Here is a 108,481-nt window from a genome sequence, read left to right on the forward strand (position 1 = left end):
TCACGACCTGAGTCCCGGTCTTTCCTTCGAGCGCTTCAACCGCCCTGTCGAGCGAAGCTATTATCGCCCTCTCTCCACCCCACTCGATGAACCTGATAACCGCGAGAACCTTCGGCCCCATGCTGCCCTTCTTGAAGTGGCCCTCCTCGTAGTAGCGCTTGAGCTCCTCGACGGTGACCTTTCCGAGCCATTCCTCGTCGGGCTTTCCGAAGTTTATGGCCGCACCGTTGACGTCCGTGAGTATCATAAAGATGTCCGCGTTCACTTCCTCAGCAAGCCGCTCTCCAGCTAAATCCTTGTCTATGACAGCCTCAACGCCCTTGAGCTGGCCGTTTTCCTCGATGACTGGAACCCCACCGCCGCCGCTGGCTATGACTATGAAGCCCTTCTCCACGAGGTCTTGAATAACCGGGGCCTCAACGTGGTGCTTGGGGTCTGGGCTCGGCACGACGCGCCTCCAGCCCCTGCCGGAGTCCTCTATAACAGTCCAGCCCTTCTCCCTCGCGAGCTTTTTGGCAGTTTCCTCGTCGTAGAAAGGCCCAACCGGCTTGCTCGGGTTCTGGAAGGCCGGGTCGTCCCTGTCAACTACCGTCTGGGTCACTATCGTTGCCACAGGCCGTTCTATTCCACGGGCGCGGAGCTCGTTGATTAACGCCTGTTGAATCATGTATCCAATCTGTCCCTGTGTCATTGCCCCGGCAACGTCCATGGGCTGGGCCGGTATGCCGTGAACCTGCTGGCCAGCGTCCATGTGGAGAAGGAGCGCACCGACCTGAGGGCCGTTGCCATGAGTAATGACAACCTCGTAACCCTTCTCGATTATATCGGCTATCTGCCCGGCAGTTCTCCTCACGTTCTCCATCTGCTCCTCGTAGGTTCCCTTTTGGCCCCTCTGAAGGATTGCATTACCGCCAAGGGCTATTACAACTCTCTTCACAGCATTCACCCCCATTGATGGATAATTCCGGGTATGAGAATAAAAACGTTCGTTAGGTACCAACGATGTCCATTTGAAAAAGGTTCGGCCCATTTATGCCGTAATTTACAAATGCAAAGAATAATGGGAGAGAGGCTTTCATTCATAAATACCATTCCGAAAAGCTTCCAAGACCGAGTTTCTCAAGCGTCCTCATCACGCCTAGCGCTATCCCCTCGACCTCTATTCCTCCGGGGAGCTTGTAGGCGTCGCCGACGACGTAAACGTCCTCGACCGGAAAGCCTTCAACCACCTGCCCACTCGCCACCCTGTTCACGGGGTTTCCGTCTAGGTATGTCTGAATCAGCAGGATTTTCCCCTCCTCGTCGAGGTTCGGGAAGATTCTGTAGATGTCCTCGATACCTTTCTTCTGCTCGGCCTTCACGTTCCTGCTCTGAAGGGCATGGTGGAGCATTATCAGGGTGTAGCCCTCTTTGGCGAGCTCGGAGCTGAGCGATGAAGGCTCGTTGTAGCCGTTTATCCTCTCGGTGTCGAGGGTGAAGACGACGGTGTTGCCTATCCTCGGCCCACCCTTCAGCGCCACGTTGTACTTTATGCCCTCGCTCGGCTTTAGGGAATCAACCCGCTTGAGGTAGTCGCGGTCGAAGCTGTCTCTACCGATTAGCTCGACGGTCTCCTTTATGCCGATGTTTGAGATGAGCACATCATAGGAGAACTCCTCACCGTCGGCAGTGACTACCTTCTTTGAGTCGGCATCAACCTCAACGGCCTTCTTCCTCGTGAGTATCTTCCCGCCGTTTTCCCTCACAATTCTTGCGAGCTCCCCGGTCAGGGCCTTACAGCCGCCCTTAACAAGGCCGGGCCCGCCCCACTTCAGGGCGGCCTTGATTTCTCTCGCCAGCTCTCCGGCCGGGACGTCTAAGACGCTGTCAGCCCAGCCAAGGAAGCTCTTGATGAAGAGGTCAACGAACTCGTTGTCGCCTATCTTCTCCCGAATCCACTCGCGACCGCTCATCTCCGGGTCGTCCACAGGCAGCTTCCCGCGCTTAATGTCGAGGAGAAGCTTCGTGGCCTTCGCCTTCTCGGTAATGCTCAGGTACTTCCAGCCCTCGCGGTAGTGGAAGGTCTTTCCCTCGTAGAATATCATTCCCTTTGGGTCAGAGTTCACTATCTGGACGTTGGCACCGAGGAGCTTGAGGAGATAGGCTAAAGGCCCGTCCTCACCGTGGGGGAGCATGTGGAAGGCCCCGGTGGAGAGGCCGAAGCCTCTGTATGGAAGGTTCGCGAACCTGCCGCCGATGTAAGGAGACTTTTCGATGACGGTGACATCGTAACCGTTTTTGGCCAGGAACGAGGCCGTCAGAAGGCCTCCGATTCCAGAGCCTATTACAACTGCCCTCATTCTACCACCTAAGAAGATGTCGGGATAGATATTATAAAGGGTTTGGCTGTTGCACGACTATGCAACTCTTTTACTCTGGCTTCTTTTGGTCCGTTCTAATAGGAAAACTCAGGTTCGAATAAGCTCATACTCTAAAAAAAGAAAGAACCTATACCTAAAGTAAAAGGAAAGATTTATAAGTGGAAGTTGGTTAAAATATAATGCAAAAACTTTAGGAGGTGATGACATGGAAGAGTTGATTGTACTGGAAAAAGGTGCATTCGGGTTCAACGAGCCAAACTTTTTCATCTGCGGGAGCTTCTGTAATCCTGTAAAGGATAACCCGAACTGATTGTGTTTCTTTATTTTTTACTACTTATTTTATTTCAGATACTATAAAAATTAGGAGGTGTGAATATGGAAATGAACGGGATCAAACTTTCAAGATATACTCTCGCTGTTCCATATCAGGGACGTGTGATACTATTTAATACCCTTTCACGCTCTTTAGTTGCCATTTCAGAAGAAGTTTGGAACAGACTTAAAAATAGTATCAACAATGCCAACGTTGGTATTGATAATGGAACGCTTAATGATCAGCTAATTAAAGAACTAACAGCTTTAGGATTTTTGATACCCTCTGAATTAGATGAAAAAGAGCTGATGCGAACCCATGTGAATATTCTAAAATATACGCCAACACACATGGGAATGTTTGTGAACTTAACCTCAAGATGTAATCTCTCTTGCCCTTATTGTTACCAAGATTTAAGAAAAGCTCTAGATAATAATCAAGATTTAACAACTGATGGCTGGAATAGAATAATGAAATTAATAAACAAGCGGACAAACATTCTGAGAAATGTTAATGTTGTATTCTTCGGAGGAGAACCAATGTTGAATTATGATACTCTAAAAGTGGCAGTAAGAGATTTAGATTCTTTAAGGGAAATTGGCATTAAAGCATCAAAATCCAAAATTTCCTGTAATATAGAACACCTACAGAATTACAGCGAATTTCTAACACTTTATGTTAAGTCAAGATACAAAAAACTCCTGGAGGGTGAACAATGAACGTGATAGAGATTAACGACCTCACCAAGGTCTATCCCGACGGAACAAAGGCCAACGACCGAATTTCAATCAAAGTTAGAAAGAACGAGATTGTAGGCCTCATCGGGCCCAACGGTGCGGGAAAGACAACACTAATACGTCAGCTGTTGGGGCTTTTGAAACCCACCGAAGGTTCCATTCGAGTCGTGGGCGAAGACATAGCTGAGAATCCAGACGTCATAAAAAGAACGCTCGCCTACGTGCCCCAGTACCCCCTGAGCTTTCCATCCCTGCGGGTTGAGGAAGTTCTTGAATACGTTTTCAGGATGAGGCACGGGAACGCTCCACGGAAGGAAATGGAGAAAAAGATCTCGGAAGTTCTGAGCCTTGTTGGGCTCGACGGGGCATCAAAGTTCTTCGGGTATCAGCTGTCTGGTGGCATGAAGAAGTCCCTCCTGCTCGCGATGGCACTCGTCCAGGAGCTTCCCGTCCTTGTGCTCGACGAGCCGACGAGTATGGTGGATATCGTTACAAAACATCGTCTCTGGGAGGTCATAAGAAACTCAAACCGCGATGGAATTCTTCTCGCCAGCCACGACATGAATGAAGTCAAAGCCCTGTGCGATAGGGTGTACCTTCTCGTCCACGGAAAGATAGTAACCTCCGGCACTCCCGCCGACATAGTTTCAATGATTAAAATGCCCACTGAGGTTCGTTTAATACCCCAAAGGGAGATACCCGCAAGCATCCTTCCCAAGGAGCACAAAAAACGCGGAGACCTCTACGAGATGGCATTTGATACGCTTGAGAAAGCTCTGGAGACCGTTGAGACTATCACCAAGAGCGTCGGTGTGTCTTATCTCGAACTCGAGTCTCCCTCCTTTGAAAACCTCGTTATAAATCTCATTGGGAGGGATAGAGAATGATTCGGCCCCTAATCAGAATGGAGCTAAAGGGAATGAGAATTTACAAGACTTTCCTCACAGTCAATCTCCTTATCATGCCGCTCGCCCTTCTGTTTATGATGATTATGAACTCCGGCTCAAGAACCCCCGAGGACATCTCATACCTTGTGAGCGGTTTCATCGTCGTTTCGCTGGTGAGTTCTTTCCTTGGAACGCTGACGAACAGGGTCAGCAACATCTTTGAACCCAGCGTTCTTGAACTCTACTCGACGTTGCCACCAAAGATTTCCACAGTTGTTCTCGCACAGTTCCTAACGTACTCTCTCATGGTCATTCCTCAAGTACTAATAGGTCTCACCGTTATACTCTATTACCAAGGAGTGAGCAGGATAAACGTTCCGCTCTTAGTCCTGGCACTTTTGCTCACCTTCCTTGAACTAGGAGCATTGGCAGTCGCAATAGGGGCAAGGATTGGAAACCCCTACAAGGCAATGGCCGTTACGGGAATACTTCCCTGGCTCTTCGTGGTGTTCTCCCCTGCCTACTACCGCTCAAGCTTTCCGGCGCTCTACCTGAATCCCGTTACGCATCTCCTCTTGTGTGTCCGCTCAGCAATTGGGCTTCAGGAGATAAGCCCAATACCCTGGCTGGTATCCGGAGCTCTGACGGTTATTTTCACAGCCTTTGCAATCAGAAACGTTGGCTCCAGCTATATGCTTGAAAAGCCGTTTTAGCCTTTTTTATCCCTCATTTTTGATGTTTGCCCAATTGCCCAAGAAACGGAAAGCACATCCTAGGTGTCCCATGGAACTACTAGTCGCCCCGATGGATAATTAAACTACAACAGTACTCGGAAAAAAGCAGAAATATTTACTTGAAATAGGAAGGAAACTTATAAAGATTAATTGCACATTTAACAACGGAAAACTTGTGGGGTGAAGGCAGTGCGGAAGAGGCTGTTTATTGGACTTCTACTAACGGCTTCACTCCTCATCGCGGTAGTTGCCACGGCCACCCCGATTGGAAAAGTCGAGGTTGATGTCTCAACTCCTCCCGCGTTCCAGGGGGCTAAGATATACTACGCGGTATGGACATTCGCTGAAAATGGAAGTCCAATAGTAATAAAAAGAGGAGTACTCAGTGACCACTTGTTTTTCAAGGACAGCATTTACCTCTCAAAAAGTGAACTTCAGAGGATAGAAAACACGGCAAAGAAAATTGGGTCGAAAACCGCGTTCATTGGAATAGACGTGTGGGTGGAAAAAGATGGCAAAGTGTACAGTTTGGTTGATGGATTTGACAGGTCCTTGAGCGGATGGGAGCTCGAAAAGAGCATAAAGTTCAAATTAAACCTCAAAGAGGCCTCCGTTGTTTCTATTCCATCACCCCACATAATTAGAACTTCGTCCAAAGAGATTACTCCGATGAGTCCAACGAAGCACTGGTACGAGTGGAGAACGGCTGATGAACGCTATTTTACAAACATCAAGATACCTTTACTCATAATTCACAAAAAGTCGAAAACAAAAATCAGTGCCACAGTCCAGCTCGGAGCAAAACATGGCTCGTACATGGGGCCCGACATCACAGTCGCTTTTGGAGACCAGATTTCGAAGAAAGTCTCGTTTGATCCGAGTTCAATAAAACTGAAAGTTTTAGGAAGGTCTTTTACAGACTGGTACCGCGGTGGCAGTATTATAAACATGGAACCCAGCAACACGTGGGGGTACATATGGGTGAAGGGCACTATCCACTACATACATCAAAAGGAGTACTTCTGCTACAAGAGCGCGTATCACCCCAATCCAACATGTCTCTTTACTGGAAATGAAAGGTACTTCGCAAAGATTGACCGCTTTGAGTATTCATCTCAACATGGATCAGTTAAAGACATAGAATCTGGAGTAAGCTTCGAGAAACCTCAATTTTACCCGGAGGACGTTCCAATGGAATACGTAACGTTAAACGCCCCCAGGGGTAAAGACGTCTACCTTGCGGACTTCTTTGACAAAATATACACTGAAACAAAAGGATATTCCTTTGGAATAGGTGCACCCGTTGGAGCATTGATAAACTACCTTACAGGGGAAAGACTGCCCCCCTGGTTTAACTCACTGCTCGTGGGCTTCAGCGTTGAGGGATACTCCACATATGCAGTCATGGGTGAAATCCGGAACGATGGTTCAGTCAACAATGTGAAGTTCTCAGCGGCAAAATCGGCTTACAAAATCTCGATTCCAATCAACAAGCCATGGTGGGAGTTCTGGAAGTCAGACCACGTTAATACCAACGTCCCGGTCGGGTTCTACGTTGAAGTCTTCAGTTAACTTTCGTTTTTCACTTTTCAACAAAAAGGACACATAAAAAAGGGTGTAGAGGTACTCTCAAAGCCTCCACTCCACTCCAAGCTCCTCGCTGTACGCATCGAGAACCCTGCTGAGGTACTCCTTCGCCGTGCCGACCTTGTCAATCTTAAAGCGCTCGGCCCAGCGCTCGTTCCCGAACTCCTCGCTTCCAGCGGCCACGAGATCTATGACGCGCATGCTGTCCCAGAAGGCCGGGGTGTAGCCGGCTTTCCTGGCATACTCTATAAGGCGCCTTATCTGTTTCCTTGCGTGCTCTTCCATGTCAACGTTCTCGCCGTAGGCCTCCATGAAGAGAGCCTTGAGGACGGGCTTCATCCATCCCCTGTGGAAGCGGCACCAGCCGACGTTGTCGTACCAGAACTCCCAGAGGGCGCTGGCTATTATCTTCTGGGCGAGCTCCTCAGGCTCAAGGAAGACGCCGAACTGGTAGAACGTCCAGTAGCGGCCCTGGATTGGGAGCGGGATGTAGTTGCCTATCGCCCAGTACATCGTCGGGGTCATCTCACCGTCCTCGCCGAGCGGGGTGAAGACGGCGTAGTCCTTGAAGCTCTCGCCGTAGCTCAGCCTGTCCTTGAACTTCTCGTCGAAGATTACGCTCGCCTTCCTCTTGCCGAGGCCTATTATCTTGGCAATCTCGTTCTCGGCGAAAGCAACTCTATGAGCCAGCTCTGCAACGAGCTTCGCGTTGACCTCGCTCGCCTCGACCGGGCGCTCGATGAGTGCCTCCTTCGTGAACTCGGGCTTTCCGCTTATGCCGACCTCTTCGGGCTTGAGCAGACCGCGGTGGACGAGCTCAAGAACCCAGGCAGCTGTTCCACCGAACTCGATGGCGTCGAAGCCCATCGCATCAACGGCGTGGACGCTTATGTCGCTGGCGCGGAGGCTTATACTTCCGCTGAGCGGGCCGTTGGCCTCGTAGGGCTCGTACTCGACGTGGTGGCCGCGGCGGTACTTCTTACAGACGACCGGACAGGGCTCGCCACAGGTCGTCCAGTTCTTGGGCTTTATCGCCTCCTCATTGAAGGGCTCCCAGTAGTGCTTCATTATGTTCTCGTGGATCTTAATGCGCTCCTCCTTCGGGATGTAGGGCATCTGCCAGTTGAGTATCGGGACAAAGTCGCCTTCAGCGGGATAGTTTCCGCCGAAGGTTCCGCCGGTGTTGAGCTTGGGGTTGAAGCGGTACTTGGTCGTCTTCTCGGCTATGACCTCGTTGTAGGGCTTCTTGTGGACGCCCTCAACTATCCCCTTGGAGGTCTTGAAGTTGCTGATGTCCTCGCCCGGGAATTTCCTCTTCCTCGGCTTTCCGCCAAAGATAATTCCAACGACGTTGTGGGCACGGAGGAGAACGCTTCCCGAGCCACCTCTCGCGGCCCAGTCCTCGCTGCCAACAAGCCTCTCTCCCTTCCTGAGGGCCTGGGAGAATATCGCACCGTAGTTGGTGTTAAGAGCCGCCGGTCCGACAACGGCTATGCGGTACTCGAAGTCAAAGCGTCCGCCGAAGGTGTCGATGAGGTACTGGGTAAGGGCATAGACACCCTCCTCGCCCTTGTAGCCCCTCCAGATTTCAACGACCTTCTCAAGTTCAATCTCGTGGAGCTCAACTTTAATGTTCTCGCCGTCGTTGTAGAGGAGAACCACGACGGGCTTCTCGGCCTTGCCCTCAAAGGTCACGAAGTCAACGCCGACGTTCTTGAAGGCGTAGGCCGCTCCACCCATAGCGGAGGGGAACAGCGTCCCGTAGAGCGGTGAGCGGAAGAAGAACATGAGCCTGTGCGCTCCGGGGAGAGTCGAGCCAGAAAACGGCCCCATACCCATGACAACGACGTTCTTGGGGTCGTAGGGGTCGAGGGAGTGGGTTTCAAGAGATTCGTGAAGGTCGATACCGTAGTCTATGATGCCGTACACTCCGTCCTTCTCAAGCTCTTCGTTCTCCACCTTTTTTTCGCCCAGGTTGATCCTGAGAACTGTGAACTTCATACTCCTCACCCCTTTGTATCACTCCGGGTGTTAGCTTTTTAGTGAAGAATATTTAAGGCTTCCGATTGTTTCAATAAAGTAGTTGGGTGTTGAATTATAAAAACCTTAGCAATTTAACCCATGATAGCACTCTGAAAGCAAGTAAAACCAAGAAGAAGAGAAAAGAATCACTCGATGTCCTCAAAGCGCTCCTCAAGCCTCTTCAGCACACCGGGCAGGGTGGTGTACTCCATGTCCTCGAGCGGAAGCCTGTGGGGCTCGAACGGGCCGTGCCTGCGCATGTATTCTGTAATCTCAAGGGCCTTCTGCCTGGCGTAGTCAAAGGCCGGGTCGTCGAAGAGGTCAACAGGACCGACGAGCTTTCCTTCTGGGCTTATCTGCCAGCCGAGGGCGACGACGCGCGGCGGGCCGTCGAACCTCGTCGGGTTGGCCTGGTGCATCGGGACGGGCATTATCGGGCCGTTGTGGCTTCCCCTCATCCAGCCGCTGACGAGGTGCGGGAAGGCGAATGGCTCAAGGACTTCTCCGAGGGCAGGGAGCCCGCTCTGGGCCCTAACTATCGCAACCGGGTCGTCCTTGCCGACGTACTCGCCGGCTATCTCGTAGAGCTTCTCGGTGCTGATGACGGCGACCGGCTCGTCCTTTGGAATTGGGTGGCCCTCCTTCGGGAAGACGCGCTTGATGACGTAGCGGCTCTTAGCTCCTATGAGGGCAAGGAGGTCGTAGAGCTCCTCTGGGGTGTTGAGGATAACGCGCTTGTGCTCCTTTATGTCCCAGACCTCGAAGCGGAAGCCCATGTGCATCTTGGGGTCAATGACCAAACCAGCGGTGTTGAACGGGTCGGCGAACATCCTGAATATCGGCAGGTTGAAGGCACCGGGCTCGGTCTTGTCCATGTGGAAGGTAACCACCGGCTCGCTCTTCCTTAGGGCAATCTCCATCTCGGCAACGCCTGGGCCCATTCCGCGGACGTTTCCGCTGAAGGCGTCCTTGAGAAGGTCCTGCCCGGCACCGTAGAGTCCGAGCTCCTTGGCGACCTTGGTTGCCTCCTCGAAGGCCTTCCAGGCAAGTCCGTGAACGTCGGGGCTGTCAACGCCCTTCTTGTGGGTCATGATGAGCTGGAGGTCGTCGCCCGCGTAGGCCACGTAGAAGTCGATTATTGTTCCTTCCTCTTTGGCCTTGGCGAGAACTTCCTCAGCGGTCTCGATGAGCTGGGGGTGCACCCTTGAGTGTCCCGGCCAGCCGCCGATGTCGGCCTTGATTACACTAATCGTTATCTTGTCTCCAACTGCCACAGCAACCACCCCGAGAAAAATTGAGTATTTTATGTTTATAAAACGTTAATATCACCGCCGATGATATACAAGAAGGCGTCAAAATCCAAATGAGATGCGGGAAGCAGAAAAAATAGGGGGTTGCCCAGAAATCAGGAAATCACTCACAGATATCCGTCCAGCCGAACTGCTCCTTTACGACCTTTATAAGGTTCTTGAGCTCGTCTTTCTTGATGTTGACACTTGAGCTTGCGCCGACGAGGGCAATGATGCCGTGAACTTCTTCCTGAACCTGTATGACGTCGTCGTGAACTTTAACGACGCGGAGCTCCCTCTTGGCGGTCTCGTCCTCCCCAATCCTGAACTTGTCCTTTCCGATAACAACGGGCTCCTCCATACTTGGCCACCTCAGAATATTTTTGGGCATTGATGGTAATAAAACTTCCGGGAGCAAAGTTTATAAACCCCAGACGGTTAAGGTTGTGTCGGACGGGGGCGTGGTGTAGCCTGGTCCATCATCGCGGGCTCCAGAGGTATGAGGACTTGCGGGTTTGCTGATTGGGGATGAGCCTTTGGAGCTCTGACCCGGAGAAACCCGCGGACCGGGGTTCAAATCCCCGCGCCCCCACCATTGCAAACTTCGCCTGCGCGAAGTTTGACCAAGGTTCAAGAATACACAATTCTAAGAAGTTTGAGCTTTTAAACGGCCATTTTCTTGGAGGAATTCCCTTTAAGAGGGCCTTAAAGGTGGGTTTTCTCTAAGAAGCGCTCCTGCGGAGCGCAAGAAAAAAGCAAACCTAAATCCAAACGTTTTCAAAATCATGGAATTCCACAGCTCACGGGAGCTGTTAAAAGCGCAAACGCTCTTGAAGAAGCCCCTGTTAGAAGAATCACAAACTTTGATGAAACTTTGCGAAGGCAAAGTTTCTTGGTGAAGCTTTTTCCAAAAGCTTCTTGCCAGCCTTTCCTGAAGGACATTAATAGCTTCAAACCGCTCTCATAGCGTTCAAACGTTTCAACTGATAGCGAAAGATAAAGTCACTTTACTCTCCCCTTCCAAGAAGGATTCCCACCACTATCAGAACCAAGCCCAGAACGGTTGTCGGTTCTATTCTCTCACCCAGGACGAGGGAGATAAAGAACAGGCTGAGGAAGGGCACAAGATAAGCTAGGTTCGAGGCGAAGGCAACGTCGCTCTCAACTGCCCGGTACCAGAGGAGGAACGTAACCCCCATCTCGAACAGACCTACATAAACCGCACCCGCGAGGCCCTGAAGGGGAGGCACTGAAAACTCTCCCGAAACGGCAACTGCCACGGATATGTATGCAAGCCCAAAGATGAAGTTCCAGAACATCTTTTCAATGAGAGGCCTCCCGTCCCGGAGGTTCAGCAGCCAGTAGCCCGCCCAGATAACCGCGCTCCCCAGGCCGAGGGCTACACCTATTGGGTCGGTAAAGTTCAGTCCCGTGACGTTGCCCTTCGTCGCAACGATGATTGCGCCCAGAAAGCCAAGGAAGAGGCCAAATACCGTCCTCATACCGGGTCTCTTCCCAAGGAGCGGGATTGAGAGGAGGACGAGCATCAGAGGCCAGGTGTAGTTTAGCGCCTGGGCTTCCTGGGCCGGCAAGCGGTCGTAAGCGGAGAAGAGCACGGTGTAGTAGAGGAAGGGGTTTATCAGACCGAGGTAGGCCGAGCGGAGGTTCTCCCTCGTGGGCCTAAACTCCCTCGCGTAGAGGATTCCGAAGAGGACGAGCGAAGTTAGGGACGCGTAGAACAGGAGCTGAAGCGGGCTCATGTAGCGGAGCGAGAGCTTAAAGGCGCTGGCAACCGTTGACCACAGTAGCACCGCACCAACGGCGTGTTTTTTAGACATGATCGAAGTGGAAGAAGAGAAGAATAAAAAATTTCCGGAATCACTCCTCCCTAAAGGCACCGTACTTCTTGGGGTCATAGAAGGGCGGAGTTACAGTTACAGCCTTCTTGGGCTTGCCCCTAATCTCGACCTCAATTTCGAGGCCCGGCTTGGCATACTCTTCCTTCACGAAGGCTATTCCGATGCCGATTCCAAGGAGCGGTGAGAGCGTTCCGCTGGTGACCTCACCGATGACCTCACCGTTGGCCAGAACCTTATAGCCTTCTCTCGGGATTCCCTTGTCAACCATCTTGAAGTGCACCATCTTCCTGCCGAGGCCGCGCTCCCTCTGCTTGAGGAGTGCCTCCTTGCCTATGAACTCCTTGTCCCAGAATATGGCGAAGTCGAGGTTGGCCTGGAGCGGGGTGACCTCGTCAATATCAGTGCTGAGGAGCTGGAGCTCCTTGGTCTCGTTTCCGTATAGGGTGTAGCCGGCCTCAAGCCTGAGGGTGTCCCTTGCTCCAAGTCCCGCGGGCTTTATGCCGTACTTCTCGCCGGCCTCCAGAATCGTCTCCCAGACGTGCAGGGCCTTTTCGGGCTCGCCCCTCTTCTCCGGGTCGGGGTGGTAGGGGTTCTTATCTTCGAAGTAGACCTCGAAGCCGTTCTCACCGGTGTAGCCGCTCCTCGAGAGGAGCATCTTGATTCCGTCGAGTTCAACCTCCTTGGCCTGGAACCACCAGAGTTCGTTGATGTCTATGCCGAAGAGCTCCTTCGCGAGGTCCCTCGCCTTCGGGCCCTGGATTGAGAACATGACCATGTCGTAGGTCTTGTTTTCGATTTCGAGGTCAAGCTCGCCGAACTTCTCAATCCCGCGCTTTATCGCGTTGAACCAGGCGTCGAGCTTCTCAAAGGCGTCGCTGTCGCAGACCATCATGTAGGTGTCGTCCCCCATGTTGAAGACGAGGGTCTCGTCCTTAACGGCTCCCCTCTCGTTGAGGACGAGCGTGTAGGTTCCGCTTATCGCAGGCGGCTTGCTTATGTCGTTAGTCGTGACGTACTGGAGGAACTCAAGAGCGTCCTTACCGCGGAATATGAACTCTCCCATGTGGGAGACGTCGAATATTCCAACGCCATTCCTGACGGCGAGGTGCTCCTCCTTTATGCTGGAGTACCAGATAGGCATCTCCCAGCCCGCAAACTCTTCAACCTTCTTGGCATGCTCCTTATGCCAGTCGAAAAGGTGAACCCTCTTGACCATAGCAATCACCGCTCAAACTTGGACTTGAACGTTATAACGCTTTCCAATAGCTCATCGCAACGATAATAAACATTGGAGGACATATTTATACTTGGGTGACCAAAATGTTTGAGAGAATTCTGTATCCAACCGACTTTTCTGATGTATCTCTCCACGCGCTGAGGACGTGCATCCCCAAGCTCTTCGAAATGGGGGCCAAGGAGCTCTACCTCCTCCACGTCATAGACCTGACCGTTGCAGAGCTTGAGGCATTTGAGCTTGAGGAAATCTACCGCGAGAAGCTCGAAGAGCTCGCAAAAGAGCTCAGGGAGAAGGGAATCAACGCCAAGGCAGAGGTGAGAGTGGGAATTCCTTCTCTGGAGATAGCCGAGGCCAGCGAGGAAGCTGGGGTAGACCTCGTCGTGACGCCAAGCGTCGGCGAGAACGTATGGAGGCAGATGTTTCTTGGGAGCACCGCCTCGAACCTCACGAGGACGACGAAGAAGCCCGTCCTGTTGCTCAAGTACGTCAAAAAGGACGACTCCTTTGAGCTGGCGGTGGACTGCTCCGAAATCTTCAGGAGACCCCTCGTGGCGCTCGACTTCTCCAAGTGCTCCATTAAGATAGTCAAGACCGTCAGGAAGTTCGAGGAGCTCATAGAGAAGGGAATCCTCCTCCACTCGGTCGATTACGGAAAAATCGACGAGCTTGAGCACAACATTGAGATCGCCAAGGAGAATCTTGAAAAGACTGCCAAAGGAGTCAAAGCCGAGTTCGAACGCGAAGTCCTGGTGGGAGCCGCAAGCCAAGCGATAATAGGAACCGCTCTAGCCAAAGGGGCAACCCTCATAGTCATCGGCAAGAAGGGACGCAGCGTCCTCAAAGACCTGATACTCGGAAGCACTGCGGAGAGGGTCATGAGGGACTCAAAAGCTCCCGTCCTCCTCGTCCCGTGCGAGTGACCTCAGACTGGAACGGCTTCCTCATCACTTCGGTAGCTACCCTGTTGCCATCATCGGTCGTTTCTTCCTATCTTTTCGGCCTTATAAAGCTACTCCCTCGTGCTCTCGCCGGTCATAACGGCGCTCGCCACGATGTGTGCAAGCCTGAGGGGCTCGGGGATTAAGCCCGTCCTCGTCGTTACCCTGACGACCTCAAACGCGGTCTCGGGCTCCAGCCCGACGGCCTGGACGTAGAGCTTTCCTGGGATCATCTCAAGGAGCGGCGGGGCCTTTCTGAGAAGTTCGGCCCGCCCCTCCCAGTCGGGGAAGTGTTTCCTCAGCGCGAGCTCCATCACCTTCAGGTCTGGCCTCTTCCTTACGACGACAATAACCGGCAGGCCCGTCTCGCGGTGGAGGGCCTCAAGGTCGACCACGTTGAAGCCGCCGTAGGTAATCCCCTTGAGGAGAATCACCCTCAAGTCCTTGAAGCGGGAATTGACAACGGCATCGATAAGCTTCTCCGTGGCATCGGTGCCGTCAACGGTTATCCACCTCGATACCGCACCAACGACTTCCCTAGAGCCCTTCATGACGACGCCAAAGAGGATTGTCTTCTCCCTTTCGAGCTTGGAAGAAAAGGAGAAGGTCCCGTCGTCAAACCCAACGACGCGGATTTCGGGTTTAACCTTCCTAATCATCCAAACAGCACCTTCGCCATCCACTCTGAGTACTCCCTGTTGAGCTTGTCGAGGTCAATTCTGGCTATTATGGGAACAGTATAGGGGTGGAGCTCCTTCAGAGCCTCCCTGAGGTCTTTCCACTTGCTGACCTCGGTCTTGAGAATTACGCCGATTTCCCGGCCCTCCTCGATTTTCCCTTCCCACCAGTACATGGCCTCGTGCTCCCTCATGTTGGCGCAGACTACCAGCTTCCTCTCAAGGAGCTCCCTGACGACTTTCCTAGCGCTCTCCCAGTCAGGGAAGGTCGTGTAAACGAATATCGCCTCCATCGGACATCCCTTATATAATGGGCCAATAAAGCTTAAATTCATTGTGGGAGAAATTGAAACGGGATGGTGTATGGGCAAGGTCAGGGCTCACCTAAGGATATACGGAAGAGTCCAGGGAGTGGGATTCCGCTGGAGCATGCAGAGGGAAGCGAGGAAGCTCGGAGTGGCTGGCTGGGTAAGGAACCTGCCGGACGGCAGCGTCGAAGCAGTCATAGAAGGCGATGAAGAAAGGGTCGAGGCACTGATAGGCTGGGCCCACCAGGGGCCGCCCCTAGCGAGGGTAACGAGGGTGGAGGTAAAGTGGGAAGAACCGGAGGGCCTTGAGGGCTTCAAGGTCGTTGGGTAGTCGCCTCAAGGAGAACTCTCTTCGGGCAGTACTTGACCTCACAGTAGTTGCACACCAGCTTTTCCTTCTCCCTCTCAGGCGTGTGGAGTATGAACTTCTGGAACCCGCGGATGTCCTTTATCTTTGCGAACGTTTCGACTGGGAGGGTGCCGTCTATGACGATGAATATCTTGCTCGTTCCCTCCCGCAGGTTTCTGCTGAAGACCTCCATGACGCGGACGTTGTTCTCGGCGAGAATCCGCATTACCTCGGCAAAGGCCCTCTCGTAGCCCCCCTTATCCACGTCAATCTCAAGCACTTCCCAGCCCATTAAAGGCGCGACGTCTATGAGGCCCGGAAGAGGGTTCAGGCGCTCGAAAATGAGCTTGAGGGAGTAAGTCTTCTCGATGTATTCTATGGTGTGGTAGATTATCTTCCTGTTCACCCCTATTGCCCTCGCGAGCTCGCTTATTGGAACCTCCACGTTCCTGATGTAAATTTTACCGTTACGCACGCTCAGGCCGTTCTCAAACAGGAACTCGGCAACCTTTCTTCTGGCAGGATAGTTCTTGAAGTAAGCCTCGAGTATGAGCATCATCTTTGTCCACCTCTTACTCATATGTGGGTAGGAATGGATATTTAAACTTTTTTCTGGAGACAAAGGTTAATAACGCAAATACCCTAATGCCCACACAATTCGAGAGCTGAGGGAGGTGAGAAAGATGTTTGACGTCATCGGGATGGGCAACCTCAACTACGACATAATTTTCCTCCTTGACCGCTTCCCCGAGTTCCATGAGAAGGTCGTCTCAAAGGAGGCACACTTCGGCCTCGGAGGTGCCGCCGGGAACACGATAAGCTGGCTCGCGACGTTCGGACTGAAGACCGGATTCATCGGCGCCGTTGGAAGGGACGAGATTGGCGAGGCCCACCTGAGGTACTTCGAAAAGCTAGGCGTTGACACGTCCGGCATAGACGTTGTTGACGTCCCGTCAGGAGTGGCTGTGGCCATGGTTCACGGGGACGACAAGAGGATTATCAAGCACCCCGGCGCCAACGCACTCAGGAAGTTCAAGCCGGACTACGCGAGAAAGGCGAAGCTCCTGCACCTCTCGTCCAACCCGCCGGAGCTCATAGAGGAAGCCGTCCGCTTCGCGAACGCCAACGGAATCCTGATTTCGGTGGACATCGGAGAGGCGACTCTGCCGAGAGAAGTTGAGGGGATGATAGACCACCTCCTGATGAACGAAGACGAGTACAGGAGGAAGTACGGCTCCCTCGACACTTCCCTCAGCAACGCAAAGAACCTCATAATAACCCTCAATGGGGGAGGAGCACTCGTCCGTGAAGGGGACGAGACCTACGAAGTCCGCGGACTGAGCGCAAGGGTCGTTGACAGCACGGGGGCGGGAGACTCCTTCGACGCGGGAGTGATTTACGGGGTTCTCCAGGGATGGTCTCTCAGAGACGCCGCCAAGCTCGGCATGCTCCTGGCCTATCTGACCGTCCAGAAGGTCGGCGCGAGGAGTGCAATAATACCGCTCGAAGAGGTCATCAAAATGTCAAAAGAGCTGAACCTCGATTTGCCATGGTAACAATGGCCCTCCACCGTTGGAAAACCTTAAAAATTCGGGCTTCAAAAAAGGTTAGAGAGGCTAAAGAGCGGAGGTGAGCCCTTTGGAAATAGTGATTGACAACTTCAAGCCAAAGATAACAAGGCCATTCAAGAGAAAAAACGAGTACTGGGTCAAGCTCATCCTTCCTGATGGAGAGGAGTACATAATGAAGTTCAAGAGCCCCCTTGAGGCAGAGGACGCGATATACGGCATGCTCGACGACCTTCAGGTCTACGGAGGAAAGGTCAAGCTCAAGCTCCGCGAGGGGAACGTCATCGAGGACATCGAGGTTATCGAGCTCTACAAGCCGTCCGCAAAGGAACTCCTCAACGAGTACTTCAACGACTGACGTCCTTTTCTGTTCATTATCGTTGTCATTTTGACAGGAAACTTATATATAGCCCCACGCCCAATATTTATATTGGAGTCTATCCGTTTAGGTGTCTTAGGCACCACGATCAAATACGTGGAGGTCGTCCCAGTGGCAAGACGGAAGGACAAGGAGCTCATCGAGATTGCAATGGACATCGGTGGAGAAGAGGCCGTTGAGGTAGTTAAGGCCCTCGAAAAAATGAAGGAAGCCACCGACGAGGAGCTGGCCGAGAAAACGGGCATAAGGGTCAACACTGTGAGAAGAATACTCTACCAGCTCAACGATCAGGGGCTGGCCGACTTCAAGAGAATCCGCGACCCGGAGACGGGGTGGTATTACTACTACTGGCGCCTTGAGACCAAGAGGCTGCCCGAAGTAATAAGGGCCAAGAAAATGGCCGAACTGAAGAAGCTCAAGGAGATGCTCGAAGAGGAGACCAGCGAGATTTACTACTGGTGCGGTGAGGAGGGGCACCCGAGGCTCACCTTCGACGAGGCCATGGAGTACGAGTTCCAGTGCCCGATATGCGGTAAGATGCTCATGCAGTACGACAACAGCCGAATTGTCGAAGAGCTCAAGAAGCGTATAGAAGAGCTTGAAATTGAACTGGGCCTCAGGAAGAAGCCCAGGCAGAAGAAGAGTTAAAATAAGGGGGAATGGCTCCCTTTAATGAACTTCGGGGATGGTGAAGATGGAAGAAGTGGTTATTCTTGAGAAGGTTTACGGGGACAGGAGCGGTTTTGACAAGCTCAACAGGAAGCTCCGCCCCCTTTTGGCGGACCTGGAAGTCGAGTGGAAGCTCTCGGCAACGACCAAGAACTGGGTGAAGGTAAGCCTCTCCGGCGAGGACGAAGAGGTAAGCGCCAACCTCGTCAGAGAGGAGTTCGGCGAGGTTCCCTACAGCCTCAAGAACGTTGAAGTTGGGAAGACCTACAGGGGGCGCTTCATAGACCTCGGTAAGGTCGGGTACGGCACCTACGTCGATATAGGGATTTTCAAGCCCAGGCCAAAGGACGCGCTAATTCCCCTTTACTACCTCAAGAAGACCTTCAGGGACAAGCCGGTAAGGCAGATGATACGCGAGTTCGGCTGGATTGACAACCTCCCGGTAGAGGTGGAAGTCACTGACATCGAGTTTGGGGCGAGGGAAGTCGAGCTCGCCTTCAGCGAAGCCCAGCTGAGGAAGATTAAGGAGTGGCTGAGCGACGGCCACGACAAGCTCTTCATAGCGGGAACCATAAGCGAGAAGGTCGAAGAGGCGCTTATCAAAACCGGTCACGGAAGGGACGTCAAGAGGATGGAAGAGCTCGGGCTCATGGAGACCCTTCTCGTCCTAAAGAAGGGCACCCAGGCACCGGGCATCATCAAGGAAATCGGCCCCCACCTCAAGGGAGCCGTTTTCGGGGCAATCAAGTTTGAATGACCGAGTGAACGAGCCTGACTGCGAGCACTGAAATGAGAACCAGGACGTAGGGGAATAACCCCTCAACGAAAGGTGCCATCAGAAAGAACGCAAGCGTCGAGAGCGTTATGAACGCAGTCGGGCCCTTCCACCTTATTTTTCTAAAACTTGCCGCCAGGGCGTAGAGCAAAACTACAAGGCTTAAGAAAGACTGCGATACTATGCCCTCAAAGAAACCCACGTTGAACTGAAAGCTCGTCCAACTTGCCAACCAGTCGGAGCCGTAAACTCTAACCAGAGCTCCAAAGCCAGCCCACGTCAGGACAAGGTAGAGATAGTTCATGGACTTTCTTCCGGGGTACGTGAGGGCGAGAAACAGGGGAAACAGCAGGGCGTAGGGGTTCACGAGGGACGCGACGAGCGTGGCGAACGAAAGCACCAGTACCTGAACAGTTCTTCCCATGCCAGGGGTAACTGGCAGGTTCATTGCCAGGGCAAGGGCGAGGAGCATCAGTACGACGCCCGGGAGGACTGAGCCGAGGGCACAGACCTCGGAGCGGAAGACCGGCGAAGATAGGGCCAGCCCAAGGGCGACAAAGCCGAGTCCCCTCTCATGTCTGGGCGCAACATAAAAGAACAGTCCTGCCATTGAGAGGAGGAGAAGCCAGTGAACCAGCCAGAGGTTCTCGTCAACCGGAGGGATGACGGAAAGAATGCCTCCCACCAATGTAGCCAGTGGAGAAGACGACGCTCCACCGGATGAAACGGTCAGTGCCTCAAAGAGGAAATTCACTGAGTTTTCAGAGAGAGAAGGTTCATTGGAGACAAAGAACCACGAAAGTACCAAAGAAGCCGCAAGGATAAAGAACCTGGGGGAGTAGTCCCTGCCCTTTCTGAGACTGAGCACCACGAGAATGATTATAGCCAGCGCCAGCACTGCAAAGACGGTTAATGCCTCCTTAGTAGGGGCCCAGATTTCGGAGAAAGCCTCGTGCGTCAGGTAGATGTTGTCCTCGGCCCCGGTTATAAAAACGGTGTCGTTAACGACAACCACCATCGGGGAAAGGGAGAAGCTTTCAGGGAGACCCGTCAGGTTCCAAAGCAGTCTCATCTCGGGGTTCTCGTAGACGTTACCAACGAGAACTGTTGTGCCGTTTCCGTGCTCCAAGACCTCACCGAGCTTTGCATCAACGTAGCGCGCCCAGCCCCTCGCCCATGCGTCCTCTCCGGGAACAACTTGATAGGTTGTGTTGGACTGCAAAAACTCTTCAAAACTGGCCTTATCAGGATAATAACTAACCCCGCCGGCAGAAACGGGCGGCAAGAGGAGCAGGAGAAGCAAAAGCACGGCCGAAACCTTTCTCATTCTCCCCCCTCTGTTATAAGTGGAGACAGGGGTTAAAAGCTTAACGTAGCCTGGTCCAGCGCGGCCCCATCGCAACGGCTCCCGCCGGCCTGAGCCGCGCCGGGGAAAAATGAGTAAAAGGAGTTAAAAATCACTCGGTTTTCTGCTCCTCTCCCTCCCCCTTGAGCTCCTCAAGCTTCTTCACGAGCTCATCGGCTATCTCCATGAAGGCCTTCGCCGCAGGGGTGTCGCCGTAGAGGACTATCGGCATGCCGGCGTCGCTGGCTTCCCTGGCCTTGAGGTCTATCGGGACATCACCGAGGAAATCAACCCCCTCCTTCTCGGCCAGCTTCCTGCCTCCGCCCTTGCCGAAGAGGTCAATCTCGTTGCCGCAGTGCGGACAGATGAGGTAGCTCATGTTTTCAACGACGGCTATGTAGGGCACTTCCATCTTCTTCATCATGTTGACGGCCTTGCCGGTGTCGAGGAGGGCAACTTCCTGTGGGGTAGTGACTATAACCGCCGCGTCGAGCTGGACGTTCTGGACGACCGTGAGGATTTCATCGCCCGTTCCGGGCGGGAAGTCGATTATCATGAAGTCGAGCTCACCCCACTTCACGTCGCCGAGGAGCTGTTTGATGGCCTTGGTAACGAGGGCCCCACGCCAGATTATCGGCTGGTCTTCGGGGACGAGGAAGCCCATGCTCATGACTTTGATCGGGGTCGTCTGGCCGAGGAAGTCGTTCATGGGGGGAATCATCTCGAAGTGCCCGTCCTCCATGCGCTCGGCCAGGACATCGGCCTTGTCAACGCCGAGCATCTTCGCCACGTTCGGCCCGTGTATGTCCGCGTCGAGGAGGCCAACGTAGTAGCCCTTCTTGGCGAGGGCCGTGGCAAGGTTAACCGCAACGGTGCTCTTTCCAACGCCACCCTTACCGCTGAGGACGGCTATCCTGTACTTCCACTTCTTCTGCTTCTCCTTAATCCTCTCGGTGAGCGGGTCAGTGCCCAGACCACCCACGTTAAGTGTCGGAGCCTTGATCGTCATTTACATCACCGGAGAGAATAGTTCGGGCAACTTAAAAACCTTTGTCCCAAAATCCGGCAGAATTGCTCAAATATGGGTAGAAAAGAGGGGAAAGGTTCACTCCTCCGGCTTCGGGAGGGTGACATCGACGCCGAGGACTTTCCACATGGCCTTTATCTGCTCGCGGAGCTCGTCGATGGCTTCAGGCTTCTTGAAGAGGTGCTTGAACCTGCCCTGGAGCTTGAGGTACTCCTCTATGGGCTTCTTAAACTCGATGGCAACTACTTTACCTCCCTCGCGCTTGACCTTGGCGCCTCCTCCGGGCGGCTGTATCTTGATGTTGTGGAAGTCGCCGTTCTCAATCTCGAAGAGCGGCCAGACACCGGTCTCGATGGCGAGGCGGGCTATCTCAACGCCCTTCTCAAGCGGGCTCTTCCAGCCGGTCGGGCAGGTGCAGTGAACCTGGACGAAGGCCGGGCCGTCCACCTTGGCGGCCTTCTTCATCTTCCTGACGAAGTCGAACGGGTTTCCAATGCTGGCGGTGGCGACGTAGGGCACCTGGTGGGCTGCAGCTATAAGCGCGACCCACTTCTTGGGCTTGTCCTCACCGATGGAGTACTTGCCGGGCGGGCTGGTGGTCGTCCAGGCTCCATAGGGGGTCGAGCTCGACCTCTGGATTCCGGTGTTCATGTAGGCCTCGTTGTCGTACATGAGGTAGACCACGTTGTGCCAGCGCTCGAGCATACCGCTGAGGGCCTGCATACCGATGTCGGCGGTACCACCGTCTCCACCGATGGCCAGTATCTTGCCCTTCCTTCCGAGCTTCTTCCAAGCGGCTTCGACACCACTGGCGGCGGCGGCCGCGTTCTCGAAGGCAACGTGCACCCATGGGACTTTCCAGGCAGTGTACGGGAAGACGGCACTAACGACCTCCATACATCCGGTGGCCTGGGCTATGGCGAAGGCGTTCGGGTCGCCGTACTTCTCCTCCATGGCCTCGCTGAAGGCCTTTGTGGCGAGCTTAAGAGCGATGGCACAGCCACAGCCGGCACACGCAGCGTGGCCCGGTGCCCAGTACTCGCGAGTGGTAATGGGGGGCTTCCTAACGGCCATTTTCCTCACCTCACAGGATCTCCTTCCTAAGTCCTATCCAGTTGACCTCATCAAACTCCTCTCCAGCGAGGGCCTTCTGGGCGATCGCGAGGGCCTCGTCGAGGTCCTTGAAGGTGACGTCCCTTCCACCGAGACCGAGGATGAAGTCGACGATCTTCGGCTTCTCCTCCTGGTTGATGAGGGCCCTGCTGAAGTCCTGGAAGAGTGCTCCACCGACGCTGAAGGTGACGTTCTTCTCAAGGAGCGCGAGAACCTTGGCCTTCTTGGCGAGCTCCCTGACCTCCTCGGTCGGGAACGGGCGGTAAACGGTGAGCTTCGCGGCACCGACCTTGAGGCCCTTCTCCCTGAGGTGGTCAACATACTCCTTGACGGTTCCGGCGAGGGAGCCCATGGTGACGAAGATTATCTCCGCGTCGTCGGTCCTGTACTCCTCAACCTTCTGGTACTTTCTACCAAAGCGCTTCTCGAACTCGGCGAAGACCTCGTCGATGACCTTCTTGGCGTTCTCGTTGGCCTGCCAGACGGTGTAGCGGGCCTCCATGTAGTGGGCCGGGAAGGCGAGCGTACCCTGGGTGATCGGCCTGGCCGGGTCGAGGTAGGCGTGCTTCGGCTCGTACTCGCCGAGGAACTCGTCAACGAGCTCCTGGTCAGGTATCTCGACGGGCTCGACGGTGTGTGTGAGAATGAACGCGTCGAAGCCGACCATCGCCGGGAGGAGGACACGCTCGTCCTCGGCGACCTTGAAGGCCATCAGGATGAGGTCTAAAGCTTCTTGATTGTTCTCGGCGTAGAACTGGAGCCAGCCGGTGTCGCGCTCGCTGATGGTGTCCTGCCAGTCGTTCCAGATGTTGATCGGAGCGCTTAAAGCCCTGTTTCCAACGGCGATGACTATCGGAAGGCGCATTCCCGCTGCTATGAAGAGGATTTCATGCATCAGGGCGAGACCCTGGGAAGCGGTCGCGGTGAAAGTCCTGACGCCCGCGGCGGAGGCACCGACACAAGCGGAGATAGCGGAGTGCTCGCTCTCGACCTTGATGAACTCGGCGTCGAGCTCGCCGTTGGCGACGAACTCGCTGATCTTCTCGGGGACGAGGGTTGACGGGGTAATGGGGAACGCGGCTATAACCTTCGGCTTGGCAAGCTTCGCGGCCCAAGCGGCGGCTTCATTTGCCTTCATAACGGTTCTAATCGGCATTTTTCACCACCTCACTTGCTCTCCCTAACCATAACTATGGCATCAACAGGGCACTCGTTCGCACAAATACCACAGCCCTTACAGTAGTCGTAGTCAAAGACCGGGTAGCCCTCCTCGTCAAGGTAGATTGCAGGCTCAGGGCAGTAGATGTAGCAGAGGTAGCACCTGGTGCACTTGTCCCTGTTGAACTCGGGCATGAAGACTCTCCAGCTTCCGGTCTTGTTGATTACGCTACTGCCCGGGATGTAAGCAATTGCTCCCGGTGTCATCTTTTCGCTATACTCCTTCTGAACCCGCTCAATGTCGGCCTTAAACGGACTCTCAGCCATATGTATCACCTCGGGTGAGTTATCAGCGGGAAACTTAAACCTTATGGAAAAGGAAAGGTCAGCCGAAGACCTCGGCAAGCTTCTTGAGCTTCTCCCACTCGCGGAGCACCCAGCTCTGGAGGTTCTCGATGTCCTCCTTTGTCATGTACTTGAACCTGCCCTGGAGCTTGAGGAACTCCTCGATGGGCTTGGGCTCCTTCTTCGGGCTGGGCATGTTTATCTTGTACTTGCCGTTCTCGTACTCGAAGAGCGGGAAGTATGCGGTCTGAACGGCGAGCCTCGCGAGCTCGATGCTCTTGTCGGTCGGGGCGCGCCAGCCGGTCGGGCACGGGGCAAAGAGCTGGATAAAGCTCGGGCCCTCAATCTCCCTGGCCTTCTTGAGCTTTCTTATAAAGTCCTCGGGATAAGCCACGCTAGCGGTCGCCGCATATGGAATGTTGTGGGCTATGACGATGTCGATGACCTTCTTCTTGTGCCTCTTCTCAAGGAAGTGCTTCTTTCCGCCCGGAGTGTTGGTGGTCCACGCACCGTAGGGGGTTGAACTTGACCTCTGGATTCCGGTGTTCATGTAAGCCTCATTGTCGTACATTATGTAGACCGCGTCGTGGCCCCTCTCAAGGAAGCCCGAAAGCGCCTGGAGACCGATGTCGGCGGTACCACCGTCGCCGGCCCAGCCGACGACCATGACTCCGTCCTCGCCCTTGACCTTGATTCCCCTCGCCTTCAGGGCGGCCTCTATACCGCCAAGGACGGCACCGGTCGTCTCGAACGCGGTGTGGAAGAGGTTCGCATCAAGGGCGGTGTAGGGCCAGGGGCCGGCTATGATGGTCGAACAGCAAGCCGGGATGGTGAAGATGGTCTTCCTCCCGTAGGCCTTGAGGACGTAACGGAGGCCCAGGGCGGCACCACAGCCCTGGCAGGCGGTGTGACCAGCGTAAAAGTGCTCCTCAGCGGGAATGCTCAACCTCTTCTTAACGTTCTCAGGAATCTCCATCGTTCTCACCTCTTAAGGTGGTACCAGTCAACCTCCACATCAAGCTCGCCCTTCTCGATTATGGCCTTCATGTTCTCTGCAATCTTCTTGACGTCCGGCACTGTGAAGTCCCTGCCTCCGAGACCGACGATGTAGTTCTTCATTATCGGCCTCGCCGAGGTGTTGTAGAGCGCTCCCTTGGCCTCGTTGAAGAGTATGCCCTCCTGGCCGAAGGAGAAGTTCCTGTCGAGAACCGCTATTCCCTTAACGCTCTCGGCTATCTCCTTGAGCTCTTCCTTCGGGAACGGGCGGAACCATCTAACTTTCGCGTAGCCGACCTTGTAGCCCTCCTTCCTGAGGAGCTCGACGGCCTCCTTGACGGTTCCCATGAGGGAGCCCATACCCATGAAGACGAAGTCGGCATCGTCAACGTAGCCCTTCTCAATCATATCGCTGTAGTCCCTGCCGAAGCGCTCGCCGAACTCCTTACCGACGTCCTTGATGACCTTCTTGGCGTCTTCCATGGCCTTGGCTATCTTGTAGCGGAACTCGTAGTAGTCAGCCGGAGTTCCAAGGGCACCGACTGAAAATGGCCTGCTGAAGTCGGCCAGGTCGTAGAGCGGCTTCCTCGGCGGGAGGAACTCGTCAACGAGCTCCTGCGGAATCATCTCGACGACGTCGTAGGTGTGGCTCAGGATGAAGGCGCTCTCAACGACCATAGCCGGAAGGTTGACGGTTTCGGCTATCTTAAAGGCCATCAGGACGCCGTCGTAGACCTCCTGGTTGTTCTCGGCGTAGAACTGCATCCAGCCAGTATCACGCTGGGCCAGGCTGTCGGTCTGGTCGTCCCAAACGCTCCACGGCGGAGCCATGGCACGGTTAACGTCAACCATAACTATCGGCAGTCTCGCACCGCTCGCCCAGTGGAGCATCTCGTGCATGAGGGCAAGGCCCTGGGCGGAAGTAGCCGTGAAGGCCCTCGCACCGGCCGCGGAAGCGCCTATGCACGCGGCCATGGCGGAGTGCTCGCTCTCGACGGGGACGTACTGGAGGTTCTCAACCTCACCGTTGGCTATGAACTCGGCAACCTTCTCAATGATGCTGGTCTGGGGGGTTATCGGGTAAGCGGCAACTACCTGGACGCGGGCGTGCTTGACGGCGTAAGCGGCCGCGTAGTTACCACTCACAACCTTCCTAATAGGCTTGTACTCGGCCATATCACTTCTCCTCCTTCTCCATTGTTATGGCCTTGGTCGGGCACTCGTTCGCACAAATACCACAGCCCTTACAGTAGTCGTAGTCAATCGCCACGTAGCCGTCTTCCTTGATGTATATCGCCGGCTCTGGGCAGAACTTCCAGCAGATGTAGCACTTGACACACTTGTCTTCATTAACAACCGGTATGAAAGTTCTCCAGTCGCCCGTGAAGTTTACCAGGGTAGTCCCCAGGGTTATCGGCGCCTCCGGGTACTGCTCAACAGACGTGAAAGTGAGCTTCTCGGCCCGCGCCTTCTTTTCTCCAAACAAAGTGTTCAACTTCACCACCACCCGCCTCTTTAAGGAAGGGAAGAGAAGATCAGAGCTCGTAGACAACGGTCTTGTTGAATGCCTCTTCGGCGGCCTTGGCGTTCTTCTCGCCGAGGGCTCCCGAGAAGGTCTCCTTGATGGCCTCCTTGACGTAGTCGAGCTCGACTATGCCGGTGGCCTTGGCGACGGCGCCGAGGATAGCGGTGTTGGTGATCGGGAGGCCGAGCACGTCAAGGGCGATGGTGGTAGCATCTACGAGGGCCAGCTTGGCCGGCTTCTTCTTGAGCTTCTCAAGGACCTCCTCCTTGCTCTTCTCGGTGTTGACGATGACTATTCCGTCGTCCTTGAGACCGGCGGTAACGTCGACGGTGTCGAGAAGGCTCGGGTCGAGGACGACAACGATGTCGGGCTCGTAAATCTGGGTCTTAATCCTTATCGGCTTGTCGTCAATCCTGGTGAAAGCCGTAACCGGCGCTCCACGCCTCTCAACACCGAAGAAGGGGAACGCCTGGACGTACTTGCCTGCCTTGAAGGCTGCTGAGGCTAAAATGTTGGCGGCCGTAACGGCACCCTGTCCACCCCTACCGTGAAAACGTATCTCAATCATCTTCCCTGCCTCCTTGAGGTTTTTCACCCGTAGTTAATCCGAAACATTTATTTAGGTTTCGGTATCGTGTTTAGGAATTCTAAATGGGGATTTTTTGGGTAAAGGTGAACTTTGAGTTCCGCCGATGGTTTTTTTCGCTCATCGTTTCCCGAAAACTTTTTTAATCAGCTATATAGACTATATAGGTCAGGTGGTGGGCATGGAGGGAATAGCAATAGCAGCGATTGCAGTGGCCTTCTACATCGCATGGAACATAGGCTCAAACGACTCGGCGAACGCCATGGGAACCGCCGTAGGTTCCGGAATACTGAGCTTCCGCCAGGCAACCCTCACGATAGCGATATTCGTCCTTCTCGGGGCATACCTGAAGGGCCACAAGGTCATGAAAACGGTCGGAAAGGGCATAGTGCCCGAAGGCTTCCTTACGATGGAGATGGCACTCATAGCCTTATTAGCCGCAGGGGTCTGGGTGACAATAGCGACCGTAAAAGGCCTCCCGGTTTCAACGACGCAGGCAATAGTCGGGGGCGTCATAGGGGTCGGCTTAGCCATGAAGGCCCCCGTCAACTGGGCCACCCTCGGAAAGATAGCCGCCGCGTGGGTGGTCTCGCCAATACTATCTGGAGTCTTTGCAATGGTTCTCTACAAGTTTTACTCCCGCATGATTTCGAGCATAAAGAGCGTCTCGACGATTGAGACCCTCTACAAGGCACTCGCTATTCTCGGAGGCTCTTACATGGCCTTCAACTTCGGGACTAACGAGGTGGCCAACGCCTCCGGGCCGATAGTTGGTGCCGGCTTTATGGAGCCCAAAACAGCTGGAATCCTCGTCGCCCTAAGCCTCGCGGTAGGCTCTCTTACATTCAGCTACGCTGTGATGCACACCGTCGGAAAGAAGATAACGGCCCTCGGCCCCGTCTCGGCCTTCGCGGCCCAGTTCGGCTCTGCCATAGCTGTCAGCCTCGCCAACTTCTTCGGCCTCCCGGTCAGCTCAAGCCAGTCCATAGTGGGCGGTGTCGTCGGGGTCGGCCTGCTGGCCGGGCAGAAAGTCGAGAAGAGGGTCATCAAGGACATCATATTCGGCTGGGTGGCGACTCCTTCGACGGCAATTGTGATTTCATTCGTCCTCGTCAAGATTTTCAGCCTCGCCGGAATGGTGTGAGGGTCAGGAGGGGCGCTCTATCCTGGCCCCCATTCTCGTGAGCTCCTTCAGCATGCCGGTCTGAATATAGGCCCTCACCCTTGTCACATCACCGTAGTCCACCGAAAGAACCTCGCCCACAGAGCTCACGAAGGAAATGACGGCGGGAACCTTTGAGGGGTCTTCAACGACTATCTCAAAGTGGCCGTACTTCGGTAGCTTGAGGAGAGTCCCCTCAAGGAGTGAGTAGAGCTCGTCAAGCCGGCCCTCTTTGGCAGATACCTTCGCAACGCCACCTATCGGGATTCCCAGCTCTTCACCGAGTTCAGCTATGAGCCTCGCCTTCTCCTCCGCGTCTTCCCGCTCGATTAGGTCAACCTTGTTGAGGACAACCAGGAGGGGCTTGTCGAGGGCCTTCAGCTCGCGGAGGACGTCTATAGACGCCCTAAACTTCCTCGCAATTTCACGCCAGGGTTCGCTCGAATCGAGGACGAGGAGGACTATATCCGCCTTGACTATCTCTTCAAGCGTCGAGTGGAAAGCCTCGACTATGAACGGGGGGAGGCCGTCTATGAACCCGACAGTGTCGGTGATGAGAACCCTCTTGCCCCCTAACCTGAAGCGCCTTGTAGTGGTGTCCAACGTCGTAAACATCTGGTTTCTGGCCTCTACGCTCTCCCCGGCCAGCGCGTTGAGGAGGGTTGACTTCCCCGCGTTCGTATACCCGGCAAGGGAGACCAGTATAAAGCCCACTTCTTCGCGCTTCTTTCTCCTGACTTCGCGCTCGGCCTTTACCCTTTCAAGCTCCTTCCTTATCTTACCCATGCGGTAGCGTATGTGTTTGAGGTACTGATGGGTCTGGTACTCACCCATGCCCTTAAAACCCGCCCTGTCACCGAGCTTGATTCGCCTTATTGCCTCTTTTACCAGCGGAATTTCGTACTGGAGGGAAGCCAGCTCGACCTGGAGCTTGGCCTCCTTGGAGTGGGCCCTCTTTTCGAAAATCTCAAGGACGAGCTGCCAGCGATCCATTATCTCAACTCGAAGCTCCTTCCAGAGGTTGTACGCCTGGGAGGGGGTCAGCCTGTTTGCAAAAATAACCTTATCCGGCCCCAGCTCTTTAACGAGTTCCTTAAGTTCTTCAAGCTTTCCCTTTCCTATGTTGTAGCGCGGGTGCTCCTCACGGTTCTGCTCAAGGACGGCCACGACATCATAGCCCGCGCTCCTAAGGAGCTCCTCAAACTCCACGCGGCTGAGCCTTTCCCTTCGAGAGTACCTGATGACACCTATTGCCCTCATCGTCTACCCCCTTGAAGGGGGGCTTAATAACCTTTGGGCTAAGCTTAAATCCAAACACACCGTAATATGTTAGGGGAAGACAATGCCGTGGCTAACACTCCTCGCCGTTCTGAACGGTAAAGATATAATTGTAGATAAAGGCGGCATAAAAGAAGACCTCTTGGCGTGGCGTCTTAATGACATCAAGATGCTAGCCGAGGAGTACGACAAGGCCTTCACGACCCTTCTCGAACTGCTAAACGACGACAACCCCCACGTGAGGGCGAACGTTATTCAGGTGCTCATGGACATGCTCTCAGAAGGAAAACTAGAAGGCGAAAGGCTAAAGCTCGCGCTCGATTCCGTGCTCGAGCTGGTGAAGGACGAAGACGAGAGGGTAGCACTGAAGGCCCTTGAATTCATAAACGCACTCCTTGAAACCGGTGAACTCACGGAGGAAGAGTATAAAAGGGTCACCGAGGCGCTGAAAGAGGTCGTGAAGTCCGGAATGCCCATTCTTGGCGAATATGCGGCCGAGGGCCTGGGCAAACTAGGCGCAAAGGTCGCCAGGATAGCATACAAGATAATCCAGTGGCTGTTTTCGCTCATAGGCTCAAGCAAAAAGAGGGAAGTCCAGAGCGCGGCGATAACTGCCCTGACCGAGATGGCCATGAAGACCAGCGACAGCAGGGTTCTAAACGAGGTCTTTGACGGAATATCCGACCTGCTCGCACACCCCGACCCGTACGTCGTTGAAAGGGCCCTCTACTCCATTGACCGAATGCTCTCAAGGGAAAAGGACATCAGCATGAGGAACAAACTAAAAGCGATAACTAGAATAAAGGAGCTTAGAAGTGACATCAAGCTCGGAACCAAAGCGTCCCAGGTGCTTGAAAAGCTTGAAAAAGCCACCGTGACGAGCGAGGAGGTAATAAGCGAGGCAGAGGCCAAAAAGAGGCTTGAGATAAGCCAATACAGCATAGACGACGTTGACAGGCTCTTGGACGCCGGAAAGACCGAGATAGTCGCAGAGATGGCCAAACTCGACTCAAACGTTATGGACATGGTTCTCGATATGCTGGAAAGCGACGACTACAGCAGGAGAATGGACGCGCTCTGGATTGTCGCACGGCTGACGAGCCACTTGACCCCAAGCGACGCCTATAGAATTCTTCCCGTGCTCGGGGACTTCCTGAAGAGCAAAAACCCATGGGCCCGTGAGACGGCCGCGAAGGTTCTCGCAGACATATACGCCCTCTACCCGGGCACGTCCAGGTTTTTCACCACGCTCCTTGACACCCTCCTTAAGTCGGGCAATCCAAGGGACGTTGAGGGGGCCCTCGAACTAATGGCCAAACTCTTAGACAGACTGCCGTCAAAAGATATGTTCACCGGAATGCTCAAGCTGGTTCTAAGGCTGCTGGACGACGAGAAAACCAGGGGAGTTACACTCCGCGTCCTCGCGAGGGAAGCACAGAAGCTCCTCGACCTGGACACGGAAGACCTCTTTGCGCTGGAACACAAGCTAAAGGAAATCTACGGAAAAGAAGGTGGAAAATACGACAACATAATAGCGGGCCTCATAGACGTGATAGAGGACATCCTCAAAATGCGCAGACAGGGAATAGTGATGACGAGCGATTGAGGTACGGCGAACAAAAGGGTAAGAGGAGATTATTACTCCCCGCTGAGCTTGAGGATTGCCTCAGCTATGTCGCCCTTCGTTTCTTTTAGGGCCTTGAGGGCCGTCTCCCTGTCAACTCCGGCCTGCTCCATGACGAGCTGGATGTCCTCTTCAGGTATCTCAATGACTTCCCTAACCTCCTCACTCCCGGGAACAATCTGGTAGGTCTTCTCGCCCTGGACGACCATCACGGTAACGGCGGGATCCTTAAGGACGATCTCCTTCCCCTCAAACCTCAGGACGACCTCCTTAACGCCCTCAAGCTCCTCCATCTTTATGCCGAGCTGGCGCATGAGCTTCTTCATCTGCCTCGGGTTCATACCCATCATCATGACCACCTAATAAGGAAGTCCCTCCGCAGTTTTAAAAAGGTTGGCAAAGTTTTTCAGGTGCTCCGCGAAATCCCGTTCGGTGAGAGTATGCCCTACATCCCACAGAGGGTTCCCTCTGATTTCCAAATTCTATTCGGCACACTGGGTGTAGTCCTGCTTTTTCTCGTATTCTGGCTCTTCTCTAACTGGATGAAGAGGTACGCAGAGAGAAAGGAGAAGGAAATCGAAGAGGAGCTTAAAGAGTTGGAGCAAATTGGGGAGCTACATTAGCCTACGTACAGACCGTTTGTCCCAGAACTGATAAACATAGAAAAAGAGCCGTGCCGCAGTTAGGAGAAGAAAAAACCTTCAGCCTCAGGCCCCTTCCTTTTCATCGCCGGGGAAGTTTGAGGTCTCCTCGTTGGCCTTCATTATCTTTTGCCTGTACTCCTCGTACTTCCTCCGCGCCTCTTCTGCCTTCTCCTTCTCGCCGAGGTACTCGTAGGCCTCTGCAACGTGCTTCCACCACATCGGGTCATTTTCAGCTTCCTTGAGGCAGTACTCGAGGAACTTCTGGTATGCCTCGCGGGCCAGCTCCTCTCTGCCGAGCTTCCTCGCTATGTTGCCGACGTCCTCCCAGAAGACGCCCTCCTCCTGGGCCTCCTTGGTGTAGTACTCAAGGGCCTTCTCCCAGGCTTCCTTAGCTTTCTCCTCGTTTCCGAGCTCCTCGTAGAGCTTGGCAACGTCCTCCCAGAACCAGGGCTCCTCCTCGGCGTACTTTTCAAGCGCCTTGGCGGCCCTCTCCATGTTTCCGGCCTTCTTCCAGTACTCGTGGGCCTCCTTCAGGTAGTAGGTGTCCTTTTCCTTGTCGTAGAGGGCCTCGTATATCTCGGCGGCCTTCTCGTACTTTCCGGCCTTCTCGTAGGCCCAGGCGGCGCTCTCAAGCCAGCCGAGCTTTAGGTACATCTCCGCGGCCTTCTCGTAGTTGCCGGCCTTCTCGTACTTCCTGGCGGCCTGCTTGTAGCGGCCCATCTTTTCAAGCTTCTCAGCGGAGCGGAAGCGGTCGGCTATGCTCAAATCGGGCTCGCTTATGTACCATATTCCGAAGGCCAGCAGGAGGACGAAGAACGCTATGATTCCCCCAACGATTTCGAGCTTCTGCCAGGTGAGCACGAGGTAGGAGCCGTAGCCCGCTATCGCGGTGAGGACTGCCAGAATGGCCCCGTACTTCCAGCTCTCGGCGTAGAGTGTCAGCGCCGTAAAGAAGAGCAGCGCGAGCGTGAAACCGACGAAGCCTATCGCGAGGACAACCTGCACCAGCTTCCAGAAGCCCCAGTTGTAGACTATGAAACCGGCCACCGCAAGGAGGGCAACGAGGAAGCCGATTATATAGGCTTTCAGCTTGTCCATTCCTTCACCCCCTCAAGTTCGAGCAGGAACTTCTTTTCTTCAATCCCAAGGTTATAGTGGCCTATGCCGTCATTCGCCACAACCCTGTGGCAGGGGACGATTATTGGATACGGATTCCTCTTCATCGCCCCGCCGACCGCTCTCGGCGACGTTTCAAGGGCCTTTGCAAGGCTACCGTAGGTTATAACAGCCCCTCTTTTAACGTTTTTCGTGAGCCATTCGTAAACGCGCCTCTCAAAGGGTGTTACACCCTCGAAGGAGAGCTCGGAAAGGGCTTTCCCGTTGTCAAGCTCCCCAACCATAACGCGATAAACGAGCTCGGTGTAGTTGCTCGGCTGGACGTCGAGGGAAATGGCAACGTTTCTCCCCCGCAGGAACTCGGCAAGGTTTCTGATTCTCTCCAAAAGCTCGCCCCTCGTGAAGGCGAAGCTTACACCCTGAATCCTCCCGTGAAAGATTACCCCAATCCAGACGTCTCTCCCGTTGACCCTAAACCTCTCCACCGCGAGCATTCAGCATTCCTCCAGCCTCTTAACGGCCCTTCTCAGCGGGCCCATGAGGGTGTGCACCTCCCGACCATAGAGGAAGGCCTTACCGACTGCCTTCCGGAAGACCTTAACGAAAACCTCTCGCCTCTCCTCGTCCTTGGGGTAGTTGAGAGCGTTTAAAAGCTCGGCCCATACCCTAACGAGCGCCTCCTTTTCCCGCAGGGTCGCCGGCTCAAGGGCCTCAACAGATGGCTCGGGCCTGGCCTTCGAGAGCTCATAGAGTATAACCGCAACTGCCTGGGCGAGGTTCATAACGGGGTAATCCTCGCTCGTGGGGATTGTGACCGTGATGTCAAGCCGCTCAAGCTCCTCGTTTTTCAGGCCAATGCTCTCCCTGCCAAAGAACAGGCCCACCCTACCGGTGTAGCCCTTGAGGGTCTCCCTAAGCTCCCAGGGGTACATAGGGGCCCGGTATGGGATAAACCTTGCCCCAGGTTTCCCGGTAGTCCCCACGGTCAGGTCAAACAGCTCAAGGGCTTCATCAAAGCCCTCCAGCACGACGGCGTTATCGAGCACGTCCTTGGCGTGAACGGCGTAGCTGTAGCTCTCCTCTGTCAGGTTCGGCCTCACGAGGACTAACCTCGAAAAGCCGAAGTTCTTCATGGTCCTCGCTATCATTCCTATGTTCGCCGGCCCCTCCGGTTCGACTAGAACAACAGAGAGCATCGGTATGCATTTAAGGGGAAGTCTTTAAACGGTTGCGGTGGGAGTAATGTATTCGCTGGCTTACATTCCGCTTGTCCTCCCCGCGGTGAAGAAAAAAGCAAGGCCGTTTTCGGCGGGGGCTTTGCTGGCCTTTGCGGTGAGCTATCCCCTCCCAGAGGAGGCCATGTACGGCCTGATTGCGCTCTCCGTTCTTCTCCTTGCACTGGGCTACCCCTACGAGAAACAGCCCGTTAAGTTCTGGGAGCGCTTCTTAAACGCCGTGATAGGGGGCACTGGCCTGGCGATAGCGCTCGGCCTCCGTGAACTTGGAGAGGCAGGCGCAGTCCTCGGCGTTGCAGTTCCATTCCTGCTAACGAAAAACAGGGTTCTTGCCTCGTTTGGGCTCCTGCCCGCGTCGGCGCTCTACCTGACAGGGGCTTACAGGGTTTCAGAAAACGCGAAGCTGACACTCTTTGCGCTGGTTTACATCTATTCGCTCCACCACATGAGAAAGCTGCTGAGGTGAGACCATGAAAGTCTACGTGCTCGGTGCGGGAAGCATTGGCTCCCTTTTCGGTGCCCTCCTGGCGAGAGCGGGGCACGACGTCCTTCTCATAGGGAGAGAGGAGCAGGTCCGGGCAATCAAAGAGAAAGGGCTGAGAGTTGTGGGCGCTGAAGAGTTTAAGGTGAAGGCAAAGGCGACGACTTACGCCCCCAACGAGCCCCCGGAGCTGCTTCTCCTGACAACGAAGTCGTACTCGACGAAGACGGCCCTTGAATGCGCGAGAAGATGCATAGGGGAAAACACGTGGATTCTAAGCGTCCAGAACGGCCTCGGGAACGAGGAGCTGGCACTAAAGCTGACACCGAACGTAATAGGCGGAGTAACGACCAACGGGGCCATGCTCGTTGAGTGGGGAGTCGTTAAGTGGGCGGGAAAGGGGATAACCGTCATCGGAAAGTATCCGACAGGAAGAGCTGAGTTCGTTGAGGAAGTCGCGAGGGCCTTCACCGAGGCGGGATTAGAAACGAAGGTCACAGAAAATGCCATCGGCTGGAAGTGGGCGAAGGCAATAGTGAACTCCGTGATAAATGGGCTGGGAACAGTTCTGGAGGTCAAAAACGGTGTCCTCCGCGAGATACCGGAGCTCGAAGGAATTTCCATAGAGATAGCGAGGGAAGGCTGCATAATCGCCCAGCAGCTCGGCATCGAGTTCGAAGTCCACCCCCTTGAGCTCCTCTGGGACACGATAGAGAGGACAAAGGACAACTACAACTCGACCCTGCAGGACGTAATGCGCGGGAGGAGGACGGAGGTGGACTACATACACGGCAAAATCGTGGAGTATGCGCACTCGGTCGGCCTTGAGGCCCCGAGGAACGAGTTGCTGTGGGCACTTATCAAGGCAAAGGAAAACCTAAATAGGAGTTCCACGAATCCTTAAGTGGGGTGTGAACATGTCACTCTTCGGGGGTAAGGAGAACGACGTTTTTGAGGCCATAGACAGGCACCTTAACGTTGTTTACGAGACCGTCAAGACGTTTGAGAAGCTTATCGAAGCCTACCTCAACGGCGACTTCGAGAGGGCCAAGGAGCTTGAGGAGGAAGTAGGGACCCTTGAGAGCGAAGCAGACAAGCTCAGGAGGAGCATCGAGCTCATGCTCTATGAGGGCGCCTTCCTCCCCGCCAGCAGGGGAGACTACGTGAGGCTGAGCGAGCTGATAGACCAGGTCGCCGACGCTGCCGAAAGCGCGGCCCACACCCTCATTCTGGCCAAGCCTAAGGTTCCGGGAGAGCTCAAGAACGACCTAATGAACCTTGTAAGGGAATCCGTGAAGACGTACGAAAAGCTCATGGAAGCGGTAAAGGCGCTCAACAGGGACGTAGATAAAGCCATAGAGCTCGCCAAGGAGACCGAAGACCTCGAAGAAAATGCCGATGAAGTAGAGTACCGGCTCAAGGGGATGGTGTTTGAGAGCGAGACCATAACCACCTACGCAAAATTAATATGGAACCAGATTCTTACAAAAATCGGCGACATAGCCGACCGCGCGGAGGACGCCTCCGACCAGGTCATGCTGATGGCTATAAAGAGGAGGGGATGAAAAATGAAAGTTCTCGTTGCGGCGCCACTTCACGAGAAAGCTTTGGAGGTTTTGAAAAACGCAGGTTTTGAGATTGTTTACGAGGAGTACCCAGACGAGGACAGGCTCCTTGAGCTCGTCCGTGATGCTGACGCTATCATCGTCAGGAGCAAACCAAAGGTTACGAGGAAGGTTATAGAGGCCGCTCCAAAGCTCAAGGTCATCGGAAGGGCCGGCGTCGGCCTCGACAACATAGACCTTGAAGCGGCAAAGGAGCGCGGTATAAAGGTCGTCAACAGCCCGGGAGCGAGCTCAAGGAGCGTTGCCGAACTGGCAGTTGGGCTCATGTTCGCCGTCGCCAGGAAGATAGCCTTCGCCGACAGGAAGATGAGGGAAGGCGTCTGGGCCAAGAAGCAGTGCATGGGCATCGAGCTTGAGGGCAAGACCATTGGAGTTATCGGCTTCGGAAGGATAGGCTACGAGGTCGCCAAGATAGCCAACGCCCTCGGCATGAAAGTCCTGCTCTACGACCCCAAGCCAAACGAGGAGCGCGCAAAGGAAGTTGGAGGAAAGTTCGTCAGCCTTGAGGAGCTCCTCAAGGAGAGCGACGTCGTTACTCTACACGTCCCGCTCCTCGATGCAACTTACCACCTCATCAACGAGGAGCGCCTTAAGCTCATGAAGAAGACCGCGATACTCATAAACGCCGCCCGCGGGGCCGTCGTTGACACCGAGGCCCTCGTCAAGGCCCTTCAGGAGGGCTGGATTTACGGAGCGGGCCTCGACGTCTTCGAGGAGGAGCCACTGCCGGCGGATCACCCGCTCACCAAGCTCGACAACGTTGTTTTAACGCCGCACATCGGCGCCTCAACTGAGGAGGCCCAGATGCGCGCTGGCGTTCAGGTCGCGGAGCAAATAGTCGAGATTCTCAAGGGCTGATGCCCTTTCCCTTCTTACTTCTAACGCCCGCTGAACCAAGTTCGGTGTTCTCGGGGCAGATACTACCAGTATAGTGTGATAGTTTGGGCGAAATGTTTACCAGTATGGTGGTAGAGTTTTGGGAAAAAGTCCGCCAGTATAGTGGTAAACTTTATAGGAAGTTTGCACCAGTTTAGCCCATGAAGGCGGAGAAACTCAAAAGGATTTTAGCCGACCAATGGGAGACCCTCCGCGAGAAGCTCGAAAGGGAGAACATCGTCGAGAGGGAGCTAAAAGAGAAGATAGTGAAAAACTTCAGCCCAACGGCCCACATAATAACGGGGCCGAGGCGCTCCGGAAAGTCCGTTCTCTCGGCAACCCTGCCGGGCAAGCCACTCTACGTGAACTTCGAGGATCCTGCGATGGCAGGGTTCGAGGTGAGGGACTACAAAGAGCTACTCAAAGCCGGTTACGAGCTCCTCGGCGAGTTCGACTACATAGTCCTCGACGAGGTTCAGGAAGTTGAAGGCTGGGAGCGAATGGTCTCGGTTCTGAGGGAGAGCTATCCCACCGTCGTCACGGGAAGCAACGCCCGCCTGCTCTCGCGGGAGTTCTCAACCTACCTGACCGGCAGGTACCTGAGCTACACCCTCCTCCCGTTTTCGTTCAGAGAGTTCTTAGCTTACAGGGGAATTAAGCCGGAGGTTAGAACCACGAGGGACGAGGCAAGGGTAAAGAGAGCCCTAACGGAGTACATCGAGCGCGGGGGCTTTCCAGAGGCACTGCGCTTCGGCAGGGAGTACCTCGTGAACCTCTACAACGACATAATCACGAGGGACGTTATAGTCCGCTACGGCATTAGAAACGTCCGCGAGCTGAAGGAGGCCGCGTTCTATCTCTTCTCGAACTTCGCGGGCAGGTTTACCTATAGCAAGACAAAGAACGTCCTTAGAATCGGCAACGTCGAGACGGTCAAGAACTACGTCGAGGATCTCCAATCGGCCTACCTGATATTCGAGCTTCCCAAGTTCTCCTTCAAGCCGAAGGAAGTCGTTAGAGGCGATAAAAAGGTCTATGCAATCGACACGGGAATGCTCAACGCCGTCCTGCCGAAGGTTTCCGAGAACATCGGCAGACTCATGGAGAACGTCGTCTTCCTTGAACTCCTACGGTTCAAATATTACAAGAGACCCAGTGTTGAACTCTACCATTATCGGGACACCAAAGGCGAGGTGGACTTCGTCGCCAAAGAGAACGGAAGTGTTGAGCTGATTCAGGTCACCTACGCTTCAGAGGAAGGGGAGATAGCAAAGAGGGAGCTGGAAAGCCTGTTCAGAGTTATGGAACTCTTCGGCGTGAAAACAGGGACGCTCGTGACGTGGGACTACTCCGGAGAAATAACGAGGGACGGACTACGGGTTAACGCCGTTCCCCTCTGGAGATGGCTTTTAAATTTTCGCGTCAATCTTTTTAACTTTCACACCCAACCTTAGACAGGTGAGTGCCTATTGATAGATGCCATCGTCGAGGCGATAAGGCTCGCTGTGACGAGGATTCCAGACGACGTCGTTTCCGCTTTGAGAGAAGCCTACGAGCGCGAGGACAACGATGTGGCGCGCTTCAACCTCGGGAACATCTTGAGGGCGATAGAGATTGGCAGAACCGAGTCAATACCCGTCTGCCAGGACACGGGGACGCTTACGTTCTTCGTAGAGGCCGGCGTGGAGAGCCCGTTTCTCGGAGAAGTTAAAGACTGGCTCGTCGAGGCGACGAGAAAAGCTACCACGGAAATCCCGCTCAGGCCCAACGCCGTGGACGTTCTCACAGGGGAAAACTCCGGCGACAACACGGGCAAAGACGTTCCAGTAATCCACTGGGAGCTCGTCCCTGGTGATGCTATAAGAATAGCGGTACTCCCCAAGGGTGGCGGAAGCGAGAACTGCTCCGCCTTGGCAATGCTCACGCCAGGCGAGGGCTGGGAAGGAGTTAAGCGCTTCGTGGTCGAGAGGATTAAGGCCTGCGGTGGAAAGCCCTGTCCACCGGTTGTCCTGGGCATAGGCGTCGGCGGTGGCGCCGATTACTCCCTCCTGCTGGCGAAGAAGGCCCTCCTCAGGAGGGTCGGCGAGAGGAACCCTGACGAAAGGATTGCAGAAATCGAGGGGGAGCTTCTGGAGGAAATCAACGCCCTCGGAGTCGGCCCGATGGGGATGGGCGGGAAAACGACCGCTCTGGACGTGAAGATAGAGGTCACCCACAGGCATCCTGCGAGCTTCCCCGTTGGTCTAATAGTCCAGTGCTGGGCCAACAGGCGGGCCTTCGTGAGGATAAAACCCGACGGGAGGGTCGAGGTGTGGCAGTGAGGCTGAGAACCCCGCTGAGCACGGAGGATGTCCTTAGACTGGAGGTGGGGGACGTCGTTTACCTATCGGGAGAAATCGTTACCGCGAGGGACTCGGCCCACAGGAGGATTCTGAGCCTTCCGAAGGAGGAACTGCCCTTCAACCCCGAGGGGGCCGTAATCTACCACTGCGGGCCCGTCGTGAGGAAAACTGGAGAGGGCTACGAGGTAGTCTCGGCAGGGCCGACGACGAGCGCGAGAATGAACCGCTACCTCGACGGGGTTCTTGACCTGGGCGTCAGGGGGATAATAGGGAAGGGAGGAATGAAAGCTGAGCCGTTCAGGGGCAGAGCGATTTACTTCGCCTTCACTGGAGGGGCCGGCTCACTCGCCGCCAAAAGCGTAAAGCGGGTCAGGGCCGTCCACTGGCTTGACCTCGGAATACCTGAGGCCCTCTGGGTCCTTGAGGTGGAGGACTTCCCCCTGCTGGTTGCAATCGACGCGCACGGGAACTCGCTCTACCGGTAGGCCTTACGCTCATCATTCATGGGGACTATGAACCTGGAGTAGAACTCCCTCCACTTCCTTAGCCTCTCCGCGACCTCCTCTGGATTAACGCGAACCCTTGCAACGCCTTCCTTCATGGCTTCCTCAGCGACAGCCTTCGCCACAGTGGGGTGAACGTCGGGGTGGAAGGGTGAGGGGATTATCTCCTCCTCGCTCGGCTCTATCACGGAGGCCATGGCCTTTGAGGCTTCGATTATCATGCCGTCCGTTATCGTCCTGGCCCTCACGTCAAGGGCCCCGCGGAAGATTGCAGGGAAACCGAGCAGGTTGTTTATCTGGTTCGGGTAGTCGCTCCTCCCCGTTGCCACGATCCTCGCACCGGCTTTCTTTGCCTCTTCCGGCAGTATCTCGGGCGTTGGATTGGCGAGCGGAAACACTATCGCGTCGTCGGCCATGCCTCTTACCCACTCGGGTTTTATGACGCCCGGCCCGGGCCTCGTGAATGAGATGAGAACGTCCGCTCCCCTGAGCGCCTCAGCCGAACCTCCCTCAACTCCCTCGCCGTTCGTTCTTGCCAGAAGTTCGCCCCTGTATGGAAACAGCTCTTCAAGGGGAAGGTCTGAAGTCAGAACCCTCGGCTTCCCATCAACGAGCTCAACGACGCGGACGTTTTCAGGCTTGACGCCAGCCTTGACGAGGAGCCTGAGCGTTGCAAAACCGGCAGCACCGGCCCCGAACAGTGCGATGCTGACCTCCCCCAGCTTCTTGCCGACGACCTTGAGGGCGTTGATAAGGCCAGCCAGAACGACGCTCGCTGTCCCCTGCTGGTCGTCGTGAAAGACAGGTACCTCCAGCTCTTCCCTGAGCCTCTCCAAGATGTAGAAGCACTTCGGCGAGGCTATGTCTTCGAGGTTTATCCCACCAAAGGAGGGTGAAACGGCCTTAACGACCTCGATGAACCTTTCTGGTTCTTTTTCCGCCAGAACGAGCGGAAAGGCATCAACACCGCCGAAGGCCTTGAAGAGAAGCGCCTTTCCTTCCATCACGGGTAGGGCGCCGAGAGGCCCTACGTCGCCGAGGCCGAGAACCCTGCTCCCGTCGCTCACCACCGCAACCGTGTTAGCCCGATTGGTATATTCGAAAACCTTCTCAAGTTCTCTGCTTATCTCACGCGAAACCTCGGCGACGCCTGGCGTGTAGGCCAGCGGGAGCGTCTCCCTGGTGAGGGGAACCTTCGGAATGACCTCTATCTTGCCGTTGCCTATGAAGTTGCCCCTGTGAAACTCCTTCGCGTCCATTCAACCACCGGAGGGGTTGGCATGAGGAAGTTAAAATGCCTTTCGATGAAGGGAAAAATTGACAAGAACCGGTCAGGGGCCGATTAGCTCATCACGGCTCAGCTACCTACCCTCACATCATCCCAGCCCCAAAGCGGTGCGAATCCAGAGCGGAATGAGGCCTATCTTCGGGAACACCATCTCGGCCTTGGCCTCGACGGCGTAGGCTGGGACACAGCCGGCCATATACCCCTCGGGGAGCAAGACTTCCAGCGGGCCTTCAGAGGAGGGGTACGGGGGGTCGGGGACGGGGTTGTTGTCCCCCCACGTCACGTAGCACGTCTCGGGCCTTCCGTTGATTTTAACGGTGGAAACGTACCGGACGCGGTGGATTATCGGGTACTCGTAACCGGGGCGCTTGTAGACTATAACGTCGCCGACCTCCACTTGGTCGGGGCTCGTAACGCCCCTCAGGAGGACGATGTCTCCCCGGTAAAACACCGGCTCCATCGAGCCGCTGACGACTATAACTAAGGGAGAGTCCGTGTGGAGGGCCACCCTAAGCCCCACGTGGATTCCAAAGACGACGACCAGTGCAACAACGAGCCACGCTACTTCCCTCTTCCACTCCCCCATCTCAGGGCCTCCATATACGTGGCGATTCTAACGGCTATGGCACCTATCGCGGTGCACGTCTCAAGGCTGACTCTCTTGCCCGTGACGTCCATATGATAGCGTGCCAACTTAAAGGTTTCCTTCGGGAGACCGTGTCTCCCGAGCCCGATGAGGAGCAGAAAACGCTCGCCGTTGAGAGCCCTCTCAGCAAGTTCTAAGGGGGTTATCTCCTTATCCCCAGAAGGCTTTCTCGTGGTCGCCACAGGAACCCCAAACTGGGGCGGAAATCCCCTCTTCGGGAAGTCCAGCAGGTGGAAGCGGTTCCCGCGGGCGAGCTCAATCAGGTACTTACCCCCCTCTCCTATCGTGGTGTGCCCGCTGACTTCCTCCGCAACGTCGAGGGGCTTTCCGTCGAAGGGGAACCCCACAAGGGCCAGGTGAAAGCCGTAGGCGTATGCTATCGGAGCGGAGCGGGCTATCGCACGAAGATGGGCCTCGTGAAGCCTCCTAACATCGTATGTGTTGTACAAGGCTAAGGTCAGCATCGGCATGGTTCTTAGAACACTGGGAATGTTTATAAGGGTTTAGAAGCTAGTAAAAACCACTATGACCACTCTAGAGGATATCCGGGCTCTGGCGGAGAGGGGGCAGTTTGAGGACGCGCTCGGGCGGATTGAAGAACTTGACAGCAGGCTAGACCAGATAAAGGCCCTCATAGACGTCGCCATAATTATGAAGGAGAAAGGCAATCCTGAGGACTGGATTATAGGACTCATTGAGGACGCCGAATACATAGCTGGGCACTGTAAGGACCCGTACACCAGAACAGTAGGATACGGCATAATCGCGTTTGCTTTTCACACCCTGGGATACTACAATGAAGCCTCAGAGGCATTTAACACGGCCATAGATGAGGCCGGGAAGATTAAGGACCCCCTGGCACGGGGACAGGCCATAGCGACTGTAGCCTACTACATCGCCACCACCGGCGACGCCGAGACCGCAATGGAGCTCTTTAATACGGCCTTTGAAGTGATAGCCAGGGCCGAGGTTGAGTACCGGGCCAAAGTTGACGGCCTCCTTAGGGTGGCTGAACTCCTAGAAAACGCTGGAGACGCGCTGTTCTCAAAGAACGCAATAGAGTTCTACAGAATAGCCTTCGATATCTTTGACAAACTCCACGTGAACCAGAGGGCAGGGGTCGTTGAGAAGAAGCTCCAGCTGGCAGAGATTACCAGCGAGACGGGCCTGCCCGAGATACGGCGGGCCCTACTTGAGGGGCGTTACCACTACGCACTGGCACTCATAAGGAGGAAGTTTAGGGGGGCGTCTAGGCTTATAGGAGAGCTTGAGGCCGCTCTGTGGATGAAGCGCGTAAACGACCCGACTTATATTGACGTGGTCGAAGAGGCCCTTAAGGAGACAAGAGAAGTCGAGCTCTCACCCGCGAGCGCCGAGAGGATAGCAACCCTTCTTACCCAGCTTGGAAGCCTGAGGGAAGCCCTTGCCTTCGCACAGCTGATAGACGATGCAACCAGGAAGAGCAGCGCCCTCAGGGGGATAGCCCTTGCCCTCGCAGAGAGGGAGGAGTACGAGGACGCCGAGAAGGTCGCGGAGCTGATACCTCTACCACACGTCAGAGAGGAAACCTTAAGGGACATAGAGACCATGTCCCTTGGGTGAGCCCATGATTTTCGATGCCCATTCCGACCTGCCGACCTTTGTCTATGATGAGAGAAAGGCCGGAAAAACGCGCGTCCTTGAGGAAAACTATAAGAAGTTCTTCAACGGCTGGGTTAGTTCGAGGGTTATGGCAATCTGGACGAGGCCCGAGAGGAGAAAAGACGCCACCACCTACGGCCTGGAAGTCCTAAACGCTCTTCTGAGGGACGTTGAAGAGAGCGAGCGCTTTGAATTAGTCACAACAGTCAAAGAAATGAAAAAAGCCATAGAAGACGGGAGGGTCGCCCTCTGGCTCGGCCTTGAGGGCGGAGAGCCAATAGGGGAGAGCCTCGACGTCCTTGAGGTCTTCCACAGGCTCGGCCTTAGGGTTCTAACACTGACCTGGAGCCTGCGCAACGCGATAGGCGACGGTGTCTTTGAGAGAACTGGCGGCGGACTCACCAACTTCGGCGTCGAGGTCGTCGGCAAGGCAGAGGAGCTCGGCATCGTTATAGACCTCAGCCACATAAACGAGGCCGGCTTCTGGGACACCCTTGATGTAACGTCTTTCCCGGTCATAGCCTCCCACTCCAACGCAAGGGCCCTCTGCGACAACCCAAGAAACCTGACGGACGACCAGCTGAAGGCGATAGCCGAGAGGGACGGTGTCGTCGGGGCAGTTGCGATACCGAGCTTCGTGGACAGGGAAAGGCCAACACTGGGGAAGTACGTGGAGCACATAAAGTACATGGCAGACCTCATCGGCTACAAACACGTCGGCCTCGGCTTTGACTTTGTTTACTACCTCCAGGGCTGGAGCGGAAGGAGCGTTGAGGGCTTTGAAAACGAGTCAAAGATTCCCGCGCTGGTGGAGATGCTGAAGGAGAACTTCAGCGAGAAAGAGGTAGAGGCAATAACGTTCAAAAACTTTGAGAGGGTTTTTGAGAGGATAACCTAAGGCTTCCTCAGGAAGGAGGGGCATCTTAGGGGCCTCTTGCTGTTGGGAAAACCCACAAAGCCGAGGAATCTCACCTCGCCAGTGAGACGTACTGAGAGCATGCCGAAAGTCTTTGAACGCTCCGTGGCTGAACGAACTGTCTCAGTGCTGAGCTCGACCTCAAGGGTAGGGGGACTGTAACTACCAAGCGCTATGGCCTGCTCCCTGTCAGAGGCCCCCTTTCGCCTCCCTTTTTTGAAAGCATTGACAGCACTCGACAGGACGTTATTGGCCTCTGCCTCCATGAAAACACGGTTCTTAAGCTCCCTGGCCCACCCGCTCCACGCGAGATGACCCGAGTAGCCCAAGAGATAGCCGAGTAAGTAGGCCTTTCGTACGGGGTCGGTCTCCAATAGTATCTCCTTTACCGTCACCGGCTTTTCGCTGAAGCGTTTGCTCATACGAGCGGCCCCCTGACGTAGAGCCCGCGAGGCCCGAACTCAATTCGGTGCATCTTCGTTTCGTGGTTCGTCCTGCGCATCTTGAGAACCTGAATCGCCCTCACCATATCGGCACCGTCCAAGTAGTAGTGAAGCATTATAACGCCATCAACCAGGTAGTATTCCTCCGTATAGCGGTCGAGTTCAGTCATTTCAGCAATGAAGATACTGGTTATCCCCAGATCCTCGATTGTCCTAATAAACGTCGCCAGCTCGGCCCTCTTCTCCGCAAGATTGGTGGTTGGAAAGTCTATCGCCGTCAGGGGATCTATCACGAGCCGTGAGACATTCGCCTCCCTCGCGAGGTCTTTAATGCGGATCATCACACTGCTCCACTGGGGAGGTTTGGCAGTGGAGCCCCAGAGCTCCCTCCCAAGGTCGTAGAGGATGAAGTTCCCATTGGCAACGTAGTCCTTCACCCGCGGATCAAAGCGCTCAAAATCCTTGAGAACTTCATCAGGCTTGTAGACGAGTGAGATGTAAGCAACGCGTTCGCCGTTCCTTGCACCCTCTGCAAGGAACTGCATTGCGAAGGTCGTCTTCCCGCTCCCAGGAGGACCAGTCACTAGGTAAGCCTTTCCGGGTATAAATCCCCCCTCAATTAGCTCGTCAAAGCCGGGCACCCCGGAGGGGATCCTTCCCCACGTCATGTTTTCGCCCCCCACAATAATAAAACCAAGGTGCAAAATTATATAAAAGTATGGCGGACTGTAAGGCTGGGGAAAGGCATGGACGCTTACTTTTTAACGGCCAGGGACGCAAGGAGAATGCTCCTTTCAAGGGGGGCAGTTAAGCTCAACCTCGACCTTAGAAAAACAAACAGGACGTGGGAAGTTGTCCGAGAAGGCGCCGAGTTCATCTTTCCCGACGGTACGCGGGTTGAGAGGGAAATAATCGAAAGAATTGCGAGGGACGAGGGGAGCGTCTACTTCGTTAAGGACGGGAAGGTCTACAAGGCGGCGATAGCGGGTGAGCACTTCTACAAGCTCGTTCCAACAATCCCGCCGACGATAGAGATAAACGGCATCAGGATGCACAGGACTAAGGGGGTAAACCCCCTCCAGGACACGAGGAACAAGGTGAACACGGTCAAGCCAAAGGAAGGAGAGACCGTCCTCGACACCTGCATGGGGCTCGGCTACACCGCCATAGAGGCCTCGAAGCGCGGGGCGTATGTCATAACCATCGAGAAAGACCCCAACGTCATCGAGCTGGCAAGGATAAACCCCTGGAGCAGGGAGCTCTTCACGGGCGGAAAAATCCAGGTGATTCAGGGAGACGCCTTCGAGGTCGTGAAGAAGTTCAAGGACGGGAGCTTTGACGTTGTAATCCACGACCCGCCGCGATTCTCGTTAGCCGGCCACCTCTACTCGGAAGAGTTCTACCGCGAGCTTTTCAGGGTTTTAAAACCCGGAGGAAGGCTCTTCCACTACGTAGGTAACCCAGGAAAGAAATACCGGGGGAAAGACCTTCAGAAGGGCGTCATGGAGCGGCTGAGGAGAGCGGGCTTCATGGGGGTTAAAAGGGTCGAGGAAGCGCTTGGAGTCGTTGCGAGAAAACCCGAAAAGAAGGGGGGAAGGGATTAAATCCCTCCGACCTCTTCAAGCTCTTCGAAGGCCTCAAGGTTCGTGTAGTAGTCCATCAGCTCGGCTATCTCCCTTCTGAGCTTGAAGCTCCTGAGTATTGCAATTCCAAAGCCTATTATTGACGGCCACGCCAGCAGGAGGAGCAGCTTTGCGTCGCTCATCGGTATGGGTCTCGGGTCGGTGAAGCGGTTGAAGTTCCATATCATAAAGGCTATCATCAGCCAGGCGGTGGAGAAGTTGGTGAGCCCGCTGCCGCTCTCGCCGAGCTTGAAACCGGGGATAACGTCCTTGGTGATGGGTGGCAGGAGGTTGCTTCCCATGAATCCGAGCTGGTCTTCGAAGACGTGGAGCCACTGGCCAATCATTGAAGCGATGGCAAGCTCCGTGGCGTGCGAATAGCCTATCAGCTTGAAGAAGGCGAAGACGACGAGGCCTATTATGATGCCCATCGTGAGGGAGTGGCTGAAGCCGTGGTGCCATGGCAAAAACCTGTCCTTGACGACGGTCTTGCCCTTGAACGTGGCTCTCCTGAACGCTATCTCCGGGCCGGAGAAGGAGTCTATCCTCGTGGGCTTGGGGTAGGTCTTGATGAAGGGAACGCTGACCTTCGCTATTCCATAGCGCCTGTACTCGGGCGGCTTGTCCGTTATGGCCACTCCTCCAGGGGTCACTATCGGCCCCATCTCGACGCGGACTTCCCTCTTCGGCGGGTCGAGGTGGACGAAGAACTGCCTGTAAACGTCTCCTGGCAGGCGGATGTTGTGTATCTTGACTATCCTCTCGCCCTCGTGGTAGGCCTCCTCGATGGCCCTTGCTATCGTCTCCGCTATGCCCTGCGGGTGCGGTGCGTCGCTGACGACGAGCTTGAGGGAGCCGTCCTCATCAACATCGACGTAGCCAAAGACGAGCATCTCCCTGCCTTCCTCTATCTTTCCGAACTCCTCCTCGAAGAACTCGTAGTCATCTCCGAAGGCCTCAACGGTAATCTTCCCTGTTCCGTCGTTGAGGGTGAAGACTATGCTGTTGTAGCTATCCGTCACGGTCTCTTCCGTTCCGTCCTCGCGGAGCACCTTGTAAGTGAGCTTTCCTGAACCCCGGACGAGGATTTCCTCGACCTTTCCCTCGACGGCAAAGAACTGGTAGCGGTTCTTCTCGCTAAGCTCGCTGATTTTAACGAGCTTCGGAGCGTAGTGCTTCTTCTCGTCCCACGGGGCCGGGTCTATCTCGTAGTCCCTTCTGGCGAAGAACTTCCCGAACTTGAAGTCCACGAAGTCAGGGAAGTAGGCAGCGGCTGCAGCTATGACGGGGATGAGTATGCCGAGGCGCAGGTCGCCGACGAGGGCGGCGAAGAAGGTCGCCGCCGCGAGACCCGATATGTAGTGCGTGAATCCTCTCATCTTACATCACCCCAGCCCGAGCAGGTGCATGAAGTACCCGGTGTGTCCAGTCATGCTGATGAGCACGGGCAGTACGAGCCCTCCAAGGCAGTAGCTCCTCCTGGTGTTGAAGGCCGCCGCCATCATTCCAATGGCCGTTGAGACGAAGAGCACGACAACTCCCATCGGGCCCGTGAGGAGGTAGGAGATAACTACTAGGACTACTGCCACGATGTACGAGAGCTTCTTGATGTGGAGGACGTTGAAGCTCCTGGCTATGAACTTGGAGAGGTAGTAGGTGAACAGGAAGCTTATTCCCGCGCTGAGCAGTATGACGCCCATGGCGGCAAGGTACTCCGAGTAGCTCTTTGGCGTGTAAACTGAGCTCACGAGCCATGCCGCCGCTCCCCTCGTGAGCCTGAGGTTCGGCAGGAAGAGGAGCGTGAAGGCTCCAACGTAGTAGATGACCCTGTTCACGCCCTGGCTTATGATGAAGGCATCGTCTCCACGCTGGCTCGTCATGTGGCCGGCTACGAGCGCACCCATACCTCCGGTGATTATTGGGTAGACTGCCGCTATGGTTCCACCGAGCGCTCCACCGAAGGTGGCCTTGAGGGCGTTGTATATGCTACTCTCGACCTTGTCCTCTGGGACCTGCTCAAGCATCGGCGGGTTGGAGAGTATGTTGAGGAGAACCCACGACATTCCAAAGAAGCCTATGAACATCGGGGTCAGCCTGGTGTAGGCGCTCGTAGTCGGAAGGAGGTTGGTGTTCATAACGATGAAGCCCAGTATTCCTGAGATGAAGAACACTAGGATTCCGCCGAGTATCTGCCTCCAGGCCAGCCAGAGCCTCTGGAGGGGCGTCTTTCCGCGGTCGCCTTCCTTGGGCCACTCACTCATGAACATGAAGACCACTATGGCGACGAGGAAGTAGGTTATGTAGGGGCTGGTGGCCTGGTAGATTGGAGGTAGAACCTTCGGGAATATGAAGAGCGCCCCCAGCACGAGGACGAGGGTTCCTGCAACTGCACCGATGAGGTAAAGGAGAACCGCCTCATGTCCCCTGCCTAGGAGCAGGTAGCGCTGGGTCGGGAAGAGGAGGAACACCGCGCTCTCGTCGGCGACGCTGAAGTAGACGCTCGATATCGCGCTTACGAAGGCATAGGCCACTATGGCCCCTATGGCGAAGAACGGGAAGGCCTGCACGGGCATGAGCTCGCCGACGCCAAAGACCGCCACGAGGAGGGCCATTATGTTGAATATGTGGAACCCCGGAATCCACGAGATTAGTGAGCCGAACAGCACTCCAGCGAACGACCAAAGTAAAAGGTCGGAGAGGGGAATCATGGCCATCACCTCACCTCGATACAGTCAGTTCTGTAGGGAATGACCTCAACGGTTCCCTTGTACTCCGAGACGTAGCCCGCTACTCTGACCGTCTGGCCCTTCTCGAAGCTCATGTCTCCAGCAACGCTCTTCGGAATGAATACCACCAGCTCGCCGCTTCCGTCGTCTACGGTAAGCTTGATGAAGGAACTGCCCACATAGACGTCCTTAACGGTGCCCTCGACAACGACGGTCTTTCCGAGCAGGTCAAGGGTGACCTTGCCGGTCTTGAGCTCCTCCGCCGGGACTGCCTCAACAACGGTTATGGAGACGACCTTCTTGGCGTCAGCGTCGTAGGTTATCCTGAGGGTGCTTCCGGTTCCAGCTTCCCTCGGGTCTGGGAGGAGCTCTCTCTGGACCGGGAGCTCTGCACTTCCGCTGTCGTCGTGGACTTTCATGAAGTAGCCGTTGTCGTAGCCAAGCTCGTCCCATACCACCGTGAGGTTAACGACTCCGGTGGCACTTGAAAGCTCGGCGACTTTCACTTCTTCCGTTGCGGAGGTCTCCTCAGAGGGGCCCTCGGAAGGTGCCTCTTCCACGATGACCGCGTTGAGGTCGTAGACGACTATCTCCGCCTCACCGTTGTACTCATCAACGTATCCAGCTGCACTGACAATCTGCTCCTCCTTGACGCTGAGGTCGGCTCCACCCGGTATGAAGACCGTTACCTCACCGCTTCCATCGTCCACCTTCAGCTTGAGGTTGCTTCCAACGGTGGCAACCTCGGAAACGGTTCCCTTTACGGCAACGGTCTTGCCCTTCATGGAGAGGTCGACGGCACCCGTGCCGAGCAGTGGCGATGGTTTGGCCTTGATGACCTCAAGCTGGGTTATTCTGCCGGAGAGCGGGTCAGCAACTACCTTAAGGGTGCTTCCGGTACCGGCTTCAAGCGGGTTCGGCAGGAGCGAGCGCTCGGCGAGGAGCGTCGCGCTTCCGGTGGAATCGCTGACTGTCAGGGCGTAGTCCGGCTTCTGGTAGGCAATTGAGTCCCAATTTACAGCCAGGAGGAGCGGTTCAGAGGCGGTCTTCAGGTCGGAGACCGTTCCTTCGACTGATCCGCCCTGCTGGAGCTTTTCAATGGCGAGAGGGTTGAAGACGACAACCTCTGGCTCGCCGCGGTAGATTTCAACGTATCCACCGACCTGCACGATATCGCCAGCAGACGGAACATAGGTCAGCTCATTGGCAGCCGCCCTCGGAACGAAGACCGGCAGGTTACCGATGGTTATCTTGAGGTTGCCGCTGAGGTTTGCCACGTCAGTGACCTTGCCGACGACCGCGACGAGCTGACCCTCCATCTCCGTTGTGACCTCGTCGGGCTTGAGCGGAACCGGGGCCACGGGCACTTCAACCGTGATGTTCTCGCCCTTCACAAGGCTCTCATCAACGACCGTGCCCCTGACAACGACCTGGCTACCGGTACCCGCTTCGAGCGGGTTGAGGTTGAGGAGTGCATCCCTCTGGAGGGAGACTTTAACACCGTCGACGGTGATGTAGTATGTGCCGTCGGAGTACGTTACTCCCTCCAGAGAGCCAGCGAACTCAACGGGCTGACCCTTGTAGTCAGCGAGCTGAGAGGCGCTGACCCTCGGGAGCTCAACGGTCTGGGGCCGGACGGGTTCTCCAAGGGCCCTTATGCCGGCTCCAGTGTAAACAACTATTTCAAGCGCACCGCGGTACTCCTCGAGGTATCCGCCAACCTCAACACCGAGACCGTCCTTGAGCTTGTCAATAGTCTCGTTGGAAATCTCGGCGAGGGTTGCCGACGGAATGAAGACGTCAATCTTTCCAGTTCCGTCGTCAACAACGAGCTTGAGGTTGGAGCCCACCCTGACGACTTCCTCGATGTTGCCCTTCACCGCAACTATCGAGCCAATCATGTCAGAGGTTAGGGTTCCGATGGGCCTGAACTCGGCCTTACCGGGCTTGACGATGCTCAGGTAAGCCGCAACGAGCCTGCCGTCGTCTCCCATCTTTCCGGCAACCTTAATGACGCTCTCGCTCGATACTCTGAACGGGTCGAGGTTTGCGAGAACCTCGCGCGGGGCAATGACCTCAAGGTAGTTCTGACCGTCGGTAAGGGTAATCACGTAGCGGCCGCTCTCGTAGGTTACGCCCGCAAGGGAACCCTCAACGGACATTGCCATTCCTGGATAGCCGTGGGCTTCTCCTATCTGAACGACTGGGGCGTTTTCAATAGACTTTACCGAGACCTGGGAGAGGTCCCTAACGACTATCTCAGGAGATGAACCCTTGTAGAGATAAACTATTCCCGGGGCGTACACAGTGTCGCCAACTTTCACATTGAAGTCATTGAAGACCAGCAGAACCCTTGGGATAAGGACTGCAACCTCAGAGTCGCCCGTGTCCACAGTAAGCAGGTATCCAGAGCTGACGTTTAAGAACTCGGTGACGATGCCCTCAACAGCCACGTAGGTGTTGGCCATATCGGGGGTCAGGGAAGTGACGACCTGAGGGTTCTCGGAGTAGAGCTTCGAGTCGAACTTCAGGCCGTCGAGGTACTGGAGCATCGAGTAGGTGTACGTCTCCCTCACGCGGAGCTGGACTTCTGCAGTCACGTTGTCCCCTGGGAAAGGGATAACGCCCTTTTTCAGCATCTCATCGGCGAGTGGCGAGTATACCCTGACGTCAATTTGACCCGTCCCATCGTCAACCGTGAAAGTTAAGGAAAGCTTTCCGCCCGACTGCGACACGTAGGGAACACTGGCCACTGTGCCGCTAACCCTCACCACCGCGTAGTTCATCATGTAGTTGCCGTAGACGTCGCTTACTTTCACAAGAGGAGCCTGAGCACTCTGAGCGGCGACGAGAAGAATAGCGACGCCGATTACCGACAGGAGAATGGAGATATATTTGAGCCTCGACACGTCGAGCTTCTTCTGTTCTTTCAGCCCGTGGTAGTAGAGCTTTTTCTCACGTTTCTTTTCCGTCATACATGATACCTCCTGGCCATTGATTTGGCAACCCAGTTGATGGATTGTATTTTTAACATTTTCGTGTCAAAATAAGGCAGAGTTGGGCAGTTTTGAGCAAAATAGTACATTACACGTTGGAGAAATAATTAAATACTCTGATTAAAAGTCCACACTGGACAGTGTCAAGACAAGGAAAATCGCGTTAAGAAGAAAAAAGATAACATCAGTTCCCATTCCCCTTGAGTATCTTCTCTACCTCAAAGCCCTCCTCGTACTTCTTGAGCTTGCGCTCGAAGAACTCTATGAAGAGCCTGTAGCGCTTCGCCCTGTGCCTCGGGCTTCCGCGGACGCTGTGGCCGTGGGCGCCGCGCTTGAATATCGCTATGTAGGCTTCCTTGCCCATGTCCTTGAGCACGTTGTAGAACATAAGGCTCTGGTCTAGCGGACAGCGGTAGTCCTCAAGCGAGTGGATTAGGAGTATCGGCGCCTTCACGTTCTGAGCGTAGAACAGCGGGCTGAGCTTCCTGAAGTTCTCGTTCTCTAACGGATTTGGCCCGATGACCTCGACGTCGTACCAGAGCCCTATGTCCGAGAAGGCGTAGCTGGTGAGCCAGTAGCTTATGCCGTTCTCGCTTATTCCTGCCTTGAAGAGGTCGCTCTGAGTCAAGGCCCAGTTGGTCATGAAGCCGCCGTAGCTTATGCCCGTTATTCCAACGCGCTCCCTGTCGGCCTGCGGTTCGAGCTTGAAGAACTCCTCGATGCCGTTCATTATGTCCTCAAAGTCCTCCAAGCCAGTCCTCTCCAGGACGCGGAGCGCGAAGTCTTCGCTATAGCCGTCGCTGCCGCGCGGGTTCACGAAGACGACGTAGTAGCCCTTGCTCGCCATCAGCTGCATCTCGTAGACGAAGCGGTGGCCGTACATCCCCTTCGGCCCGCCGTGGACGAAGACTATCACCGGGGCCTTCTCCTCTTTAACCTCCGGCCTGAGGTACCAGCCGTCTATCTCGAGGTCTTTGCTCTTGAAGCGGAAGTGCCTCGGCTCGAAGGTCTTGAGCTTCCTGAATATCGGCCCGTTGTATTCGGTGACCTGTTTCAGCTCGCCGTCGTAGAGGTAGAGCTCGCCTATCCTCGTGGCGGTCATGATGAGGAGCAATGCTTTGCCATCGCTGACGTCAAGCCCGTAAATCCAGTGGTCGCCGGTAACAACACGCTCGGCCTTCCCGTCCCAGAGCCAGAGGTTTACCCTGCCCGCATCTGGAGTGAGGAAGTAGACCTTTCCTTCCGTGAGCTTGGCTTCCCAGACGTCGAGCGGGCCCTCGTAGATCGGTTTAAGCTCGCCGTCCCAGAGGTACAGCCAGTCGTGCTCGCTGATGAACCGCTTTTCTTTCTTGCCCCTCAGGAGTATTCTCTTTCCGTCGGAGTCAACCGCCTCGAAGGAGACCCTCTCGAAGAGCTTCTCTTCCTCCCCGTCCTTCCATAGGACTATGTCGTAGAACTTGAACAGGGCAGGCTTGCTCCCCTCGCGGTGCGGGACGTTCACAACTATCGCATCGCCGTGCCAGAGGCCACTCGAAAACCTCAGCTTCTCAAACTGTTCGAGTATCTCCTCGCTTTCAGTGTCGAGAACCCAGAATGTGGTCTTCTCCCCGTCGAAGAATCCCATATTGTCGAACCAGACCGGGACGTCGTCGTCAAAGACGAAGTCCTCATCGTCCCTCCTCTTGAAGCCGACAACTAAGAGTCTCCTCGAATCGTCGTTCCACTGCATCGAGCGGACGTTTTTAGTTGAGAGGACTTTCTTGGCGCTCAGGGTCTGGATATCGGCCACCCATATCTCGGTCTCCTTCTTCTCCTCGTTAAAGCGGGTGAAGGCGAGCTTTCTGCCGTCTGGCGAAATCCTCGGTATTGAGGCGTTCTCGATGAAGCGCCTTGAGCCCGTTTCAAGGTCTTCAACAACAACCGTGCTCTCGTACTTGTTGTCCTTCATGTTGGCCTTCGTCAGGGTGTACGCGATTAAGTTTCCCCGTATCCTCGGGTCGCCCAGGTAGGCGAACTTAGAAAAGGTCTCGTGGTTCCATTCGATGCCGGTCATAACGCTATCACCAGGTTTCAATAGACACAGCGGAGTATATAAGCTTAACTTTGATGGACAGCATTGGGCACGGAGAACATTTAAAAAAGAGCCCGCCGATATGATGGGCCAGGTGAGAGACGTGAAGGAGACGAGCGCTATAGCGATAATCTTCTCAACTGGGATAGTCCTCTCACTCCTGCTCAAGAACTACATAGGGATAGCGGTGGCGGCCATTGGAATTCCGGCGTACCTAGCGTACACCGCCCGCGAGCAGAACATCCTCGCGAAGTCGAGGCTCTACGACAGAGACCTCTTTATCATGATTGGAATCTCGGTAGTGGTAATCCTCGTGTTCAACTACTTCCTCGACCCGAGGATTGGGCTCATAGCCCTTGCCGTTGTTGTCCCGCTTCTTGCGGTCTGGGCAGACAGGCTAAAGACCGGAAAGGAGCTCCAGAAGGCGTGAGAGCCGGCCAGTCCTCTTGTATTCCCTCAGCGCTTCTTTAACATTCTCTCGAAAGCCCTCGTCGAGGTCGAACTTTGAGTAGAGCCTCTCGGAAATCGCGTTTTTACCCACGAACAGCATTGAAAAAGTTGACGTGAGGTTGTTGGGCTTCCTCCAGCCTGCCTTCTCGAAGTCTATAATCCACACACGGGCGCCAACTATGATGTGCTTGCCCCCCTGCATCTGGCCGTGGTCGAGGCCGAGCCTGTCGAGGAGGGCAGTCTTTTCGGCTATCTGAAAGAGGTGGCGCTTTTCGATGTCGGCGTAGAGTATAGGCTCGCCCTCGGCGAACTCCCTGACGATGTAGGGGAGTCCCTCAAACGTCCCGGTGAAGAGCAACGGCGGGGTTATTCCAAAAGGCCGTATGGCCTTAAGTATATCGGCCTCCCTGTCGAAGTTGCTCCTCGGGGAGTCTGGTCTCTGGAGCTTTACGATGGCCTTTTTTCCCTTAAACTCTCCCACGAACACGAGGCTCGTCGTCCCCTTGGAGAGCGGCCTAACCCCATCAAACCCAAGTTCACCGAGGCGGGTCAAAAACCGCTCAAGCCTTTTACGACCAATGATGTTCTCGAACGTCATTCTCGATAAGCTTAAATAGGGCGAGGGTTAAATATTTTTGGTGATACCCATGGTGACGGCTTTTATTTTGATGGTTACGGCCGCTGGAAAAGAAAGGGAAGTTATGGAGAAGCTTCTTGCCATGCCCGAGGTTAAGGAGGCCTACGTCGTCTACGGCGAGTACGACCTCGTCGTTAAGGTTGAGACCGACACGCTAAAGGACCTCGACCAGTTCATAACGGAAAAGATAAGGCGCATGCCGGAGATCCAGATGACCTCGACGATGATAGCCATCTGAACCTCCCTTCCGTTATTCCATTCTCTCTTAATATTAGAACGCTTTCGAAGCCCATCCTTCAGAACAGGGCAAAGTTCACGCTCAAAAGCACTATCGTGACGATGGGAACTAAAAATATCACCATTTATTTGAGTATAGAAAATGTAACTTAACCGGTGGGTTTTTACTTTAATTTTTAACTTAAAGTTTACGAAACTTTTTTGAATCCAGAATTATTTGCCCAGAGCTGAAAATCCTTGGAGGTGGTAACATTGAACCGTCAGGGAATTGTTGGAGTGGTATTTCTCTTCCTAGTTCTAACTCTGCCAGGAACCTCCGCCCTTTCCCTGCCTTGGTCAGGGCTTCCGATTTTGGGGACAGAGAGTGGCGCCTATCCAATTCGTCTCGAGAGCGTTGAGCAGAGCGGCAACATCGCGGTCATTACCTGGGACGTCCCACCGAACTGCATCTCCGGCTACTGAACAGTCCTCATCAGCAAAGACAGGAGAACTGTAAAGGAAAGAGTTCATCTTGGCCGTCTCAAGCCGTGGGGCAAGAAGGTTGCCGTTTTCCTGAACGTCAAAGAGCCAGTTTACGTCAAGCTACGCATCACCTCCGGAAATGGCATCTTCATGAGCTCGTGGGTGAGGCTAACCCCCAATCCGTGCCGAGGTTCTTCCCCACCGGCTATACGGCAACCTACCCCGTGCAGAAAGGAGAGATAAAACCGCAGTTCATTCAAATCCCGATCCTCATCGGGGCGATAATCTCAGTGGGTTTTGCGCTCTGGGACGCGTATGACGCGTACAACGTGTGCTCCGACTACGGTGGTGACTCCATAAAGTGTACCGTTGCGGCGGGTTCCGTGTTTGTTTTCAGCCTGGCCATAGAAGGTGATGAGATTGTTAGCGTATTTAGGCACGGTGATGAGCTTGTCGAGGTTCCTGGGAGGTTGTACAGTACGCTAAAGCGCCTCGACATTGTTGAGGAGATTGACCAAGGGCTTCAAAAGGCCAGGTTCGTAAATGAGAGGTTCGCCCACATCTTTGACGACATCGTCAAGCACGGCGATGATGCCGCTAAGGCCCTCGACGACCTTGTCAGGGCGGGCGTTTCAAAGGAGGCAGTTGAGGAGGCCGTTAAGCACGGAGCAACGATAAAGGGAGTGAAGGAAGGGATTGAGAGGTTTGCAAAATCAACATCATCCATAAAGAACTCTCATGGATACACTATCGTCATAGAGAGAGGCAACGAGAGATATGGCCTGATCCACGGCTGGTTAAGGCACGTGCATGGCTACGAGATGGACTATAAGCGGGAGACATCGTTCTTTCCGATGGGACAGGAAATAGTGTACTACGTGAACGGCCAGAGGAAAGTTATGAAACTTCCCAAGACAATCCAGTCTCCGGAGGAACTGTACAATGAGATTGTACGACTAACAAGGCAATATAAGGACCTACTGAGGCCCAACATGGAATCTCGCCCAGGTACAATTATTTTAACCAAGCCGTCTAATCTCCCAGGAATAACTGAAATAACCGTAGTCTTTAAGAGAAGAGGAAGCACATATAAGCTCATTACATTCTGGCCAGATAGTGGAAGTGCAGTATGGGTATACAAGAACGGTAAGTGGATACGCCGTCCATGAGGTGATTCCGATGCCCTTCCAGGAGTTCAAATTTGCTGGAAAGCACCTGAAGGTAGAAATCGGACCACCTCCCCACGGGCTCTTGCCCGAGTGCTTCTTTGGCTTTTTTTCAGTTATTACTGTTGATGGCGAGCCATTGTTTGGCGAGGTTATTGGGGGCCACATAGAATATGATGAGTGCGGTCTTGAGATAGCTATCGAGCTCATGCAGGCTATTCTCTGTCTGTTAAGCCCCAGGATGTCCCTTAATCCACACTGTGCAAAATGTCTCAACCCACCCGCAGAGAGGAAATGTGAACACTTCCTCTCCAGACGTAAGGAAATCCCTGATGCGGCTTACTGTGCAAGAATCGGTCGTAATTATTATTTATTCACCATCGAAAACGGAATGTTTGTTGTGTATTATAAGATAAATGAACACCGGGCAGTTGGAGACATTGAAGTCTTTGTTCCAGTTGAGAAAGTTCTCCGGCTTTCATTTAGGGAATTCGCTGAGGACATAATAGATATGGCAGAAAACTTCTGGAACTACTTACTTTCAAACTTGGAGGACATTAACAGTTTCCTAGTATCGTCTGGATGCGAGGAGTGGATGATTACGGAAAAAGAACTCGGAAAATACAAAAGTCTTCTCACGACTCTAAAATCTATCTACTCGGAAAAGACAAATTTGAGGTGAGAGCATGGAGCTGCAACTAAGGGGCAGGTTCTTTGAAATTGTTGTAAATCTGCCTGAAACTGGGGTAAATTGCAGGTATCCATTCAAAATTTCATTAAGAATGGGGGGAATTCAAGTTACTCCCCACCGAGGAGTTTCCGGAGATGTGTTTGGGCTATTTAGAGACCTTGTTAGGCTGAGCATCTGTCTCCTTGAGGAAGAAAACTGTGAGGAAGTTAAAGAGGATTCCTTCCTCTTCTGGAGGGACATTGCTATTGAGGCGGGCTTTTATAAAGCGGATGAAATTCCAATAGAGGACGTTGTTGCGGGAAAAATAAGGACATATTCAGCCAGCTTAATGCTCCAGGACTGCATCTTTTCCTTCAGGTCGGAGGAGGAGACTTTAAGAATACACTTCAAGTGTGGGGATTTCAATCTTGGCAGTGTAGATGTGCCAATTAAAGAGTTCGTTCTTGAAGTTCTCAAGCTCTCCAGAATGTTTTTGCGGTTTTTAGAGGGGAATTTAGACCATATAAATGAGCACTTAAAAAAGAAAGGGTGCAAATGGCCATTTACTATAACAAAAGGTGAATTGCTTGGATTGAAGAGAGATGTAGGATATCTCAAGGAACTCCTGCGTGGAAAATACTTGGAGGAAGTTGATATTGGGTCAATTGAGGAAACTACCTAAAATGAAAATGAAAGAGAACCGAGAGGAGCGGACTGCTCCATGCATTCCTCAGACACGTTTGGGGGTACGAGATGGAGAAGAAACCAGTTACCACTTTCTGGCCGATGGGTCAGAAGATTGTCGTGAACGGTCAGGCGAAGCAGCTGCCTAAGGTATTCAGGGACGAGCGTGAACTCAGAGAGTTCCTTGATGAAGTACTGGAGAGGGCGCTTAAGAAAGAAAAGTACGCGAAGAAGTTCAAGGAGGGTAGTGTTACCTTAACTGTCGAACTCTCGGACGTTGGCATTTACAAGCAAGGCATAACATCAGTAGAGTTTGCATTCGAATACAAAAACGGTGTCTACTACCTGAAGACAGCATATCCTAAGAAGGGCTGGGCTGTTGAGACGTATATTCCTGGCAGGGGCGGCTGGCAGTGAGGTGCTAGGAATGTGGGTCACAATGAAGGGAAAGCACTTGGAGTTGCGGTATGAGATTGGGTACTTCGAGGACGTAGAAGTGTGGAATCCCTTCCACCTTCTAATTTTTATTGACGGCCACATGCTAGTAGGATACGCGTTCAAAAAATACAACTGCAAGATAATGGGAGAGGGAGGGGATCCCTACAGTTTCTTCGGGGATATGTTAAACTGTTGTGATTTTATGCTTGACGATGAAGGGAAGTATTTGGAGGGGGAATTATATTGGTGATCTCAGAGAGGAGGCAAGGGAGCTTGGGTTTGTTGTTAAGGATTCGACGAAGCTTTACTGGTCGCATCTTGGGGCGGATTATTCGAGGGCGATTCTTGAGCTTGATGGTGAGCTTTTGAAAGTCCATTATTACAATGACTTGCTCAGTTACACCGACTGCCCCGAGTTTGAAGGCAAGCATAAGGGCACTGTTGTCGTTCCCTTCAATGAGTTCGTTGAAGATGTGCTAAAAATGGCCAGAGAGTACATTGAGAAGTGGTTCCCAGTAGATGTTAAAATCAGGTTTGATGTGGATGATGACTTCACTCCGGAGGATTATGAGCGGAGAAAAAAACGCATGAAAGAGTTCATTAAATACGTTGAAAAACTTTATCAGAAAAAGGCGAAATGAGACTGGCTTCAATTCAGCTTTAGCTTTGAGGATGGGAAGTTCGTCCTGAAGACGGCGTATCCAGAGAAGGGTAGTGCTGTGTGGGAGTACAACAGATACCTCGGATGGAGGGTGAAAAAATGATTGAGTATTTTGATTTGCGGGGAAGGCACGTGTTTGTAAGAGTCTGGACAGAGTACGTGCCTTCCCCAGACCCCTTCACTTTAGTTTTTATCATCGACAACAATATTATCACCGGAATATGCTGGAACGGAGAACTCGAAGGAGCTGAGGCTGACGTTTACAGGTTTTTTGAGAGTTTGTTAACTGCTTGTTATTACTTTTTACAGCTGGAACATCCACACGTTCAAAAGATAACCAAATACAGCAGGGAGGAGGCGGAGAAAGAGGGGTTTCAATTGAAAGATGAAATCGTAGTGTATCAAGTGCCTGAAAGATCGAGCATTTACTACTTCTGCTCCACCAAGAACACAGTGAGAGTATACTACCACAATGAACTCCTTGAAGCCACGAATTGCCCAGAATACAAGGGCAAGCACAAGGGTGTTGTTGAAGTTCCTCTCAAAGAGTTCGTTGAGGATGTTTTGAAAATCAGCAGGGAGTACTTGGAGAAGTACGCTTCAGTCATCGAGAAAATCAGGCTTGAGCACGGGGAAGAGCCAGATGATTATGGGTTCCTCCAAGAGTTTTATCGTGAAGTGAAGGAACTGTACCATAAAAAATTCCAGTCTAGTCCATATAGCCATAGGTATCCTCAAGACTAACAAAACAGTATTGCTATAGAATCTGGAGGATGAGAGATATGAAGGAAAATAACCCCTAGGGGAAAGCATATCTCACTGAAAAGTACTTCAAAAAAGCTTTGGATTCAGTTCTTCTTTATTATTGACGGCAATCTAACCACTGGAACATGCTGGATTAAAGAAAAGCTATATCCAATCAAGGAAACCAGTTGCTGAAGAGCGCGCGGTTGACTGTCTGGCCCCATATACCACACAATAAAAAAATTTGAAAACAAAAAGCTACTGAACCATCTTTAGGAAGATTTCTTCTAAGCTTGGTTCTTTGACTTGCATGGTGAGTATCTTCGCCCCCTGACCTGCAACAAAGTCGTGAATCTCCTCCCTAACGTCCCTCGACGCAACGACACGGTACTTGTTCTCCCCAAGCGGGGCAACGCTCCACTCCACGGAACCCCAGTCCACCGGTTTGTTCGTCTCAATGATGATGGTGTAACCTGCCTTCCTCAGGAACTCGCGCTTGATGTTCTCGATACTATCCTTCAAGCGGAGTTTACCCTTGACAATCACCCCAACCGTGTCGCAAACCTCCTCCACGTGCGCGAGAATGTGGCTGGAGAAGAACACCGTCTTCCCAGCCTTCCTCTGCTCCCTGATAATCTCCTTGAACTCGGCTATTCCTTTCGGATCCAGCCCGGTCATCGGCTCGTCAAGAATGAGAAGCTCCGGGTCGTTGATGAGCGCCTGGGCAAGGAGAAGCCTCTGACGCATTCCCTTGGAGAACTTACCGACCTTCCTGTTCCTGACCTCCTTCAAACCAACCAGGTCGAGGAGTTCACCTATGCGCTTCTCCTTCTCGGCCCTGGGAATCCCGAAGGCGTCGGCAATAACGTCAAGAGTCTGCTCGGGAGTTAGAAAATCCCAGAGCGTGGCGTGCTCCGGCATGTAACCGACCCTCGCTTTAGCCTTGACGAGCCTGCCCTCATCAAACCTGCCGTCCCTGAAGACTTCCTCGCCAAACAATTCAATCCTCCCCTCCTGAGGGAAGATGAGGCCGAGGGTGCTGAGAATCGTCGTGCTCTTCCCGGCACCGTTGGGTCCAAGGAAGCCGTAAACTTGACCTGGCTTAACCTCAAGGTTAAGACCGTCCAAAGCCCTAACGTCCTTATAGACCTTGACAAGGTTCTCAACCCTCAACATCGCCCTCACCTCAAGTCCATTCTTCTGAACCTGAAGAGGGTAAGTCCCAGGTAAACCGGGACAAGGCCAGCCATCAAGGCCGTTTGAGCGGGATTGTCAGCTATGGCTCTCTTGACCCCGATATACTCAACCGTATACGTGCCGTCGTCGTTGAAGGTGGTCCTGTCTATGTCCGTGAACACGTCGAGCATGAGAACCTGGGGGGCGTAGAAGAGGTACCGCAGGTGGTACTCCCGATAAAGCTCGTCCAGGCGCTCGCGGTAGGCCATTTTCTCCCCCTGCGAAAGCTTGTCGAAGTCCTTCCAGTCCTCAATTCCGAACTCCTCCTTCGCCTTATCCTCCGCGAAGCCGTCCACCACCTGGGGCATGACGAGCCCTGTAACGAAGAACATAACAAGGGCCAGCCCCAAGGCGGTGTTGGAGGAGCGGATAAGGGTAGAAATCAGCAGGCCGAGAGCCAACAGCTGGAGCATGGCAAGGAGGATTAGCAGGTTCGAGAGGATTAAATCCCCCACGAGGGAAGCCGTGAGGGAGAGGCCGTAGTACTTCGTTATCGCGAAGGAGAGCAGAGTAGCAAAGACCATCGCCACGACTATGCTGACCGTCTGGCCGAGGAACTTGCCGAGCAGGTATGAAACCCTCCCCAGTGGCTTGCTGAGTGACACCCTCACCGTTCCGTCCTCAAGGTCCGAGTTCACGGCAGTTGCCCCCGCCATGAGGGCGTAGAGGCCGATGAAGAGGAACGCACTGACCGCTATGTAACCCACGACGCTCGTGACGAGCACTTCCTGCGGGTTCGTGGCACCTTCAAGGTTGTCCCGCACTTCCCTGAAGGCCATGGCGTAGATTAGCAGAATCAAAACCAGTATCAGCCAGAACTTCTTCGTCCTTAGACTTTTCTTCAGCTCAAGCTCGAACCCCCACATTCTATCACCTCAGGTCGGCTTTTCTGAATGCGAGCCACGAGATGGTTAAGTAGACAAGCGTCGGGACGACCAGCATAGCCAGATTGCCAGGATAGCTTAGAACCTCCGATACCGATTTGGGCGGAAGGCCCCTACTCGGAGAGACGGCCATCGCAAGCACGGTGTAGTGCAGGTTAGGACTCGGCACGGGGAGGGAGTTTTTGGCCAGAGCATCGTGGAAGGAATCCCCTACCGAAGTTGAGGCCGCGGTGATGGAGATTGGAACGGCGAAGCCCAGCAGGAAGGCCAGAACCAGCGAGGAGAAAAGCGCCTTCCTGCCCCTCATGAAGACCGAGAGCAAATAGCCGAGGGCCAGGTACTGGACGAGCGAGAGAAATAGTAGAAAGCCAAAGGCAAGACCAAGTTCGAGGGTTCTATCCGAAGGGGAGCCAAGACGCATGGCGTAGGCAACGATGAAAGCGACGTAGAGACTAGCGCCAATCAACACCGCCAGAAGGTCGCTCAGGAGCGTCCCGAGGAAAAAGTCCCTCCTCCTCAACGGCTTGCTCAGCAGAACTCTAACAGTGCCGTTCTCGATGGCCGAGCCTATCGAGACCGCACCAAGGGGAATAACAACGAAGGGCAGGAACACGCCACCCAAAGTCGAAATTAAGGCGTTCAAAACGCCGGTAGGGCCGTAAAGGGAGTGGTACTTATCGAGGGTAGCCTTGTTTAAGAAGGCCATCAAGACCGTCAGGGCGACGAAAGCCATGAAGCGTTTGCTCTGAAGGCTCAGCCCGAGGAAAACGCCGTAGAGCCCGCGTGGAGAGAAGGAAAAACGGGGGGCCGAGAACGATTCAGAAGCCCTCAGCTCCCTCCTCCGGAAGGCCTCCATTCCCGCGAGCTCCACGTTCCCCCGCTTGGCAAAATCCTCAACGGCCTTGCTTATACTGCCAACCGCCGAGAGTGTAAAGTTGAAACCGAGGCTTACAAAGAGAAACGCCAGGAATACAATAGCAACCCTTTTCTTTTCGTGCCTGAGCTTTCTAAGGGTTACTTTTAACTTCATGAACCTCACCGTCCCTGAGGATTATTAAAACGTCGGCGAACTCGAAAAACTCCCTCTCGTGAGTTGAAGCTATAACAGTAACGCCCTCTTTCTCGTTTATTTCCCTCAGCAGACGCCAGATTCTCATCTTGTTCTCCCAGTCTAAATTGGCAGTCGGCTCATCCGCAAAGAGGTATCTCGGCTTATTAGCTAAAGCCCTCGCGATTGCAATCCTCTGCATTTCTCCACCGCTCATGTGTTCGGGCAGTTTGTCCGCTAAGTGCTCCGCGTTGACCAGCTTCAACAGCTCCCTAGCTCTCTCTTCAGGATTTTTAATCTTCTTGGAGTATTTCATCGGAAGCAAAACGTTCTCCAGTCCCGTCAGGTACGGCACCAGGTAGAAGAACTGAAAGATTATCCCGAAGTTCTCCAGGCGATAGCGCCTAAGCTCCTTTTCCTTCATTTCCGTGATGTCCCTTCCATCAATGAGAACCCTGCCTTTGGTGGGCTTGTCAATGCCCGTCAGGATGTTGAGCAAAGTCGTTTTCCCGCTCCCAGAAGCCCCCGCTATAATGTAGAACTTCCCGTCCTCAAAGGTCAGGTTTATGCCCCGGAGTGCCCTAACTTTTCCGAATTCGTAAACCTTTTCGATATTATGAGCCTCAATCATTTTTATCACCTTAGACGTGACTGAGAGTGCCCCCCATCACCGCAACCTGGATTAGAAGGCCTATCAGGTAGCTGACCACGTCCCAGCGGTAACTGAAAAAGACCTCCCTCTGAATGTTGAAGAACTCGCGGACTATTCCAACACCGTCCCTCATTCCCACCAGAAGAAGTCAGCAGAAAGAACTTAAAAGAATATCGGAGGTATAGGCTCACTTGTTCATCATCAGCCTTATCCTCTCGGCGGCGTCCTTGGCCTTGTCCGAGATGTTGCTGAGGGTCCTCGCGATGTTGAGGATACACAGACCGGTTCCCCAGTCAAGCCTGTCCGAGTTCTCGAAGACGAGCCTCATCAGCTTCGTGTCGAGGCCGTCGATTTTGCTCTCAACCTCCTCAATGGCGCGAATCAGTTCATATTCCCTCGCTATTTCCTGTTCTGCAAAACCGCTCTCTATCACCCTGTCCATCTGCACTATGGCCTCGTAAACGAGCTTCGCCGCCTTGATGCTCTCAGTACCCATCTGGAGGACTACATCTTTTATTTCTTCGGGAATACCGCAGGGGCTCTTGACGAGGAGCCACTTGGCCGTGTCCTCGGCAGAATCGGCGACCTTGTCCTGCATGTGGAGGTATATGAGGACGTCCTCCCTAGCGACGGCCATCATGAGCTTTGAGCTCAAGGTGTCGCGGATTTCCTCCTTTATCCTGTCGGCGACGTCCTCAAGCCTGTCCACCTCGACGGCAAGCCTCTCCATCTCCTCCGTTTTCCCGTCGTGCCAGGCCTGGAGGGCCTTCTCAAGAGTTTCAACCGTCTGAATGACCACTTCCGCGTGCTTTATCAGGGGCTTGAACGGGCTCTTTGCGAAGAGCTTAGTCCACACCTGCATGGTATCACCCCACGATCATCAGGAGTTTGAAAATGGCCGCGCTTATCAGCCCAGCGACCGGGACGGTAACGAACCAGGAAATTATTATGTCCCTAACGATGTCTTTATTTATTGCCTTTACTCCCCTCGCAAGGCCTATTCCTATGACAGCTCCAACGACGGTGTGCGTCGTCGAAATCGGCATTCCGAGCCAGCTCGCGATGAGGACGACGGTTGCCGCTGAAAAATCTATAGTGAAGCCGCGGGTGTTCGTCAGTTCTGTTATCTTCTTGCCAACGGTCTCCATGACGCGGTAGCCGTATGTGGCGACGCCGACCGCTATGCCGAGACCACCGAGGGCCAAAATCCACCTCGGCACGGGCACCTTCATTCCGGCCAGCCCCATCGTGGCAACGGCGTAAACGGCCGCAACAGGGCCGATGGCGTTTGCGACGTCGTTGGCACCGTGCGCGAGGGCAACGTAGGCGGAGGTAATCACCTGTGCTTTCCTGAATATTGCCTCGACGCCAATGAACGGGTCACTGCTCGGGAAGCGGAGCCTTATCAGAAGGTAGGTCATTGCAAACACGACTACTCCCAGAGGAATGCCATACAGCAGAACTCCGGTCTTGAGGTCGTTTCCATGGAGAACCTTAAGATAGAACATAGTTCCGATCACGACAAACGCCATACCAATCCAGAAAGGCGACCATATCCGAGCACTCCTAACGGGGTCTCTCGTCTCGAAGATGCTCTTCGTGAACATCTTGAATATTAAATATGCCATTACGGCACCGACTATGGGCGAGAGAATCCAGCTGAGGACGACCTGGCCCATTTTGCCCCAGTTGACTATCTCAGTACCGGCGTAAACTATTCCATAGCCTGCTATTCCGCCTATGATGGAGTGTGTTGTCGAGACGGGCAGGCCAAACTTGGTGGCTATGATGAGCCAGATGGTCGCGGCCAGGAGCGCTGCCACGGAGCCATATATGAGGACGTTCGGGTCAGTTATCATAGACGGGTCGAGGATGCCCTTCCTAACCGTCTCGGTAACGCTCTTTCCAAAGAAATAGGCGCCAGCGAACTCAAGGACGCCGGCTATCACAACAGCCTGCTTCGGGGTTATAGCCTTTGCACCCACGGCCGTGCTCATCGAGTTAGCGGCGTCGTTCGCACCTATCGCCCAGGCCATCGCGAATCCAAGGGCAATCGTTATCAGCAACCAAGGGTCCATCAATCACCACCGGACTGGGCTGAGCACCCTACAATAAATATCTTGCCGCAGTAGAATATAGCCAGCTAAAGGTCTCTATATAGATGCAAATAGAAAAGAGAGAAGTCACTCGGAGACCTCAACGGGCTCAACGGTAATGTTCCCATCGGCCCCCATTCCCAACCTGACGTAGTGGTAGAAGCCTCCCTCATCATGCTTAGCGTAGAGGGGAGCCCCTCCTCCACCGGTTATGACGAAGTGGACGCCGTCATAGGTTCCGTTCCAGAAGATGTGGATGTGGCTGAAGATTCCGAACGCGTTGTACTCCCCCATCAGTGCAAGCAGTTCCTTGGCGCTTTCCTCGTCCATCGCGTGGTCGTGGCTATGCCTCGGGTCGTAGGGCGGGGCATGCATAACTATTACAGGCCTCTCACCACGCTCCTTAGCTATTTCAAGCTGTTCTTTGAGCCAGGCAAGCTGCTCCTCGGTGAGGCGGTAGCCGTTGTCTACGTTGTTGGCAAAGATGTAGCGGTAGCCCCCGAAGCTGAAGGCGTAGTCGGTCGGGCCGAAGTAGTAGTGGAAGATGCTGACGCCTTCTCCCTGATACTCGTGGTTTCCAACCGCTATAAAGACCGGCTTGTTCCAGCGCCAGACCTTCATGAGCTCGGCCCACTGGTAGATTGTTCCGGAGTAAACGAGGTCTCCGCCGTCTATGACAAAGGCCCCGTCCTCTTTGTTAATCTCTTCCATAATCTTGAGGAAGACTTCAGGGGGCTTTTCCCCGCTTCCCGGCCTGTGGTCTCCGAATGCGAGGACTTTGTAGCCAGAGACGTCCTTTGCAACTATGGAGAAGCCCGGCTCGTCAGTGGTGAACTTTATGGTAGTGTTGTCAACGACCTTCGTTCCCTCCGGAAGAACCATGAGCTTGGGGTTGACGTTTTCGAGGACGTAGGTGAGCGGGACGCCTTTCGGGTTCTCAATCTTAACGGTGACGTTGAAGCCGAGGGCCCTTAAGTAAATCGTCGTGCCGTTTACGAGCCTTATGAAACCACCGCTGACGGTGACGTTCTCACCCTTAACGACGCGCCAGTAGTAGTTGAAGGGCTCGTCGAAGAGGAGCTGGTGGAGTTCGTAGTACTCGTCATCGTCCGGGAACCCGTTAAAGTTCACGTCGCCGAGCTCCTTGAGGAGGACTCCCTCAAAGGACTTCGAGCGCACCACTGCGTTGCGGTCAACGGAAAGCGTTCCGTCTTTGAGGCCCTTCAGGAAGTAGAGCGACGCGCCTACCCCGGCCCTGCTCGTTCCCGTGATGACCATCATTGAGCCATTTTCGGAGTTCATGACAGCCACCACACCGAGCCAGGGGCCTGGTAGGTGGGTCCCCTGCTTGTAGGCGATGTAGCCAAAGGGCTCAAGCTCCTGAACCTGGAGTGATTTCCCGAAGAGGAGCCTCGACTTAATCGCGTCTCCGGGGGAGAGAACGGCTATTCCGCTCCCCTCAAAGGCAGAGAACGGCTCGACCTTTGCGTCCGGGAAGTAGTGCTTCACGAGGTCGGCGTAGCCGTCGCTGACGTAGAAGGTCTCGTTGAAGAATTTCCACCAGGCTCCAACAACCTTTCCAGTGGGATGCTGGGAGAAATCGATTCCAGCTACCGTTGAGGTTGAAGTCGTTGAGCCCTCGTCAGAGCCAGAACCAAGGCACCCGGCCGATAAGACAACAAGGATTAACACAAGCCCAAGCAACCGCTTCATACAACCACCATTAAAAACGCGCCGGCGAACCTTAAAAGCGTGAAGGTTTAAATAGGACGCTCCCCAAGAACTAAGCGGTGATACCATGTTCGTAGGCCACTACCAGGACGTCCCCGAGAAGGACACCGGTTTTGAGGGCGTAACGATAAGGTGGCTCGTTTCTCCGAAGCTCGGCGCCAAGAACTTCGCGATGCGCTACTTCGTCCTCAAGGAGGGCGCCGAAATCCCGATACACCAGCACGACTGGGAGCATGAAATCTTTATCGTTAAGGGAGAGGGCATAATAACCAACGGGAAGGAGGAGTACCACGTTAAGGAGGGCAACTTCCTCTACGTCCCGCCCAACGAGCCCCACGGCTACAAGGCCCTGAGCGACACCCTGGAGTTCCTCTGCCTCATCCCCGCCAAGAAGGAGGCCATCCCAGAAGACGAGTGGTGATTCTTCTCATTCTCCGAGCCATTCCCTGTTCTTCTTTATTAACAAAAGGCAAAAGAAAACTTATTCAAGAGCGCCAAGCAGGTATGTCGCGGTGGCGCGGGTGACCTTCGCCTTCACGAGCTCACCAGCCTCTCCTGAGTCGAGTATTACCTCCTTGTAGTTGAACGTCCTGCCCTCGACTCCGCCCTTTTCGCCCGGCCCGTGGACGAGGACTTCGACGGTCTTTCCGATGTAGGCCTCGTTTATCTCGTGGGCTATCTGGAGGCGGAGCCTGTGGAGGAGCCTTGAGCGCTCCTTGGCCTTCCAGCCCGGTATCTGCTTCCACCTCGCCGCTATCGTGCCGGGCCTTGCAGAATAGCGGGAGACGTTTACCTTGTCGGGCCTCACGCGCTTGATGAGCTCGACCGTGTTCTGGAAGGCCTCGTCTGTCTCCCCGGGGAATCCGACGATTATGTCAGTGTTGAGGTTCAGCCCGGGAACTTTCTTCCTGAACTCGCTGACTATCTCCTCGAACTCCTCCACCGTGTAGGTCCTGCCCATCTTCCTCAAAACTTCGTTGTCCCCGCTCTGGACTGGAAGATGGAGGAACTTGTAGACCTTTTCGTCCTGATAAGCCTCAATGAGCTCGTCGAGGAACTCGAGGACATGGTTGGGATTCATCATGCCGACCCTGACGCGGAAGTCACCTTCAATGGCCGTTATCTCATCGAGGAGCTTTGCCAAATTAGTTCCAATGTCAAAGCCATAACAGCCGGTGTCCTCGCTGGAAAGCTGTATCTCCTTATAACCTCTCGCCAGAGCTTCCTTTACCCACTTGACGACTAGCTCGGGTTTGTAGCTCTTGAGGACTCCCCTGGCGAAGCGTGTCGCACAGTAGGTGCAGGCGTTGAGACAGCCCTCACTTATCGGCACAACGAAGGCCACGCCGGACTTCCAGAGGCGCGGGAGCTCAAGCTTGTCGGGATTTCTCTCGCGCCAGCCCTCGACGCTCACGAGCTTTCCGCCATGCTCCGCGGTTTCAACGGCTTCAGCTATCCTGTCTATGCTCTTGACCCCGAGGATTCCGGAAACGCGAGGGTCTATGACGTCCGGATTGACGTGGACGAGACAGCCGGTGACTATGACCTTCTTTCCAGAGTCGAGGAGCTCCCTTATGCGCCTCGCCATCTTGACCTCTGTCGGGTCTTTCACGGCGCAGGTGTTCACAACGACGTAGTCCGCACTCTCAGGAGTCTCGGCTAGCTCGTAGCCCGCACTGAGGAGGAGCGCTTCCATTATCTCGCCGTCTGCCTTGTTCCTCGTGCACCCGTAGCTCTCGACGTGAACCCTGACCATCGGGCCAGGCTGGGCCGAGGTGTTTAAAAAGGGTGCGGTTCAGAAGTGGGAAATTGCATCAGCAAAGACGTGTCATAAGCTTCACTATAAGATAAGAAGTAGAAGAGGAAAAAGCCATCACTCGATGACCGAGGCGAAAGCGAACTTCCTCTTGACGGAGTTAATCACAATCTCAACTTCGTCCCCGACCTGGGTGTTCGGGACGAATATAACGAAGCCCTGAATCTTGGCGATTCCATCGCCGCCCTTTCCAAGGCTCTCGATCTTGACAGTGTAGCGCTCTCCAACCTTAACCGGGGCTTCGCTCCCGTAGTCCCTTCCATATCCACCAAATCTATCTCCGTACATACACAACACAACCTTTCCATTTTCGGAACCTTCTCGAAAGACTCCGAGAAGAGTCCCATTGGGGAGTTAGCTGGAGGGTATATAAAGGTTTGCATTGAGAGCCGGCATCATTCTGGCCAACAGGTATTTCACGGATTCATAATGAACATCAGACCGTAAGTTCTCCACATGCAAAGCAAGGACCGAGAACAAACTCAAACGCTTCGTTGAAAACCCCTGGTTCAGTAAAAGCGGTTCAAAAAACGCCTTTTAACCTCAATAATGGAAAGTCAAGTGTACAGAAAAAGGATTTGACAAAAATAAGAACGATTTAGACCTTTCACACTGCTCCCTTTTTAAATTTCAGCGGCTTTGACGTATGCTTTCAAGGCACTCTGAAATTAGTTAAATAAATCTGCTTTAATTAATAAAAAAAAGAAAACAAATTCGTGTTTAGTAAATTCCGTAATATTTTTATGCTTTTGTTTACCTTATTGGTTAAAATAATCAGAACTTTACAGAACGTATTGTTAGAAACTGTTGGTTGTACATTTCTGGTTGTAAAAAGGCTTTTATCCTGCCCAAAGTATCTATGAATGAACACATTTGGAGGAATGTACAATGTTGTGGGAGTCCCAGATCCCCGTAAACCAGGTGTTTGAACTCCGTTGCAGGGCCCTGACATACTTCGGCGTGGGGGCCATCAACAGGTTCTACGACATAGCCAAGAACCTTAAGGAAAACCGCGGCATAACCAAGGTCATTCTCGTTACCGGAAGAAGCTCGTACAAGAAGTGTGGCGCCTGGGACGTTGTGAAGCCGGCCCTTGAGGAATACGGCATTGAGTACGTTCACTACGACAAGGTCGGCCCGAACCCAACCGTTGACATGGTCGACGAAGCCGCCCAGCTCGGTAGGGAATTCGGGGCACAGGCCGTCATTGGCATCGGTGGTGGAAGTCCGATTGACACCGCCAAGGGCGTTGCAATTCTGCTTGAGTACACCAACAAGACCGCCAGGGACCTTTACGAACTTAAGTTTACCCCGATGAAAGCGAAGCCCATCATAGCGATAAACACAACCCACGGAACCGGAACCGAGGTTGACAGGTTCGCAGTGGCTTCGATTCCAGAGAAGGAGTACAAACCGGCCATAGCCTACGACTGTATCTACCCGCTCTACTCGATTGATGACCCTGCCCTCATGACCAAGCTCCCAGCCGACCAGACGCGCTACGTAACCATTGATGCTCTCAACCACATTACTGAGGCAGCCACCACCAAGGTCGCCAGCCCGTACTCGATACTCCTTGCCCAGGAAACGGCAAGGCTGATATTCGACTACCTGCCTGAAGCTCTGAACCACCCGGACAACCTGCAGGCCAGGTACTACCTGCTCTACGCCTCCGCAATTGCGGGGATAAGCTTCGACAACGGCCTGCTCCACCTGACTCACGCCCTCGAGCACCCGCTCAGCGCAGTAAAGCCGGAGCTTCCACACGGACTCGGTCTCGCCATGCTTCTGCCAGCGGTTATCAAGCACATCTATCCCGCCACCGCCAGGATACTCGCCGAGGTTTACAGGCCTCTCGTCCCAGAAGCCAAGGGGGTTCCAGGGGAAGCCGAACTCGTGGCGAAGAAGGTTGAGGAGTGGCTCTTCAACATCGGTATAACCGAGAAGCTCACCGACGTTGGATTCAGCGAGGAGGACGTTGACAAGCTCACCGAGCTGGCTATGACGACGCCAAGCCTAGACCTGCTTCTTTCGCTCGCCCCCATTGAGGCCACCAAAGAGAGAATCGCGGCCATATACAGGGACTCACTGTACCCACTGAACAGATGATACCGCAGGTGATACCCCTTATTCTTTTTTCTTCGTGCAAAGCCCGAACTTCTGCAATATCATATCCCGTTCTAAACCTTTAGTTCAAAAAACGCTTTTATCGTGCGTTTCGAATTCAAAAACAGAGTGAGAAGAGGAGGTGAGCGCTTTGGGCGAAGTAACCCTCGACAAGGTGTGCAGGATTGCAGGTGAGGCCAAGCTCATCCTGTACGAGGAAGACGGAATCGTTCAGGACGCCCTCTTCATAGCGACTGCCCCTGTGAGGGGCTTCGAGAAGATGGTGATCGGAAAGAACCCCCTCTTCGCAGTCGAAGCGGTCATGAGGATATGCGGCCTCTGCCACGCCTCCCACGGCATAGCGGCTAGTGAGGCCATAGAGCACGCCATAGGCGTTACTCCCCCGAGGAATGGAAGGCTCATGCGGGAAGCCCTCGGCCTGATAAACAGGGCCCAGAGCCATGCACTGCTCTTCCTGATGGTCGCGGGCGACTTGATTAAGGAAGAGAAGAGGAACGAAGTGCTCTTCAAACTCATGGACTTCCACGCGAAGATTAGCGACTACCTGCTAAAGCTCGGTGGCGCTGCGACACACCCACCGAACCTGACGATAGGCGGCATGCTCTCAGTTCCGAAGTGGAGCGTTTTCAACAACCTGAAGGCAAGGTTCAACGACCTCGTGACAAGCTGGGAGAGAATCGAAGAACTTTTGGTTGACGAGGACATTCAGACGGAAATTGCAGAGGAGCTCAGAGAGGCCAAAAGGCCGTTCAAGTACCTTACAAGCGGCTTTTTCTACGGGGACAGGTACAACATCGAGTGGGAAAAGGTCTCAAGTGTTCCGTACTATGAGTTGCGGAAGGAGGAAGCAGCAAAGGAATCAACGACGCTCGTTTCATTCTACGACGGCGAGAAAGTTGAGACGGGGCCGAGGGCGAGGATGGTCACCTACCGTGAGTTCAAGGACGAGTCCCTCTACGGCCTGCACCTCGCGAGAATCGAGGACACGAGACTGGCCATCCAGAGGCTCGGCGAAATCCTTGACGAGATAAGAATGGAGGAGCCCTTCAGGGCTGGTGACATAACGTTCAGGCCGGGGAAGGGCGTTGGAGTTTACGAAGCTCCAAGAGGGACGCTCATCCACTACGTCGAGCTCGGGGAGGAGGGAAGGGTTCTGAAGTCAAGGATAGTCGTCCCGACGATGTTCAACATCCCCGTTATGGAGGAGATGGCGAAGGGTCTGAGCGTTAAAGCCGCTGAGGCAGTTATGAGGCTCTACGACCCGTGCATACCCTGCACAACCCACGTCGTGAGGATGAGGTGATGAGTATGGAGAAGCTCAAAGTTCTTCACGTGGACTTCGGCGGGTGTGAGGGGTGCAACGTCAGCATAATCAGGGCGTATCCAAAGCTGATGAACGAGGTAGAGCTCGACATATCCTACCTCCGCGACGGTCCATGCAAGTACGATGAGTACGACGTCGCTTTGATAACCGGTGGGGCCTGCATGAACGAGCCGAGGGTTCTCGAGGAGCTGAAGGAAATAAGGGAGAAGGCCAGGGTCGTTGTCGCCTTCGGCTCGTGCGCGGCACTCGGCGGAATATTGCGCTTCTGCCGCGGAGGCCAGGAGCCGAGGCCCGACCACAGGAACTTCCAGCCGATAAACAGCGTAATAACAGTTGACTACTCCATCCCAGGCTGTCCCCCAACACCGCAGATGCTCCAGTCGTTCTTCAAGTTCTTCATGGCTGGGAACGAAGCTAGGCTCAAGCTGTTCAAGGTAACCGCCGGCCTGAAGAAGCTGAGCGGGTTTGACCTCATCGACGACATAGTCCTGACGGGCCTCTGCATAGGCTGTGGCGCCTGCGAGCTTTCGTGTCCAACCGGCGCGATAAAGCTTGTGGATAAAAGACCGACCTTAATCCAGGAGAGGTGTATCCGTTGTGGAACCTGTTACATCCGCTGTCCGCGTGCGTCCCAGTTAATGTGCCTCGGGGGTGAAAAAACATGATGCCCGTTAGTGAAAGCCTTCTCGGGCAGTTTTATGGGGTTTACCTCGCCCGGGCGAAGGACGAGGAAATACTCAAGAGGAAGGTCGCGAGCGGTGGAGCGGTAACGGCGCTCCTCTGCTACGCCCTCGACAAGGAGCTCGTTGATGGAGTTGTGACTTCAAAGAGGGTGAAGGGGTTCGAGGGCAGGGCTATTGTCGCCCGCAACAAGGACGAACTGCTCGATGCAGCAGGAAACAGCTGGAGCATTGTCCCATTTGCGGCAAGGATAAAGGCTAAGATTGAAGAGGAGGACCTCAAAGAAGTCGCGGTAGTCTGCCTCCCCTGCCAGGCGCAGTTCTTCGGACAGATGAGGGACTTCCCGATACTCGAGACGGACTTCGGCAACAGGATTAAGTACATAATCAGCCTGTTCTGCATGGGCACGTTTGCATTCGAAGCCTTCCTGAACTACCTGCGCGTCAAGTATGGGGTTAGAGCTGAGGAGATAGAGGACATAAGGCTCTCAAGAGAATCCCTCGAAATCCACAGGGAAACGGGGGTTCTCGAGATACCGCTCAAGGAAGCATACTCCTACCTCCAGACTGGCTGTCTGGTGTGCACCGATTACACGGGGCTGTGGAGCGACATCTCGGCTGGGTTCGTCGAAAGCGAGCCGGGCTGGACTGTTCTGATAACGAGGAATGCCCGCGGAGAGGAGCTCGTCAGGAGGGCAGAAAAGGAGGGATACATAGAACTTCGCGACGGTTCTTACGTCCTTGGAGACGTTCTAAAGAGGGCAAGGGAGAAGGTCGCCAGGGCTCAGAGAAACATGGCACATCTGTTCTGACTCCTATTTTCTCATATCTCTTCTACGTGAGACCATCGCAGAAGACAGTGGAGCACCCAAAAACTGAACCTGGACTCAAGCACTTCTTTAACTTTTGGTTTACAACGAGCAGTTTCCTACCTTTTTTTGCCAACACAGAGCTTTAGAAAACTGTTTTAAGCGAAAAAAGAGAAGTCTACATTGAGGGTAAACAAAAGCGTTAATGTGGAGGTGATAGCTTGCCCTTCATAGCCGCGTTCGTCTTTGCCTATATACTCTGGCTCATCTTAACGGCCGGGAGCAAAGGACTTCTCTGGAGCACGCAGGAACTCATAGCGGGCCTGATATTCGCAGGGATAATAGGATACACAACCAAAGACATCATCGGAGAAAAATCAACCCGCTTCCTCAACCCGATCAGATGGCTCGAGTGGATAGCCTACATCCCGGTCCTGTTCTGGGGAATGGTCAAGGCAAACTTCCACGTTGCGTGGCTCGTCATAACGGGGAAGATAAGGCCCGGAATCGTCAGGGTTCCCGTTGACCTCGAAGAGGACGCCCAGTACACGATACTCGGCAACTCGATAACTCTCACGCCCGGAACGCTAACCATAGATGCCTGTCCCAAGGAAAAGGCCCTATACGTCCACTGGATTGACATACCGGAGGGAATGGAGAGGCCCGAGAGCTCGGAACCCGTCGCGGGACCCTTTGAGAAGTGGGCCAGGAGGTTGGGAAAATGATTGAGCCCGTGTTCTTCTACTCGGCACTGATAATCTCGTTTGCAGCGTTCTTAGCTATACTCAGGGTTCTCCTCGGTCCCAGTGTTCCGGACAGGGTCGTCGGAGTTGACACCCTCAACACTCTCGTCGTCGCGGGAATGGTTCTCCTGGGAGCCGCATACGACAGGACGATTTACATCGACATTGCAATAGTTTATGCGCTCCTCAGCTACATCGGGACGCTCATAATCGCGAGGTACCTCCAGGGGGGATTGAAATGAGCTGGGTTAACTACCTGATTTACGCCTTCCTCGCGGTAAACATCACCTTCAACCTCCTCGGGAGCATAGCCCTCCACCGCTTCCCGGACGTTTACACGAGGCTTCATGGAGCAACCAAGTGCACGACCTTCGGAACGATATTCGCCGTCTTCGCGGTTGCGGCCCACGCCCTCTACCAGCTCCACGTCACCGGCGACGCGAAGTACCTCCAGATGACCCTTCACAGCTTCGTAGCTTTGATAGCGCTCCTCCTCACGAACCCGGTCGGAGCGCACGCCATAGCAAAGGCCGCCCACCTGAGCGGTTATAAGCCCGCCAAGGCTGTCGTTGACGCCTACGAGGAGAAGCTCGGGGGTGGAAAGGAATGAACGCCCTGACCCTTGACATGATAATTCAGGCAATCGTCCTCATAGGAGTCCTAATCACCGCTTACCTCACGGTTAGGTTTAGAGACCTGCTCGCGGCAGCTCTGTCTTCCACAGCCATGAGCCTCCTCCTCAGCCTGGAGTTCTACATGCTCCACGCGCCGGACGTTGCGATAGCAGAGGCGGCGGTTGGTGCGGGCGTTGTTACTGCCATAGTCGTGTATGGAATTGCTAAGACTGAGAGATGGGAGCGTGAGGGACCATGAAGAGAACAATCGCTTTCCTCTCGTTGCTGTTCGTCCTTGGGGCGCTCCTTTACATAGCCAACCCCGATTACGGCCTCAAGTTCGGCCTCGGCAGCGAGGACTGGAAGAACCTCCGCTACACCGACGACTACTACATCGAACACGGTGTGGATGAAGTCGGAGGTACCAACATCGTTACCGACATAGTCTTCGACTACCGTGGCTACGATACCCTCGGAGAGGCCACCGTCCTGTTCACGGCCATTGCCGGTGCGGTGGCCCTTGCGAGGCCCTGGAGGGGGGACGAGCAATGAGGCCGAAGTGCGGTGGCGATATGGGGCTTATCGTTAAAACCTCGGCGAGGGCCATAATCCCGCTCATCGGAATATTCGGCGCCTACGTGGTCTCCCACGGTCACCTCACCCCCGGCGGTGGATTCCAGGGAGGAGCCACCATAGCGGGGGCCGGAGTGCTCTTCCTCGTCGCATTCGGCCTCAGCGAGATGAGGAAGCACTACAACAAGCACCTCTATTCAGCGCTTGAGGGACTCGGCGGTCTAGTCTTCCTCGGCGCGGCGATGCTTGGCATAGGCACGGCGTTCTTCTACAACACACTATGGCACAACGGGCCTATACTCAACGGAAAGCCCGGGACGCTTCTCTCAGCTGGATTTCTACCCATAATGAACCTCGCCGTTGGCCTTAAGGTCTTCACGGGTCTCGTGAGCGCTCTAGTTGCCATAGCCATGTACAGGAGGTGGAAGTCATGATCCAGTTTCAGTTCATAACGGCCTTCCTGCTCATAGCCCTCGGAATATACGCCTTCCTCTACAAGAGGAACCTCATCAAGCTGGTTCTTGCCCTCGACATCATAGACTCCGGCATCCACCTGCTCCTTGTGAGCCTTGGATACCGCATGGAGCTGAACGAAGTCCCAACAGCGCCAATTTACACTGGCTACGAGACGCTCAAGAGCGCCATGGTCGGCCCGCTCCCGCAGGCCCTCGTGCTCACAAGCATAGTCATCGGCGTCTGTGTCCTTGCCCTCGCGATGGCCCTCACGATAAACGCCTACCGCCACTACGGAACCCTTAACGTGAGAGCCCTCAGGAGGTTGAGGGGATGAACGGGGAAGCGATACTTCCTTACCTCATAATCATCCCGCTCTTCGGAGCGTTCTCAATGCCGATAGTGAGCCTCGCAGGGAAGAAGGCGAGAGAGGCATGGGCAGTGCTCATAAGCGCCCTTACGCTGGTTGTAGCCTCCGCAGTGTTCTACCACGTCTGGGACACCAAGGAAATCATAGTCTACACCCTCGGCGCAAAGACCCCGTTCGGCCAGGGGGTTGACTTCCCCATCAGGATAGTCTGGGAGGTTGACCTCCTCGGTGCAATAATGGCGCTGACCGTGGCCTTCGTCTCGCTGATGGCGATCCTCTACTCCATCGGCTACATGAAGCACGACACCGGGCTCGATAAGTACTACACCCTTATACTCGTCCTCGAGCTCGGAATGCTGGGCATAGCCATAACCGGCGACCTGTTCAACTTCTACGTCTTCCTCGAAATCATGAGCATAGCCAGCTACGCCCTCGTCGCCTTCAGGAACGACACCTGGGAAGGTATCGAAGCGGGAATCAAGTATATGTTCGTCGGCTCAATAGCGGGCTCCTTTATCCTTCTCGGCATAGCGCTCCTTTACGGCCAGTACGGAACCCTCACGATGGGATACATAGCCCTCAAAATCCTGGAAAACCCGACCGTTACGGCAAAGGTCGCACTGGCCCTCTTCATAGCGGGACTCCTCTTCAAGAGCGGTGCTTCACCCGTCCACATGTGGCTTGCCGATGCACACCCAGCGGCCCCCAGCAGCATCTCGGCAATGCTTTCGGGCCTGGTCATCAAGGTCGGTGGAATCTACGCGCTCGCGAGGATACTCTTCAGCATCTACACCCCAATGGGCCACGTAGTCGTCCTCAAGTCCTATCTCCAGCCCTACATCAACATGACAGCGGTAGGCTGGCTCATCATAATCTTCGCCTGCCTGACGCTGATAATCGGCAACGCGATGGCCGTAATCCAGACCGACATGAAGAGGCTCCTCGCCTATTCATCAGTGGGACAGATAGGCTACATCCTCCTCGGCCTTGGAATAGGCCTGGCGGCTTACGGAACCCATGCTGGTGAAGTCGCCCTTGCCGGTGCAATCTACCACACCGTGAACCACGCCCTCATGAAGGCACTCCTGTTCCTTGTCGCAGGTGCTGTAATCCACGAGGTAGGCACTAGGAACTTGAACGAGCTCAGCGGACTTGCGAAGACCATGCCAAAGACCACGTTCGCTTTCCTCATCGGAGCTGCTGCCATAGTCGGCCTCCCGCCGCTGAACGGCTTCGCCAGCAAGTGGCTCATCTACGAGAGCTCTGCCATATACAACCCGGTTCTCGGCGCGATAGCCATAATAGGAACGGCTTTCTGTACCGCCGCCTACGTCAGGGTGCTCTACACGTTCTTCGGCAGGCCAAGCGAGAGGGTGGCGAACGCCAAGGACCCGGAGACCTCAATGATGCTCCCAATGATCCTGCTCGTGCTCGCAATAATCGTCATGGGCCTCTTCCCGTGGCAGATAAGCGACAAGGTAATGATACCCGCGGCCAGGATGCTGGAGCAGTTCAGGTTGGAGTACATAAACGCCCTGATGGGCCTGCTGGGGGGTGCGTGAAATGTTCGGCTACTGGGACGCCCTTTACTTCGTCTTCATCTTTATTATCGGCCTAATCCTAGCGTGGCTGCTGAACGAGTGGGCCAAGAAGTCAGGTATGGGCACCAGAGAGACAGGCGACGGAACCAAGATATTCATCAGCGGTGAAGACCCGGACAAAGTCATTCCGGGCTTTGAGCACCTAGAGGGCCACTTCACAGGCAGGAACGTCATGTGGGGCCTCACATACGCCCTCAAGAGGTTCTTTACCGTCCTTAGAGCGGACCACACCGGCCTGCTTACTGATTACGTGAGCTACCTGCTCATAACCACCGCCTTCGTGCTTGGAGTGCTGTTAATATGGGGGTGAACAAGGTGATTGTCATGCACGGGTTTGAAAGAAAGAACGTGAGAAACCCAATCACCAGAGGGGCCCTCGAAGAGACCCCAAAACTTCCGCGAGCGCTTGCGAAGGCAAGGGCTCATAGGGGGTGATTGAATGAGCATCAAGGTTCCCGCTGACCAGAACAAGACGAATGTGGCCACGAGCGAGCGTGAGAAGCTTGAGAAGAGGATAGCCCAGCTGTGCCGCTTCATAGGGAGATCACCATGGGTATTCCACGTGAACAGCGGCTCCTGCAACGGCTGTGACATCAAAATCATAGCCGCCTTAACGCCTCGCTACGACGCCGAGCGCTTTGGTGTCAAGCTCGTCGGCTCGCCGAGGCACGCCGACGTTCTCTTGGTGACCGGGCCCGTCACGGACCAGAGCCTCGAAAGGGTCAAGCTCGTCTACGAGCAGACCCCAGACCCCAAGATAGTCATAGCCGTCGGGGCCTGCCCAACAGGTGGCAGCGTGTTCTACGAGAGCCCCTTCACCAACGCACCGCTGAGCAACGTTATCCCGGTGGACGTCTACGTGCCGGGCTGCCCGCCGAGGCCCGAAGCTATCCTCCACGGCGTCGTCCTGGCACTCGAAAAGCTTGCTAAAATACTGAAAGGCGAAGTCCCGGAGGGTGAGGAGAAATGATGGGCGAAGTTAATGATAACGCTAACGTTGAGAAGATCACTGAGGAAATTAAAGAACCAACCAAGGCTGAGAAGGTCGCGAGTGCAATAGCGGAGCGCTTCCCAAACGCCCAAGTTGAGGTCAGAGTAAACAAGTGGGGGCGCGAGAGGGTCTGGGTGAGAATTCCTAGGGAAGACTACAAGGCGCTCATGAAGTTCATCGTTGAGCTCGACCCCAAGGCCCACTACTCGATAGGCATCGAGCAGGACTACGGCGAGGAGCTCGGCTACATGAGCCACATCCTCCTGCACTACGAGGACGCCCCGGGAGTTTCACTGCTCGTCGAGGTCAGGGCACCGAAGGACGACCCCGTCATTCCAGACATCAGCGACGTCTTCCCAATAGCGACCCAGTACGAGAGGGAAGCGGCCGAGATGATGGGCATAGTCTTCGAGGGAATCCCTGACAGCAGGAGGCTCTTCCTCCCGGACGACTTCCCGGAGGGCATCTACCCGCTCAGGCTTGACGAGAAGGGCATCTCTGAGGAGACCGTCAAGAACGCCGGACACCCGTACTACATAAAGGGGGGAGGTAAATGACCGAGAAGGTCGAGTACTGGGTAAAGGTCCCAATCGGGCCAATTCACCCCGGCTTAGAAGAGCCCGAGAAGTTCATACTCACCCTCGACGGCGAGAGGATAATCAACGTTGACGTCAAGCTCGGTTACAACCTTCGCGGAATCCAGTGGATAGCGTACAGGAGGAACTACGTCCAGATGATGTACCTGGTAGAGAGAATCTGCGGCATCTGCTCATTCTCGCACAACCACACATACAGCAGGGCCGTCGAGGAGGCGGCAGGCATAGAGGTGCCTGAGAGGGCCGAGTACATACGCGCCATAGTGGGCGAGCTGGAGAGGGTTCACTCCCACCTGCTCAACCTCGGTGTTGTCGGCCACGACATAGGCTACGACACGGTTCTCCACCTCACATGGCTGGCGCGTGAGAAAGTCATGGACGTCCTTGAGGCAATCTCCGGAAACCGCGTGAACTACTCGATGGTGACCATAGGCGGCGTCAGAAGGGACATAGACGAGAAGGGCAAGAGGCTCATCCTCGACCTGATAAAGTACTACAGGAGCATAATGCCACAGATAGAGGAGGTATTCCTCCACGACCCGACAATTGAGGCCCGTCTGAGGGATGCGGCGGTGGTGAGCAGGCGCATCGCCAAGGAGTACGGTGCAGTCGGCCCGACCGCCAGGGGTTCCGGGCTAAAGGTGGACGCCAGGTGGAGCGAGGGGCTCGGCGTTTACCCGGACCTTGGAGTTAAGCCGGTGCTCCCGCAGGACGTCACCGGCGAGAAGCCGCACGGCGACGTTTACGACAGGACGGCGGTGAGGATTGGGGAAATCCACCAGAGCCTTGAGATACTCGAACACGCCCTCGACCAGATGCCGGACGGAAAAATCAAGGCCTTCCCTAAGGACAACGTCCTCGTCGCCAAGCTCAAGATTATGGTCGACGGGGAGGGAATCGGAAGGTACGAGGCCCCGCGTGGCGAACTGGTGCACTACGTCCGCGGAAAGAGGGGCTCGGACAAGCCGCTCCGCTGGAAGGCGAGGGAGCCGACCTTCCCGAACCTATTCACCATCGCCAAGGGACTGGTGGGCAACCAGGTCGCGGACGTCGTGGTTGCCATCGCCTCAATAGACCCGTGCCTCAGCTGTACAGACAGGGTTGCCGTGATTCAGGACGGAAAGAGGAGAGTCCTCACGGAGAGAGACCTCATCAAGGCCTCGATAGAGAAGACGCGCGAGCTCAACCCCGACGTTAAGGGAGACCCAAGCCCGCTCGGAGTGGGCTGTGTGAGGTGATGGAGATGGACGTCATGGCAAACATCGTCTATCCTGTAGCAGGTCTGATAGGCATCTACGCCTTCGTCTCACTCGCTTCACTCGTCTGGGAGGGAATAGACAGGAAGCTGGTCGCGAGGATGCAGAGGAGGGTTGGCCCGCCGCTCCTTCAGCCCATCTACGACTTCCTCAAGCTGGCGAGCAAGGAGACAATAGTCCCCAACACCGCCAACTACATGTTCAGAGCGGCACCCGTGCTTGCCCTAGCGACAGCCATAGCACTCCTCGCCTACACCCCGATGGGCTTCGAACCACTGCTCTCAAGCAGGGGAGACGTCATCGTCTTCATCTACCTCCTTACGCTGATATGCTTCTTCAAGATACTCGGTGCAATAAGCTCTGGAAGCCCCTACGCGAAGATAGGTGCGGCGAGAGAAGCGGCGATAATGGTCTCCAGGGAGCCCGCAATGATGCTGGCCATCTTTGCGATAATGTGGCGCCTTGGAAAGCTCGGCGTCGAGAAGCCGTTCAGCATGGGGGTCTTCTACCAGCACAACATCTGGGAGATAGGAACCCCGCTAAGCTTCGTGGGTGCAGTGATACTCCTCTACGTCTTCGTCATCTGGCTGGCGAGCGAGATAGAGGCCGGATACTTCAACATCCCCGACGCGGAGGAGGAGATAGCAGAGGGGCTGCTCGCCGAGTACAGCGGGCGCTACCTGGCCTTACTAAAGCTCACGAAGGCCCTCAAGACGTACATAGCGGCGTCGCTCGTCGTGTCAATATTCTTCCCGTGGGGAATAGCGGGCTACCTCAACCTCAGCGGGCTTTCAGCGGACATCGTGAACATGCTCTTCCACACGCTCAAGGTGTTCATACTCCTCTTCGCAGTCCAGAGCGTCTTCAGGGCCACCACCGGCAGGCTCAGGGTGACTCAGGCCGTTGAGCTCCTCTGGAAGAACGTCTTCCCGGCCTCGCTCATCGGTACACTCCTCATAGCGATGGAGGTGATAATGTGAGGCTCTCACCACTCATCCCAACGGTGCTCAGGAACATGTTCAGAAAGCCAGCCACCAACCTCTTTCCCAAAACAGAGCCAGTGCCAGTCCCCGAGAACTTCAGGGGGCAGATAAAGTACAACGTGGACAAGTGCGTCGGCTGCAGGATGTGCGTCACTGTCTGTCCGGCAGGAGTCTTCGTCTTCCTGCCCGAGATAAGGAAGGTCGCCCTGTGGACGGGCAGGTGCGTCTACTGCGCGCAGTGTGTCGACGTCTGCCCGACCGGGGCGCTCCAGATTAGCGACAACTTCCTGCTGGCCAGCTACGACAACTACGACGACAAGTTCATTCCGCTCAAGCCCGAGAAGGTCGAGGAGATCAAGAAGAAGCTTGAGGAGCAGAAAAAGGCAAAGGAAAAGGCCAAAGCTGAGAAGAAGGACTCAAAGTAGCCCCTTCTTTTTTCTCCATTCGTAGAGGGCCTTTAGGGCAGAGTGATGTCCCCTTTCGATGTCGGCCAAATAGAGGTAAACCTTCTTGAGCTCCTCACTCTCAGTCTCCTCCGCGAGCTTTCTGTAAATCGCCTCCGCGAGCTTTTCAGCTTCCATAGCATTCAGGAGAACGTCCTCGAGGTCTTCGACCTTCCAGAACTTTCCGAGGACGTGGGTTCCCTCCACGCTCGGTATGTTGACATCAACCAGTTCCTCGCCGTACCTCTCCCTGTAAATCTTGTAGAGCTCGTCGCCGTGGCCCTTGGATTCCTTGCCAAGCCTCTCAAAGGTCTCGTAGACCTCCTTTGGAAGGCCGAGCTCTTTTGCTCTTTCAGCGAGCTTGAGGTAGGTTTCGGCCTCCTCGTATTCGCCCCTAATCCAGTAGCTGAGAAGCTCCCTTTCGTTGAGCTTTCTTATCTCGTTTAGAATCTCCACAACCATTTCAACCACCCAACCGTTCGTATTCCCGTTTGAGGGCCTCGTAATGCCCCTTTTCAACCTCTGCGAGCTTGAGGTAGAGCTCCCTCAGGTGCTCGTCCCCAACTTTCTCGGCCAGCGCCTGGTACGCCCTCATCGCTATCAGCTCGCTCTCCATTGCAGTTTCGAGAACTTCCCTGACCTGGTCGGCGCGCTCAAACTTCCCAAGGACGGGGAGAACCTCCAGCGGTGGAACATCGCTCGAAGGCTCCCTGCCAAATGACAACTTGAACTGCTTCGCCAGCTCCTCGGCGTGCTTTTCGGAGTCCCTGCTGAGCTTGAGAAACGTCTCAACGAGGCTCTCAGGAAGCCCAAGGTCTCTCGCCCTCCCGGCAAGTTGCCTGTAAAACTCCGCCTCCTCCCTCTCGCTCGCTATCCAATAAGCTAAGGCCTCCTCATAGCCCAGCCCCTTGAGCCTCTCGATGACTTCTTCAATGTTGAACATCGTTACCCCCGGAACATTTTGTAGGCCAACCTAATAAGCTTTTATCATGTAAAATTTCAATACCCACAACTCAGGACTTTCCAAAATCAAATCCCGAACCCCTCAGTCCTTTACCTCGAACTTGAGAACCTCCCCTTTCCGGACGACGCCGATTCCCGCCCGCTTTCCGAGAACCTCAACGAGGACCGTGTAATCGGGCTCGCTCAGGTTCACTTTGAGGCCGTAGCGCTCGACGAGAAGGGAGCCAAGTTTAATCTCAAGCTCCCTCTGGGAGAGCCTCTTGTTGCCGCGGACTTTGGCGCGGACTGCAAAAGTCCCGTTTATCCTCTTTCCGAGCTCAAGGACCGCCTTTTCAACCTCTTCCCACTTCGCAGGGACTACGATTTCAAGCGGGACAACCCTCTGTATTGCCTGCGTCTCAAACTCCCTGAGCCTTTCAAGGGCTTCATCTTTGGAGAGAGGCGTCTCGGCAAGGAGAACGCCCCTCCAGTCCGTCCCCCTAACCCTGACGTCGCCAAGGGCCCACTCAAGTTCGAGTATTGCGGCCCCTTCCCTGCCGGGGGGTGCCGTTACAAGGAGAATCATTTCCGCTCACCAATGAACAAGCTTTTATATTCAGAGACCTTAAACACTTCGGTGGGTGAAATGGAGGGTCTTAAACTTTACCAGTCATACGAGGTCTACGGCCTCTCAGCTAACCCCTTTGAACAGCTCGCCAGTGAGGGGATAAGCGACGTCGAGAGCATTCACGTTTATCAGGAGGTGGACATGCGCCTCCAGATGATAGTCTCGGAAGTCATAGGAAACAAGAGCTCAATAGCGCTCAGCATCGTCGGGCCCCTCGGCATGGGCAAGACCCAGAGACTGAAGACGCTCATGAAGGCGATAGAGGAAAACAAAGGAAAGGCGATATACGTCAAGGTTGACACGAACGACATCCTCAAGCTGACGCGCGACATATTCTACGCGCTGAGGCCGCCCAAGAGCAGAACCAACATCTTCCTTGAGAACCTAAGCAAAAAGCTCGGCTTCATAGACAGGCTCGAGAAGATGCTCAGCGACCCAAAGGAGTACAAGAGCAGGGACATAGCCGAGCTTCTCGTCGAGCAGATGAGCAAATACCCATACTGCGCCCTGCTCCTGGACGAGCTCGAAAACATGCAGGGCGCAAGGGAGCAAGAGAAGATACAGTTCTTCGAGATGCTCAGGCACTTCATAAGCACGATGCCTAAGGGGTGCATCGTTGCCTTCGCGTGCGTCCCGGAGGCCTATGAGGAGTACAGCAGGATTTTCCCGGCGTTCTTCATGCGCCTCCACTACGAGTTCAAGCTCAGGCCGATGAGCCTTGAGGAGACATTTGAGCTCGTGAAGAAGAGGTTAAACAGGGTTCGCATAAGGGATACCGATGACCCAATATACCCCTTTACCGAGGAGGCAATAAAGCTCATCCACCAGCTCGGAAAGGGCAACCCGAGGCAGATTTTAAGGTTCCTGCACTACGTCCTGAGCGAGGCGGCGAAGCACAAGTTCGACCCGATTGACGACTACGTCGTGACTACAATCCTTGAGGAGCCCAAGAGCCTTGAGGAGTACCTCATGCGGATTCCAAAGGACTACAAAGACCTGGTGGAGGCCATAGTGTTTGAGTTCAACGGCGGGCCGGTAAGCTACATACAGGTGGCAAAGACCGTCAAGAAGCCGGGAATGCAGGTCTATGACAAGCTCAACGAGCTGGTAAGGCTCGGCTTCCTCGTGGGCGACCCCAAGGGCAACTACAAGGTTCCGGACTACGTCAGAAAGTTTTTAGAGGAGGGGCAGGTGGAGAAGCTGAAGGGTGAGTGAAGTGCCAAACTACGATACCCACGTGCTCAGCGGAATAGTGACCTACCCGGCAGTGGTGCTCATGGGAGAGCTCCTGAAGGTCTACCTCCACCTGCCCATCGAGCTAACCACGACAGCGCTGGTGCTCGGCTATGCCTTTTACGTCCTCGGGAGCGATTTGCCGGACATAGACCACCCCGACGCACTGATACACAGGGGCTCAAAGCCGATAGTGAGCGTCGCGGTGGGAAGTGCAGTCTTCCTGTGGGCAAAGGACTTCGTGAACCTAAACCCTCCCTGGCTCAACCATGTTGTTTCATGGCTTACCGGCGCCTTCGGGGGCCTCGCCGCGTGGTACCTGTTCACCGCGATAATGCCGAAGCACAGAGGAATCGTCCACTCGCTCCTCTTTGCGGCAATCTATGGAATGCTAGCGTTCCTCCTCGTTAACTACGGCCTCGGCATGAGCGAGGGTGCCGGCCTATACACAGGGCTCTCCGCGTTCCTCGGATACACCCTCCACCTGCTCCTCGACCGCTCGGTTAAGCTGGTATGAGGAAAGGGCCGTGTGATGAAGCCCAGAACCTCTTTTTTTATTTAATACACGTCTGACCTCCTCCCCGCCGTGAACGGCGAGGCTTTCAAAAGAAAAATGTAACTAACAGGATTAAGCTCGACGCGGAAACCCCTCCAGGCGAAATAAGGGTCGAGGTCGTGGTTTAAATACACACCGCTGGGCAATAATGCTTTTAAGTATTCAACCAAAAGTTGGGAACTGGAGGTGAGTTAAGATGTTCAGCCTCGGAGGATTTTCAGGCGGAAAAGACTACGAGAACAAGACCTGGGACGTGCTCATCATCGGAGCGGGGCCAGCAGGCTTTACCGCGGCAATATACGCGGCGCGCTTCGGCCTTGAGACCCTAATCATAAGCAAGGACATCGGCGGAAACATGGCGCTGACCGACCTCATAGAGAACTACCCAGGCTTTCCAGAGGGAATCAGCGGCTCGGAGCTGGCAAGCAAGATGCACGAGCACGTCAAAAAGCTCGGCGTTGATGTCGTCTTTGACGAGGTCGAGAGGATTGACCCGGCGGAGTGCGCCTACTACGAGGGCCCGTGCAAGTTCGTCGTCAAAACGAAGAACGGCAAGGAGTACAAGGGGAGAACCATAATCATAGCCGTTGGAGCAGCGCCGAGGAAGCTCCACGTCCCCGGAGAGGAAGAGTTCACCGGAAGGGGCGTTTCCTACTGCGCCACCTGCGACGGCCCGCTCTTCAAGGGCAAGAAGGTCATAGTCGTCGGCGGCGGGAACACCGCGCTCCAGGAGGCCCTCTACCTCAAGAGCATCGGCGTTGACGTCACCCTCGTCCACAGGCGCGACCAGTTCAGGGCCGACAAGATACTCCAGGACCGCTTCAAGGAGAGCGGAATTCCAACCATACTCAACACCGTCGTCACGGAGATTAAAGGAACCAACAAGGTTGAGGCAGTTAAGCTGAAGAACGTCAAGACCGGCGAGGAGTGGGAGATGGAGGTTGACGGCGTCTTCATATTCATCGGCTACGAGCCGAAGACCGACTTCGCCAAGCACCTCGGCATAACCGACGACTACGGTTACATTCCCGTGGACATGTACATGCGCACGAAGGTTCCGGGCATATTCGCGGCCGGCGACATAACCAACGTCTTCAAACAGATAGCGGTAGCGGTCGGCCAGGGAGCCATCGCGGCGAACTCGGCTAAGGAGTTCCTCGAGGAATGGAAGACGAAGAACGGGGTAGAGTGAAGCGAATCCCTTCCTCATCTTTCTTTTAACCACATTGATTTTTCACCTCACCCTGGTAAGACGGCACTCTTTTACAGGTTCAAGTTTTCCGAAGCATTCTCGAAAAACTTTCGGCCAAAGATGTCCATTATTGAGCGTAGAGTTATATAGTCGAACGTTGAACATCGTTTGGTGATGAATATGGTAGTTAGACCGAACGTTAAAGAACTCCCCGGACCAAAGGCAAGGGAAGTAATAGAGAGGAACTTTGAGTACCTTGCCGTGACCACTCAGGACCCCGAGACCCTCCCCATAGTTATAGAGCGCGGAGAGGGGATCCTCGTCCACGACGTTGACGGAAACACCTTCTACGACTTCGGAAGTGGTGTCGGCGTGCTTAACGTCGGCCACACCCACCCGCGCGTCGTTGAGGCCATAAAGAGGCAGGCCGAGAAGTTCACCCACTTCGCCCTCAACGACTTCTTCTACGAGAACGCCGTGATACTGGCCAACAAGCTCGCGGAGCTGGCCCCCGGCGACTTCCCGAAGAAGGTCGTCTACCAGAACAGCGGTGCCGAGGCAAACGAGGCAATGATGAAGCTCGTCAAGTACGGCACCGGCAGAAAGAGGTTCATAGCCTTTTACCACGCCTTCCACGGCAGAACTCAGGCCGTTCTTTCGCTTACCGCCAGCAAGTGGGTTCAGCAGGACGGCTTCTTCCCGACCATGCCGGGAGTCGAGCACATACCCTACCCGAACCCCTACAGGAACCCCTGGCACATTGACGGCTACGCCGAGCCCGACGAGCCAATCAACCGCGTTATTGAGTTTATCGAGGAGTACGTCTTCAGGCACGTCCCGCCGGAGGAGGTCGGCGCCATAGTCTTCGAGCCGATACAGGGTGAGGGCGGCTACGTCGTCCCGCCGAAGAACTTCTTCAAGGAGCTCAAGAAGCTCGCCGACAACTACGGAATCCTCTTAGCGGACGACGAGGTTCAGATGGGCGTCGGTAGGACCGGAAAGTTCTGGGCCATCGAGCACTTCGGCGTCGCCCCTGACACCATACAGTTCGGCAAGGCAATTGGCGGTGGAATCCCGCTCGCCGGTGTCATCCACAGGGCAGACATAGCCTTCGACAAGCCGGGCAGGCACGCCTCGACCTTCGGCGGCAACCCGGTTGCCATTGAGGCCGCCCTCGAGGTCGTCGAAATCGTCAAGGAGCTCCTGCCGCACGTCCAGGAGGTCGGGGACTACCTCCACAAGCGCCTCAAGGAGTTCGAGGAGAAGTACGAGGTCATCGGAGATGCCCGCGGTCTCGGTCTGGCCCAGGCCGTCGAGATTGTCAAGAGCAAGGACACCAAGGAGAAGCACCCAGAGCTCAGGGACAAGATCGTCAAGGAGGCCGTCAAGCGCGGTCTCATCCTGCTCGGCTGCGGTGACAACAGCATAAGGTTCATCCCGCCGCTGACCATCCAGAAGGAGGAAATCGACGTCGCAATGGAAATATTCGAGGAGGCCCTCAAGGCGGCCCTCAAGTGAAGTTTTTAACCTCTTCCTCCCCTTTTCTAACTTGGGTGATTGAATGGACGAGACACTGGTCGAGCTTTCGAGGTATACCCCCTATGCGTTTGCGGTTGCAATAGTGGTCTTTGTGCTCTATCTGTGGCTCAACCGCCGGAAGTTCAGAAACGTCAATGTTGTAGCCGTTGCAGGAGTTTCAACGGCGCTCGTTGCCGTCGCGACGAGGGCAATCAACATCCCCACGCCGGCCACAGGAGGATACATCAACCTCGGCGACACGATGGTCATGTTCGTCGCAATGGTCTTCGGGCCCGTGATTGGGACCTTCGCCGGCGGTGTGGGTTCGGCCCTTGGAGACGTTATATCCGGATATCCCGGCTGGGCACCGGTAACACTCATCATAAAGGGCATCGAGGGCCTCGTAGTCGGCTACATATCCCAGAAGTTCGAAGGCGTCGGGGGCCTCATAGTAGCTGGAACGGTAGGCGGAATACTCATGGTCTCAGGCTACTTCCTCTTCGAGTACTACGCCTTCGGCTTCAGCAATGCGTACAGCGAGCTCCCAGGGAACCTTGCCCAGGCGGTTACTGGAATAATCGTCGGAACTGGGCTTGCTAACGCAATAAAGAAAAGATATCCGGAAATCGAGAGCCTTCTTTAAACGTCCAGTTTCTCCAATTCTTTCCAGACCCTCTCTTCCTCAAGGAATGGCTCAACTGAAATCCTGCGGGAGGCCTTCTTTATCTGGCTGAGGTAGTTTGAGTCCGCTATCACCGCATCGTAGCCAAGCTCGTCTATCCTGTAGATTTTAAGGCCCAGCGACGGCAGGAGCTCCCTGGCGTGCTCGATAAACCCTGGCCCAGCGAGCATTATGTCCGGGTTCATGTCGTCCTTCTTGAGCTCCTCAATGGCCTTGAGTATGACCTCTTTCAGCTCCTCAATGTTCTTCATTTTTGGGCGCCCTCCACAATTTTTACACCGCTCGACGTGCCAATCCTGTTCGCACCGGCCTCTATCATGGCAACGGCCTGCTCGTAAGTCCTTATTCCACCGGAAGCCTTAACGCCCATCTCGGGGCCGACTACCTTTCTCATCAGCCTGACGTCCTCAACTGTGGCACCGCCGCTTCCAAAGCCGGTCGAAGTCTTCACGAAGTCAGCACCTGCCTCCTTTGCCAGCTCGCAGGCCTTGACCTTCTCCTCGTCGGTTAGGTAGCAGGTCTCGATTATGACCTTGACCTTTGCCCCTTTCTCGTGCGCTACTTTCACGACCTCCTCTATGTCCCTCTTAACGTACTCGTAGTCCCCGTCCTTGAGGGCGCCTATGTTGATGACCATGTCGAGCTCATCGGCGCCGTCGTCAAGGGCCTTCTTTGCCTCGAAGACCTTGACCTCAGTCGGCGTCGCGCCGAGCGGGAAGCCGATGACGCTGGCAACCCTGACGTCCGCCCCCTTCCCGCTCAGGTAGTCTTTGGCGAGCTTGACGCGGTAGGGGTTCACACAGACAGCGTAGAAGCCGTACTGGATTGCCTCATCGCAGAGCTTGATGATGTCCTCCTTCGTCGCGTAAGGCTTTAGATTGGTATGGTCTATGTAGCGTGCAATCTCGCGGGCATTCATTGATGACCACCTGAAGTGAGTAGCTTGAAAGAACTATTTAGCGTTTTCTCTCCTTCGTTAGGGAGGAACCGAGATTATTGATTTTCAAAGCGTGTCAAGCTTCTCAGGACGGTGATGAGCTGTTCTTCCACGGAGGAATCTTCAAGCTCGGGCCTTACTTCTCCCCGTGCTATGGCGTCAAGAACTTCAACAGCGTTGTCCCAGCTCTCCTCAAGGGTTTCGCCCTTGGGAATCGGGTTCCTGAGGACGTGCCAGCGCCCTGTCGCTTCAGAGTAGACGAGAACCCGGGGAATGTAGTCGATATCCATGAAGGTATTATCAAGGCTGAGCTCGATTCTAAGGCCGTCGAGCTCAAGGTAACCTTCTTTCCGGAGCTTCCTTTTCCAGTCCATGGTGAAAAGTTGAAGAATGTGTTTAAAAGCTCATCTCTTCCAAAGTAGGACGACCAGAGACAACCCAACCATCAGGGCAGGGCCGCAGATTTCCCCGCTCGGCGAGCCATTAGTCGAAGTCGTAGTATCTGTTGAGGGCGGCTGAGTTGCGGTTGGCCCGACATAAGCCGTTCCGTTCGGGAGGTCGTAGGCGGGCACAACGGGCGAGGTGCACCTGACCAGGGAGGGGTCTTTGCTCTCATCGTAGGGTATCCAGGCATAAGCGCCGTTTTTCGTCTCGTACCAGCCGATGTGAGAGTTCCAGCCGGCCTTTCCAGACCCGGCAACCCTGGTTATTGCCCCAATGTCCTCATCGCTTATCTGGAGGACTCCCACTTCCCTCAGCCACTCAAGCTCTGTCTTTACCGCTACGGATAAGTTTACCTCGGAGGGGTCTATTACAGGGGCAATCTCCACCTGGGGCGAAATTGCAGGGTCCGATAGTGGCAGGCAGTCAACTCCAAAGGCGGAGAGAAACTCCCCGACCGCGGCCTTAAGCTCATCGGGCCCCACGCCGCGAGCTTCGGCTTCCACCTCCACGAGACCCGCCCGGATAACCTGTGATGGGTCAACCCCGTGCTTTCTAAGGCATGATTTAAAGTCCCCGTTCGGCTTCCAGGTGCAGAACCCGTTTACACAGCCACAGCTCGTCAGCGAGAAACACTCATACCACGGCTTATAAACACAGGGAGTTACTATCTTCGCGGCCTCGTTTCTGGGGGCGCAGACCTCCCCGGAGCAACCGCCAGTGGCGCAGTCCCTGTCAGAATTACACTCGCTCCCGGCTACAGGCTTCAGGGCTATCGTGATGTTGTCCCTGGTAAAGGTCATGTTGGCTATCTCCTTCCAGCCCCCAGCCTTCAGCTTTTCAATAGCGGAGGCAGTCACAAGTAGGGAGGCGTTGAAAGTAACGCTGGCCACTACCTCCGCAGGAATCTGCACCCTCAAGTGCGGGCCGTCGCTGGCGTTCCAGAGCATGACGATGAGCCTCTCATCGTAGTGGGAGCGGAAAATGAAGGTACCGTTCTCAACTATCGCGTTGTGGAGAGCGTTGAAAGTCGGATAGGGCCTGTAAACTATCCCCGGCTTGTTCAGAACGACCTCAACGGCATAGGAATCGGCGGGACTCATGCAGGCCTTCACGAGGGGAGCAGAGAACAACACCAGGAGCACGATAAATGCGACAGCTTTCCGCATTATCACTCACCGAGATGAGAATATGCAAACGGATATATACGCCTATCCATTGCTTCAGCCCGGATTGAAGCTAAAACCTTTATATGCCCACCCGCGAATATCACCCGAGGTGATTGATATGGAGAACCCGTTTGAGATAACCGGAGTCGTTGCCAGAGAGATACTCGACAGCAGGGGAAACCCAACCGTCGAGGTCGAGGTCTACACGCCGGCCAGCATGGGAAGGGCCGCAGTGCCGAGCGGTGCCTCAACCGGAACCCACGAGGCCCTTGAGCTCCGCGACGGCGGAAGCCGCTACCACGGAAAGGGAGTTAAGAGGGCCGTTGAGAACGTCAACAAGATTATAGCCCCGGAGATCATCGGTATGGACGTCACCTGGCAGAGAGACATAGATATGCTCATGCTTGAGCTCGACGGCACCGAGAACAAGAGCAACCTCGGTGCCAACGCCATACTCGGCGTTTCTCTGGCCGTTGCCAAAGCGGCCGCCAACGCCCTCGGACTTCCACTCTACCAGTACATCGGCGGAACAAACGCCTACGTCATGCCAGTCCCGATGAGCAACGTCATCAACGGCGGTGTCCACGCGGGCAACGAGCTCGACTTCCAGGAGTTCATGATAATGCCCGTTGGAGCGAGCTCCTTTAGGGAGGCCATAAGGTGGGTCAGCGAGACCTACCACGTCCTCAAGAAGGTCATCGCCGAGCGCTATGGTAAAAACGCCGTCAACGTCGGCGACGAGGGTGGCTTTGCCCCGCCGATGAAGGAGGTCACCGAGCCTCTCGACGTCCTCATTAAGGCCATTGAGGAGGCCGGCTACAAGCCCGGCGACGAGATTGCCTTCGCCCTCGATGCCGCTTCCAGCGAGTTCTTCCACCCGGACAAGGACAAGTACGTCGTGAGTGGCAAGGAGTACGACAGGGGCGAGCTCCTCGAGCTCTACCGCGAGCTGGTCTCGGCCTACCCGATAGTCTCCATCGAGGACCCGTTCCAGGAGGAGGACTGGGAAGGCTTCGTCATGATAACCAAGGAGCTCGGCAGGAAGGTTCAGATAGTCGGCGACGACCTCTTCGTCACCAACCCAAGGAGGATAAGGAAGGGCATCGAGATGGGCGCCGCCAACGCGCTCCTCCTCAAGGTCAACCAGATTGGAACCCTCAGCGAGGCGATAGACGCAGCTTACACCGCCTTTAGGGCCGGCTATGGAGTCGTTGTCTCCCACAGGAGCGGAGAGACCGAGGACAGCACTATAGCAGACCTCGCCGTTGCCCTCAACGCCGGCCAGATCAAGACCGGCGCCCCAGCCAGGAGCGACAGGAACGCCAAGTACAACCAGCTCATACGCATAGAGGAGGAGCTCGAGGGCATAGCCGTCTATCCGGGCAAGAAGTTCAGGAACCCGTTCCTCTGATGGGGCTTAGGCTTCCTCTTCCCCTTTCTTCTTTGCCTCAAGCATCTCTCTGAGGGCCTTTCTCTTGGCGTTGAGTATCTCACAGACCCTGTCAAGGATTTTAAGGTATTCCTCTATGGCCTCCTTGGCAAGCTCCCGCCCGTAGCCCAGCTCCTCCAGCTTCTTCCTCAGCGCTTCGTGGTACTGGACGGCTATGTAAAGGGACTGGAGCGTTAGTTCGTTCGCCTCCCTGAGGTACTCCCATCCCTTTTCAGTGAGGGTGTACTTGATGAGCTTTCGCTTTCCATGGTACTCCTCCTTCGGCTCTAAAAGGCCCTCTTCCACCATCTTGCTCAGCATGTTGTAGAGGTTGCCGTGGCTCGGCTTCCACGTCCCCTGGCTTATCTTCTCAATCTCCTTGAGGATTTCATAGCCGTGCGCCTCTCCCTTGAAGCCGACAATGACGAGTATGAGATGCCGAATTGGAGCAAGGAACATGTTCCTCATAGATGGGACAGCCATGACACCACCTCGAAAGGTTTATAAGATATGTTCGTTCCAAACATATTTGGCAATATGTCTCCTAAAGAGATATTTATGATTACCCCTTAAAAGATTTGAGGTGGTAGTAATGGCGTGGAACGAGTGGATAGCAAAGCACCCAAAGACGGTGCTGGCAGTCTGGGTGGTGCTCATCGTCATTCTGGCACCGCTCGCCGGAAGGATTAGCGAGCTGACAGACTACAGCACAGAGCAGATGGTGTCCCACAACATAGAGTCCATCAGAGTCCAGGACATCATGAGCGAGGAGTTCACAGGAGCTCAGAACGAAGACATGACGTACCTGCTGATAACGAACATCAGCGTCAACGACGAAAACGCGAGGAAAGCCTATTACGCGTTTAAAGACCGCGTTGAGGGCAGGTACGCCACGAACGTAACATCTTACTATGACGCCCTCGACATGCTCTGGGACATGGACTACGAGCTGACCCTCAACATCACGAGGATGACCGCTAACATCACGGGAGTCCTCTACACGACAGTTAAGGGCGTCAACGACGGCTACGGAATGGTTCTGAGCCAGACGCTCCTTCTGAAGAACACAACCGAAATGGTAAGGGGAAGCCTCGTTGAAACCGCGGGGGCGTATCTGGCCCTCAAGGCCAACATGACGGCTCTCTACACTCAGCTCAATTCAACTGCCACTCTTCTCAGGGCCGCCGACGGGGCATACCTCCAGATATGCGCTCAGAACCCGAATATGACCACTCAGGAGAAAGTCCTGGCCCTTCAGAACGCCCTTGAGAGCCAGGTTCCTGAGAACCAGAAAGCAATCGTCCCCGTCATAGCCCAGACCGTTGTGTCCTCAGACCCCTACTGCAAAGGTACGCTCCTCTCGAATGATGAGCTCCTCAGGAACACCACGGTCGAACTCGTGTACGGCATGGTCGCGGATACTGGCCTTGAACTCCCCAAGGAGGTTCTCTTCCAGCTGTACGACAGTAAGGGTAATGAGGCCGTTATAGACGCCCTCACCAAGAGCATTCTCAAGGGCCAGATAGCCCAGATGATGGAAAACCTCGCCCCGAACCCCGAGGCCGTTGCGGAGGCACTCGTTGAGGAGGTTGCGAAGGACCCGCAGGGAATAATAAGCGGGGAGAGGCTTGAGGACGCCACGGTCTCAGTCGTCCTTGCCATGGTGCCGCAGAAAACCGACGAAACTGAGAGCCTCGTCAGGGCCCTCTATGAGGGAGCCGATCCAAAGGAGCTCGCAAAGGAGCTCTTCCTCAAGGGAATAGGAGAGCAGTCCGGAGAGCAGGAGATGCCAGAGGAGTTCAAAGAAACAATGGAGGCCCTCATCGAGCAGGTCATAGAGAACTACCCGCTGAGCGAGGAGGAAATCGAGAGCCTTGTGAAGAAGACAGTCCTCTCGACTATATCGAGCTACGCGAAGGACAACCCCTACGGAGTCGAGCTGAAGTTCAACGAGACCCTGCTGGCTGAGATAGCCTTCCGCTTCAAAGACAACCCCAGCGCGATAACGAGGGAGGACGTCAAGCCCCTCGCGGAGGAGCTCTGGCCGGTTGTCAAGGAGAATGCAGGAACCTACCTCAGCATGCTCAAGAGCGAGGACAACACCACGGTTCTCATAACGTTCATACCGCTGGGAGAGCCCGGCCCCGATACAGACCCGTACCTCTACTACGCCCAGAACGCCACCAAGGTCAAGGAGATTGCCCTAGAGGAGTTCGGAAAGTACTTCCCTGACGCCTTCGGGGCCCTCGGAGGAACCCCCGTCCAGTCGCACGAGATGACCGCGTACGGCCGGAGCGATAACCAGAAGACCAGCCAGGCGAGCATCATAGGCGCCCTCGTCGTGCTGTTCATACTCATGGGAGGGGCCCTCCTGGCGACGTTACTGCCCTTCACGGGCGTCGCAACCTCTGCGCTTACGGCCCTCGGAATAGCGTACCTGCTCACTAAGGGTGGAATCCTCAACATCGGAAGCTGGGCCCAGATGCTCACCATAACGACCGCCCTCGGTCTTGGAATTGATTACTCGACCTACTACGTCCACCGCTTCAAGGAGTACATAGCCGAGGGCTATGAGCACGAGAAGGCCGTCGCAGAGGCACTCAAGAGGGCTAAGGACGCCGTCCTAGCGAGCGCATTCACGGACATCATAGCCTTCGCGAGCTTCGTCCTTGCCTGGGAGTTCCCGATATTCCAGCAGATGGGAATGGTAATCCCGCTGGCGGTCATAGCTGTGCTCCTCGCCAGCCTGACGTTCATACCGGCAATAACGGCCCTCATAGGCGACAAGGCGATATTCTGGTGGCCGAGGCACATAAAGCACATCGAAACGCTCGATGTCCACGAGAGGAGCAGAATAGCCGAGTGGGTCGTCAACCACGCCAAGGTCGTCCTGCTCATAGGCCTCCTGATAGCGGTTCCTGCAACTTACACGTTCTTCACGTTCGAGGGAACCCACGACATGAGCCTCTTCCTGCCAGAGGGAAGCGAGACCCTCACCTTCATGCAGCTGAGCCAGGAGAAGCTCGGAGCGGCCATAACATCCCCGAACTACGTCATAATTGACCTCGGCCACAGCATAAGGGACGACGACCTCAAGGTGATAGAGGAAATAACTGCCCACATAACGACGATGGAAGGCGTCAAGGCCGTCTACTCACCTACCAGGCCCTACGGCGAGCCGGTGAGCAACCTGACTCTGTCAGCGGTCAAGGCGCTCGGAGGAGACAGGTTCATCTCAAGCAAGGGCGACAAGGTGATGATTCAGATAGACCCGGTCTACAAACCGACAGACGACAGGGCCAAGGAGCTCGTCAAGGCGCTGAGAAGCTACATTGCAGAGCTTGAGAAGGAGGGCAAGATAAAGGAGGGACTCGTCGGCGGAGGGGCGGCGCTCTCAATGGACCTCACCGACAGGATAAACGACATCTTCTGGCACAGGATAATTCCAGTGGCCCTCGTGCTGATGTTCCTCTCGCTGATACCGACGCTCAAGGGACTGCCGGCGGTCGTCTCGACGATGATGACAATATTCCTCGGCGTCATGACGAGCATCTGGGTCTCGACGTGGCTCTTCGGCAGGGTCTTTGACCAGGAAATCATGTGGTTCCTGCCGCTCATGGTCTTCGTAGTGCTCATGGGAGTCGGCATAGACTACAACAGCTTCTACCTCGTCAAGGCCAGGGACGAGTTCGAAAGAAGGTCGCCGAAGGACGCCCTCGTCGTGGCGGCGGGAACCATGGACACCCTCGTAATAGGCCTTGCCGTGGTCCTGGCGAGCACCTACGGCGCGCTGATGCTCAGCAGCACGTGGGGAACGAGGGAGATAGGCTTTGCATTGGCCGCTGGAGTCCTGCTGACGGCGACGATGGCGGTGTACTTCATAGGCCCGGCCTTCATGAGCCTCTTCGGCGAAAAGGCCTGGTGGCCGCTGTTCAAGAACCAGGGAGAGGCCAAGAAGGAGTGACCTCTTTTTTCCCATTTTTGTCCCGGAAGGGTTTTTAGCCCCTTTTCACTTTTCTCCATGAAGTTCATTCAAAAAGGTGGCCAATGAAGGGGGCGGAAACTTCACCAACTACAACCCCCCGTTCTGCAGGGTGATTAAAATGGTGGAAAGAAGGAAACTCAAAATTTACATCCCCGGAATCAAATTCCCCCCGCAGGATTGGGGGGTTTCACCCCCCACGTCCTTGCTAACCCCCTCCCCCCGAAGGTGGGGCTTCGCCCACTGCAACCCCCGGCTCTGAAAGGTGATTGAAATGGAAGCAGAAAAAAAGAAACTGAAGATATACATCCCCGGAATCAAATTTCCCTCTGTCTCGCTCACAGGAAGCTACTGCGCCCTCAACTGCGCCCACTGCGGGAGACACTACCTTGAGGGCATGAAGAAGCCCAGGAAAAGGGAGCTCGTTGACTTCTGCCTCGACCTCGAGCGCTCCGGAGGTTTGGGCTGTCTGCTGAGCGGGGGAATGGACTCCCGGCTGAAGGTGCCGATTGACAAGTACGCGGACGAGCTGAGGGAGATTAAGAGGAGAACGAACCTGAAGCTCAACGCCCACGTCGGTTTCATAGACGAGAGCGATTTGGAGTGGCTGAAGTACGTTGATGTCGTTTCTCTCGACTTCGTCGGCGATGACGACGTGATAAGGCGAGTTTACAAAATAGACAAGACTGTAGAAGATTACCTTCGCATAGTTGAACTTCTGACCGAGAACGAAATCCGCGTGGCGCCCCACATAACGATAGGCCTCGACTTCGGGAGAATCCACTGGGAGTACCGGGCCATAGACCTGCTTACTCAGTATCCGATAGACGTCCTCGTGCTGGACGTACTCATACCGACAAAAGGGACGGAGATGGAGAGCGTTCCGAAACCGGGCGTCGAGGAGAGCCTGAAGGTCGTAAAATACGCCCGCGAACGCTTCGACGGAGAGATAAGCATAGGCTGCATGCGGCCGCTGGGACGGTGGAGGCTTGAGTTCGACAGGGGGGCAGTCCTGGCAGGAGTTGACAGGCTGACGAACCCGCCGAGGAAAATCATAGAGTGGGCAAAAACTGTTAGAGAAGTCGAGATAATCTACGAGTGCTGTGTGATGTAGGGCTCAGAAAACACAATCCTCTTTAAGACCTCCTGTTGAAATACTCTCAAACAATAAAAAGGACACTAAATTCATCTCCCAAGCAGATTTATCCTTTTGAGCTCCGTTTCTGCATCTTTAATGGCTTCATCCAGGGCTTTTAGAAGGATTCCTTTTGAAACTTTAACTGTGATTTTAGCCCATGCAACAAAGAACAGAACAACCATACCACCCATGCTGGAGGCGTAGATTATTTCCAGTGGATCGTAAGTTCCAAGGGTAAACCTGACAAAAGGCGGACGGGTAAGGCCTGCCAACCTAACCAGTGTTGATAGTACTTTTCCCAGACCTTGCTTTAGTTGGGCTGGTCCCATACTACTCTCCACTCTTCCTTGGGCAGTTTTCCTTTTTTAATGAACTCTTTTAGTTCTTTCAGGTCATCAATGTAGTCCTTTAAGTTAATTGTAGCATTTAAAATATAAACATCCCATAAATCTCGACATCGTACTCATTTAAGTAGCTTTCATCGCTCTCCTCCCAAAACTCATCCGGACGGAGGAGTCTAAATCTTAAATGCTCGACTTCCACAGGCTTCTTCTGCATAATACGGCTTATGTTTTCGATAGTACGTTGAATGTTTTTAGTAAACTCCTTAACGGGGATTTGGAAGTCCCTGCCGTCGGGAAGTTTAATCGTAACATACCCTCCATTTTCCACGAGTTTCAGTCCAAAAAAATCACCGGAACCCTTCAACTCTGCAAGTATCTCCAGTACTTCCGTAAACTCCTGTACCGGGACGGGTTCATCAGTGAGGAATAGGGGTTCTTCAGCTGTTATTAGAACGGGAAATCCTTCCTCCTCTGAGGTGAAATAAAAGGAAAGGTACATCATAACACAACCCCCTAATATTTAGATGCAGGAAACGCGGTAACTATCCTATACCACCCTTTCCCTACTTTTTCAAGAACTACTGCCATTTTTGTTCCAAGTTTTGGAGAGTATCTTACGAGTACTATTCTGCCTGGCTTCTTCCCACAGTCCATGTAATCGGGATTTCGTATGGTTTCCTTTATTTCCCTCATGATATCCTAGGCAGAGAGGTACTTAAATTTATCCTTGAATTTGTACACGTTTGTGAGTATGTGGCGTATAATGATGTGTCTAGCACCTTCCTTATCAAGTATAACCCATCCTCCATCAAAGACCCCACAAGATAGTGTTGCTCCTCTGAACCAGATGTTACCGAAATGAGGGTATTCCTTGTCAAATTCTTCAGCAAGCTTCTTCGCCTTCTCTGCGTCCCATCCGTTGAGGTATGCCTACGCAAGGTGCTCTTCAAAGTACCTGTGCAAGATTACAGGCTATGAATAAAGTTTCTAAACCTCTTCAGGACTCCAATATATGCTAGTAATGGTTCTCTCAATGGGCCTTCTGGGAGCAACTGGGTTAGTTCTTCCAAGGAGTTTAACGTTTCCACACCCATTTTCAGGAAAGCCCTTGATAAGAGACCTGCATCACACTCCATTACTATCCGTTTCGGGTTGAGCGTTCCATCTTTTTCGGCAAAGTAAGTCTCCGAACACACGAGCACCGTTTCTCCCCTGAGTTTGAACACCACCGGATTCAGGCTCTTTCCAAGCGTGGCATCGAAAACAGGTTCTCCAATATCCGGACACTCCAGTAGATACTTCCGTCTAAGCTCCTCAATAGGAACCTCTTTCAGCCGTGGGTCAGGAATTCTCTTAATTTCTGAGGGATAAATCCACTTCCGCAGAAATCCCACAAACCAGTCCTTTGTGACTATCTCTCTGTTAAACTTTTCCAAGGCGCCTCTGAGATAGATGCTCACAAGGAACGAGTTCTGAGGAACGCTGAGGAATACAAGTGTCTCATTGGAATCATCCGCGAGCACTTCATGCCCCATGATTTTCAGCGAGTACCTGCCGGGGGGTAAACGGAAGAGCTTCGAAAGAGCATGGAGGCGCAGGGGCTCCTTTTTGTTTTGGAGAGGCAATCCCTCCGGGTAGTCCATATTCTCCAGCTTTTTTCTCAAGTATTCAACATCGAAGTACCAAGTTATCAAGGCTACTCCCTCCAAAGGAGTCTTTCCTACCGCCCAAGTCCAAGCATCCCAATGGATTTGTCAATGTGCCTTTTTGCCGGGCAGTTTGCCGTCCGCCACGAAATCCTTGAGAAGTTTAAGCTCCTCAACGTATCCCTCGAGATTAACGAACGCTTCCAGTACGTACGTGCTCCCGTAAACTTGAACTTCGTACTCGTCCATGACGTCCTCGCGTTCACCGGGCATCTCAAGCACTTCAGGTGAAGGCAGCTTTAGCTTGAACCTGAGCCACTCCATCCGCACCGATTTACCGTGGAGAACCGCCTTCATATTTTGGAGAGGTCTGAACTATCCCGGAAAGCTTTTTACGGGTGACGTGTACCTTTCCCCCATCCGGTAAGGTCAGGCAAACCCTTCCACCTTCTGCCCTTATCTTCAGGTCCCAGAGCCTTTCTGGCGGGTTCTCCATTGATTGGAGCGCCTTTAGGGAGCTCATGAATTCATCCAGCACCACCGGGTCTTCACTGATGAAAACCGGCCCGTCTCCGAGAACCAGCACGGGAAGCCCCTGTCTCCATCCTGGAGGAAGAAAGAGAATGTAATCACGCCTCACACCTCAAGCATTCGACGTATTTCCCTTTTCCATCTGGGGGGTATTCGTTCCTTAAGCTGTCCGGAACTTCAGTATCAAGCATTCCACGGCATCAACCCTCGAGCACGTCCTTATACTTGCTCTTCCGCACGAGCTCTTTAACTCTCTCAAGCCCTGTCAGGTAGGCTTCGTCCCTGGTTCCCTTCAGGTACTCCTCGAGGAATTCCAGGGCGGCTTTAACATACTCCCTGACTTCGACTCTCTCCCTACCGACAAACCGCTCGTTTTCGAAGGCTTCAATAAGCAGGTAATCGCCCTCCTTCCTGAACACCACGGGAGAAATCGGCTCGTAAGTGCCAAAACCCACCTCGAGCTTTCCGCCCCTGCAGTTCCTTCTTATCACCCTCCTCTCGTCCTCCTCGAACTTTTCAAGCACGTAGGGAATTTCATCGCATGACGAGACTGCAAAGGTTACTGTGGCGAGGATTGCCGCCAGCGCCTGCACAATGTAGCAGAGCGCCAATACAAACTCTTTTCCGTTAACCTCCACCTCGATCTCAGCCCCAAATCCTTCGGATTCCTCCAGCTCTTCAAGCGAGGTATCAACCGAGAACTTAACCGGCATTAAGACCACCCCCGGCTTTTTCTTTAAAAAATTTAAAGGTGGCGGGTCAATCCAAGTAAGCTGTGATAAATTTGTAAATTCCCCGTGCTCTATCGTACGATAGGACGACTCTAACCTTCCTGCCTATCCACTTGCCCCTAAAATATCCGAACCTCTTTTCGACCACGAACTTGCGGGGAGTGTGCTCGGGGTCACTGCAGTCAATTCTTCCTTTCTTGATTGTTTCTCCGATTAAGGAAAGAATGAAGTCTGCGCTCCAGTCAGAGGGAAAGACTGTCAGTTTTCCTTTTTTGCCCAGCCTCTGTCTTAGAATGTGCCGTTTAATAAAATGAACTGCCCCATATTTGTCGTTACCTTTTTCAATGATGACGTCTCCTTCTGGGAAGTAACTACCACAGGCATATCTTCCCCTGAACTTTACCCGAAAGTTCTTGTACTGCTTGTCAAACTCTTTTGCAAGCTTCTTCGCCTTGTTAGCGTCCCATCCGTTGAGATATGCCTGTGCAAGGAGTTTGCCGTATTCCTTCGGGCTGAATAAGTCCTCAACGGCCTTGACCTCGTCCCTGGTTATTGTGATGATGGGCTTCACTATGACGGCTTCCTTTTTGAGGCCCCACCATTTCTTCTTAACGTAACCGTAACCAATCTCTGCTTTACTCCCCCAGAAGTTCATCTTAACGCCTTTCGCCAGTTCCTGATTACCGTCCTTAATCTTGTCAGGAATCTCGCTTACGAAGGCCTCGGTGAACTCGCTGACGGGTTTCGAATACACGTACTTGGCAATGGCCGCGACAATGCTCCCTATGGCCACTATCCAGCCAATACCCGGGACAAAGACCTCAAGGAAAGGCTCCACAACAACAGTGGCGCCTCCGAACTGTGGCTGAACCTCACCCCCCGGCCCCTTCTCAGGACTGAACTCCTGTGGAACTTTTACAGTGCCGTTCGCCGTCGCGTTAACGAAGCTTGCCGCGGCGCTCGCTCCCCTGAGGGCCATCCCAAGGAAGAGCACCACCAAAGCCACGGCGAGAAACCGCTTCCAGCCCATGCAGTCACCTCCAGTATCGTTCAGTTGGATAACAAATCCAAAACTTAAAGAGTTTACTGTTTTAAGTATTGTCACGGGAATGTAAATTGGAAATACATTACTACTCCACAAAAATTCAATTACATCCCCAGAACAGCACAGTTAAAGGGGCTCCAAAGAGATTAATAGCCAACCAGAAAATCGGAAAATAAAAACCAGCCAAAGGAACCCATTTGCATGTTTACGAACTTAATGGAAATGCAGGGCTCACCCTTCCTCGCATCATCATAAATCAGAAAGGAGAACGCCGATCATCGCCCTCAGACTTCTTCTTTTACCGTGACAAATGAGACCATTGTTACTGTCTGATCTATGCCCTTTATCTCCCTGAGCCTGTCCACGACTATCTTTCCTATCTCCTCAGCGTTCGGTGCGCGAACTTTTATTAGCAAGTCCCACTCACCGGCAACGATGTGGACCTCATAGACGCCCTCAAGGGCAGCGACCCTCTCGGCTACTTCCCTCTGAGTGAGCCCCGAATCAGGGTCGTAGCGCGCCAGTATGAAGGCTGTCGTTCCCAGGTCAAGTTTCTTGTAGTTGGGCTTAACCGTGAACTTCTCGATTATCCCTTCATCAACCAGCTTCTTTATCCTGTAGTGCACTGTCGTCCTCGGGATGCCAAGTTTCTTGCTCAGAGATGCTATGTTCTCCCTGGCGTTTTCCTTAAGTTCCCTCAACAACCTTATGTCTGTAGCATCAAGCGAACTCGCCATCGCGATCCCCTTTTGTCATTATTACAATTCACACCGTGATAATTGGAATGATTTCATTATTTAAGGTTTTCCTTTAACCAAGTTGCAAAAGCGTGCAACGCCCTGCCCCTGTGAGATATCCTGTTCTTTTCGTCCGTTGTCATTTCGGCAAAAGTTCGGTCGAAACCTGAAGGTCTGAATATGGGATCGAACCCGAATCCACCGGTTCCCCTCGGCTCCTCGGTTATAACACCATCCACCCTGCCCTCAAAAATGTGAAGCTCACCGTCCCAGTACGCCACGATGCTCTTGAAATAGGCCCTCCTGTCCTCAATGCCCCCCATAAGCTTCAGGATACCGTTTATTCCAAGAGTTTTGTAGACGTAGGCAGAATAAACCCCCGGAAAACCGTTAAGGGCCGAAATAAACAGGCCCGAATCATCTATGAAGAAAGGACCCTCAACTCTCTCCGCCAGCCATTTTACCCCGTAGTCCGCCACCTCCTCGAGGGAATCCGCCTGTATCTCTGGATACTCAACCTTCAGCTGGTAGACTTCCAACCCAACGCTGGCAAGGTACCTCCTGGCCTCCTCCACCTTACCAGGATTTGAAGTTATAAAAGCAACCCTCATCGAACCACCGTAGAAAGGTATAAGGAAAGTCCTAAAAAAGTATGGCTTCAGTCGATCTTGTAGCCTATCTTCTCCACGAGCTCCCTGCGCTCCTTCCTCTGCTCCTCGGTCTCTATTTTGTTGGCCGCCTTGCCGTCAACAACTCCAAGGACGCTCCGTCCAAGGTCGGTCTCGGCGACGATGACCTGGAACGGGTTCTCGCTGGCGCCGTAGACCATGACCACAGCTGGGTGGTTCTTGACGGTGTTCAGGACGTTTATCGGGAAGGCGTTCTTCATCAGGATGACGAAGACATGGCCCGCGCCGATTTTCACGGCGTTCTTTGCGGCGAGCTCTTCAAGCTCCTTGTCGTTTCCGGTGTAGCGCGTGAGCTGGGGCTTGGCTTCGTTCATTGCTATGCCGAACTTTATCCCTGGAACAGCCGTGAGAAGGGCCCTCGCAAGGTCGTCAACCGTGAATATCGAGAAGTTACCCTGTCCGATTATGACCTCCACGCCCTCGGGCTTTTCAATGTCAACGACTTCAATCTTCACCATGGCCACCACCGGAAGAATTTAATAACCGAGGGGATATAACTTTTTCCGAGGGGTAATTTTTCAACTGCGGTGGTGCCGCGAATGGGCGAGGTTAAACAAGATGAAATCGAATTCCTCGCGGAGCTTCTGAGTAAGTACCCCCTCGAAAGCCTCAGAAAAATAGCCTCGACCGAGGGGATAGACTATTACAGACTGAAGAGAATTTACGACCGCTATTACGGTAAATACCTTGTCATCAGTGCCACATACAACATACGGCGTATCGGACTGAAGAGCTTTGTCGGATTTCTCAGCGTCCCGGCCGAAAGGCTTATGGAAGTCGCCGTTAGGATGACAAAAAACCCCTTCATCGGCTACGTTAACCCGGCGTTCGGGTTCAAGAACGGCCTGTCAATCATCTTCTACGTCCCGAAAGACCAGGTGAATGATATAGACGAGATGCTCGCCAAATATTCCGATGACTTTGAATACTACGAGGTCTGGGCGTATCCACCCCCCGAAAAGCCCAGAGAGTGGGGAGACTGGGAGCTGGGCCACGACTACGCGGTCCTGATGGACATCTTGAAATGGGACGCACGGACGCCGATAAAGCGAATAGCAGAGCGGCTCGACAAGACGAGACCAACGATAAGGTACATGATAAACAGGCTCAGGGAGAAGAAAATCCTCACCGGGTTCTCCCCCATGGTGGATATGAACGTCCACGACAGGGGCGTTATTGGAATATCAAGCGAAATAAAAGAAGACGTCCTGAACAGGTTCAAAGAGTACGAAATCATGGCAGGATACCTCCCGGGCAGGGGCTACCTCCTTGAATGGTTCTTCTCATCGAAGGAGGACATGGGGGGAAAGGTTCTGGAGTTCAGCGCCTACGTAGAAAAGCTCCTGATAGAGTACTTTGAACCGAGCTTCAAAGAGCTTAATGACGGCAACAAAAAGACAGCGTTCCAGAGAATGGTAAAAGAAGACGGAAGCGGCTACCGCTCGATCCTAGAGTTTTAGAGGGATATCAGGCAGTACTCCATGCCGTCTATCTCGCCCGTCGCCTGATACTCAAGGGCCCTGCAGTCGTGGCAGATGTATTTGAACGGACATGTGGCGCAGGTGGGTATGTTGTCCTTCGTCATTCTCCAGAACGACCTAAGCCTCTTTTTCCTCAAAGTCTCCTTGAGTGTCATTCTGGTAAGGTCGCCTGCGACGTAGTTCCTCAGGAGCGGGCAGGGCAGAACGTAGCCGTCAGCGGTGACCGCGACGGTTCCGGAGAGGCAGTCGTGGTACTTCTCCGCACTGGGGTTGTATATCCTGCGGAGCTCAATGACGTTGAAGTTGAGCCTCCTGGCCGAACCCGGGAAGAGGACGTCAACGTAGACTTCGCCTCTGAAACTGCCTGAGAGCAGCCCGGTGCGGAAGTCTTCAGGGGCCACCATTATGAGGGCGCCGTGGAGCCAGGGGTAAGCCGAGAGCTCATCGAGGGTGTGCTCTGGGTAGCTGAGCTCCGCGATGAAGTTGACGCCCTCAACCGGGGTAACCTTGTCGAGGTCATCAAAGAGGACAACCGCGTAGACCTCAGGGAACTCAAGCTCGCTCGCGAACACCGAGAGGGCAAGGAGCGTCTCAACGTTGTCGTAGTTGGTAAGCCACACTTCTTTTCCGCCCAACTTCCGGAACTCAAGGAGTATCTCTTTCATTCTCTCAATGCTCAGCGGCTCCCTGCGGAGAATGAACCTGTTGTTGCCAATGCAGCCGATTGAACGGGGGATGCCCTCAACCTCGGAGAACTTTCCCTTACCCGCGCCGAGCTGGAGTATGAGCCTCTCAAGCTTTCCGTTGCTGGTTTTATTCGACCAAGGAGGCTTCGCGACGCTCACCACAGACTGGGACTGAAAAACCTCGCCAGCCGAACCAGCACAAACGGCCTTCTCCATCACCGCTCACCGGGAGCAGGTACGAAGGACGGATATATATACTTTTTCTATTCGGATTTTGCTGACTATTGAGAATAGTATGCAAAAAGTGGAGAAAGTCAGACTGGAACCTGCCTGTCTCCCTCAATCCAGAACGTGCCCTCATCTGTCACTTCCTTCTTCCACACCGGAACCCTCTTTTTGACCTCGTCCAGCGCCCAGGAGCAGGCCTCAAAGGCCTCCTTCCTGTGCTTTGCACTGGCCACTATGAGTATTGTGTCTTCCCCAACCGGGAGCTCGCCGTAGCGGTGCCATATGAGCATGTCCAGAATCGGAAACTTCTCAAGGGCCTCCTTTCTTATCCTCTCCATCTCGGCCTCGGCCATCTCAGGATAGGCCTCGTAAATGAGCTTCTCAACCCTCCTGCCGTGGCTCTCGTTCCTGACCTGACCTAGAAAGACCACGTACGCCCCGCTCTCAGGGATACGGAGAAGGCTTATCGCTTCATCAACGCTGAAGGGCTCCTTTGTCAGCTTGACTTTCATGCCTAATCCCCTGGGAAGATAAGCCCGGAAGGTTTAAAGTTTTAGTTCCAGAGCAGATGCCGGTGAAAGCATGAGGAAGCTTACGGTGCTGATACTCGTGCTTATTGTAGTCTCGGCGGGGTGCATTGGAGGGGACACTTCCCAGCCCCAGACTTCAAAGGCAGACGGGGAGACAACAAGCCCACAGAGCCCCATCAAAACCGGCTCCGAAAAGGAGAACACCCCGATTGACCCTGTGAAGGCCTTGGAAGAAATAAAGCAGTACTCCTACGCCGAGGATGCCAGTGTTGAGCTGGACATGGAGATGAAGTCCGGAAACTTCACACAGGAAGCAAACTTCACCATGATAATAGAGGAGATGGGGTACGTGGACTTTGAAGAGAAGAAGGCCAAGATTATGACAACGACGACCACACTGCCAGACAACGTGACGTTCAATATGAGCCTGGTTGTTGTCGACGGAAAAGTCTACATCAAGGATATTGGTGAGAGGATTGCCAAAAACGATACTTCGTTCTGGCGCATCAACCCGGTTTCGGTTGCAAGGGAACTACTCAAACTCCAGCCGGTCGGCAACTACACAGAAAACGGAACACTTGTCCTCGTATATTCTGTTCCAGAGGAACTGATACTCCCGATGGCAGAGTTTTATTTCGCAACCCCCGACATGAACACCACCGTGACCGACGCGACCGCCGAGCTGTACTTCACCGATGAAGGGTTCACTGGAATGAAACTGACCTACGGAATCATCGCCACCACTACGGCAGAAGACATAAGCGGGGAAATAATAGAAGTCACCGAGAGGGGC

General features: G+C 54.3%; 127 protein-coding genes and 1 tRNA gene (2 of these 128 cut by a window edge). 63 read left to right on the forward strand and 65 right to left on the reverse strand.

The window, feature by feature from the left end:
- Together arcC and TEU_RS01520 are read right to left on the reverse strand one after the other, a co-directional pair.
- Positions 1-937: the 5' portion of a carbamate kinase gene (gene arcC, locus TEU_RS01515; RefSeq protein ID WP_050002105.1), read on the reverse strand. The gene continues 8 nt to the left of window position 1, outside the view; the window shows 937 of its 945 coding nt (coding positions 1-937); the start codon lies at positions 935-937; its stop codon lies off the left edge, out of view.
- Positions 938-1,079: 142 nt separating this feature from the next.
- Complete coding sequence (locus TEU_RS01520) at positions 1,080-2,339, reverse strand: phytoene desaturase family protein (RefSeq protein WP_050002106.1); 1,260 nt, start codon at positions 2,337-2,339, stop codon at positions 1,080-1,082.
- 396 nt (positions 2,340-2,735) lie between these two features.
- Here TEU_RS01520 and TEU_RS01525 point away from each other — a divergent pair, with 396 nt between their 5' ends.
- From TEU_RS01525 to TEU_RS01540, 4 genes are all read left to right on the forward strand, one after another.
- Positions 2,736-3,392, forward strand: a complete 657-nt coding sequence (locus tag TEU_RS01525; RefSeq protein WP_050002107.1) for a 4Fe-4S cluster-binding domain-containing protein — start codon at positions 2,736-2,738, stop codon at positions 3,390-3,392.
- Positions 3,389-4,297, forward strand: a complete 909-nt coding sequence (locus TEU_RS01530; RefSeq protein WP_050002108.1) for an ABC transporter ATP-binding protein — start codon at positions 3,389-3,391, stop codon at positions 4,295-4,297. The genes TEU_RS01525 and TEU_RS01530 overlap by 4 nt, the downstream gene beginning before the upstream one ends.
- Entirely contained in the window at positions 4,294-5,010 is a 717-nt protein-coding gene (locus TEU_RS01535; RefSeq protein ID WP_050002109.1) for a hypothetical protein, read from the forward strand. The genes TEU_RS01530 and TEU_RS01535 overlap by 4 nt, the downstream gene beginning before the upstream one ends.
- 210 nt (positions 5,011-5,220) lie before the next feature.
- Positions 5,221-6,603 carry a hypothetical protein gene (locus TEU_RS01540; RefSeq protein ID WP_050002110.1) on the forward strand — a complete coding sequence of 461 codons (1,383 nt, stop codon included), beginning with the start codon at positions 5,221-5,223 and terminating at the stop codon, positions 6,601-6,603.
- 57 nt (positions 6,604-6,660) lie between these two features.
- On the opposite strand, the gene gor is transcribed toward TEU_RS01540, so the two are convergent.
- The 3 genes from gor to TEU_RS01555 form a co-directional block, all read right to left on the reverse strand.
- Entirely contained in the window at positions 6,661-8,619 is a 1,959-nt protein-coding gene (gene gor, locus TEU_RS01545) for a glyceraldehyde-3-phosphate:ferredoxin oxidoreductase (protein WP_050002111.1), read from the reverse strand.
- Positions 8,620-8,786: 167 nt separating this feature from the next.
- Positions 8,787-9,914: a fructose-1,6-bisphosphate aldolase/phosphatase gene (gene fbp, locus TEU_RS01550; RefSeq protein WP_050002112.1), complete on the reverse strand. Its 1,128-nt coding sequence runs from the start codon at positions 9,912-9,914 to the stop codon at positions 8,787-8,789.
- A 139-nt stretch (positions 9,915-10,053) separates the two neighbouring features.
- Positions 10,054-10,290, reverse strand: a complete 237-nt coding sequence (locus TEU_RS01555) for a hypothetical protein (RefSeq protein ID WP_050002113.1) — start codon at positions 10,288-10,290, stop codon at positions 10,054-10,056.
- 94 nt (positions 10,291-10,384) lie between these two features.
- Between TEU_RS01555 and TEU_RS11685 the strand changes: the two genes are divergently transcribed.
- Positions 10,385-10,524 (forward strand) — tRNA-Trp (locus TEU_RS11685).
- Positions 10,525-10,936: 412 nt separating this feature from the next.
- On the opposite strand, the gene TEU_RS01565 is transcribed toward TEU_RS11685, so the two are convergent.
- Together TEU_RS01565 and gcvT are read right to left on the reverse strand one after the other, a co-directional pair.
- Positions 10,937-11,767 (reverse strand): DMT family transporter, encoded by an 831-nt coding sequence (locus TEU_RS01565; RefSeq protein WP_050002115.1) that lies wholly within the window; start codon positions 11,765-11,767, stop codon positions 10,937-10,939.
- A 40-nt stretch (positions 11,768-11,807) separates the two neighbouring features.
- Entirely contained in the window at positions 11,808-13,004 is a 1,197-nt protein-coding gene (gene gcvT / locus TEU_RS01570; RefSeq protein WP_050002116.1) for a glycine cleavage system aminomethyltransferase GcvT, read from the reverse strand.
- 104 nt (positions 13,005-13,108) lie between these two features.
- Here gcvT and TEU_RS01575 point away from each other — a divergent pair, with 104 nt between their 5' ends.
- The gene (locus TEU_RS01575) at positions 13,109-13,945 is read left to right on the forward strand and encodes a universal stress protein (protein ID WP_050002117.1); all 837 of its coding nucleotides are present in this window, start codon (positions 13,109-13,111) and stop codon (positions 13,943-13,945) included.
- A gap of 89 nt (positions 13,946-14,034) precedes the next feature.
- Here TEU_RS01575 and TEU_RS01580 read toward each other — a convergent pair whose 3' ends face one another.
- Both TEU_RS01580 and cutA read right to left on the reverse strand, forming a co-directional pair.
- Positions 14,035-14,622 carry an endonuclease dU gene (locus TEU_RS01580; RefSeq protein ID WP_050002118.1) on the reverse strand — a complete coding sequence of 196 codons (588 nt, stop codon included), beginning with the start codon at positions 14,620-14,622 and terminating at the stop codon, positions 14,035-14,037.
- On the reverse strand, positions 14,619-14,933 hold the full coding sequence (gene cutA, locus TEU_RS01585) for a divalent-cation tolerance protein CutA (RefSeq protein WP_050002119.1): 315 nt from the start codon (positions 14,931-14,933) through the stop codon (positions 14,619-14,621). The genes TEU_RS01580 and cutA overlap by 4 nt, the downstream gene beginning before the upstream one ends.
- A gap of 70 nt (positions 14,934-15,003) precedes the next feature.
- Here cutA and TEU_RS01590 point away from each other — a divergent pair, with 70 nt between their 5' ends.
- Positions 15,004-15,279, forward strand: a complete 276-nt coding sequence (locus TEU_RS01590; protein ID WP_050002120.1) for an acylphosphatase — start codon at positions 15,004-15,006, stop codon at positions 15,277-15,279.
- Here the strand turns inward: TEU_RS01590 and TEU_RS01595 are convergent.
- Positions 15,263-15,856: a regulator of amino acid metabolism, contains ACT domain protein gene (locus tag TEU_RS01595; RefSeq protein WP_050002121.1), complete on the reverse strand. Its 594-nt coding sequence runs from the start codon at positions 15,854-15,856 to the stop codon at positions 15,263-15,265. The two genes, TEU_RS01590 and TEU_RS01595, sit on opposite strands and share 17 nt — an antisense overlap.
- A gap of 124 nt (positions 15,857-15,980) precedes the next feature.
- Between TEU_RS01595 and TEU_RS01600 the strand changes: the two genes are divergently transcribed.
- The 4 genes from TEU_RS01600 to TEU_RS01615 all read left to right on the forward strand — a co-directional run bounded on the left by TEU_RS01600 (position 15,981) and on the right by TEU_RS01615 (position 18,670).
- Positions 15,981-16,853 carry an ADP-dependent ribose-1-phosphate kinase gene (locus tag TEU_RS01600; RefSeq protein ID WP_050002122.1) on the forward strand — a complete coding sequence of 291 codons (873 nt, stop codon included), beginning with the start codon at positions 15,981-15,983 and terminating at the stop codon, positions 16,851-16,853.
- Positions 16,854-16,935: 82 nt separating this feature from the next.
- The gene (locus TEU_RS01605; RefSeq protein WP_050002123.1) at positions 16,936-17,223 is read left to right on the forward strand and encodes a hypothetical protein; all 288 of its coding nucleotides are present in this window, start codon (positions 16,936-16,938) and stop codon (positions 17,221-17,223) included.
- A gap of 132 nt (positions 17,224-17,355) precedes the next feature.
- On the forward strand, positions 17,356-17,892 hold the full coding sequence (gene tfe / locus TEU_RS01610; protein WP_050002124.1) for a transcription factor E: 537 nt from the start codon (positions 17,356-17,358) through the stop codon (positions 17,890-17,892).
- Positions 17,893-17,938: 46 nt separating this feature from the next.
- Positions 17,939-18,670 (forward strand): DUF2110 family protein, encoded by a 732-nt coding sequence (locus tag TEU_RS01615; RefSeq protein ID WP_050002125.1) that lies wholly within the window; start codon positions 17,939-17,941, stop codon positions 18,668-18,670.
- Here the strand turns inward: TEU_RS01615 and TEU_RS01620 are convergent.
- The 9 genes from TEU_RS01620 to TEU_RS01660 form a co-directional block, all read right to left on the reverse strand.
- Positions 18,657-20,015 carry a hypothetical protein gene (locus TEU_RS01620; RefSeq protein WP_050002126.1) on the reverse strand — a complete coding sequence of 453 codons (1,359 nt, stop codon included), beginning with the start codon at positions 20,013-20,015 and terminating at the stop codon, positions 18,657-18,659. The two genes, TEU_RS01615 and TEU_RS01620, sit on opposite strands and share 14 nt — an antisense overlap.
- A gap of 130 nt (positions 20,016-20,145) precedes the next feature.
- Positions 20,146-21,042 (reverse strand): Mrp/NBP35 family ATP-binding protein, encoded by an 897-nt coding sequence (locus TEU_RS01625; RefSeq protein ID WP_050002127.1) that lies wholly within the window; start codon positions 21,040-21,042, stop codon positions 20,146-20,148.
- A gap of 96 nt (positions 21,043-21,138) precedes the next feature.
- Positions 21,139-22,134 (reverse strand): pyruvate synthase subunit PorB, encoded by a 996-nt coding sequence (gene porB / locus TEU_RS01630; RefSeq protein ID WP_050002128.1) that lies wholly within the window; start codon positions 22,132-22,134, stop codon positions 21,139-21,141.
- 10 nt (positions 22,135-22,144) lie between these two features.
- Positions 22,145-23,329 carry a pyruvate synthase subunit PorA gene (gene porA, locus TEU_RS01635; protein WP_050002129.1) on the reverse strand — a complete coding sequence of 395 codons (1,185 nt, stop codon included), beginning with the start codon at positions 23,327-23,329 and terminating at the stop codon, positions 22,145-22,147.
- A gap of 11 nt (positions 23,330-23,340) precedes the next feature.
- Positions 23,341-23,658 (reverse strand): pyruvate synthase subunit PorD, encoded by a 318-nt coding sequence (gene porD / locus TEU_RS01640; RefSeq protein WP_050002130.1) that lies wholly within the window; start codon positions 23,656-23,658, stop codon positions 23,341-23,343.
- A gap of 58 nt (positions 23,659-23,716) precedes the next feature.
- Positions 23,717-24,652, reverse strand: a complete 936-nt coding sequence (locus TEU_RS01645) for a 3-methyl-2-oxobutanoate dehydrogenase subunit beta (protein ID WP_050002131.1) — start codon at positions 24,650-24,652, stop codon at positions 23,717-23,719.
- A 5-nt stretch (positions 24,653-24,657) separates the two neighbouring features.
- On the reverse strand, positions 24,658-25,848 hold the full coding sequence (porA, locus tag TEU_RS01650; protein ID WP_050002132.1) for a pyruvate ferredoxin oxidoreductase: 1,191 nt from the start codon (positions 25,846-25,848) through the stop codon (positions 24,658-24,660).
- A 1-nt stretch (position 25,849) separates the two neighbouring features.
- Positions 25,850-26,167: a 3-methyl-2-oxobutanoate dehydrogenase subunit delta gene (locus TEU_RS01655; protein ID WP_050002133.1), complete on the reverse strand. Its 318-nt coding sequence runs from the start codon at positions 26,165-26,167 to the stop codon at positions 25,850-25,852.
- Between the two features lie 40 nt (positions 26,168-26,207).
- Complete coding sequence (locus TEU_RS01660) at positions 26,208-26,765, reverse strand: pyruvate/ketoisovalerate ferredoxin oxidoreductase subunit gamma (RefSeq protein WP_050002134.1); 558 nt, start codon at positions 26,763-26,765, stop codon at positions 26,208-26,210.
- A 199-nt stretch (positions 26,766-26,964) separates the two neighbouring features.
- Between TEU_RS01660 and TEU_RS01665 the strand changes: the two genes are divergently transcribed.
- Positions 26,965-27,927, forward strand: a complete 963-nt coding sequence (locus tag TEU_RS01665) for an inorganic phosphate transporter (protein ID WP_050002135.1) — start codon at positions 26,965-26,967, stop codon at positions 27,925-27,927.
- Between the two features lie 3 nt (positions 27,928-27,930).
- Here TEU_RS01665 and hflX read toward each other — a convergent pair whose 3' ends face one another.
- Positions 27,931-29,205, reverse strand: a complete 1,275-nt coding sequence (gene hflX / locus TEU_RS01670) for a GTPase HflX (protein WP_050002136.1) — start codon at positions 29,203-29,205, stop codon at positions 27,931-27,933.
- Between the two features lie 82 nt (positions 29,206-29,287).
- On the opposite strand from hflX, the gene TEU_RS01675 reads away from it, so the two are divergent.
- The gene (locus TEU_RS01675) at positions 29,288-30,829 is read left to right on the forward strand and encodes a HEAT repeat domain-containing protein (RefSeq protein ID WP_050002137.1); all 1,542 of its coding nucleotides are present in this window, start codon (positions 29,288-29,290) and stop codon (positions 30,827-30,829) included.
- Positions 30,830-30,861: 32 nt separating this feature from the next.
- Here TEU_RS01675 and TEU_RS01680 read toward each other — a convergent pair whose 3' ends face one another.
- The gene (locus TEU_RS01680; RefSeq protein ID WP_050002138.1) at positions 30,862-31,197 is read right to left on the reverse strand and encodes a nascent polypeptide-associated complex protein; all 336 of its coding nucleotides are present in this window, start codon (positions 31,195-31,197) and stop codon (positions 30,862-30,864) included.
- A 60-nt stretch (positions 31,198-31,257) separates the two neighbouring features.
- On the opposite strand from TEU_RS01680, the gene TEU_RS01685 reads away from it, so the two are divergent.
- Positions 31,258-31,470, forward strand: coding sequence for a hypothetical protein (locus tag TEU_RS01685; protein ID WP_227738742.1), 213 nt, complete (start codon positions 31,258-31,260; stop codon positions 31,468-31,470).
- A gap of 84 nt (positions 31,471-31,554) precedes the next feature.
- Here TEU_RS01685 and TEU_RS01690 read toward each other — a convergent pair whose 3' ends face one another.
- Genes TEU_RS01690 through TEU_RS01700 form a run of 3 tightly spaced genes read right to left on the reverse strand, consistent with a single transcriptional unit; the run spans position 31,555 to position 33,803 of the window.
- Positions 31,555-32,589: a tetratricopeptide repeat protein gene (locus TEU_RS01690; RefSeq protein ID WP_050002140.1), complete on the reverse strand. Its 1,035-nt coding sequence runs from the start codon at positions 32,587-32,589 to the stop codon at positions 31,555-31,557.
- Positions 32,577-33,101 (reverse strand): methylated-DNA--protein-cysteine methyltransferase, encoded by a 525-nt coding sequence (otg, locus tag TEU_RS01695; RefSeq protein ID WP_050002141.1) that lies wholly within the window; start codon positions 33,099-33,101, stop codon positions 32,577-32,579. The genes TEU_RS01690 and otg overlap by 13 nt, the downstream gene beginning before the upstream one ends.
- A complete protein-coding gene (locus tag TEU_RS01700) occupies positions 33,102-33,803 on the reverse strand; it encodes an RNA methyltransferase (RefSeq protein WP_050002142.1) in 702 nt (233 codons plus the stop codon).
- Positions 33,804-33,840: 37 nt separating this feature from the next.
- Between TEU_RS01700 and TEU_RS01705 the strand changes: the two genes are divergently transcribed.
- The 7 genes from TEU_RS01705 to TEU_RS01735 all read left to right on the forward strand — a co-directional run bounded on the left by TEU_RS01705 (position 33,841) and on the right by TEU_RS01735 (position 39,651).
- The gene (locus TEU_RS01705; protein WP_144244790.1) at positions 33,841-34,308 is read left to right on the forward strand and encodes a VHS/ENTH/ANTH domain-containing protein; all 468 of its coding nucleotides are present in this window, start codon (positions 33,841-33,843) and stop codon (positions 34,306-34,308) included.
- 4 nt (positions 34,309-34,312) lie between these two features.
- Entirely contained in the window at positions 34,313-35,227 is a 915-nt protein-coding gene (locus TEU_RS01710; protein WP_050002144.1) for a 2-dehydropantoate 2-reductase, read from the forward strand.
- A 13-nt stretch (positions 35,228-35,240) separates the two neighbouring features.
- Positions 35,241-35,888, forward strand: coding sequence for a TIGR00153 family protein (locus tag TEU_RS01715; RefSeq protein ID WP_050002145.1), 648 nt, complete (start codon positions 35,241-35,243; stop codon positions 35,886-35,888).
- A gap of 3 nt (positions 35,889-35,891) precedes the next feature.
- Positions 35,892-36,806 (forward strand): hydroxyacid dehydrogenase, encoded by a 915-nt coding sequence (locus tag TEU_RS01720; RefSeq protein WP_050002146.1) that lies wholly within the window; start codon positions 35,892-35,894, stop codon positions 36,804-36,806.
- A gap of 179 nt (positions 36,807-36,985) precedes the next feature.
- On the forward strand, positions 36,986-38,278 hold the full coding sequence (locus TEU_RS01725) for an ATP-binding protein (protein WP_050002147.1): 1,293 nt from the start codon (positions 36,986-36,988) through the stop codon (positions 38,276-38,278).
- 15 nt (positions 38,279-38,293) lie between these two features.
- The gene (locus tag TEU_RS01730) at positions 38,294-39,145 is read left to right on the forward strand and encodes a fumarate hydratase (RefSeq protein ID WP_050002148.1); all 852 of its coding nucleotides are present in this window, start codon (positions 38,294-38,296) and stop codon (positions 39,143-39,145) included.
- Positions 39,136-39,651 (forward strand): FumA C-terminus/TtdB family hydratase beta subunit, encoded by a 516-nt coding sequence (locus TEU_RS01735; RefSeq protein ID WP_050002149.1) that lies wholly within the window; start codon positions 39,136-39,138, stop codon positions 39,649-39,651. Before TEU_RS01730 ends, TEU_RS01735 begins: the two co-directional genes overlap by 10 nt.
- Here the strand turns inward: TEU_RS01735 and TEU_RS01740 are convergent.
- The 3 genes from TEU_RS01740 to TEU_RS01750 form a co-directional block, all read right to left on the reverse strand.
- Positions 39,642-40,928: an NAD(P)-dependent malic enzyme gene (locus tag TEU_RS01740; RefSeq protein ID WP_050002150.1), complete on the reverse strand. Its 1,287-nt coding sequence runs from the start codon at positions 40,926-40,928 to the stop codon at positions 39,642-39,644. The two genes, TEU_RS01735 and TEU_RS01740, sit on opposite strands and share 10 nt — an antisense overlap.
- A gap of 117 nt (positions 40,929-41,045) precedes the next feature.
- Complete coding sequence (locus TEU_RS01745) at positions 41,046-41,543, reverse strand: signal peptidase I (protein ID WP_050002151.1); 498 nt, start codon at positions 41,541-41,543, stop codon at positions 41,046-41,048.
- Complete coding sequence (locus TEU_RS01750) at positions 41,519-42,067, reverse strand: DUF531 domain-containing protein (protein WP_050003907.1); 549 nt, start codon at positions 42,065-42,067, stop codon at positions 41,519-41,521. The genes TEU_RS01745 and TEU_RS01750 overlap by 25 nt, the downstream gene beginning before the upstream one ends.
- A gap of 61 nt (positions 42,068-42,128) precedes the next feature.
- Here TEU_RS01750 and TEU_RS01755 point away from each other — a divergent pair, with 61 nt between their 5' ends.
- Together TEU_RS01755 and TEU_RS01760 are read left to right on the forward strand one after the other, a co-directional pair.
- Positions 42,129-43,205 carry a hypothetical protein gene (locus TEU_RS01755; RefSeq protein ID WP_050002152.1) on the forward strand — a complete coding sequence of 359 codons (1,077 nt, stop codon included), beginning with the start codon at positions 42,129-42,131 and terminating at the stop codon, positions 43,203-43,205.
- Positions 43,206-43,209: 4 nt separating this feature from the next.
- Positions 43,210-44,142: a dipeptidase gene (locus TEU_RS01760; protein WP_050002153.1), complete on the forward strand. Its 933-nt coding sequence runs from the start codon at positions 43,210-43,212 to the stop codon at positions 44,140-44,142.
- On the opposite strand, the gene TEU_RS01765 is transcribed toward TEU_RS01760, so the two are convergent.
- Positions 44,139-44,582, reverse strand: a complete 444-nt coding sequence (locus TEU_RS01765) for a hypothetical protein (RefSeq protein WP_050002154.1) — start codon at positions 44,580-44,582, stop codon at positions 44,139-44,141. The genes TEU_RS01760 and TEU_RS01765 overlap by 4 nt on opposite strands.
- On the reverse strand, positions 44,579-45,271 hold the full coding sequence (locus TEU_RS01770; RefSeq protein ID WP_050002155.1) for an RAD55 family ATPase: 693 nt from the start codon (positions 45,269-45,271) through the stop codon (positions 44,579-44,581). The genes TEU_RS01765 and TEU_RS01770 overlap by 4 nt, the downstream gene beginning before the upstream one ends.
- A 78-nt stretch (positions 45,272-45,349) precedes the next feature.
- Between TEU_RS01770 and TEU_RS01775 the strand changes: the two genes are divergently transcribed.
- The gene (locus tag TEU_RS01775; RefSeq protein WP_050002156.1) at positions 45,350-46,207 is read left to right on the forward strand and encodes a class I SAM-dependent methyltransferase; all 858 of its coding nucleotides are present in this window, start codon (positions 45,350-45,352) and stop codon (positions 46,205-46,207) included.
- On the opposite strand, the gene TEU_RS01780 is transcribed toward TEU_RS01775, so the two are convergent.
- The 4 genes from TEU_RS01780 to TEU_RS01795 form a co-directional block, all read right to left on the reverse strand.
- Complete coding sequence (locus tag TEU_RS01780; RefSeq protein ID WP_050002157.1) at positions 46,204-47,604, reverse strand: metal-dependent hydrolase; 1,401 nt, start codon at positions 47,602-47,604, stop codon at positions 46,204-46,206. The genes TEU_RS01775 and TEU_RS01780 overlap by 4 nt on opposite strands.
- A 6-nt stretch (positions 47,605-47,610) precedes the next feature.
- Entirely contained in the window at positions 47,611-48,933 is a 1,323-nt protein-coding gene (locus TEU_RS01785; RefSeq protein WP_050003908.1) for a tripartite tricarboxylate transporter permease, read from the reverse strand.
- A 5-nt stretch (positions 48,934-48,938) separates the two neighbouring features.
- Entirely contained in the window at positions 48,939-51,926 is a 2,988-nt protein-coding gene (locus TEU_RS01790) for an OB-fold nucleic acid binding domain-containing protein (RefSeq protein ID WP_050002158.1), read from the reverse strand.
- Between the two features lie 205 nt (positions 51,927-52,131).
- Positions 52,132-54,000, reverse strand: coding sequence for an alpha/beta hydrolase family protein (locus TEU_RS01795; protein WP_050002159.1), 1,869 nt, complete (start codon positions 53,998-54,000; stop codon positions 52,132-52,134).
- Between the two features lie 121 nt (positions 54,001-54,121).
- Between TEU_RS01795 and TEU_RS01800 the strand changes: the two genes are divergently transcribed.
- Positions 54,122-54,448 carry a hypothetical protein gene (locus tag TEU_RS01800; protein WP_050002160.1) on the forward strand — a complete coding sequence of 109 codons (327 nt, stop codon included), beginning with the start codon at positions 54,122-54,124 and terminating at the stop codon, positions 54,446-54,448.
- On the opposite strand, the gene TEU_RS01805 is transcribed toward TEU_RS01800, so the two are convergent.
- Complete coding sequence (locus tag TEU_RS01805) at positions 54,416-55,066, reverse strand: serine/threonine protein kinase (RefSeq protein ID WP_050002161.1); 651 nt, start codon at positions 55,064-55,066, stop codon at positions 54,416-54,418. The two genes, TEU_RS01800 and TEU_RS01805, sit on opposite strands and share 33 nt — an antisense overlap.
- A 49-nt stretch (positions 55,067-55,115) precedes the next feature.
- On the opposite strand from TEU_RS01805, the gene TEU_RS01810 reads away from it, so the two are divergent.
- The 9 genes from TEU_RS01810 to TEU_RS01850 all read left to right on the forward strand — a co-directional run bounded on the left by TEU_RS01810 (position 55,116) and on the right by TEU_RS01850 (position 60,167).
- Positions 55,116-55,343: an Lrp/AsnC family transcriptional regulator gene (locus TEU_RS01810; RefSeq protein ID WP_014122803.1), complete on the forward strand. Its 228-nt coding sequence runs from the start codon at positions 55,116-55,118 to the stop codon at positions 55,341-55,343.
- Between the two features lie 251 nt (positions 55,344-55,594).
- Positions 55,595-55,804, forward strand: coding sequence for a hypothetical protein (locus tag TEU_RS01815; RefSeq protein ID WP_050002162.1), 210 nt, complete (start codon positions 55,595-55,597; stop codon positions 55,802-55,804).
- Positions 55,805-55,962: 158 nt separating this feature from the next.
- Positions 55,963-56,973 carry a hypothetical protein gene (locus TEU_RS01820; RefSeq protein WP_144244791.1) on the forward strand — a complete coding sequence of 337 codons (1,011 nt, stop codon included), beginning with the start codon at positions 55,963-55,965 and terminating at the stop codon, positions 56,971-56,973.
- 10 nt (positions 56,974-56,983) lie between these two features.
- Complete coding sequence (locus TEU_RS01825; RefSeq protein ID WP_050002164.1) at positions 56,984-57,652, forward strand: hypothetical protein; 669 nt, start codon at positions 56,984-56,986, stop codon at positions 57,650-57,652.
- A 4-nt stretch (positions 57,653-57,656) separates the two neighbouring features.
- Positions 57,657-58,322 (forward strand): hypothetical protein, encoded by a 666-nt coding sequence (locus tag TEU_RS01830; protein ID WP_050002165.1) that lies wholly within the window; start codon positions 57,657-57,659, stop codon positions 58,320-58,322.
- Between the two features lie 71 nt (positions 58,323-58,393).
- Positions 58,394-58,741 (forward strand): hypothetical protein, encoded by a 348-nt coding sequence (locus TEU_RS01835; RefSeq protein WP_227738744.1) that lies wholly within the window; start codon positions 58,394-58,396, stop codon positions 58,739-58,741.
- Between the two features lie 10 nt (positions 58,742-58,751).
- Positions 58,752-59,012, forward strand: a complete 261-nt coding sequence (locus tag TEU_RS01840; protein ID WP_050002166.1) for a hypothetical protein — start codon at positions 58,752-58,754, stop codon at positions 59,010-59,012.
- Complete coding sequence (locus TEU_RS01845; protein ID WP_050002167.1) at positions 58,975-59,403, forward strand: hypothetical protein; 429 nt, start codon at positions 58,975-58,977, stop codon at positions 59,401-59,403. The genes TEU_RS01840 and TEU_RS01845 overlap by 38 nt, the downstream gene beginning before the upstream one ends.
- A 119-nt stretch (positions 59,404-59,522) precedes the next feature.
- Positions 59,523-60,167 (forward strand): hypothetical protein, encoded by a 645-nt coding sequence (locus tag TEU_RS01850; protein WP_050002168.1) that lies wholly within the window; start codon positions 59,523-59,525, stop codon positions 60,165-60,167.
- 258 nt (positions 60,168-60,425) lie between these two features.
- Here the strand turns inward: TEU_RS01850 and TEU_RS01855 are convergent, their stop codons facing one another.
- The 8 genes from TEU_RS01855 to TEU_RS01885 all read right to left on the reverse strand — a co-directional run bounded on the left by TEU_RS01855 (position 60,426) and on the right by TEU_RS01885 (position 67,796).
- On the reverse strand, positions 60,426-61,343 hold the full coding sequence (locus TEU_RS01855; protein ID WP_050002169.1) for an ABC transporter ATP-binding protein: 918 nt from the start codon (positions 61,341-61,343) through the stop codon (positions 60,426-60,428).
- A 5-nt stretch (positions 61,344-61,348) separates the two neighbouring features.
- Positions 61,349-62,269, reverse strand: coding sequence for an ABC transporter permease subunit (locus TEU_RS01860; protein ID WP_050002170.1), 921 nt, complete (start codon positions 62,267-62,269; stop codon positions 61,349-61,351).
- A gap of 4 nt (positions 62,270-62,273) precedes the next feature.
- The gene (locus TEU_RS01865; RefSeq protein ID WP_081947183.1) at positions 62,274-63,317 is read right to left on the reverse strand and encodes an ABC transporter permease subunit; all 1,044 of its coding nucleotides are present in this window, start codon (positions 63,315-63,317) and stop codon (positions 62,274-62,276) included.
- The gene (locus TEU_RS01870) at positions 63,295-63,966 is read right to left on the reverse strand and encodes an ABC transporter ATP-binding protein (RefSeq protein WP_050002171.1); all 672 of its coding nucleotides are present in this window, start codon (positions 63,964-63,966) and stop codon (positions 63,295-63,297) included. Before TEU_RS01870 ends, TEU_RS01865 begins: the two co-directional genes overlap by 23 nt.
- 10 nt (positions 63,967-63,976) lie before the next feature.
- Positions 63,977-64,126, reverse strand: a complete 150-nt coding sequence (locus tag TEU_RS11585) for a hypothetical protein (RefSeq protein ID WP_174412690.1) — start codon at positions 64,124-64,126, stop codon at positions 63,977-63,979.
- Positions 64,127-64,174: 48 nt separating this feature from the next.
- Entirely contained in the window at positions 64,175-64,849 is a 675-nt protein-coding gene (locus TEU_RS01875; RefSeq protein ID WP_050002172.1) for a TIGR00153 family protein, read from the reverse strand.
- 4 nt (positions 64,850-64,853) lie between these two features.
- A complete protein-coding gene (locus TEU_RS01880) occupies positions 64,854-66,065 on the reverse strand; it encodes an inorganic phosphate transporter (RefSeq protein ID WP_050002173.1) in 1,212 nt (403 codons plus the stop codon).
- Positions 66,066-66,170: 105 nt separating this feature from the next.
- Entirely contained in the window at positions 66,171-67,796 is a 1,626-nt protein-coding gene (locus TEU_RS01885; protein ID WP_050002174.1) for a metallophosphoesterase family protein, read from the reverse strand.
- 85 nt (positions 67,797-67,881) lie between these two features.
- Here TEU_RS01885 and TEU_RS01890 point away from each other — a divergent pair, with 85 nt between their 5' ends.
- Complete coding sequence (locus tag TEU_RS01890; protein WP_050002175.1) at positions 67,882-68,235, forward strand: cupin domain-containing protein; 354 nt, start codon at positions 67,882-67,884, stop codon at positions 68,233-68,235.
- 60 nt (positions 68,236-68,295) lie between these two features.
- Here the strand turns inward: TEU_RS01890 and TEU_RS01895 are convergent, their stop codons facing one another.
- Positions 68,296-69,570 carry a tRNA (N(6)-L-threonylcarbamoyladenosine(37)-C(2))-methylthiotransferase gene (locus TEU_RS01895; RefSeq protein ID WP_050002176.1) on the reverse strand — a complete coding sequence of 425 codons (1,275 nt, stop codon included), beginning with the start codon at positions 69,568-69,570 and terminating at the stop codon, positions 68,296-68,298.
- A gap of 117 nt (positions 69,571-69,687) precedes the next feature.
- Positions 69,688-69,918, reverse strand: coding sequence for a TRAM domain-containing protein (locus TEU_RS01900; protein ID WP_050002177.1), 231 nt, complete (start codon positions 69,916-69,918; stop codon positions 69,688-69,690).
- A 600-nt stretch (positions 69,919-70,518) separates the two neighbouring features.
- On the opposite strand from TEU_RS01900, the gene TEU_RS01905 reads away from it, so the two are divergent.
- From TEU_RS01905 to TEU_RS01990, 18 genes are all read left to right on the forward strand, one after another.
- Entirely contained in the window at positions 70,519-71,739 is a 1,221-nt protein-coding gene (locus TEU_RS01905; RefSeq protein ID WP_227738745.1) for an iron-containing alcohol dehydrogenase, read from the forward strand.
- A gap of 139 nt (positions 71,740-71,878) precedes the next feature.
- Positions 71,879-73,060, forward strand: a complete 1,182-nt coding sequence (locus TEU_RS01910) for a nickel-dependent hydrogenase large subunit (RefSeq protein ID WP_227738746.1) — start codon at positions 71,879-71,881, stop codon at positions 73,058-73,060.
- Positions 73,060-73,746 (forward strand): NADH-quinone oxidoreductase subunit B family protein, encoded by a 687-nt coding sequence (locus TEU_RS01915; RefSeq protein ID WP_227738747.1) that lies wholly within the window; start codon positions 73,060-73,062, stop codon positions 73,744-73,746. The genes TEU_RS01910 and TEU_RS01915 overlap by 1 nt, the downstream gene beginning before the upstream one ends.
- Positions 73,743-74,573, forward strand: coding sequence for a Coenzyme F420 hydrogenase/dehydrogenase, beta subunit C-terminal domain (locus TEU_RS01920; RefSeq protein WP_050002180.1), 831 nt, complete (start codon positions 73,743-73,745; stop codon positions 74,571-74,573). Before TEU_RS01915 ends, TEU_RS01920 begins: the two co-directional genes overlap by 4 nt.
- 218 nt (positions 74,574-74,791) lie before the next feature.
- Positions 74,792-75,295 (forward strand): monovalent cation/H+ antiporter subunit E, encoded by a 504-nt coding sequence (locus TEU_RS01925; protein WP_050002181.1) that lies wholly within the window; start codon positions 74,792-74,794, stop codon positions 75,293-75,295.
- Positions 75,292-75,555 (forward strand): cation:proton antiporter, encoded by a 264-nt coding sequence (locus TEU_RS01930; RefSeq protein ID WP_050002182.1) that lies wholly within the window; start codon positions 75,292-75,294, stop codon positions 75,553-75,555. Before TEU_RS01925 ends, TEU_RS01930 begins: the two co-directional genes overlap by 4 nt.
- Positions 75,552-75,923 (forward strand): monovalent cation/H(+) antiporter subunit G, encoded by a 372-nt coding sequence (gene mnhG / locus TEU_RS01935; RefSeq protein WP_050002183.1) that lies wholly within the window; start codon positions 75,552-75,554, stop codon positions 75,921-75,923. The genes TEU_RS01930 and mnhG overlap by 4 nt, the downstream gene beginning before the upstream one ends.
- Positions 75,920-76,186, forward strand: a complete 267-nt coding sequence (locus TEU_RS01940; protein WP_050002184.1) for a DUF4040 domain-containing protein — start codon at positions 75,920-75,922, stop codon at positions 76,184-76,186. The genes mnhG and TEU_RS01940 overlap by 4 nt, the downstream gene beginning before the upstream one ends.
- Positions 76,183-76,479, forward strand: a complete 297-nt coding sequence (mbhE, locus tag TEU_RS01945) for a hydrogen gas-evolving membrane-bound hydrogenase subunit E (protein WP_050002185.1) — start codon at positions 76,183-76,185, stop codon at positions 76,477-76,479. The genes TEU_RS01940 and mbhE overlap by 4 nt, the downstream gene beginning before the upstream one ends.
- Entirely contained in the window at positions 76,476-76,934 is a 459-nt protein-coding gene (locus TEU_RS01950; RefSeq protein WP_227738748.1) for a Na(+)/H(+) antiporter subunit B, read from the forward strand. Before mbhE ends, TEU_RS01950 begins: the two co-directional genes overlap by 4 nt.
- Positions 76,931-77,290, forward strand: coding sequence for an NADH-quinone oxidoreductase subunit K (locus TEU_RS01955; RefSeq protein ID WP_050002186.1), 360 nt, complete (start codon positions 76,931-76,933; stop codon positions 77,288-77,290). The genes TEU_RS01950 and TEU_RS01955 overlap by 4 nt, the downstream gene beginning before the upstream one ends.
- The gene (locus TEU_RS01960; protein ID WP_050002187.1) at positions 77,287-78,885 is read left to right on the forward strand and encodes a proton-conducting transporter transmembrane domain-containing protein; all 1,599 of its coding nucleotides are present in this window, start codon (positions 77,287-77,289) and stop codon (positions 78,883-78,885) included. The genes TEU_RS01955 and TEU_RS01960 overlap by 4 nt, the downstream gene beginning before the upstream one ends.
- 1 nt (position 78,886) lies before the next feature.
- Positions 78,887-79,234: a hypothetical protein gene (locus tag TEU_RS01965; protein ID WP_050002188.1), complete on the forward strand. Its 348-nt coding sequence runs from the start codon at positions 78,887-78,889 to the stop codon at positions 79,232-79,234.
- A 129-nt stretch (positions 79,235-79,363) separates the two neighbouring features.
- Positions 79,364-79,894 (forward strand): NADH-quinone oxidoreductase subunit B family protein, encoded by a 531-nt coding sequence (locus TEU_RS01970; protein ID WP_050002189.1) that lies wholly within the window; start codon positions 79,364-79,366, stop codon positions 79,892-79,894.
- The gene (locus TEU_RS01975) at positions 79,894-80,472 is read left to right on the forward strand and encodes an NADH-quinone oxidoreductase subunit C (protein WP_050003912.1); all 579 of its coding nucleotides are present in this window, start codon (positions 79,894-79,896) and stop codon (positions 80,470-80,472) included. Before TEU_RS01970 ends, TEU_RS01975 begins: the two co-directional genes overlap by 1 nt.
- Positions 80,469-81,749 (forward strand): hydrogenase large subunit, encoded by a 1,281-nt coding sequence (locus tag TEU_RS01980; RefSeq protein ID WP_050002190.1) that lies wholly within the window; start codon positions 80,469-80,471, stop codon positions 81,747-81,749. The genes TEU_RS01975 and TEU_RS01980 overlap by 4 nt, the downstream gene beginning before the upstream one ends.
- A 5-nt stretch (positions 81,750-81,754) precedes the next feature.
- Positions 81,755-82,747 carry a respiratory chain complex I subunit 1 family protein gene (locus tag TEU_RS01985; RefSeq protein WP_050002191.1) on the forward strand — a complete coding sequence of 331 codons (993 nt, stop codon included), beginning with the start codon at positions 81,755-81,757 and terminating at the stop codon, positions 82,745-82,747.
- 35 nt (positions 82,748-82,782) lie between these two features.
- Positions 82,783-83,175 carry a 4Fe-4S dicluster domain-containing protein gene (locus TEU_RS01990; RefSeq protein WP_050003913.1) on the forward strand — a complete coding sequence of 131 codons (393 nt, stop codon included), beginning with the start codon at positions 82,783-82,785 and terminating at the stop codon, positions 83,173-83,175.
- Here the strand turns inward: TEU_RS01990 and TEU_RS01995 are convergent.
- The 3 genes from TEU_RS01995 to TEU_RS02005 form a co-directional block, all read right to left on the reverse strand.
- Positions 83,167-83,655 carry a ferritin-like domain-containing protein gene (locus tag TEU_RS01995; RefSeq protein WP_050002192.1) on the reverse strand — a complete coding sequence of 163 codons (489 nt, stop codon included), beginning with the start codon at positions 83,653-83,655 and terminating at the stop codon, positions 83,167-83,169. The genes TEU_RS01990 and TEU_RS01995 overlap by 9 nt on opposite strands.
- Position 83,656: 1 nt before the next feature.
- The gene (locus TEU_RS02000) at positions 83,657-84,136 is read right to left on the reverse strand and encodes a ferritin-like domain-containing protein (protein WP_050002193.1); all 480 of its coding nucleotides are present in this window, start codon (positions 84,134-84,136) and stop codon (positions 83,657-83,659) included.
- Between the two features lie 102 nt (positions 84,137-84,238).
- Entirely contained in the window at positions 84,239-84,721 is a 483-nt protein-coding gene (locus TEU_RS02005) for a THUMP domain-containing protein (protein ID WP_050002194.1), read from the reverse strand.
- Between the two features lie 60 nt (positions 84,722-84,781).
- Between TEU_RS02005 and TEU_RS02010 the strand changes: the two genes are divergently transcribed.
- From TEU_RS02010 to TEU_RS02030, 5 genes are all read left to right on the forward strand, one after another.
- Positions 84,782-85,978 carry an AAA family ATPase gene (locus TEU_RS02010; protein WP_144244865.1) on the forward strand — a complete coding sequence of 399 codons (1,197 nt, stop codon included), beginning with the start codon at positions 84,782-84,784 and terminating at the stop codon, positions 85,976-85,978.
- Between the two features lies 1 nt (position 85,979).
- Complete coding sequence (locus TEU_RS02015; protein WP_050002196.1) at positions 85,980-86,513, forward strand: metal-dependent hydrolase; 534 nt, start codon at positions 85,980-85,982, stop codon at positions 86,511-86,513.
- Positions 86,514-86,748: 235 nt separating this feature from the next.
- The gene (gene trxB / locus TEU_RS02020) at positions 86,749-87,744 is read left to right on the forward strand and encodes a thioredoxin-disulfide reductase (RefSeq protein ID WP_050002197.1); all 996 of its coding nucleotides are present in this window, start codon (positions 86,749-86,751) and stop codon (positions 87,742-87,744) included.
- A 180-nt stretch (positions 87,745-87,924) separates the two neighbouring features.
- Entirely contained in the window at positions 87,925-89,262 is a 1,338-nt protein-coding gene (locus TEU_RS02025) for an ornithine aminotransferase (protein ID WP_050002198.1), read from the forward strand.
- Positions 89,263-89,305: 43 nt separating this feature from the next.
- Positions 89,306-89,905 carry an ECF transporter S component gene (locus tag TEU_RS02030; protein ID WP_050002199.1) on the forward strand — a complete coding sequence of 200 codons (600 nt, stop codon included), beginning with the start codon at positions 89,306-89,308 and terminating at the stop codon, positions 89,903-89,905.
- Here TEU_RS02030 and TEU_RS02035 read toward each other — a convergent pair.
- The 4 genes from TEU_RS02035 to TEU_RS02050 form a co-directional block, all read right to left on the reverse strand.
- Positions 89,902-90,195 carry a family 4B encapsulin nanocompartment shell protein gene (locus TEU_RS02035; protein ID WP_050002200.1) on the reverse strand — a complete coding sequence of 98 codons (294 nt, stop codon included), beginning with the start codon at positions 90,193-90,195 and terminating at the stop codon, positions 89,902-89,904. The two genes, TEU_RS02030 and TEU_RS02035, sit on opposite strands and share 4 nt — an antisense overlap.
- A complete protein-coding gene (deoC, locus tag TEU_RS02040) occupies positions 90,192-90,863 on the reverse strand; it encodes a deoxyribose-phosphate aldolase (RefSeq protein ID WP_050002201.1) in 672 nt (223 codons plus the stop codon). Before deoC ends, TEU_RS02035 begins: the two co-directional genes overlap by 4 nt.
- Positions 90,864-90,937: 74 nt before the next feature.
- A complete protein-coding gene (locus TEU_RS02045; protein ID WP_050002202.1) occupies positions 90,938-91,255 on the reverse strand; it encodes a hypothetical protein in 318 nt (105 codons plus the stop codon).
- 30 nt (positions 91,256-91,285) lie between these two features.
- Entirely contained in the window at positions 91,286-92,491 is a 1,206-nt protein-coding gene (locus TEU_RS02050) for a CGP-CTERM-anchored Cys-rich protein (RefSeq protein ID WP_050002203.1), read from the reverse strand.
- Between the two features lie 118 nt (positions 92,492-92,609).
- Here TEU_RS02050 and eno point away from each other — a divergent pair, with 118 nt between their 5' ends.
- On the forward strand, positions 92,610-93,902 hold the full coding sequence (gene eno, locus TEU_RS02055; protein ID WP_050002204.1) for a phosphopyruvate hydratase: 1,293 nt from the start codon (positions 92,610-92,612) through the stop codon (positions 93,900-93,902).
- Positions 93,903-93,908: 6 nt separating this feature from the next.
- Here eno and TEU_RS02060 read toward each other — a convergent pair whose 3' ends face one another.
- Positions 93,909-94,403 (reverse strand): PadR family transcriptional regulator, encoded by a 495-nt coding sequence (locus TEU_RS02060; RefSeq protein ID WP_050002205.1) that lies wholly within the window; start codon positions 94,401-94,403, stop codon positions 93,909-93,911.
- A 109-nt stretch (positions 94,404-94,512) separates the two neighbouring features.
- On the opposite strand from TEU_RS02060, the gene TEU_RS02065 reads away from it, so the two are divergent.
- On the forward strand, positions 94,513-97,884 hold the full coding sequence (locus tag TEU_RS02065; RefSeq protein WP_050002206.1) for an MMPL family transporter: 3,372 nt from the start codon (positions 94,513-94,515) through the stop codon (positions 97,882-97,884).
- 292 nt (positions 97,885-98,176) lie between these two features.
- Complete coding sequence (locus tag TEU_RS02070) at positions 98,177-99,016, forward strand: radical SAM protein (RefSeq protein WP_050002207.1); 840 nt, start codon at positions 98,177-98,179, stop codon at positions 99,014-99,016.
- Between the two features lie 71 nt (positions 99,017-99,087).
- On the opposite strand, the gene TEU_RS11825 is transcribed toward TEU_RS02070, so the two are convergent.
- From TEU_RS11825 to TEU_RS02115, 11 genes are all read right to left on the reverse strand, one after another.
- Complete coding sequence (locus TEU_RS11825; protein WP_227738749.1) at positions 99,088-99,381, reverse strand: hypothetical protein; 294 nt, start codon at positions 99,379-99,381, stop codon at positions 99,088-99,090.
- An 85-nt stretch (positions 99,382-99,466) separates the two neighbouring features.
- A complete protein-coding gene (locus TEU_RS11830; RefSeq protein WP_050002209.1) occupies positions 99,467-99,886 on the reverse strand; it encodes a hypothetical protein in 420 nt (139 codons plus the stop codon).
- A gap of 11 nt (positions 99,887-99,897) precedes the next feature.
- On the reverse strand, positions 99,898-100,077 hold the full coding sequence (locus TEU_RS11590; RefSeq protein ID WP_144244792.1) for a hypothetical protein: 180 nt from the start codon (positions 100,075-100,077) through the stop codon (positions 99,898-99,900).
- A gap of 272 nt (positions 100,078-100,349) precedes the next feature.
- A complete protein-coding gene (locus tag TEU_RS02085) occupies positions 100,350-101,078 on the reverse strand; it encodes a hypothetical protein (protein ID WP_144244793.1) in 729 nt (242 codons plus the stop codon).
- A gap of 60 nt (positions 101,079-101,138) precedes the next feature.
- Positions 101,139-101,360 carry a hypothetical protein gene (locus TEU_RS11835; protein WP_227738750.1) on the reverse strand — a complete coding sequence of 74 codons (222 nt, stop codon included), beginning with the start codon at positions 101,358-101,360 and terminating at the stop codon, positions 101,139-101,141.
- Positions 101,361-101,364: 4 nt separating this feature from the next.
- Positions 101,365-101,616, reverse strand: a complete 252-nt coding sequence (locus TEU_RS11840; protein ID WP_227738751.1) for a hypothetical protein — start codon at positions 101,614-101,616, stop codon at positions 101,365-101,367.
- A 145-nt stretch (positions 101,617-101,761) separates the two neighbouring features.
- The gene (locus tag TEU_RS02095; protein WP_050002210.1) at positions 101,762-102,274 is read right to left on the reverse strand and encodes a hypothetical protein; all 513 of its coding nucleotides are present in this window, start codon (positions 102,272-102,274) and stop codon (positions 101,762-101,764) included.
- A 46-nt stretch (positions 102,275-102,320) separates the two neighbouring features.
- Complete coding sequence (locus tag TEU_RS02100; RefSeq protein ID WP_050002211.1) at positions 102,321-103,322, reverse strand: hypothetical protein; 1,002 nt, start codon at positions 103,320-103,322, stop codon at positions 102,321-102,323.
- A gap of 299 nt (positions 103,323-103,621) precedes the next feature.
- Positions 103,622-104,074: an Lrp/AsnC family transcriptional regulator gene (locus TEU_RS02105; protein ID WP_050002212.1), complete on the reverse strand. Its 453-nt coding sequence runs from the start codon at positions 104,072-104,074 to the stop codon at positions 103,622-103,624.
- A gap of 56 nt (positions 104,075-104,130) precedes the next feature.
- Entirely contained in the window at positions 104,131-104,685 is a 555-nt protein-coding gene (locus TEU_RS02110; protein ID WP_050002213.1) for an XTP/dITP diphosphatase, read from the reverse strand.
- 47 nt (positions 104,686-104,732) lie between these two features.
- A complete protein-coding gene (locus TEU_RS02115; protein WP_050002214.1) occupies positions 104,733-105,221 on the reverse strand; it encodes an adenosine-specific kinase in 489 nt (162 codons plus the stop codon).
- A gap of 81 nt (positions 105,222-105,302) precedes the next feature.
- Between TEU_RS02115 and TEU_RS02120 the strand changes: the two genes are divergently transcribed.
- Positions 105,303-106,223 carry an Lrp/AsnC family transcriptional regulator gene (locus TEU_RS02120; protein ID WP_050002215.1) on the forward strand — a complete coding sequence of 307 codons (921 nt, stop codon included), beginning with the start codon at positions 105,303-105,305 and terminating at the stop codon, positions 106,221-106,223.
- Here the strand turns inward: TEU_RS02120 and TEU_RS02125 are convergent.
- Entirely contained in the window at positions 106,220-107,146 is a 927-nt protein-coding gene (locus TEU_RS02125; protein WP_050002216.1) for an SPASM domain-containing protein, read from the reverse strand. The genes TEU_RS02120 and TEU_RS02125 overlap by 4 nt on opposite strands.
- A gap of 98 nt (positions 107,147-107,244) precedes the next feature.
- Positions 107,245-107,670, reverse strand: coding sequence for a molybdenum cofactor biosynthesis protein MoaE (locus TEU_RS02130; RefSeq protein ID WP_050002217.1), 426 nt, complete (start codon positions 107,668-107,670; stop codon positions 107,245-107,247).
- Positions 107,671-107,740: 70 nt separating this feature from the next.
- Here TEU_RS02130 and TEU_RS02135 point away from each other — a divergent pair, with 70 nt between their 5' ends.
- Positions 107,741-108,481, forward strand: the 5' portion of a protein-coding gene (locus tag TEU_RS02135) for a hypothetical protein (RefSeq protein WP_050002218.1). It continues 69 nt past the right edge of the window; only the first 741 of its 810 coding nucleotides appear in the window; its start codon is at positions 107,741-107,743; its stop codon lies off the right edge, out of view.

Source organism: Thermococcus eurythermalis (genome assembly GCF_000769655.1).
Lineage (GTDB): Archaea > Methanobacteriota_B > Thermococci > Thermococcales > Thermococcaceae > Thermococcus > Thermococcus eurythermalis.

Bases quoted from the DNA above. Each gene is read 5' to 3' on its own strand.
- TEU_RS01520 (WP_050002106.1), bottom strand. From the start codon at position 2,339: ATGAGGGCAGTTGTAATAGGCTCTGGAATCGGAGGCCTTCTGACGGCC.
- TEU_RS01525 (WP_050002107.1), top strand. From the start codon at position 2,736: ATGGAAATGAACGGGATCAAACTTTCAAGATATACTCTCGCTGTTCCA.
- TEU_RS01530 (WP_050002108.1), top strand. From the start codon at position 3,389: ATGAACGTGATAGAGATTAACGACCTCACCAAGGTCTATCCCGACGGA.
- TEU_RS01535 (WP_050002109.1), top strand. From the start codon at position 4,294: ATGATTCGGCCCCTAATCAGAATGGAGCTAAAGGGAATGAGAATTTAC.
- gor (WP_050002111.1), bottom strand. From the start codon at position 8,619: ATGAAGTTCACAGTTCTCAGGATCAACCTGGGCGAAAAAAAGGTGGAG.
- TEU_RS01555 (WP_050002113.1), bottom strand. From the start codon at position 10,290: ATGGAGGAGCCCGTTGTTATCGGAAAGGACAAGTTCAGGATTGGGGAG.
- TEU_RS01565 (WP_050002115.1), bottom strand. From the start codon at position 11,767: ATGTCTAAAAAACACGCCGTTGGTGCGGTGCTACTGTGGTCAACGGTT.
- gcvT (WP_050002116.1), bottom strand. From the start codon at position 13,004: ATGGTCAAGAGGGTTCACCTTTTCGACTGGCATAAGGAGCATGCCAAG.
- TEU_RS01575 (WP_050002117.1), top strand. From the start codon at position 13,109: ATGTTTGAGAGAATTCTGTATCCAACCGACTTTTCTGATGTATCTCTC.
- TEU_RS01580 (WP_050002118.1), bottom strand. From the start codon at position 14,622: ATGATTAGGAAGGTTAAACCCGAAATCCGCGTCGTTGGGTTTGACGAC.
- cutA (WP_050002119.1), bottom strand. From the start codon at position 14,933: ATGGAGGCGATATTCGTTTACACGACCTTCCCTGACTGGGAGAGCGCT.
- TEU_RS01590 (WP_050002120.1), top strand. From the start codon at position 15,004: ATGGGCAAGGTCAGGGCTCACCTAAGGATATACGGAAGAGTCCAGGGA.
- TEU_RS01595 (WP_050002121.1), bottom strand. From the start codon at position 15,856: ATGATGCTCATACTCGAGGCTTACTTCAAGAACTATCCTGCCAGAAGA.
- TEU_RS01600 (WP_050002122.1), top strand. From the start codon at position 15,981: ATGTTTGACGTCATCGGGATGGGCAACCTCAACTACGACATAATTTTC.
- TEU_RS01615 (WP_050002125.1), top strand. From the start codon at position 17,939: ATGGAAGAAGTGGTTATTCTTGAGAAGGTTTACGGGGACAGGAGCGGT.
- TEU_RS01620 (WP_050002126.1), bottom strand. From the start codon at position 20,015: ATGAGAAAGGTTTCGGCCGTGCTTTTGCTTCTCCTGCTCCTCTTGCCG.
- TEU_RS01625 (WP_050002127.1), bottom strand. From the start codon at position 21,042: ATGACGATCAAGGCTCCGACACTTAACGTGGGTGGTCTGGGCACTGAC.
- porB (WP_050002128.1), bottom strand. From the start codon at position 22,134: ATGGCCGTTAGGAAGCCCCCCATTACCACTCGCGAGTACTGGGCACCG.
- porA (WP_050002129.1), bottom strand. From the start codon at position 23,329: ATGCCGATTAGAACCGTTATGAAGGCAAATGAAGCCGCCGCTTGGGCC.
- porD (WP_050002130.1), bottom strand. From the start codon at position 23,658: ATGGCTGAGAGTCCGTTTAAGGCCGACATTGAGCGGGTTCAGAAGGAG.
- TEU_RS01645 (WP_050002131.1), bottom strand. From the start codon at position 24,652: ATGGAGATTCCTGAGAACGTTAAGAAGAGGTTGAGCATTCCCGCTGAG.
- porA (WP_050002132.1), bottom strand. From the start codon at position 25,848: ATGGCCGAGTACAAGCCTATTAGGAAGGTTGTGAGTGGTAACTACGCG.
- TEU_RS01660 (WP_050002134.1), bottom strand. From the start codon at position 26,765: ATGATTGAGATACGTTTTCACGGTAGGGGTGGACAGGGTGCCGTTACG.
- TEU_RS01665 (WP_050002135.1), top strand. From the start codon at position 26,965: ATGGAGGGAATAGCAATAGCAGCGATTGCAGTGGCCTTCTACATCGCA.
- hflX (WP_050002136.1), bottom strand. From the start codon at position 29,205: ATGAGGGCAATAGGTGTCATCAGGTACTCTCGAAGGGAAAGGCTCAGC.
- TEU_RS01675 (WP_050002137.1), top strand. From the start codon at position 29,288: ATGCCGTGGCTAACACTCCTCGCCGTTCTGAACGGTAAAGATATAATT.
- TEU_RS01680 (WP_050002138.1), bottom strand. From the start codon at position 31,197: ATGATGGGTATGAACCCGAGGCAGATGAAGAAGCTCATGCGCCAGCTC.
- TEU_RS01690 (WP_050002140.1), bottom strand. From the start codon at position 32,589: ATGGACAAGCTGAAAGCCTATATAATCGGCTTCCTCGTTGCCCTCCTT.
- otg (WP_050002141.1), bottom strand. From the start codon at position 33,101: ATGCTCGCGGTGGAGAGGTTTAGGGTCAACGGGAGAGACGTCTGGATT.
- TEU_RS01700 (WP_050002142.1), bottom strand. From the start codon at position 33,803: ATGCTCTCTGTTGTTCTAGTCGAACCGGAGGGGCCGGCGAACATAGGA.
- TEU_RS01710 (WP_050002144.1), top strand. From the start codon at position 34,313: ATGAAAGTCTACGTGCTCGGTGCGGGAAGCATTGGCTCCCTTTTCGGT.
- TEU_RS01715 (WP_050002145.1), top strand. From the start codon at position 35,241: ATGTCACTCTTCGGGGGTAAGGAGAACGACGTTTTTGAGGCCATAGAC.
- TEU_RS01720 (WP_050002146.1), top strand. From the start codon at position 35,892: ATGAAAGTTCTCGTTGCGGCGCCACTTCACGAGAAAGCTTTGGAGGTT.
- TEU_RS01725 (WP_050002147.1), top strand. From the start codon at position 36,986: ATGAAGGCGGAGAAACTCAAAAGGATTTTAGCCGACCAATGGGAGACC.
- TEU_RS01740 (WP_050002150.1), bottom strand. From the start codon at position 40,928: ATGGACGCGAAGGAGTTTCACAGGGGCAACTTCATAGGCAACGGCAAG.
- TEU_RS01745 (WP_050002151.1), bottom strand. From the start codon at position 41,543: ATGGGGGAGTGGAAGAGGGAAGTAGCGTGGCTCGTTGTTGCACTGGTC.
- TEU_RS01750 (WP_050003907.1), bottom strand. From the start codon at position 42,067: ATGCTGACCTTAGCCTTGTACAACACATACGATGTTAGGAGGCTTCAC.
- TEU_RS01755 (WP_050002152.1), top strand. From the start codon at position 42,129: ATGACCACTCTAGAGGATATCCGGGCTCTGGCGGAGAGGGGGCAGTTT.
- TEU_RS01760 (WP_050002153.1), top strand. From the start codon at position 43,210: ATGATTTTCGATGCCCATTCCGACCTGCCGACCTTTGTCTATGATGAG.
- TEU_RS01765 (WP_050002154.1), bottom strand. From the start codon at position 44,582: ATGAGCAAACGCTTCAGCGAAAAGCCGGTGACGGTAAAGGAGATACTA.
- TEU_RS01770 (WP_050002155.1), bottom strand. From the start codon at position 45,271: ATGACGTGGGGAAGGATCCCCTCCGGGGTGCCCGGCTTTGACGAGCTA.
- TEU_RS01775 (WP_050002156.1), top strand. From the start codon at position 45,350: ATGGACGCTTACTTTTTAACGGCCAGGGACGCAAGGAGAATGCTCCTT.
- TEU_RS01780 (WP_050002157.1), bottom strand. From the start codon at position 47,604: ATGAGAGGATTCACGCACTACATATCGGGTCTCGCGGCGGCGACCTTC.
- TEU_RS01785 (WP_050003908.1), bottom strand. From the start codon at position 48,933: ATGATTCCCCTCTCCGACCTTTTACTTTGGTCGTTCGCTGGAGTGCTG.
- TEU_RS01790 (WP_050002158.1), bottom strand. From the start codon at position 51,926: ATGACGGAAAAGAAACGTGAGAAAAAGCTCTACTACCACGGGCTGAAA.
- TEU_RS01795 (WP_050002159.1), bottom strand. From the start codon at position 54,000: ATGACCGGCATCGAATGGAACCACGAGACCTTTTCTAAGTTCGCCTAC.
- TEU_RS01805 (WP_050002161.1), bottom strand. From the start codon at position 55,066: ATGACGTTCGAGAACATCATTGGTCGTAAAAGGCTTGAGCGGTTTTTG.
- TEU_RS01810 (WP_014122803.1), top strand. From the start codon at position 55,116: ATGGTGACGGCTTTTATTTTGATGGTTACGGCCGCTGGAAAAGAAAGG.
- TEU_RS01825 (WP_050002164.1), top strand. From the start codon at position 56,984: ATGCCCTTCCAGGAGTTCAAATTTGCTGGAAAGCACCTGAAGGTAGAA.
- TEU_RS01830 (WP_050002165.1), top strand. From the start codon at position 57,657: ATGGAGCTGCAACTAAGGGGCAGGTTCTTTGAAATTGTTGTAAATCTG.
- TEU_RS01835 (WP_227738744.1), top strand. From the start codon at position 58,394: ATGGAGAAGAAACCAGTTACCACTTTCTGGCCGATGGGTCAGAAGATT.
- TEU_RS01840 (WP_050002166.1), top strand. From the start codon at position 58,752: ATGTGGGTCACAATGAAGGGAAAGCACTTGGAGTTGCGGTATGAGATT.
- TEU_RS01845 (WP_050002167.1), top strand. From the start codon at position 58,975: ATGAAGGGAAGTATTTGGAGGGGGAATTATATTGGTGATCTCAGAGAG.
- TEU_RS01850 (WP_050002168.1), top strand. From the start codon at position 59,523: ATGATTGAGTATTTTGATTTGCGGGGAAGGCACGTGTTTGTAAGAGTC.
- TEU_RS01855 (WP_050002169.1), bottom strand. From the start codon at position 61,343: ATGTTGAGGGTTGAGAACCTTGTCAAGGTCTATAAGGACGTTAGGGCT.
- TEU_RS01860 (WP_050002170.1), bottom strand. From the start codon at position 62,269: ATGTGGGGGTTCGAGCTTGAGCTGAAGAAAAGTCTAAGGACGAAGAAG.
- TEU_RS01865 (WP_081947183.1), bottom strand. From the start codon at position 63,317: ATGAAGTTAAAAGTAACCCTTAGAAAGCTCAGGCACGAAAAGAAAAGG.
- TEU_RS01870 (WP_050002171.1), bottom strand. From the start codon at position 63,966: ATGATTGAGGCTCATAATATCGAAAAGGTTTACGAATTCGGAAAAGTT.
- TEU_RS01875 (WP_050002172.1), bottom strand. From the start codon at position 64,849: ATGCAGGTGTGGACTAAGCTCTTCGCAAAGAGCCCGTTCAAGCCCCTG.
- TEU_RS01880 (WP_050002173.1), bottom strand. From the start codon at position 66,065: ATGGACCCTTGGTTGCTGATAACGATTGCCCTTGGATTCGCGATGGCC.
- TEU_RS01885 (WP_050002174.1), bottom strand. From the start codon at position 67,796: ATGAAGCGGTTGCTTGGGCTTGTGTTAATCCTTGTTGTCTTATCGGCC.
- TEU_RS01890 (WP_050002175.1), top strand. From the start codon at position 67,882: ATGTTCGTAGGCCACTACCAGGACGTCCCCGAGAAGGACACCGGTTTT.
- TEU_RS01895 (WP_050002176.1), bottom strand. From the start codon at position 69,570: ATGGTCAGGGTTCACGTCGAGAGCTACGGGTGCACGAGGAACAAGGCA.
- TEU_RS01900 (WP_050002177.1), bottom strand. From the start codon at position 69,918: ATGTACGGAGATAGATTTGGTGGATATGGAAGGGACTACGGGAGCGAA.
- TEU_RS01905 (WP_227738745.1), top strand. From the start codon at position 70,519: ATGTTGTGGGAGTCCCAGATCCCCGTAAACCAGGTGTTTGAACTCCGT.
- TEU_RS01915 (WP_227738747.1), top strand. From the start codon at position 73,060: ATGAGTATGGAGAAGCTCAAAGTTCTTCACGTGGACTTCGGCGGGTGT.
- TEU_RS01920 (WP_050002180.1), top strand. From the start codon at position 73,743: ATGATGCCCGTTAGTGAAAGCCTTCTCGGGCAGTTTTATGGGGTTTAC.
- TEU_RS01930 (WP_050002182.1), top strand. From the start codon at position 75,292: ATGATTGAGCCCGTGTTCTTCTACTCGGCACTGATAATCTCGTTTGCA.
- mnhG (WP_050002183.1), top strand. From the start codon at position 75,552: ATGAGCTGGGTTAACTACCTGATTTACGCCTTCCTCGCGGTAAACATC.
- TEU_RS01940 (WP_050002184.1), top strand. From the start codon at position 75,920: ATGAACGCCCTGACCCTTGACATGATAATTCAGGCAATCGTCCTCATA.
- mbhE (WP_050002185.1), top strand. From the start codon at position 76,183: ATGAAGAGAACAATCGCTTTCCTCTCGTTGCTGTTCGTCCTTGGGGCG.
- TEU_RS01950 (WP_227738748.1), top strand. From the start codon at position 76,476: ATGAGGCCGAAGTGCGGTGGCGATATGGGGCTTATCGTTAAAACCTCG.
- TEU_RS01955 (WP_050002186.1), top strand. From the start codon at position 76,931: ATGATCCAGTTTCAGTTCATAACGGCCTTCCTGCTCATAGCCCTCGGA.
- TEU_RS01960 (WP_050002187.1), top strand. From the start codon at position 77,287: ATGAACGGGGAAGCGATACTTCCTTACCTCATAATCATCCCGCTCTTC.
- TEU_RS01965 (WP_050002188.1), top strand. From the start codon at position 78,887: ATGTTCGGCTACTGGGACGCCCTTTACTTCGTCTTCATCTTTATTATC.
- TEU_RS01970 (WP_050002189.1), top strand. From the start codon at position 79,364: ATGAGCATCAAGGTTCCCGCTGACCAGAACAAGACGAATGTGGCCACG.
- TEU_RS01975 (WP_050003912.1), top strand. From the start codon at position 79,894: ATGGGCGAAGTTAATGATAACGCTAACGTTGAGAAGATCACTGAGGAA.
- TEU_RS01980 (WP_050002190.1), top strand. From the start codon at position 80,469: ATGACCGAGAAGGTCGAGTACTGGGTAAAGGTCCCAATCGGGCCAATT.
- TEU_RS01985 (WP_050002191.1), top strand. From the start codon at position 81,755: ATGGACGTCATGGCAAACATCGTCTATCCTGTAGCAGGTCTGATAGGC.
- TEU_RS01990 (WP_050003913.1), top strand. From the start codon at position 82,783: ATGTTCAGAAAGCCAGCCACCAACCTCTTTCCCAAAACAGAGCCAGTG.
- TEU_RS01995 (WP_050002192.1), bottom strand. From the start codon at position 83,655: ATGGTTGTGGAGATTCTAAACGAGATAAGAAAGCTCAACGAAAGGGAG.
- TEU_RS02000 (WP_050002193.1), bottom strand. From the start codon at position 84,136: ATGTTCAACATTGAAGAAGTCATCGAGAGGCTCAAGGGGCTGGGCTAT.
- TEU_RS02005 (WP_050002194.1), bottom strand. From the start codon at position 84,721: ATGATTCTCCTTGTAACGGCACCCCCCGGCAGGGAAGGGGCCGCAATA.
- TEU_RS02010 (WP_144244865.1), top strand. From the start codon at position 84,782: ATGGAGGGTCTTAAACTTTACCAGTCATACGAGGTCTACGGCCTCTCA.
- trxB (WP_050002197.1), top strand. From the start codon at position 86,749: ATGTTCAGCCTCGGAGGATTTTCAGGCGGAAAAGACTACGAGAACAAG.
- TEU_RS02025 (WP_050002198.1), top strand. From the start codon at position 87,925: ATGGTAGTTAGACCGAACGTTAAAGAACTCCCCGGACCAAAGGCAAGG.
- TEU_RS02030 (WP_050002199.1), top strand. From the start codon at position 89,306: ATGGACGAGACACTGGTCGAGCTTTCGAGGTATACCCCCTATGCGTTT.
- TEU_RS02035 (WP_050002200.1), bottom strand. From the start codon at position 90,195: ATGAAGAACATTGAGGAGCTGAAAGAGGTCATACTCAAGGCCATTGAG.
- deoC (WP_050002201.1), bottom strand. From the start codon at position 90,863: ATGAATGCCCGCGAGATTGCACGCTACATAGACCATACCAATCTAAAG.
- TEU_RS02045 (WP_050002202.1), bottom strand. From the start codon at position 91,255: ATGGACTGGAAAAGGAAGCTCCGGAAAGAAGGTTACCTTGAGCTCGAC.
- TEU_RS02050 (WP_050002203.1), bottom strand. From the start codon at position 92,491: ATGCGGAAAGCTGTCGCATTTATCGTGCTCCTGGTGTTGTTCTCTGCT.
- eno (WP_050002204.1), top strand. From the start codon at position 92,610: ATGGAGAACCCGTTTGAGATAACCGGAGTCGTTGCCAGAGAGATACTC.
- TEU_RS02060 (WP_050002205.1), bottom strand. From the start codon at position 94,403: ATGGCTGTCCCATCTATGAGGAACATGTTCCTTGCTCCAATTCGGCAT.
- TEU_RS02065 (WP_050002206.1), top strand. From the start codon at position 94,513: ATGGCGTGGAACGAGTGGATAGCAAAGCACCCAAAGACGGTGCTGGCA.
- TEU_RS02070 (WP_050002207.1), top strand. From the start codon at position 98,177: ATGGAAGCAGAAAAAAAGAAACTGAAGATATACATCCCCGGAATCAAA.
- TEU_RS11830 (WP_050002209.1), bottom strand. From the start codon at position 99,886: ATGATGTACCTTTCCTTTTATTTCACCTCAGAGGAGGAAGGATTTCCC.
- TEU_RS11590 (WP_144244792.1), bottom strand. From the start codon at position 100,077: ATGAGGGAAATAAAGGAAACCATACGAAATCCCGATTACATGGACTGT.
- TEU_RS02095 (WP_050002210.1), bottom strand. From the start codon at position 102,274: ATGCCGGTTAAGTTCTCGGTTGATACCTCGCTTGAAGAGCTGGAGGAA.
- TEU_RS02100 (WP_050002211.1), bottom strand. From the start codon at position 103,322: ATGGGCTGGAAGCGGTTTCTCGCCGTGGCTTTGGTGGTGCTCTTCCTT.
- TEU_RS02105 (WP_050002212.1), bottom strand. From the start codon at position 104,074: ATGGCGAGTTCGCTTGATGCTACAGACATAAGGTTGTTGAGGGAACTT.
- TEU_RS02110 (WP_050002213.1), bottom strand. From the start codon at position 104,685: ATGAGGGTTGCTTTTATAACTTCAAATCCTGGTAAGGTGGAGGAGGCC.
- TEU_RS02115 (WP_050002214.1), bottom strand. From the start codon at position 105,221: ATGGTGAAGATTGAAGTCGTTGACATTGAAAAGCCCGAGGGCGTGGAG.
- TEU_RS02120 (WP_050002215.1), top strand. From the start codon at position 105,303: ATGGGCGAGGTTAAACAAGATGAAATCGAATTCCTCGCGGAGCTTCTG.
- TEU_RS02125 (WP_050002216.1), bottom strand. From the start codon at position 107,146: ATGGAGAAGGCCGTTTGTGCTGGTTCGGCTGGCGAGGTTTTTCAGTCC.
- TEU_RS02130 (WP_050002217.1), bottom strand. From the start codon at position 107,670: ATGAAAGTCAAGCTGACAAAGGAGCCCTTCAGCGTTGATGAAGCGATA.